The 112973-nt window shown below is 63.4% G+C and carries 106 protein-coding genes (2 of these 106 only partly in view); 49 read left to right on the top strand and 57 right to left on the bottom strand.

The features are described 5' to 3' along the window. The 6 genes from SR908_RS04840 to SR908_RS04815 form a co-directional block, all read right to left on the bottom strand. Positions 1–446 carry the 5' portion of a transporter substrate-binding domain-containing protein gene (locus tag SR908_RS04840; RefSeq protein WP_246919654.1) on the bottom strand. 349 nt of this gene lie to the left of the window's left edge, so 446 of the gene's 795 nt are visible here — the first part of the coding sequence; the start codon lies at positions 444–446; the stop codon falls past the left edge of the window. A 76-nt stretch (positions 447–522) separates the two neighbouring features. Further along, positions 523–1254: an ABC transporter permease gene (locus tag SR908_RS04835; RefSeq protein WP_246919656.1), complete on the bottom strand. Its 732-nt coding sequence runs from the start codon at positions 1252–1254 to the stop codon at positions 523–525. Beyond that, positions 1242–1958: an ABC transporter permease gene (locus tag SR908_RS04830; protein WP_246919658.1), complete on the bottom strand. Its 717-nt coding sequence runs from the start codon at positions 1956–1958 to the stop codon at positions 1242–1244. Before SR908_RS04830 ends, SR908_RS04835 begins: the two co-directional genes overlap by 13 nt. A gap of 21 nt (positions 1959–1979) precedes the next feature. Next, positions 1980–2750, bottom strand: a complete 771-nt coding sequence (locus tag SR908_RS04825) for an ABC transporter ATP-binding protein (protein ID WP_075368233.1) — start codon at positions 2748–2750, stop codon at positions 1980–1982. 290 nt (positions 2751–3040) lie between these two features. Further along, positions 3041–4033, bottom strand: coding sequence for a succinylglutamate desuccinylase (locus SR908_RS04820; RefSeq protein WP_246919661.1), 993 nt, complete (start codon positions 4031–4033; stop codon positions 3041–3043). 2 nt (positions 4034–4035) lie between these two features. Beyond that, on the bottom strand, positions 4036–4857 hold the full coding sequence (locus tag SR908_RS04815) for a DUF1338 domain-containing protein (RefSeq protein WP_246919664.1): 822 nt from the start codon (positions 4855–4857) through the stop codon (positions 4036–4038). Positions 4858–5122: 265 nt separating this feature from the next. Here SR908_RS04815 and SR908_RS04810 point away from each other — a divergent pair, with 265 nt between their 5' ends. Beyond that, on the top strand, positions 5123–6433 hold the full coding sequence (locus SR908_RS04810; RefSeq protein WP_246919667.1) for a carbohydrate porin: 1311 nt from the start codon (positions 5123–5125) through the stop codon (positions 6431–6433). 104 nt (positions 6434–6537) lie between these two features. On the opposite strand, the gene SR908_RS04805 is transcribed toward SR908_RS04810, so the two are convergent. Next, positions 6538–7569, bottom strand: coding sequence for an SMP-30/gluconolactonase/LRE family protein (locus SR908_RS04805; RefSeq protein WP_246919670.1), 1032 nt, complete (start codon positions 7567–7569; stop codon positions 6538–6540). 252 nt (positions 7570–7821) lie between these two features. Here SR908_RS04805 and SR908_RS04800 point away from each other — a divergent pair, with 252 nt between their 5' ends. Beyond that, a complete protein-coding gene (locus tag SR908_RS04800) occupies positions 7822–9456 on the top strand; it encodes a methyl-accepting chemotaxis protein (protein ID WP_246919673.1) in 1635 nt (544 codons plus the stop codon). Positions 9457–9594: 138 nt separating this feature from the next. Here SR908_RS04800 and SR908_RS04795 read toward each other — a convergent pair whose 3' ends face one another. Next, positions 9595–10032, bottom strand: a complete 438-nt coding sequence (locus SR908_RS04795) for a hemerythrin domain-containing protein (protein ID WP_246919675.1) — start codon at positions 10030–10032, stop codon at positions 9595–9597. Positions 10033–10134: 102 nt separating this feature from the next. Beyond that, positions 10135–11205, bottom strand: a complete 1071-nt coding sequence (locus SR908_RS04790; RefSeq protein ID WP_246919678.1) for a tartrate dehydrogenase — start codon at positions 11203–11205, stop codon at positions 10135–10137. Between the two features lie 318 nt (positions 11206–11523). Between SR908_RS04790 and SR908_RS04785 the strand changes: the two genes are divergently transcribed. Continuing rightward, positions 11524–12831, top strand: a complete 1308-nt coding sequence (locus tag SR908_RS04785) for a glycosyltransferase (RefSeq protein ID WP_245846341.1) — start codon at positions 11524–11526, stop codon at positions 12829–12831. An 18-nt stretch (positions 12832–12849) separates the two neighbouring features. On the opposite strand, the gene SR908_RS04780 is transcribed toward SR908_RS04785, so the two are convergent. The 3 genes from SR908_RS04780 to SR908_RS04770 form a co-directional block, all read right to left on the bottom strand. Further along, positions 12850–13530, bottom strand: coding sequence for a TVP38/TMEM64 family protein (locus tag SR908_RS04780; protein WP_246919681.1), 681 nt, complete (start codon positions 13528–13530; stop codon positions 12850–12852). Positions 13531–13619: 89 nt separating this feature from the next. Beyond that, the gene (locus SR908_RS04775; RefSeq protein ID WP_097022016.1) at positions 13620–14564 is read right to left on the bottom strand and encodes an ABC transporter substrate-binding protein; all 945 of its coding nucleotides are present in this window, start codon (positions 14562–14564) and stop codon (positions 13620–13622) included. Further along, complete coding sequence (locus SR908_RS04770) at positions 14564–15790, bottom strand: TauD/TfdA family dioxygenase (RefSeq protein ID WP_075368224.1); 1227 nt, start codon at positions 15788–15790, stop codon at positions 14564–14566. The genes SR908_RS04775 and SR908_RS04770 overlap by 1 nt, the downstream gene beginning before the upstream one ends. A gap of 156 nt (positions 15791–15946) precedes the next feature. Between SR908_RS04770 and SR908_RS04765 the strand changes: the two genes are divergently transcribed. From SR908_RS04765 to SR908_RS04735, 7 genes are all read left to right on the top strand, one after another. Next, positions 15947–16816 (top strand): LysR substrate-binding domain-containing protein, encoded by an 870-nt coding sequence (locus SR908_RS04765; protein WP_246919684.1) that lies wholly within the window; start codon positions 15947–15949, stop codon positions 16814–16816. Between the two features lie 45 nt (positions 16817–16861). Next, positions 16862–17272, top strand: a complete 411-nt coding sequence (locus SR908_RS04760; RefSeq protein ID WP_246919687.1) for a hypothetical protein — start codon at positions 16862–16864, stop codon at positions 17270–17272. Further along, positions 17256–18632: an NfeD family protein gene (locus SR908_RS04755; protein WP_246919690.1), complete on the top strand. Its 1377-nt coding sequence runs from the start codon at positions 17256–17258 to the stop codon at positions 18630–18632. Before SR908_RS04760 ends, SR908_RS04755 begins: the two co-directional genes overlap by 17 nt. Before the next feature lie 52 nt (positions 18633–18684). After that, positions 18685–19545: a slipin family protein gene (locus SR908_RS04750; protein ID WP_246919692.1), complete on the top strand. Its 861-nt coding sequence runs from the start codon at positions 18685–18687 to the stop codon at positions 19543–19545. A gap of 61 nt (positions 19546–19606) precedes the next feature. After that, positions 19607–20338 carry an HAD family hydrolase gene (locus SR908_RS04745; RefSeq protein ID WP_246919695.1) on the top strand — a complete coding sequence of 244 codons (732 nt, stop codon included), beginning with the start codon at positions 19607–19609 and terminating at the stop codon, positions 20336–20338. A 297-nt stretch (positions 20339–20635) separates the two neighbouring features. Continuing rightward, entirely contained in the window at positions 20636–22126 is a 1491-nt protein-coding gene (locus tag SR908_RS04740) for a SulP family inorganic anion transporter (RefSeq protein ID WP_246919698.1), read from the top strand. 268 nt (positions 22127–22394) lie between these two features. Further along, on the top strand, positions 22395–23252 hold the full coding sequence (locus SR908_RS04735) for a universal stress protein (protein WP_246919701.1): 858 nt from the start codon (positions 22395–22397) through the stop codon (positions 23250–23252). 51 nt (positions 23253–23303) lie between these two features. Here the strand turns inward: SR908_RS04735 and SR908_RS04730 are convergent, their stop codons facing one another. The 20 genes from SR908_RS04730 to SR908_RS04635 form a co-directional block, all read right to left on the bottom strand. After that, the gene (locus SR908_RS04730; RefSeq protein ID WP_246919704.1) at positions 23304–23924 is read right to left on the bottom strand and encodes a hypothetical protein; all 621 of its coding nucleotides are present in this window, start codon (positions 23922–23924) and stop codon (positions 23304–23306) included. Between the two features lie 91 nt (positions 23925–24015). Further along, positions 24016–24741 carry a 3-oxoacyl-ACP reductase FabG gene (fabG, locus tag SR908_RS04725; RefSeq protein ID WP_040242759.1) on the bottom strand — a complete coding sequence of 242 codons (726 nt, stop codon included), beginning with the start codon at positions 24739–24741 and terminating at the stop codon, positions 24016–24018. Beyond that, positions 24738–25211 (bottom strand): ApeP family dehydratase, encoded by a 474-nt coding sequence (locus SR908_RS04720; protein WP_246919707.1) that lies wholly within the window; start codon positions 25209–25211, stop codon positions 24738–24740. The genes fabG and SR908_RS04720 overlap by 4 nt, the downstream gene beginning before the upstream one ends. Position 25212: 1 nt before the next feature. After that, entirely contained in the window at positions 25213–26415 is a 1203-nt protein-coding gene (locus SR908_RS04715; protein ID WP_246919711.1) for a beta-ketoacyl-ACP synthase, read from the bottom strand. After that, positions 26412–27008 carry a DUF3261 domain-containing protein gene (locus SR908_RS04710; protein ID WP_246919714.1) on the bottom strand — a complete coding sequence of 199 codons (597 nt, stop codon included), beginning with the start codon at positions 27006–27008 and terminating at the stop codon, positions 26412–26414. The genes SR908_RS04715 and SR908_RS04710 overlap by 4 nt, the downstream gene beginning before the upstream one ends. Further along, positions 27005–28276: an NAD(P)/FAD-dependent oxidoreductase gene (locus SR908_RS04705; RefSeq protein ID WP_246919717.1), complete on the bottom strand. Its 1272-nt coding sequence runs from the start codon at positions 28274–28276 to the stop codon at positions 27005–27007. Before SR908_RS04705 ends, SR908_RS04710 begins: the two co-directional genes overlap by 4 nt. 11 nt (positions 28277–28287) lie before the next feature. Continuing rightward, a complete protein-coding gene (locus SR908_RS04700; protein ID WP_246919720.1) occupies positions 28288–30588 on the bottom strand; it encodes an MMPL family transporter in 2301 nt (766 codons plus the stop codon). 21 nt (positions 30589–30609) lie between these two features. Beyond that, positions 30610–31206: a LolA family protein gene (locus tag SR908_RS04695; RefSeq protein WP_246919723.1), complete on the bottom strand. Its 597-nt coding sequence runs from the start codon at positions 31204–31206 to the stop codon at positions 30610–30612. 39 nt (positions 31207–31245) lie between these two features. Continuing rightward, entirely contained in the window at positions 31246–32220 is a 975-nt protein-coding gene (locus SR908_RS04690; RefSeq protein WP_097022000.1) for an LpxL/LpxP family acyltransferase, read from the bottom strand. After that, entirely contained in the window at positions 32217–32975 is a 759-nt protein-coding gene (locus SR908_RS04685; protein ID WP_246919726.1) for a glycosyltransferase family 2 protein, read from the bottom strand. The genes SR908_RS04690 and SR908_RS04685 overlap by 4 nt, the downstream gene beginning before the upstream one ends. Continuing rightward, positions 32968–34800, bottom strand: coding sequence for an AMP-binding protein (locus tag SR908_RS04680; protein WP_246919729.1), 1833 nt, complete (start codon positions 34798–34800; stop codon positions 32968–32970). The genes SR908_RS04685 and SR908_RS04680 overlap by 8 nt, the downstream gene beginning before the upstream one ends. Further along, positions 34790–35356: a COG4648 family protein gene (locus tag SR908_RS04675; RefSeq protein ID WP_246919732.1), complete on the bottom strand. Its 567-nt coding sequence runs from the start codon at positions 35354–35356 to the stop codon at positions 34790–34792. Before SR908_RS04675 ends, SR908_RS04680 begins: the two co-directional genes overlap by 11 nt. Before the next feature lie 8 nt (positions 35357–35364). Further along, positions 35365–35628, bottom strand: coding sequence for a phosphopantetheine-binding protein (locus tag SR908_RS04670; protein ID WP_097021996.1), 264 nt, complete (start codon positions 35626–35628; stop codon positions 35365–35367). Positions 35629–35784: 156 nt separating this feature from the next. After that, the gene (locus SR908_RS04665) at positions 35785–36492 is read right to left on the bottom strand and encodes a beta-ketoacyl synthase chain length factor (protein ID WP_246919735.1); all 708 of its coding nucleotides are present in this window, start codon (positions 36490–36492) and stop codon (positions 35785–35787) included. 361 nt (positions 36493–36853) lie between these two features. Next, positions 36854–37150 (bottom strand): con-10 family general stress protein, encoded by a 297-nt coding sequence (locus tag SR908_RS04660; protein WP_097021994.1) that lies wholly within the window; start codon positions 37148–37150, stop codon positions 36854–36856. A 158-nt stretch (positions 37151–37308) separates the two neighbouring features. After that, complete coding sequence (locus SR908_RS04655; protein WP_097021993.1) at positions 37309–37629, bottom strand: YnfA family protein; 321 nt, start codon at positions 37627–37629, stop codon at positions 37309–37311. Next, positions 37623–39149, bottom strand: a complete 1527-nt coding sequence (locus SR908_RS04650) for a PhnE/PtxC family ABC transporter permease (RefSeq protein WP_246919738.1) — start codon at positions 39147–39149, stop codon at positions 37623–37625. The genes SR908_RS04655 and SR908_RS04650 overlap by 7 nt, the downstream gene beginning before the upstream one ends. Further along, positions 39146–39844: an ATP-binding cassette domain-containing protein gene (locus SR908_RS04645; RefSeq protein WP_246919741.1), complete on the bottom strand. Its 699-nt coding sequence runs from the start codon at positions 39842–39844 to the stop codon at positions 39146–39148. Before SR908_RS04645 ends, SR908_RS04650 begins: the two co-directional genes overlap by 4 nt. Further along, entirely contained in the window at positions 39841–40692 is an 852-nt protein-coding gene (locus SR908_RS04640) for a putative selenate ABC transporter substrate-binding protein (protein ID WP_246919744.1), read from the bottom strand. The genes SR908_RS04645 and SR908_RS04640 overlap by 4 nt, the downstream gene beginning before the upstream one ends. Positions 40693–40801: 109 nt before the next feature. Then, positions 40802–41662 carry a MurR/RpiR family transcriptional regulator gene (locus SR908_RS04635; protein ID WP_075368201.1) on the bottom strand — a complete coding sequence of 287 codons (861 nt, stop codon included), beginning with the start codon at positions 41660–41662 and terminating at the stop codon, positions 40802–40804. A gap of 282 nt (positions 41663–41944) precedes the next feature. Between SR908_RS04635 and zwf the strand changes: the two genes are divergently transcribed. From zwf to SR908_RS04600, 7 genes are all read left to right on the top strand, one after another. Beyond that, on the top strand, positions 41945–43420 hold the full coding sequence (zwf, locus tag SR908_RS04630) for a glucose-6-phosphate dehydrogenase (RefSeq protein WP_075368200.1): 1476 nt from the start codon (positions 41945–41947) through the stop codon (positions 43418–43420). Positions 43421–43438: 18 nt separating this feature from the next. Beyond that, entirely contained in the window at positions 43439–44113 is a 675-nt protein-coding gene (gene pgl, locus SR908_RS04625; RefSeq protein WP_175575832.1) for a 6-phosphogluconolactonase, read from the top strand. 31 nt (positions 44114–44144) lie between these two features. Continuing rightward, complete coding sequence (locus SR908_RS04620) at positions 44145–44807, top strand: bifunctional 4-hydroxy-2-oxoglutarate aldolase/2-dehydro-3-deoxy-phosphogluconate aldolase (protein WP_075368199.1); 663 nt, start codon at positions 44145–44147, stop codon at positions 44805–44807. 189 nt (positions 44808–44996) lie between these two features. Next, positions 44997–46313, top strand: a complete 1317-nt coding sequence (gene ugpB / locus SR908_RS04615) for a sn-glycerol-3-phosphate ABC transporter substrate-binding protein UgpB (protein WP_246919748.1) — start codon at positions 44997–44999, stop codon at positions 46311–46313. Positions 46314–46404: 91 nt separating this feature from the next. After that, on the top strand, positions 46405–47283 hold the full coding sequence (ugpA, locus tag SR908_RS04610; RefSeq protein WP_097021987.1) for a sn-glycerol-3-phosphate ABC transporter permease UgpA: 879 nt from the start codon (positions 46405–46407) through the stop codon (positions 47281–47283). After that, a complete protein-coding gene (gene ugpE, locus SR908_RS04605) occupies positions 47283–48128 on the top strand; it encodes a sn-glycerol-3-phosphate ABC transporter permease UgpE (protein WP_246919751.1) in 846 nt (281 codons plus the stop codon). The genes ugpA and ugpE overlap by 1 nt, the downstream gene beginning before the upstream one ends. A gap of 40 nt (positions 48129–48168) precedes the next feature. After that, positions 48169–49278 carry a sn-glycerol-3-phosphate import ATP-binding protein UgpC gene (locus SR908_RS04600; RefSeq protein WP_246919754.1) on the top strand — a complete coding sequence of 370 codons (1110 nt, stop codon included), beginning with the start codon at positions 48169–48171 and terminating at the stop codon, positions 49276–49278. On the opposite strand, the gene SR908_RS04595 is transcribed toward SR908_RS04600, so the two are convergent. After that, positions 49272–50204 carry a 2-hydroxyacid dehydrogenase gene (locus SR908_RS04595; RefSeq protein ID WP_246919757.1) on the bottom strand — a complete coding sequence of 311 codons (933 nt, stop codon included), beginning with the start codon at positions 50202–50204 and terminating at the stop codon, positions 49272–49274. The genes SR908_RS04600 and SR908_RS04595 overlap by 7 nt on opposite strands. 63 nt (positions 50205–50267) lie before the next feature. After that, positions 50268–51671, bottom strand: a complete 1404-nt coding sequence (gene ehuR / locus SR908_RS04590) for a MocR-like ectoine utilization transcription factor EhuR (RefSeq protein ID WP_246919760.1) — start codon at positions 51669–51671, stop codon at positions 50268–50270. Positions 51672–51853: 182 nt separating this feature from the next. On the opposite strand from ehuR, the gene doeA reads away from it, so the two are divergent. From doeA to SR908_RS04530, 12 genes are all read left to right on the top strand, one after another. Next, the gene (doeA, locus tag SR908_RS04585; protein WP_075368193.1) at positions 51854–53053 is read left to right on the top strand and encodes an ectoine hydrolase DoeA; all 1200 of its coding nucleotides are present in this window, start codon (positions 51854–51856) and stop codon (positions 53051–53053) included. Positions 53054–53084: 31 nt separating this feature from the next. Then, positions 53085–54101: a N(2)-acetyl-L-2,4-diaminobutanoate deacetylase DoeB gene (gene doeB / locus SR908_RS04580; protein ID WP_246919762.1), complete on the top strand. Its 1017-nt coding sequence runs from the start codon at positions 53085–53087 to the stop codon at positions 54099–54101. Between the two features lie 19 nt (positions 54102–54120). Next, positions 54121–54597 carry an Lrp/AsnC family transcriptional regulator gene (locus SR908_RS04575; protein ID WP_246919764.1) on the top strand — a complete coding sequence of 159 codons (477 nt, stop codon included), beginning with the start codon at positions 54121–54123 and terminating at the stop codon, positions 54595–54597. A gap of 6 nt (positions 54598–54603) precedes the next feature. After that, entirely contained in the window at positions 54604–55497 is an 894-nt protein-coding gene (locus SR908_RS04570) for a LysR family transcriptional regulator (protein ID WP_246919766.1), read from the top strand. Between the two features lie 222 nt (positions 55498–55719). Then, positions 55720–56484 carry a formate dehydrogenase accessory sulfurtransferase FdhD gene (locus SR908_RS04565; RefSeq protein ID WP_245798019.1) on the top strand — a complete coding sequence of 255 codons (765 nt, stop codon included), beginning with the start codon at positions 55720–55722 and terminating at the stop codon, positions 56482–56484. Between the two features lie 90 nt (positions 56485–56574). Further along, the gene (locus tag SR908_RS04560) at positions 56575–59001 is read left to right on the top strand and encodes an FdhF/YdeP family oxidoreductase (protein ID WP_246919776.1); all 2427 of its coding nucleotides are present in this window, start codon (positions 56575–56577) and stop codon (positions 58999–59001) included. A gap of 195 nt (positions 59002–59196) precedes the next feature. Continuing rightward, entirely contained in the window at positions 59197–59853 is a 657-nt protein-coding gene (locus tag SR908_RS04555; RefSeq protein WP_246919779.1) for a hypothetical protein, read from the top strand. Positions 59854–60084: 231 nt separating this feature from the next. Beyond that, positions 60085–61554 carry an NAD-dependent succinate-semialdehyde dehydrogenase gene (locus SR908_RS04550; protein WP_246919782.1) on the top strand — a complete coding sequence of 490 codons (1470 nt, stop codon included), beginning with the start codon at positions 60085–60087 and terminating at the stop codon, positions 61552–61554. Between the two features lie 116 nt (positions 61555–61670). Next, positions 61671–63077, top strand: a complete 1407-nt coding sequence (locus SR908_RS04545) for an aspartate aminotransferase family protein (protein ID WP_246919786.1) — start codon at positions 61671–61673, stop codon at positions 63075–63077. Between the two features lie 101 nt (positions 63078–63178). Next, the gene (gene eutB / locus SR908_RS04540) at positions 63179–64174 is read left to right on the top strand and encodes a hydroxyectoine utilization dehydratase EutB (RefSeq protein WP_246919789.1); all 996 of its coding nucleotides are present in this window, start codon (positions 63179–63181) and stop codon (positions 64172–64174) included. 60 nt (positions 64175–64234) lie between these two features. After that, positions 64235–65194 (top strand): cyclodeaminase, encoded by a 960-nt coding sequence (locus tag SR908_RS04535; RefSeq protein ID WP_246919797.1) that lies wholly within the window; start codon positions 64235–64237, stop codon positions 65192–65194. Positions 65195–65336: 142 nt separating this feature from the next. After that, positions 65337–66887 carry an alkaline phosphatase D family protein gene (locus SR908_RS04530; RefSeq protein WP_246919803.1) on the top strand — a complete coding sequence of 517 codons (1551 nt, stop codon included), beginning with the start codon at positions 65337–65339 and terminating at the stop codon, positions 66885–66887. Between the two features lie 70 nt (positions 66888–66957). Here SR908_RS04530 and SR908_RS04525 read toward each other — a convergent pair whose 3' ends face one another. Both SR908_RS04525 and SR908_RS04520 read right to left on the bottom strand, forming a co-directional pair. Next, on the bottom strand, positions 66958–67566 hold the full coding sequence (locus tag SR908_RS04525) for a LysE family translocator (RefSeq protein ID WP_246919805.1): 609 nt from the start codon (positions 67564–67566) through the stop codon (positions 66958–66960). 17 nt (positions 67567–67583) lie between these two features. Then, complete coding sequence (locus SR908_RS04520) at positions 67584–68414, bottom strand: AraC family transcriptional regulator (RefSeq protein ID WP_246919808.1); 831 nt, start codon at positions 68412–68414, stop codon at positions 67584–67586. Positions 68415–68623: 209 nt separating this feature from the next. On the opposite strand from SR908_RS04520, the gene SR908_RS04515 reads away from it, so the two are divergent. After that, positions 68624–69226 (top strand): exopolysaccharide biosynthesis protein, encoded by a 603-nt coding sequence (locus SR908_RS04515; RefSeq protein WP_246919811.1) that lies wholly within the window; start codon positions 68624–68626, stop codon positions 69224–69226. Between the two features lie 257 nt (positions 69227–69483). On the opposite strand, the gene SR908_RS04510 is transcribed toward SR908_RS04515, so the two are convergent. From SR908_RS04510 to SR908_RS04475, 8 genes are all read right to left on the bottom strand, one after another. Next, positions 69484–70737: a molybdopterin molybdotransferase MoeA gene (locus SR908_RS04510; protein WP_246919820.1), complete on the bottom strand. Its 1254-nt coding sequence runs from the start codon at positions 70735–70737 to the stop codon at positions 69484–69486. Continuing rightward, positions 70734–71327, bottom strand: a complete 594-nt coding sequence (gene moaB / locus SR908_RS04505) for a molybdenum cofactor biosynthesis protein B (protein ID WP_246919831.1) — start codon at positions 71325–71327, stop codon at positions 70734–70736. Before moaB ends, SR908_RS04510 begins: the two co-directional genes overlap by 4 nt. Before the next feature lie 65 nt (positions 71328–71392). Next, on the bottom strand, positions 71393–72208 hold the full coding sequence (locus SR908_RS04500; RefSeq protein ID WP_246919842.1) for a peptidylprolyl isomerase: 816 nt from the start codon (positions 72206–72208) through the stop codon (positions 71393–71395). A gap of 14 nt (positions 72209–72222) precedes the next feature. Beyond that, positions 72223–72900 (bottom strand): respiratory nitrate reductase subunit gamma, encoded by a 678-nt coding sequence (narI, locus tag SR908_RS04495; RefSeq protein WP_246919848.1) that lies wholly within the window; start codon positions 72898–72900, stop codon positions 72223–72225. 17 nt (positions 72901–72917) lie between these two features. Then, on the bottom strand, positions 72918–73655 hold the full coding sequence (gene narJ, locus SR908_RS04490) for a nitrate reductase molybdenum cofactor assembly chaperone (protein WP_246919869.1): 738 nt from the start codon (positions 73653–73655) through the stop codon (positions 72918–72920). Further along, positions 73648–75276: a nitrate reductase subunit beta gene (gene narH, locus SR908_RS04485; protein ID WP_246895596.1), complete on the bottom strand. Its 1629-nt coding sequence runs from the start codon at positions 75274–75276 to the stop codon at positions 73648–73650. The genes narJ and narH overlap by 8 nt, the downstream gene beginning before the upstream one ends. A gap of 403 nt (positions 75277–75679) precedes the next feature. Further along, positions 75680–77077 (bottom strand): NarK family nitrate/nitrite MFS transporter, encoded by a 1398-nt coding sequence (locus SR908_RS04480; protein ID WP_281504715.1) that lies wholly within the window; start codon positions 77075–77077, stop codon positions 75680–75682. A 68-nt stretch (positions 77078–77145) separates the two neighbouring features. After that, positions 77146–78498, bottom strand: coding sequence for an MFS transporter (locus SR908_RS04475; RefSeq protein ID WP_246919872.1), 1353 nt, complete (start codon positions 78496–78498; stop codon positions 77146–77148). Between the two features lie 314 nt (positions 78499–78812). On the opposite strand from SR908_RS04475, the gene SR908_RS04470 reads away from it, so the two are divergent. Together SR908_RS04470 and narL are read left to right on the top strand one after the other, a co-directional pair. After that, entirely contained in the window at positions 78813–80648 is a 1836-nt protein-coding gene (locus tag SR908_RS04470; RefSeq protein WP_246919881.1) for a type IV pili methyl-accepting chemotaxis transducer N-terminal domain-containing protein, read from the top strand. Beyond that, on the top strand, positions 80645–81286 hold the full coding sequence (narL, locus tag SR908_RS04465; protein WP_246919884.1) for a two-component system response regulator NarL: 642 nt from the start codon (positions 80645–80647) through the stop codon (positions 81284–81286). The genes SR908_RS04470 and narL overlap by 4 nt, the downstream gene beginning before the upstream one ends. 6 nt (positions 81287–81292) lie before the next feature. Here the strand turns inward: narL and SR908_RS04460 are convergent, their stop codons facing one another. From SR908_RS04460 to SR908_RS04450, 3 genes are all read right to left on the bottom strand, one after another. Then, positions 81293–81508, bottom strand: a complete 216-nt coding sequence (locus SR908_RS04460; RefSeq protein WP_246919887.1) for a hypervirulence associated TUDOR domain-containing protein — start codon at positions 81506–81508, stop codon at positions 81293–81295. A 58-nt stretch (positions 81509–81566) separates the two neighbouring features. Then, on the bottom strand, positions 81567–81971 hold the full coding sequence (locus tag SR908_RS04455; protein ID WP_246919891.1) for a ribonucleotide reductase subunit alpha: 405 nt from the start codon (positions 81969–81971) through the stop codon (positions 81567–81569). 199 nt (positions 81972–82170) lie between these two features. Further along, positions 82171–82491 (bottom strand): carboxymuconolactone decarboxylase family protein, encoded by a 321-nt coding sequence (locus SR908_RS04450; RefSeq protein ID WP_075368167.1) that lies wholly within the window; start codon positions 82489–82491, stop codon positions 82171–82173. A gap of 318 nt (positions 82492–82809) precedes the next feature. Between SR908_RS04450 and SR908_RS04445 the strand changes: the two genes are divergently transcribed. Then, positions 82810–84471 (top strand): Na+/H+ antiporter, encoded by a 1662-nt coding sequence (locus tag SR908_RS04445; RefSeq protein ID WP_246919894.1) that lies wholly within the window; start codon positions 82810–82812, stop codon positions 84469–84471. An 85-nt stretch (positions 84472–84556) separates the two neighbouring features. On the opposite strand, the gene hmpA is transcribed toward SR908_RS04445, so the two are convergent. Then, a complete protein-coding gene (gene hmpA, locus SR908_RS04440) occupies positions 84557–85741 on the bottom strand; it encodes an NO-inducible flavohemoprotein (protein ID WP_246919904.1) in 1185 nt (394 codons plus the stop codon). Positions 85742–85942: 201 nt separating this feature from the next. After that, positions 85943–89710: a nitrate reductase subunit alpha gene (locus SR908_RS04435; RefSeq protein WP_246919907.1), complete on the bottom strand. Its 3768-nt coding sequence runs from the start codon at positions 89708–89710 to the stop codon at positions 85943–85945. A gap of 501 nt (positions 89711–90211) precedes the next feature. Here SR908_RS04435 and fnr point away from each other — a divergent pair. Next, the gene (gene fnr / locus SR908_RS04430) at positions 90212–90958 is read left to right on the top strand and encodes a fumarate/nitrate reduction transcriptional regulator Fnr (protein WP_246919919.1); all 747 of its coding nucleotides are present in this window, start codon (positions 90212–90214) and stop codon (positions 90956–90958) included. Positions 90959–91059: 101 nt separating this feature from the next. After that, entirely contained in the window at positions 91060–92361 is a 1302-nt protein-coding gene (locus tag SR908_RS04425; RefSeq protein ID WP_246919921.1) for an oxygen-independent coproporphyrinogen III oxidase, read from the top strand. A 78-nt stretch (positions 92362–92439) separates the two neighbouring features. Here SR908_RS04425 and nirK read toward each other — a convergent pair whose 3' ends face one another. The 3 genes from nirK to SR908_RS04410 all read right to left on the bottom strand — a co-directional run bounded on the left by nirK (position 92440) and on the right by SR908_RS04410 (position 94944). Beyond that, positions 92440–93825 (bottom strand): copper-containing nitrite reductase, encoded by a 1386-nt coding sequence (gene nirK / locus SR908_RS04420; RefSeq protein WP_246919923.1) that lies wholly within the window; start codon positions 93823–93825, stop codon positions 92440–92442. A 154-nt stretch (positions 93826–93979) separates the two neighbouring features. Beyond that, entirely contained in the window at positions 93980–94369 is a 390-nt protein-coding gene (locus SR908_RS04415) for a SirB2 family protein (protein ID WP_246919930.1), read from the bottom strand. Positions 94370–94632: 263 nt separating this feature from the next. Next, positions 94633–94944 (bottom strand): hypothetical protein, encoded by a 312-nt coding sequence (locus SR908_RS04410; protein ID WP_246919932.1) that lies wholly within the window; start codon positions 94942–94944, stop codon positions 94633–94635. Here SR908_RS04410 and SR908_RS04405 point away from each other — a divergent pair. Together SR908_RS04405 and SR908_RS04400 are read left to right on the top strand one after the other, a co-directional pair. Then, positions 94831–95154: a hypothetical protein gene (locus SR908_RS04405; RefSeq protein WP_246895603.1), complete on the top strand. Its 324-nt coding sequence runs from the start codon at positions 94831–94833 to the stop codon at positions 95152–95154. The two genes, SR908_RS04410 and SR908_RS04405, sit on opposite strands and share 114 nt — an antisense overlap. Then, on the top strand, positions 95151–96350 hold the full coding sequence (locus SR908_RS04400; RefSeq protein WP_246919936.1) for an NnrS family protein: 1200 nt from the start codon (positions 95151–95153) through the stop codon (positions 96348–96350). Before SR908_RS04405 ends, SR908_RS04400 begins: the two co-directional genes overlap by 4 nt. Before the next feature lie 44 nt (positions 96351–96394). Here SR908_RS04400 and SR908_RS04395 read toward each other — a convergent pair whose 3' ends face one another. Further along, positions 96395–96868 (bottom strand): hypothetical protein, encoded by a 474-nt coding sequence (locus tag SR908_RS04395; RefSeq protein ID WP_075368147.1) that lies wholly within the window; start codon positions 96866–96868, stop codon positions 96395–96397. 3 nt (positions 96869–96871) lie between these two features. After that, complete coding sequence (hemN, locus tag SR908_RS04390; RefSeq protein ID WP_246919945.1) at positions 96872–98260, bottom strand: oxygen-independent coproporphyrinogen III oxidase; 1389 nt, start codon at positions 98258–98260, stop codon at positions 96872–96874. A gap of 24 nt (positions 98261–98284) precedes the next feature. On the opposite strand from hemN, the gene SR908_RS04385 reads away from it, so the two are divergent. After that, a complete protein-coding gene (locus SR908_RS04385; protein ID WP_246919948.1) occupies positions 98285–98617 on the top strand; it encodes an exopolysaccharide biosynthesis protein in 333 nt (110 codons plus the stop codon). 9 nt (positions 98618–98626) lie between these two features. Here SR908_RS04385 and SR908_RS04380 read toward each other — a convergent pair whose 3' ends face one another. Further along, on the bottom strand, positions 98627–99556 hold the full coding sequence (locus SR908_RS04380) for a LysR substrate-binding domain-containing protein (RefSeq protein WP_246919951.1): 930 nt from the start codon (positions 99554–99556) through the stop codon (positions 98627–98629). Between the two features lie 104 nt (positions 99557–99660). On the opposite strand from SR908_RS04380, the gene SR908_RS04375 reads away from it, so the two are divergent. From SR908_RS04375 to egtB, 10 genes are all read left to right on the top strand, one after another. Next, the gene (locus tag SR908_RS04375; RefSeq protein ID WP_246919953.1) at positions 99661–100656 is read left to right on the top strand and encodes a DMT family transporter; all 996 of its coding nucleotides are present in this window, start codon (positions 99661–99663) and stop codon (positions 100654–100656) included. Positions 100657–100875: 219 nt separating this feature from the next. Beyond that, a complete protein-coding gene (locus SR908_RS04370; RefSeq protein WP_246919956.1) occupies positions 100876–101223 on the top strand; it encodes an NADH-quinone oxidoreductase subunit A in 348 nt (115 codons plus the stop codon). Further along, entirely contained in the window at positions 101214–102524 is a 1311-nt protein-coding gene (locus SR908_RS04365; protein WP_246919960.1) for an NADH-quinone oxidoreductase subunit D-related protein, read from the top strand. The genes SR908_RS04370 and SR908_RS04365 overlap by 10 nt, the downstream gene beginning before the upstream one ends. Beyond that, positions 102517–103440 carry an NADH-quinone oxidoreductase subunit H gene (locus tag SR908_RS04360; RefSeq protein WP_246919962.1) on the top strand — a complete coding sequence of 308 codons (924 nt, stop codon included), beginning with the start codon at positions 102517–102519 and terminating at the stop codon, positions 103438–103440. The genes SR908_RS04365 and SR908_RS04360 overlap by 8 nt, the downstream gene beginning before the upstream one ends. After that, entirely contained in the window at positions 103440–104075 is a 636-nt protein-coding gene (locus SR908_RS04355) for an NADH-quinone oxidoreductase subunit J (RefSeq protein WP_246919965.1), read from the top strand. Before SR908_RS04360 ends, SR908_RS04355 begins: the two co-directional genes overlap by 1 nt. Before the next feature lie 27 nt (positions 104076–104102). After that, positions 104103–104408: an NADH-quinone oxidoreductase subunit NuoK gene (nuoK, locus tag SR908_RS04350; RefSeq protein WP_035413666.1), complete on the top strand. Its 306-nt coding sequence runs from the start codon at positions 104103–104105 to the stop codon at positions 104406–104408. Positions 104409–104620: 212 nt separating this feature from the next. Continuing rightward, positions 104621–106294, top strand: a complete 1674-nt coding sequence (locus tag SR908_RS04345) for an NADH-quinone oxidoreductase subunit 5 family protein (RefSeq protein ID WP_246919969.1) — start codon at positions 104621–104623, stop codon at positions 106292–106294. Further along, positions 106291–107778 (top strand): complex I subunit 4 family protein, encoded by a 1488-nt coding sequence (locus tag SR908_RS04340; protein WP_246919972.1) that lies wholly within the window; start codon positions 106291–106293, stop codon positions 107776–107778. The genes SR908_RS04345 and SR908_RS04340 overlap by 4 nt, the downstream gene beginning before the upstream one ends. Beyond that, complete coding sequence (locus tag SR908_RS04335) at positions 107778–109187, top strand: NADH-quinone oxidoreductase subunit N (RefSeq protein WP_246919976.1); 1410 nt, start codon at positions 107778–107780, stop codon at positions 109185–109187. Before SR908_RS04340 ends, SR908_RS04335 begins: the two co-directional genes overlap by 1 nt. 63 nt (positions 109188–109250) lie before the next feature. Continuing rightward, on the top strand, positions 109251–110555 hold the full coding sequence (gene egtB, locus SR908_RS04330; protein WP_246919984.1) for an ergothioneine biosynthesis protein EgtB: 1305 nt from the start codon (positions 109251–109253) through the stop codon (positions 110553–110555). 86 nt (positions 110556–110641) lie between these two features. Here egtB and argC read toward each other — a convergent pair whose 3' ends face one another. Continuing rightward, a complete protein-coding gene (argC, locus tag SR908_RS04325; RefSeq protein WP_246919992.1) occupies positions 110642–111589 on the bottom strand; it encodes an N-acetyl-gamma-glutamyl-phosphate reductase in 948 nt (315 codons plus the stop codon). A gap of 199 nt (positions 111590–111788) precedes the next feature. Between argC and SR908_RS04320 the strand changes: the two genes are divergently transcribed. Continuing rightward, positions 111789–112469 carry a haloacid dehalogenase type II gene (locus SR908_RS04320; protein ID WP_246919997.1) on the top strand — a complete coding sequence of 227 codons (681 nt, stop codon included), beginning with the start codon at positions 111789–111791 and terminating at the stop codon, positions 112467–112469. Positions 112470–112485: 16 nt separating this feature from the next. Here the strand turns inward: SR908_RS04320 and SR908_RS04315 are convergent, their stop codons facing one another. Beyond that, positions 112486–112973, bottom strand: the end of a protein-coding gene (locus SR908_RS04315; protein WP_246920000.1) for an FAD-dependent oxidoreductase. The gene runs 1654 nt beyond the window's last position; the window shows 488 of its 2142 coding nt (coding positions 1655–2142); the start codon falls outside the window, past its right edge; the stop codon is at positions 112486–112488.

The raw sequence follows: 112973 nt of genomic DNA, 5'->3' as shown, positions 1-112973 counted from the left end.
GTGACATAACTATCGCGGATGGTGCCGCGCTGCACGCCGACGCTGAGCCCTTCGAGTGCGTCCTTGTCGTTGATGTCGATGTCGCGATCACGGCGCGTGATCCAGACGCTGGGGGTGTTGTAGTAGGGGATCGAAAACAGCACCTGGTTTTCACGCTCGGGCGTGATGGCCATCGAGGAGAGAATGGCGTCGTATTTGCGCGAGAGCAGGCCGGGGATGATGCCGTCCCAAGATTGCTCGACCCAGGTGCAGTCGAGGTTGGCGCGTTTGCACAGTTCGTTGCCGAGATCGATCTCGAAACCTTCCAGCTCGCCTGCCGGTGTGCGATACACAAAGGGTTCGTAAGGCACGTCGATGGCCAGGCGTACTTCGTCGGTATCGCGTGCCTGAGCGGTGGCGGTCGTCATGACCACGCCTAGAAGAGTCAGCGCCAGGAGCTTTTTCATGGTAAGCCTCATTGGGATGTCGTTCGGAGGGCGTGGCCTGCCGCGTGCCATGACGTGGGCCGCGGCAGGCCGGATGTCACCCGTTGATCGGTTTGAGATGCGCCAGGAGTTTCTTTTCCAGGTAGCGGAAGAGATACAGGATGGCGAAGGTCAGGCACAGGTAAATCGCCGCCACGAAGAGGAAGGCGTCGAAGGGCGCGTAGAAGCGTGCATAGACGAACCGTGCGGCCCCGGTGAGGTCCATGATCGTGACCACGCTGGCGATGGCGCTGGCGTGGAGCATGAAGATCACCTCGTTGCCGTAAGCCGGCAGGGCGCGTCGGAAGGCGCTGGGCATGATGATGCGCCGCATCATCAAGGCGCGTGACATGCCATAGGCGCGTGCCGACTCGATATCGCCGCGTGGCGTGGCCTTGATCGCGCCGTGGAAGATCTCGGTGGTATAGGCGGCGGTGTTGAGCGTGAAGGCGATCAGCGCCGGGTAGAAGGCGTCCTTGAGGATCGCCCACAAGAAGGTGTCCTGAATGCCTTCGATGAACACCACGCCGTAGTAGATCAGGTACAGCTGGATCAACAGGGGGGTGCCACGAAACACATAGGTGTAGAGGAACACGGGCCACTTGATCCACTTGCGACGCGAGCCCCGTGCGATGGCGAGCGGTACCGCCAGCACCAATCCGATGATCAGAGACAGAAATACCAGGCGCACGGTGCTGCCCAGCCCATCGAGGTAGTAGCCGAGCGTATTAGCCGTGAAGATGGCGTTGCCCGAAAGTAGTTCGGTGAACCAGGCGTTTAGTTGTTCCATTCGTCTGCCTCCCCGAAACCGACGTTATAGTGTTTTTGCAGCCGCGCGACGACCCATTCCGAGACACTGGCGATCAATAGGTAGATCACGGCCACCGGAATCATGAACAGGAACGGTTCATGTGTGGCCTTGGTCGCTTCGGCGGCGATGCGCACCATGTCGGAAAGACCGATCACCGAGACCAGGGCGGTGGTCTTGAGCAGTACCATCCAGTTGTTGCCCAGCCCGGGAAGGGCGTGACGCATCATCTGCGGAAATTGGATGCGCCGGAAAATGAGCCGGTTGGACATCCCGTAGGCACGTCCGGCCTCGATCTGGCCGTGTTCCACCGCAAGAAAGGCGCCACGAAACGTTTCGCCCATGTAGGCGCCGAAGATGAAGCCGATGGTCACGACGCCGGCGATGAATTCATTGATGTTGATGAAGATATCCACATCGAACTGGTAGTAGAGCCAGTCGGTGAACATATTGACGCCTATCTGGCCGCCGAAGAACAGCAGCATCATCAAGACGAGGTCGGGCACCCCGCGAATGAGCGTGGTGTAGAGCGTGGCGATGCGATGGAACAACCAGTGGCGTGACAGCTTGGCGCTGGCGGTGAGCAGGCCGAGGATCAAGGCCAGCAACAACGACAGCAAAGCTACTTCCAAGGTGACCAGGGCGCCTTCGAGAAGCCGGGGGCCGTAGCCCTGCAGGTCGATCATGCGATTTTCTCCCGTCGGGCGTCAGTGCTTCGGAGCCAGGAACTGCTTGAGGCGGTCCGACTGCGGGTTGTCGAGGACCTCTTTCGGCGGACCGATTTCCTCGACCATGCCCTGATGCAGGTAGATCACTTGCGAGGAAACATCGCGGGCGAAGCTCATCTCGTGGGTCACCACGATCATGGTGCGTCCCTCTTCGGCGAGGTCGCGCATGACCTTGAGTACATCGCCGACGAGTTCGGGGTCGAGCGCCGAGGTCGGCTCATCGAACAGCATCACTTCCGGGTCCATGGCCAGTGCGCGGGCGATGGCGCCACGCTGTTGCTGGCCGCCTGACATTTGCGCTGGATAGTAGTCGGCGTGATCGAGCAGCCCCACACGGTCAAGCAGTTCGCGGGCGTGTGCGATGGCTTCGCGCTTCGACTTGCCGAGCACGTGAATCGGCGCTTCGGTGACGTTTTCCAGCAGTGTCATGTGAGCCCAGAGGTTGAAGCTCTGGAACACCATCGAAAGCTTGGCGCGAATGCGCTCGACCTGTTTCCAGTCGACCGGCTCGCGGCCACGACGCGTGGTTTTGAAGGCGATGTTCTCGCCATGCACGATCAACTCGCCTTCATTGGGTTGTTCGAGCAGATTCATGCAGCGCAGGAAGGTACTCTTGCCGGAACCGGAGGCGCCGATCAACGTGATCACGTCACCCTTGTGGGCGGTGAGAGAGAGTCCCTTGAGGACTTCGGTGTCACCGAAGCGCTTGGTGATGTCTCGCACTTCGAGGGGAATGGGCGTATCAGCCATGAAAAGCTCCAAACGTGGCGGTAAGTCACGGTCGGCACACCGGGCGGCGATGAAGAAGCCAGTGAGCGCGGTATGGCGACCTAGGGCAGCTAGCGCTAGCGCAAAAAGGGAGCGATTCTAGCAGGCCGCGGGCGACCGAGCAGGCTCGATTTGGCGGCCGATGATACGACGTTTGTCGTATGAGTGCGTCGTCTGGTGCATGAAAATCGTCCTGTCATTGTTGTCATTGTGCTACATCCTCCCGCCCACGTAGCGCACGGCGGCGGGAACTGGGTTGGGGAAACGTTAGGTCATGTCGGTGGTGGGCACGCGCGCACCAGTAGCGCCGCGCGTGCGCCGAGCTCCACCTGGGCATTGGGGAACACCACCGCCACCGGCGCTTCTTCGACGACGGTATCGCCTGCTTGACCATCATGCGCGAGACGGGTGCCCACGGCGAACTCGCTGAAGTTGGGTGTTTCCTCGGAGAAACACAGCGCGAAGTCCTGCGACTGGCGCATCAGCTCGCTGACGACTCTGAAAAAACGCACATCCTCGAGATTTCCCGATGGCATCTGACGGCCCTCGAGCAATGCTTCGAGCAGTGTGAGCATTCCCGCCAGCGCGTCGAGGTCGTTTTCCCCGAAGGGACGCACCTTGCCGAGCTCCAGCGTAAACGCCTGCGCGGCGTGATAATGCTTGGAATAATGCGAGAAAGTCCAGCTATGGCGGTGCTGATGCAAGGCCGCCTGCATGCCGGCGGCGGCCAGCCCATGCCATTGCGCGGGATCGGTCTCGGATTCGGCGAACGGCTCGACGGCGAAACGTGGATAGCGGCTGTCGCGAATCGCGGTATGCATGTCGTAGTGCACGCGCGATAGGGCATGGCGCGCGAAGAAGGCATCCACGACGGCCATCAGCTCGCGGGCGCGATCAGGCTCGTCGCCTTCCATGTCCAGGCCTCGCTGGAACAGGCGATTGAGGTTGGTGGTGCAAAAGCGCGTGCCCTGACGAATCGCCTCGAGGTTGCCGAGAATCACCAGTACTGGCGCGCCGAGTCTGAGTTGACCGGCCTCGAGACGCGCCAGCCATGCGCCGACGAGCTCGATGGGCGCGGTCTCGTTGCCGTGGATGCCCACCGAGACGACGCAGGCCTGTGCCTCGGGGGCGAGTTCATCGGGGAGCAGTTCGAGTATGCCCGGCGCGTGCAGGCGATAGCGCCCGCCGGGGACCTTTCCTTCCCGTCCTTCGCGCGGCTCGACGGGGTCAGCGTCGAGACTCGAAGCGAGCCACTCGTCGAGCATGTTCAACGCTCCGCGGAGCGCTCGCCGCGCACATCGGTGGATTCGAAGATCTTGTCCGCGCTGGCGGCGACGAAGCCTTGATAAAGCTGGCCGTCGTCATCGTGATAGCGCTTGGCGAACTCGTAGTAGCAGGTCGGAATCTCTTCGGTCTGGCCGCCAGCGAAGGTGAACGGCTGGCGGTCGGCCAGCGTCGAGCCTTGTTCGAGCAGGACCTCGGGCGAGCCCTTGATGCGGCCGCCGGATTCATTGATCCCGATGCCCAGCGCTTCGACCTTCGCGAGGACCTTTTCCAGCGTGTCGTACTGCGTGAAGCGATTGACGCTGATCGTGAAATGATTGGCACGCAGGCCAATGATCGATAGCCAGGCGGCGTATTCGCTTTCCGCCATCAACTGCTCGTAGGTCTCGAAGCTCGGTGCTGCCCACAATCGGCCGGCCCAGAGTACCTCGGGCGAGGCAACGTGGCGTGGATCGATCTGTTCGATCAGCGCATCGATGCTGTCCTGTGCCTGGGCAGAAAGCTCGTCGCACTTGAGCTCGGAGAGGAATACGCGTGGCTGATCGTCGCTGGGCGGTAGATAGCCGAAGGCGCGCAGCTTCTTGGCCTCGAACTCGTAGGGGGCGAAGCGGGTGTAGCCCATCGCCAATAGATGCGGTTCGAGTGCTTCCAGTCGGATGGGGCCCCGGTCGAAGGTGCGAAACGCGACGTGGTCGTTGATGATCGTTTCGCCGTCGGCCAGAAAGGCATCGTGAATGCGCTGCGCCTGGGGCGTCATGGCGACGTAGTCATCCCATAACTGGGCGAAGACTTCTTGGTTGGTCATGTCGTGCGCCTACTGTGTTGTTGTGAGGTTCGCGGTGTTGGTTGCAAGCTCCGCGAGCGGACGAGTCGTGACTGAAAGTATTGCTAATACGCCATTAGCGTCGTCGATAGCTCTACATTACGAGCCGCTCGCACGACCACAAGAGGGGAGGTCGGAGTAATGAAAATGCCCGGCCTCACGATGAAAACCGGAAAGCCGGGCTGTCAGATGCGTGTTTATTACTTTATTATTGATAACACGCTAACTAAAAGAGGATGAAAACATCATGACCTCGCGCACGTTCGGCAGACTTCGCGCAGGTGGCGCGCCGCTCGTCATCATCGGCAGCTTCCTGATCGCCGGCACAGCCAATGCCTATTCGGCCTTCGCGCCGGATTCCCCCTATATGTTCGGTGATTGGGGAGGAGAGCGCACGGCGCTGGAAGATGCTGGCGTTGCTTTCAGCTTTGACTACGTCGGCGAGGCCGCCACCATTCTCGACGGAGGCTACCGCGACAGCCACGTTACCAAGTACGCCGATCAGTTCGCCGTCGGGGCCAACTTCGACCTCGACAAGCTGGCCGGTATTCCGGATGCCGAGTTTCAGGTGACGATGGTCAACCGCAATGGCCATAGTGCCAACGATCGGCTCAGCGATCCGGATGCGACGATCGGGGGCTCCAACGTGCAGGAAGTGCAGGGGCGCGGGCCAGTCACGCGACTGACGCAATTCTGGTATCGCCAGCGGTTCTTCGATGACGCCTTGGCTATCAAGCTGGGACGGATTCCCTTCGGCGATGACTTCGCCACCATCGACAGCAATTTCCAGAATCTGGCGTTCGGCGGGGCGCAGGCGGGCAACTGGGGCAACAATATCTATAACTGGCCGATCTCGCAGTGGGCGGCGGTGATCCGTACCAACTTCGCCTCCGATTGGTATGCCCAGGTGGGTGCTTTCAACATCAATGACAGCAATCTGGAAAACGATAACGGCTTCGATCTGCGCACCAGTGGCACCGAAGGCACGCTTTTCCCGATGGAGCTAGGGTATACACCGACGTTGAATGGCATGGAAGGCGCCTACAAGCTCGGCTTCTACACACAGAATGTCGATAATCGTGCCTATGGCGATGGCCCGGCAACGGAGACCAGCGATACCAATACTGGGCTCTACTACGTGGTTCAGCAGCAAGTGACAACGCGCGGCGGCAATCCCGATCGCGGGCTGACGCTATTCAGCATGGGTAATGCCAACCACGGCGATACAGCGGGTATCGATCGTTATCTCTCGGTCGGTGCGACCTACGAGGGGCCATTCGACGCCCGCCCGCAGGATGACGCCGGCATCGGTTTGGCTTATCTCCACGTCAATGACGACGTCAACGATTACGTCGACTACTACAACGCCACACCGGCCGGTTTATCCTCGCCACTGCCACGCCAGGGCCACGAGTACGATGCCGAGATTTACTACAGCTTCAACCTGACCAACTACTTGGCGTTGCGTCCCAACCTGCAGTACGTGGTCAATCCGTCGGCGGTGGAGTCGGTCGACAACGCTTGGGTCGCGGGCACCACGATCCAGGCGAGTTTCTGAGTCATGCCTTGAGCTCATCGCGCGTTGCCGGACAACACGATACGCCCGGTTTTCATGATGAAAACCGGGCGGGTGCTGGCAGCGTGGGTCGTGGGTGGCGGTGATCAGGCGCCCCTGGCACCGGTGTAGAGCGTGTAGATCGACTGGCTGGCGGTCATCAGCAAGCGGTTGCGGTCCTCGCCGACGAAGCAGAGATTGGCGCAGACCTCCGGGAGCAGAATACGCGCCAGGCGCTCGCCGTCGGGAGTGAAGACCGAGACACCGTCCTTGCCTTCCCCACCCGATACGCCGGCCCAGATATTGCCGTCCTGATCCAGCGTGATGCCGTCATAGCCCTCGTCCTTGCTGGAAACTACCGTCTCACGCTCGCCTTGCGCGGTGCCGTCTTCCGCCAGGCGCCAGCGCGAGATGGTGGCCGGCTGGTCGGGGTGGTGGGACGGCGCAGTATCGCTGGCATAGAGCGTGCGTTTGTCGGCGGAGAGGGCGATGCCGTTGGGCTTGTAGAGCGCATCGGAGAACAGTCGCGGCTCATCGAGGTCGTCGTCGATGTAATAGATGGCGGGGTCGAGTTCGAGCTCGCGTTGGTGGCCTTCATAATCCACGTGCGCGCCGTAGCCGGGATCGGTGAACAGGATGCCGCCATTGTCGAGGGCAACCAAATCGTTGGGCGCATTGAGACGCTTGCCTTGGAACTGGTCGGCCAGGGTCGTGACGCTGCCGTCCCACTCGTAGCGCACCACGCGTGCGGGTGAGTGCTCACATGCTACCAGCCGCCCCCAACGGTCGAAGGTATTACCGTTGGAGTGGCCGACGCCTTCGCGCAACACGCTAACCTCACCGCTGGCCTCATCCCAGCGCATCTGCCGGGCACGGGGAATGTCGCTGAATACGGCATAGCGGCCTACGGCATTCCAGGCAGGGCCCTCGAGCCAAAGGCCCCCGGTCCATTGCCGTTCGAGCGGCGTGTTGAAGACGTAATAGGGTTTGAAACGATCATCGAGCACTTCCCAGGTCTCGTCCGGGTAACGCTGCGGTTGGCCGGCACCATTCGTGTGTGCCAAAAGCGTCGGCGCGAAGCTGGCTGTGGCGACCAGGGCGCTGGAAGTGGTGAGGAACTGGCGACGTCCCATCTGCATGGCGTGAAGATCCTTTGCATTCGTTGAGTTTAATGTGTGACGGGTCCCTGTCTTTTGAATGTAGAACTAATATGAACGTATGTTGAACCTATTCGACCAAAGGGCGAGAGACGACGGTGGTGTACGCTGTACGAGAGCGCTGGTCGAAGTGGGCACTTACATTGCAGCGATACCCTAAAGAATAGGCCTTGGTGGTCGATAACTCTCCTGTGTCACCCATCGTGAATACGTAAAAAGGGGCAAGGGGGGTCAATGACTAATTCGAACGTGGTCGCTCACGCGGATGAACCGACGGCGCCGGTGGTATCGCACGGTTCTCATGCGGAGACGACACGTACGCAGTGGACGCTCAAGCGGAAGTTATGGCTGACGCTGGCACTGATGTGGCTGGTGATGATTGCCATCGTGGTCAGTATGGCCTGGCAGAGCCGGAACGTGATGTTCGATGAGCGGCAGGAAGCGCTTTCCAATACCATCGGCATGGTGCATACCTTGCTGAACGGTTATGCCGAGCGAGTCGACTCAGGTGAGCTGAGTGAAGAAGAGGCCAAGGCGCGGGCCACCGAGGATCTCGACGCGATGCGCTTCGGTGCCGACCGTGACAATTATGTCTTCGTCTTCGATTCTGACGCGGAACTCGTCTATCACCCTCGCCGTGACGCGGGCTCGGATATGTCGGACTACGAGGACCCCAACGGCGTCGCGGTGTATCATGACTTGGCCGCGCTCGGTGAAGAGGGCGGCGGTTACTTGCCGTACTCCTCGCGTGACGCCAATAGCGACGCGCTCTTTCCCAAGCTCAGCTACGTCGAACACTTCACGCCCTGGGGCTGGAACATGGCGGCAGGTGTCTATACCAACGACATTCAGTCGGCCTTTATCGACAAGTTGTGGCAGTACGCGCTGGTCTTGCTGGTGGCAGGCGGTTTCCTGACGGCGGCCTTCCTGCTGGTGATCCGCAACGTCTATCGTAGCCTCGGGGGCGAGCCCGACGAAGCGGCACGCGTCGTGGGACGTATCGCCGAAGGCGATCTGACCACGCCCACCGCGCTGCGCGAGGGCGATACGCACAGCTTGATGTATGCCATCGAGCGTATGCGTCTCGAGCTGAGCAAGACGATCGCGCGTATCCGGGAGTCCGGAGAGGCCATCGAACAGGGCACGCGGGAGATCGCGTCCGGCAACAACGATCTGTCCTCGCGTACCGAGGAGCAAGCGTCGTCGTTGGCGGAAACCGCGTCGAGCATGGAAGAGTTGACGGCTACCGTGCGCCAGAATGCGGACAACGCCGACCAGGCCAATAAAGTCTCGGATGCCACCACGGCGTCGGTGGCGCATGGCCAGGAGGTGATTTCCCAGGTCGTGAGCACCATGGGCGAGATTCGCAGCAGCTCCCGCAAGGTGGCCGATATCATCTCGATGATCGATGACATCGCCTTCCAGACCAACCTGTTGGCGCTCAATGCTTCTGTGGAAGCGGCGCGTGCCGGCGAGCAGGGTCGTGGTTTCGCGGTGGTGGCCAGCGAAGTGCGCAATCTGGCCAGTCGCAGTGCGGACGCGGCGCGCGATATCAAGTCACTGATCGAAGGCTCGGTGGGGCACGTCAACGCCGGTGCGGAACTCGTTGACCAGGCCGATAGCGCGATGGGCGAGATCCGCGAGGGTGCCCAGCGTGTCAGCGACTTGATGGCTGAGATCTCCGCTGCTTCGCAGGAGCAGTCCTCGGGCATCGAGCAGGTCAATCAGGCCGTGACGCAGATGGATCAGGTCACGCAGCAAAACGCGGCGCTGGTACAGCAGGCCGCGAGTGCCGCGGGGTCGCTCGAAACGCAAGCGGGTGATCTTTATCAGGCCGTGGTGCGCTTCCGCGTGGCATCGGACCGCTGATACCGATCCTGTAATATTCGCCTCGCGACCTGCGATGGCGGAAGACACGAACGCCCGGCGAGAATATCTCGCTGGGCGTTTGCGTTATGGCGTGGTGCCCGGTCTCTTACTTTCGGTCTCGGGCGGCTGGTTTCCCACTCAAGACGCCAGGCGCTGCATTTCTTCCTGGTAAGTGTCGGCCAGTGACTGCTTGGTTGCATCGTCGAAGACGCGACCAGCCAGTTGGAAGACTTCCTGTTCTTCTTCGTCGAGATGATGAGTGACTATTTCCTGCAGTTGGCGCGCCGTTGCCAGCCAGGACGGTGAGCTGTAATCGGTCTGTTGCAGGGTTTCGATCAGCTCGTCGATCTCGTGATGCTCGGCGACGCTGTGGCGGGCTTTTTCCTGCGTCATGTCGTGTTCCATCATGGGGATGTAGAGCGCGCGCTCTTCCGCCCCCGCGTGATGTTCCAGTTCGACGCGCACGCGTTTGAACAGTTCGTCGCGACCATCGCTATCGCCGTGCGTTTTGACCAGCAGATCGAGCAAGGTGCGTTGCCTGTCGTGACTCTCGCGCAGTGCTTCGAATATCGTCATGATCCTCTCCCTAGATCGTTCACGGTCTTGGCCGTGGCTTATCGCGCCACGTGCCCACTTACCTTAGGCGACACGCCGGGCTTGTGCGACCCAAGCGCCCCCTCAGATCGCCTCGATGATGGCCTGTGCCAGATCCCTTGTCGTGCCCTGGCCCTTGAGGTCGGGCGTCAGCACGTTGGGATCGGCCTTGGCGAGCACCGACTCGATGGCGTCGAGCATGGCCTTGCCGGCATCTTCGTGACCCAGGTGATCGAGCATCATGGCGCCGCACCAGATCTGGCCGATGGGATTGGCGATGCCCTGGCCAGCAATATCCGGCGCGCTGCCGTGAACGGGTTCGAAGAGACTGGGGAACTTGCCTTCCGGGTTGATGTTGGCCGAGGGCGCGACGCCGATGGTACCGGTGCACGCCGGGCCCAGGTCGGAGAGGATGTCGCCGAACAGGTTGCTGGCGACGACCACGTCGAACCAGTCGGGATGGAGCACGAAATTGGCGGTGAGGATGTCGATGTGGAACTGGTCCACGTCGATCTCGGGGTAGGAAGCGTGCATGGCTTTCACGCGTTCGTCCCAGTAGGGCATGGTGATCGAGATGCCGTTGGACTTGGTGGCCGAGGTCAGCTTGCCGCGCGGGCGCTTGCGGGCTAGCTCGAAGGCGTATTTGAGCACTCGATCGACGCCGGTGCGGGTCATCACGGTTTCCTGCATCACCGTTTCGCGCTCGGTGCCCTCGAAGATCTTGCCGCCGATGCTCGAGTACTCGCCTTCGGTATTCTCGCGCACCACGTAGAAGTCGATATCGCCGGGCTGGCGGTCGGCCAGCGGACTCTTGATGCCGGGCATCAACTTGCAGGGGCGCAGGTTGATGTATTGGTCGAACTCACGGCGAAACTGCAGCAGCGATCCCCACAGCGAGACGTGGTCGGGCACCTTGTCGGGCAGGCCCACGGCGCCGAAGAAGATGGCGTCGAAGCGGGAAAGTGTGGCTTTCCAGTCGTCTGGCAGCATCTGGCCGTTGGCGAGGTAATAGTCGCAGCTGGCGAAGTCGAAGTCTTCGAAGGTGAGGTTGATGTCGAAGCGTTCGGCCGCGGCCTTCAGGGCGCTGACGCCTTCCGGAGTGACTTCGGTACCGATCCCGTCACCGGGAATGACGGCGATGTTGTGTGAGGTCATAAGAAGCTCCTCGGTATGCAAGGGAAAAGCCGTACGCAAAGTGGCGTTGCTTCAGTCTAGCTTGGGTTGTCGCGAAAATAATCAGACTAGAATGCAAGCGACTGTTGAATAACAGTGGGGGATGGCGTGACGCCCCTCGATGTCCTGCCTTCTTTCGGCAGGCCGCGTGGGCCGGCAGCCTGACCGACGCTGCGGTGCCCGAAGCATTATATTAACGCCCCATCTCTGGCCTTTGGTGCCATGCTATCTGCTATGATGTGCCGCCTTGCGGCGGGCCAGGTCCGCGTCGCGCTTTCGAGGTCATAGGGAGTCGAGGGATTGAATATCCTGATGTTCACCAACACCTATTGTCCGATTGTGGGTGGGGTGAGTGAATCCGTGCAGCGTCTCAAGCGGTGCCTGCAAAGCGAAGGACATGGCGTGCTGATCGTGGCGCCCAAGCTGGATGGTCAACCGCGTTTCGAGCGCGATGTGGTGCGTGTGGTGGCCATGCAGCGGTTCAACGGCAGCGACTTTTCGCTTCCGGTGCCGGTGCCCGGTCAGCTTTACGAGGCCATTGAGGAATTCGAGCCCGACCTGGTACATGCCCACCATCCCTTCCTGCTCGGCGATACCGCAGCACGCGTGGCGAAAACCTATGGCCTGCCGCTGATCTTTACCCATCACACGCTTTACGAGCATTACACGCATTACGTACCTGGCGACTCGCCGCGCATGCAGCGTTTCGCTATCGCCCTATCCAGTGAATACACGCGGTTATGCGATGCAGTGATCGCTCCCAGCGAGAGTATCGCCGCGCTATTGGCCCAACGGGGCGTGGTGCCCGACAAGGTACGCGTGATCCCCAGCGGCGTGGATACGCGTGCCTTTGGCCGGGGCGATGGGAAGCGCTGGCGCCAACGCTTTGGCATCCCCGAGGATGCGATGGTGATAGGGCACGTGGGACGTCTGGCGATGGAGAAGAACTTAGGTTTTCTGGCCGCGTCGTTGTCGCGTTTTCTGGCGCGTCATCCCAAGGCTCGGGTCTTGGTCGTCGGCGAGGGCGAAGCACGCACTGTGATGCACGACCATGCCGCCCGCGAGGGTGTGGCGGATCGCTTTCATTACACTGGCAAGCTGCACGACCAGGCCTTGATCGATGCCTATCATGCGATGGATACCTTTGCCTTCGCCTCGCACAGTGAAACTCAAGGCATGGTCATCGCAGAGGCCATGGCGGCGGGCCTGCCGGTGGTGGCGGTCGACGCTAGTGGCGTGCGCGAAGTTCTGCGCGACGGCGTCAACGGCATCATGCTTCCGAGCGACGATGTCGAGACGTTCGCGAAAGCACTGGAGACGCTTCAAGAACCGACATTGCATGCCAGGTTGCGCCAGGGGGCGTTCGACAGTGCACACAAGCTCGATGAGCGACGCTGTGCCGAGCGTTGCCTGGGCATTTATCGTCAGGTGCTCGAGGCCGAGGCGAGCGCAGCGGAACGTGACGATGGCGCCTGGGAGAAGGTGCGTGGGCGTCTCGAAGCCGAGTGGCGCTTGCTGCGGCATCGCGGTCGGGTCTTGCGCTCGGTGTTTCAAACCTTGCCAGAGAGTGACGGCGTCCAACCTACGGAAGAAGCCCCCAGTAAGTGAGCGCTCACGGGGTGGGCGTTACACGCGCTTTCTACGCCGCTCGGCATAACGTTTTAGTCCCCACAAGATACCAATTGCGACGACGATGCCCGCAGCGGCGATCAGCAATCCCTCGCGGCTTTCCGCAGTGACCAGCGACCCTAGCTGGCTCCCCAGCAAGGTGACGCCGAGCAGCCCCGGGGCTATCCCCAGCGTGGAACCCAGCATGTAATCGCGGAAACGCAAATGGCAGGCCCCGGCCAGCATGTTGGTGAGGGTGAAGGGCGCCAATGGCAGCAGATTGAACAGCACCATGGTGCGCACGCCACGTCCGGCAAGCAGGCGGGCGAGGCCGTTGAGCTTCTGGCCGCCGTGGCGTAGTAGTGCGTCGCGTCCCAAGGCACGTCCCACCCAGTAAGTGGCGATCGACGCTGCCAGCGTCCCTAGCATGGCGTAGACGAACCCCCAGGTGGGGCCGAAGACCAGACCAGTGGCGACGACCAGTATGCTCAATGGAAAGACGACCAGGGAAGTGAGGGCATACACACCCATGATGGCGAGTGGCGCCCAAGGTGCGTCACGCCATGACGCGGCATTTTGCAGCAGTTGAAGCAGCGCTTGCGGGGTCAGGATGTCGTGCATGGCTAGCCATTGCCAGAGCAGGCCACAGCCGAGCATGACACCGAGCAAGGCGCATAGAATTCCGAGAGAACGAGACATGCGGGCCCTCTAAGCTTGAACTGCGCCAAGCATACGTGAGAGCCCGCATGGGGGAAACACGGCACCTTGCGTGCCGTGTCGAACGCGGATCAGTCTTCCAGCGACAGCGCTTCTTGCACGACCGGCCAGGCCGCGTCGCCATCGGCGGTGGTCACGCCGTCGAGCATTTCCTCGACGCGATCCGGATGATCCTCGATCCAGGTTGTGGCGACGGTGTCGAGCTCCTTCTCGTCAAGACCAAAGGCCTTGATCATCCAGCTCTGCTGTTCCGCCGTGAAGGTAAAGTTCTCGAAGAACGTCGTCAGGTTGGGATTGGCCTCGGCGTAGTCGGCGCTCATCAATGTGAGTACCTGGCTAGCCCCGTTCCCTTCGCCGAACAGGTTCTTGCTGTCATCCAGATAGCGCATCGGCAGCTCGAGGTTCATCCAGTGCGGCGTCCAGCCGACCCACACGATGGGTTCCTCGCGTGAGATGGAATCGCGCGCGGCACTGAGCATGCCAACGGTGCTGGTATCCACTAGCTGCCAGTCACCGAGTCCCCAGGTGTCGTTGTCGATCGCCTTGTTGAGAATCTCGCTGGCGGCCGAGCCGGCACCGAAGCCGTGGATTTGTCCCTTGAACATGTCGCGGTTCTCGTCGAGGTCTTCGAACGAGGTCACGCCTTGTTCGTAGACATACTCGGGCACCGCCAGCGTCATTTGCGCACCATCGACGTTGTTGGCGATACGCTTCACGCTACCTTTGTCTTCCATGGGGGTGAGCATAGGCTCTTGCGCCGGTAGCCAACCGCCTAGGAAAACGTCCACATCACCGCTTTCCATGCCCTGGTAGATGACCTGCAGGCCGATTTCGTCGGTCTGCGCCTGATAACCGAGGGGCGCCAACAGCTGGCTGGCGATCTCGGTCTTGACGGTAATCCCGGGCCACGACGGCACGCCAAAGCGGACTGTATCAGCGGCCTGGGCCGGCAGTGCCAGGCCGATACCGGCGGCTAGCGGCAGTCCGGCGAGTAAGGGACGCAGCGAATGAGACATTAAGAAACTCCCGTTTCATTGGTGGATGTTGTCGGAGTAGCGGGCGCGGCGGTAGAGGCGTGGCGCGCCAACACGCGTAGATGCGATTCGAGGTGATCGATGTCCAGGTAGGTGCCTTGCAGGTGGCGACGGCCGGTATTGGGATCGAAGGCGCCGCGCCCATGCAGTACACGGCGGTTATCGAAGGCCACCATCTGACCGGGTTCGAGCGCGAAGTCGACGCGGAAGCGCGGCTCGCGCAGGCGCTGCCAGAAGATCAGGTATGCTTCGTACCAGGCATCGGCTTCTTCCGGCGGGAGACGCAGGGTGTCGCGAATCCAGTTGTTGAAGCGGATTTCGCGAAGGCGGCCTGTGTCATCGACGTCAATGACCGGTGCGCGCACGGCGATGTCGCTATCCTCGTCCTGAAAGCGGAAATCGATAGGCGTGTCGCGTAGGCGAAGGAAGACGTCCGGTGCTTCGTGGCGCAGTGCCTCGGCCACGGCGAAGCCATCGGCGAACAGCGATTCGCCGCCTTCGGCTTCGTTTTCCAGGCAATACAGCAGCTGGATGTCCGGCGGATGGCGCCAGTTGGGGAGGTCGGAATGCAGCTCGAGGCCGATGGCCGTGTAAGCGGCATTATTGGGGTTGGGCTTGGACTGAACGTCGAAACGCGCCCCGAAGTTGGTGGCACGCATCGGGCCGAAGAGCTCGGCGATGCGCACGACTTCCTCGAGCTCGCGCGGGCCGTCGTCGAGCAGGACCAAGCCATCGCGCAGCAGGGCAGTCAACCACTCACGACGGCCTTGGTTACCGCCCATCATCTCGGCATGCGGCACGTGAGCCGGTGTGAAGCCTTCCGGCCACGCGGCGGCACGCGGGACGCCATCATCGATGTGCGTTTCAGGACGACGCTGATGCAGCCAGCCGGCGTCGAAGCGCGATTCGTGTCCGTCGGCCCAGCGCAGCACCAGCACACCGTCTTCGACGGCAGCTTCGGGGTGGGCATTCAGGAAGTTTTCGTCTCCGAGAGGCTTGTAGAGGCGTTCACGCGTCATGGGGTGACGGCATTCGGGGCAAGCGCAGTGATCGCGCAGCCAACGATAGCTGTAACGCGCGGTATCGGCGTTATCCCAGGTCACCTCCAGCGCCTTGTCGTGGGCCTGGCTGGTGCGCAACGCGGGCCCTTGTGCGTAAGGGAACAGCTCACTCATTTCGACGGCGGGGGATTGGCTCTGGGACTGCATGTCGGCCTCCTGATGTTGGGTCGTGCGAATCGGCCTCTAGCATGTCGCCTCATGGAGACATTAGACAAACGATGAATCTCGGACCTAAGGCCAAGTTTTGCTAATGGGTGACTTATTGACGATCATGGGCGGACATCCATCAGCACCGAGTTCACCATGTCCCTGCCGCCGATTTTGTGGATGCAAGCCTTCGAGGCTGCCGCACGCACGCTGAGTTTTACCCAGGCCGGTCGCGAGCTGGGTGTGACGCAATCGGCCATCAGCCAGCGGATTCGCCTGCTCGAGGACCGGCTCGGCCAGGCCTTGTTCGTGCGCCACCCCCGTAGCCTGTCGCTGACGCCGGCCGGTCAGGCCTGGTTGCCGAGCATTCAGGAGGCTTTTACACGCATCGCCGAAGGGACCGCCGAGGTCTTCGGTCCACACCCCGACGCGCCGGTGACGCTGCGGGCCACGCCCGCCGTGCAGGCTGGTTGGCTGGCCACCGAACTGACCCATTTCCATCGGCACCATCGCGATGTCACGGTGCGTCTGGTGAGCGCCGTGTGGCCTGGCGACTTCAGCGCCGAGGGTGTGGACATGGAGATCCGCTATGGTCAGGGCGACTGGCCGGACATGGAGTCGGTGCTGCTCAACGAGGAGGTCATGCTACCGGTGTGCTCGCCGGATCTGGCCCGTGAGTTGCAGACGCCCGACGATTTGGCCGGGCATACCCTGTTGCACGCCGCCGGCTTCGCGCTGGGTTGGCCGAGCTGGCTGGCGCTGGCCGGATCCGAAGGGCTGGAAGCGCGTTGTGCTTCGTTCATTTGCGATACCCAGGTCGCTACGCTGGCGTTGGCCGCACGGGGGGCGGGCATTGCTCTGACCCACCGGCGCCTCTTCGATGGACGCGACGATTTGGTGGCCCCCTTTGAATTGTGCATGCCCACTGATGAGGCGTTCTGGTTGGTACGTCCACAGGCGCGGGCATTGCGTCCGGCATGCGAGGCATTATGGGAATGGTTGCGTGATGCACGTGAACTAGACTGACGGAAGCGGCCCATGAATGGGGCTGTCGAGCCCGAGGAGACGAGCATGACGAAGTATCGGCACGTGCGTGATGCAATGGGCATTGTCTTGCTGTTGGCGGTGATGGGGATCACGACGGCCAGTGCGGATGGCGTGAAGGTCTACGATCCCGGTAGCGGGCGCTTGCTGCCGCTCGAGTCGTATCCGGCCGGGCATGAGGACAGGCGTCACGACCGTGAGCGTCACGCCGAGCATGGCTGGGGTGAGCATGGGTGGCGAGAAGGACTCGATCGCATCAGGGTGCGCCCGTCGATTATCTTGCAGCCCAGCGTGTCATCGTCGCCGAGCGTCGAGACGCGCTCCGCCACGTCCGAAGGTAGCCGTGTATGCCATGGGGATGATGGCGCCACCACTTGGTCGACGCGTCCCACGCCCTGCGCCTCAGATTCGGAGAGCCGCGATGCAACGCCGCAATGACGTCGCGCTGCGCCGTTGCCTGATGTGGGCCTGCCTAGTGCTCGCGGGTCTGGGATTGTCGTGGCTGGCGAGTGCGCAATCCGATGAGAGTGACGCACCCCAGGGCGTGGTCCTGAGTATCGACGGCAGCATCGGGCCTGCCACCAGCGATTACTTTCAGCGCGGTCTCGAGCGTGCCGACGAAGCTGGCGCCGCGCTGGTGATTCTCGAGCTTGATACACCGGGCGGATTGGACGCCTCCATGCGTGACATGATCCGCGCGATGCTGGCCTCGCCAGTGCCTGTGGTGAGTTATGTGACGCCCGCCGGAGCGCGTGCCGCCAGTGCCGGTACTTATCTGCTCTATGCCAGTCATGTCGCCGCCATGGCGCCGGCCACGCACCTCGGCTCGGCGACGCCAGTACAACTGGGAGGTGGTGGCGGCGAGCCGACAGAAGGCGCGTCGGAGGAAGAAGATAGCCAAGAAGCATCGTCATCGGCCATGGAGCGCAAAGTACTCGAAGATGCCGTGGCCACCATTCGCTCGCTTGCCGAACGCCATGGGCGCAATGCCGAGTGGGCTGAACGCGCCGTGCGCGAGGCGGCCAATCTCACGGCCAGCGAGGCCCTGGAGGCCAATGTTGCCGATGTCGTGGCGAGCGATCTCGCCGACTTGCTTACCCAGCTCGACGGACGGCGCGTGGTCATGGCCGATGGCGAACGCACGCTTTCCACGCAGGACATGACGCTGGAGCGTCAGCCGCCGGATTGGCGCGCCCAGGTGCTGGCATTCATCACCGACCCCAACGTCGCCTATTTCCTGATGATCATCGGCTTCTACGGGCTGATCTTCGAGCTTCTTAGCCCGGGCACACTGTTTCCCGGCGTGATCGGTGCCATCAGCCTGGTATTGGCCATGTACGCCTTCCAGATGCTGTCGGTGGGTTATGCGGGACTGGTACTGATTTTCCTGGGCATGGCGCTGGTCGTGGCCGAGGCGTTCGTACCCAGCGTCGGTGTGCTGGGCTTCGGCGGACTAGCAGCCTTCGTCGCCGGCTCGGTGATGTTGATGGACGACACGCATCAAGGCCTGGCGCTGCCCCTGGTGGGAGGCGTGGCACTGGTGGCTGCCGGCTTTCTGCTGTGGGTGGTGACGCGCTTTTTGGGGATGCGCCAACGCCGTCCGCAGGGCGGCCAGGAGGAAATGATCGGTCAAGAAGCCACGGTGCTGGCGGATTTCCAGGGGCAGGGCAAGGTCATGGTGCACGGCGAGCGCTGGCAGGCGCGCTGTGCATCGCCCGTGGCACGCGGTCAACGGGTGCGGATCGTATCCAACGAGGGCTTGACGCTGGTAGTCGAGCCAATGACGGCAACCCCTTAGTCGCCACGCGGCACCTGGGGTACGCCATCGTTTATCGAGAAGGAGTAACGCCATGTACGCAAGCTATGCCTATCTAGTGCCGATTGTTCTTGTCGTGCTGTTGCTGTTCGCGGCGATACGCATCCTGCCGGAATACAAGCGCGGCGTGGTGTTCTTCCTGGGGCGTTTTCAGGCGGTGAAGGGGCCGGGGCTTCTGTTGTTGATTCCGGGTATTCAGAAGATGCAGATCGTCGACCTGCGCACCGTGACCCTGGACGTGCCGGAGCAGGACGTCATTTCGCAGGATAACGTCACCGTGCGCGTCAACGCGGTGCTTTACTTCCGCGTGGTCGATCCCGAGAAGGCCATCATCCAGGTCGAGAATTTTGGTGTCGCCACCAGCCAGCTGGCGCAGACGACTCTGCGCTCGGTGCTCGGCAAGCACGATCTCGACGAGATGCTCTCCGAACGCGACCGCCTCAACAACGATATCCAGGAAATCCTCGACGCCCAGACAGAGTCGTGGGGCATCAAGGTTGCCAATGTCGAGATCAAGCATGTCGACCTCGACGAGAGCATGATCCGCGCCATCGCCCGTCAGGCCGAGGCGGAGCGCGAACGCCGCGCCAAGGTAATCCATGCCGAGGGTGAATTGCAGGCCTCGCACAAGCTGGTCGATGCCGCCGATGTCATGTCCAGCAACTCGGCGGCCTTGCAACTGCGCTATCTGCAGACGCTCAGCGATATGAGCAACAAGAATGCCTCGACCATCGTGTTCCCGTTGCCGATGGACATCATGGAGGCCTTCAAGGGGCACTTGAACAAGTCGGGCAGTACGTCTTCAGATGGCAACGCCCCGAACGGTGCGCCTGCGTCCGGCACGCCGTCGGGCCGTACCTCGGCGGGTGACGAGACGCCGCGCAACGAAGTGTGACAGACGTCTGTCATATCGAGCGGTTAGAATGGCGCCTCGTTTTCACTAGGAGCCAGGCGCCATGCCTTCTGACAGCCGCCATCTGGCGATTTTCGATCTCGACGATACCCTGCTTGACGGTGATTGCACCGGCCTGTGGATCGCTTGGTTGGTGAGGCGCCGCTGGGTAGAGGATGGCGAGGCGTTTATGGAGCAGGTGGCGCGTCACGATCAGCAATATCACGCCGGTACGCTGGATATGCAGGCGCACTTGCGCTTCGTGCTGGCGCCGTTGATTGGGCGGCGGCGCGAAACGGTACGCGACGAGGTGGTGGAGTTCGTCGAGACCTGGATCCGGCCACGCCTGATGCCGGGCGCGCTCGAGCGTCTGGCCTGGCACCGTGCGCAAGGCCATGACACCTTGATCATTTCGGCCTCCATGTACCATCTGGTCGAACCCATTGCACGCGAGGTCGGTGCTGACGACGCCCTGGCGACGCCACCGGCGTTCGACGCCGAGGGCCGCTTCACCGGCGAACCCACTGGCATCGTTACCTATCAGTCAGGCAAGCTGACGGCGCTGGAGGCCTGGCTCGCCGAGCGTGAGGCCGCGCACGCACGCCCCGGCACCCTTTGGGGCTATAGCGATTCGCACAACGACCTGCCGCTGCTCGAGCACGTCGACCATGCGCATGCCACGCAGCCCGATGCCCGCCTGGCGCGTGTCGCCGAACAGCGTGGCTGGCCGCGATTCGATTGGCGTACCGCGTCTGGCTCTACGACCCAAGATGCAAATGCAACGTCGAGTTGGTAGAATCCCGCGCTTTCCCGGACACATGGCGTCATGTGCCCACAACCGACCGTTCAAGGCCGATTGATTTCATGAGTGCAACGCCGCCCTAGCGTTTCCCCCTCTCCCCTGGAGCACCTCCTCGCTCCTGCGCGGCCCTGCTGGACGCACATGCGTCGCATGGGGCCGCGTTCGGCCGTTTTTTCGGTTCCCGTCGCATTCCCGACATCGCCACAATGACACGATGCCCGTGACCCGGATGAGCCGTCGCCCGACGCGCCGAGCGAAGTATCTGACCTTTCTCATCGACTGGACACAAGTATGTACGCATCAATCAAACAACGCTGGTTTTCGAACGTCCGAGCGGACGTCTTGGCCGGTGCCGTGGTGGCACTGGCGCTGATTCCCGAGGCGATCGCCTTTTCGATCATTGCTGGGGTCGACCCCAAGGTGGGGCTCTTTGCGTCCTTCTCCATGGCCGTGGTGATTGCCTTCACCGGCGGGCGTCCAGGGATGATTTCCGCCGCCACCGGCGCCATGGCGCTGCTCATGGTGACCCTGGTCAAGGAACATGGACTCGAATATCTGCTCGCCGCAACCCTGCTGACGGGGGTGTTGCAGATCGTGGCCGGTTACCTGCGCCTGGGGGTGCTGATGCGTTTCGTCTCGCGTTCGGTGGTCACGGGCTTCGTCAACGCCTTGGCGATTTTGATCTTCATGGCGCAATTGCCGGAATTGACCGATGTGACCTGGCACGTCTACGCCATGACCGCCGGCGGCCTGGCGATCATCTACTTGTTTCCCTACGTGCCGGTCATCGGCCGCATGCTGCCGTCGCCGCTGGTGTGCATCATCGTGCTCACCACGATTTACATGCTGGGTGACTTCTCCATGGTGCGCACCGTGGGTGATATGGGCGAGCTGCCGGATACGCTGCCGGTCTTCCTGTGGCCGGATGTGCCGCTCAACTTCGAGACGCTGGCCATCATCTTCCCGTATTCCGCCGCGCTGGCGGTGGTGGGGCTGCTCGAGTCACTGATGACCGCGACCATCGTCGACGAACTCACCGACACACCCAGCGACAAGAACCGTGAGTGCAAGGGCCAGGGCGTTTCCAACATCGCCACCGGCTTTCTGGGCGGCATGGCCGGCTGTGCGATGATCGGGCAGTCGGTGATCAACATTAAATCCGGCGGACGCACGCGGCTTTCCACGCTGTGCGCGGGGGTCATCCTGCTGATCATGGTGGTGTTCATTGGCGATCTCGTCGCGCAGATTCCCATGGCGGCGCTGGTGGCGGTGATGATCATGGTCGCCATCGGGACGTTTAGTTGGGAGTCGCTGCGCGACCTGCGCAAGCATCCGATGTCCACGAATATCGTCATGCTCGCCACGGTGGCCGTGGTGGTGGCGACCCACAACCTGGCCATCGGTGTGCTGGTCGGCGTGCTGCTGGCCTCGCTGTTCTTCGCCAACAAGGTCGGCCAGATCCTGTACGTGGGCAGCGAGGCAGGTGATGACGACAAGACGCGTGTCTATCGCGTCGTTGGTCAGGTGTTCTTCACCTCAGCGGATCGCTTCACCGATGCCTTCGACTTCAAGGAAACCGTGGAGCGCGTGCGTATCGACCTGACCCGCGCGCATTTCTGGGACATCACCGCCGTGGGTGCACTCGACAAGGTAGTGATCAAATTCCGCCGCGAAGGGACCGAGGTGGAAGTCGTGGGGCTCAACGAAGCCAGCGCCACCCTGGTGGACCGTTTCGCGGTACACGACAAGCCCGACGCCGTGGAAAAACTCATGGGTCACTGAGTCGCGGTCTACGTCTTAGGCCTACGCCTTAGGCCTCGTCTGAAAAGTCGACGAGCGAAGATCAGACAAGGCAAAAATTGGCGAGAAGACGGAGTTTACAGAACGTAAATGAGTACTTTGAGCCCATTTTTAACGCCGTATGATCGAGCGCAGGCACTTTTCAGATAGTGCCTAAAGGGGGAGACGACAAGTCTCCCTCGCCCTGAGTATCATGCAGTTAGCCCCATTACGATGGGACCCGATAAGAATATTGGAAGGAGCCCGCCACATGAAAGCACCTCACGTCATGGCTTGTATCGATGGCTCGAACTATGCTGAAACCGTGAGCGAAGCGGCGGTCTGGGCGAGCCAGCGCATGGATGTCCCGCTATCGTTCGTGCATGTGCTGGATCGTAACCAGGCGCCCAGCCAGTTCGACCCGCGCGGCAACATCGGGCTCGGCTCGCGCGAGCACCTGCTGGAGGAGCTGGCCAGCCTCGACGAGCAGCGCGGCAAGCTCGCCCAGGAGCATGGTCGCTTGATGCTCAGCACGGCGCGCGAGCGTGCCGAGGCCGCCGGCATCGCCGAGGTCGAAACGCGCCAGCGCAACGGCGAACTGGTCGAGGCGCTGGCTGAGATCGAGGAGGAATCCCGCTTGGTAGTGCTGGGCAAGCGCGGTGAATCGGCCGATTCGGCGCCGGAGCACATGGGTAGCAATCTCGAACGCGTGATCCGTGGGCTGCACCGGCCGATTCTGGTGGTACCGGAAACCTTCACGACCCCGTCGCGCTATCTCATCGCCTTCGATGGCGGCCCGACTACCCGCAAGATGGTCGAATTGCTGGCGGAGCGTCCGTTGTTGCGTGGCCTGGAATGCCACCTGGTGCTGGTGGGTGCCGACACCGACGAGCATCGCGAGCAACTGGCCTGGGCGGAGAAACAGCTAGCGCCGACCAGTAGCGCCGTGCATACGCAAATCATCGCCGGCGAAGTCGAAAAAGTGCTGTGCGATTATCAGCGCGAGCACGCTATCGAGCTGCTGGTGATGGGGGCCTACGGCCATTCCCGCATTCGCCAGTTCCTGGTGGGCAGTACCACCACGGCGATGATTCGCCGCGCCCAGTCGCCGTTACTGCTGCTGCGCTGAGCGTTTCCTTTTATTGAATACTCGTTATTGAGTACTTGCCACGCCGACGGCTTACTCCGTTGGCGTGGCGTCGTCCGTCTGTGTCGCCGCTGGCGGCTGATGACTCAGGAACTCGCCCAGACGCTCCTCTTCGCTTTCGCCGACACGGCATAGCTGGACGGCGACATCCGCATACTGCATCAATACCGGTACCAACAGGCGTCGCCGTTCGACCCCATCGTCGGTGGCGCGTGCCTCGCCATCGAACCACTCGAAGAGCCGTGCCAGACGCGCATAGTTGGGGTCGCCGCGCCCGCTGTTGCCGCGCAACGCATCAATGGACAAGCAGCGCAGCACGTTGCGCTTGTTCGGGTCCAATCCTTCCTTCTCCAGCAAGCGTTCGGCATGTTGCATGAAATGCTCGGCCAGCAAGGCGGTGGTTTGCGTGCGTCCGTGATGCGCCAAGGCATCGAGACTGTCGCGGAGCGCTCGCTGTTGCTGAACGAGCTGCTGCCAAAACGCCAGGCCGAGCAGCGCCAGGATCGCCAACGCGCCCAGTGCGAGGACGAAGGCGCCCAAGGGTATCAATGCCGAAGGCGGCAGCGGCCAGTCAAGGTCGGTAGCCGTCAGCAGCGCACCTCCCAGTACGGCGGTCGCGAGCAGCACGGCGAGCGTCAGAACCAAGCGTTTCATCGTGTCGTATCCATTGCCTCAGGCGTATGCCTCATTATCGGCCCTGTCACGCCAAGCTTGATGGTGGTAAGCGATAGTCTCTCCACACACCTCAACACATGCCACCATTCACCGGTAACACCTGACGCGTCATATACGCGGCATCCTTTGAGCATAGAAAGCTCACCACTCCGGCGATGTCCTCGGCCTGGCCGGTGCGGCGCATGGGAATCAGCTTGAGCACTTCTTCCTGGGATAGGTGGTGCGTCATGTCGGTGTCGATCCACCCCGGGGCGACGCAGTTGACGGTGATGTGGCGCTTGGCAAGTTCGATGGCCAGCGCCTTGGTGGCGCCGATGATCCCCGCCTTGGCGGCACTGTAGTTGACCTGGCCGCGATTGCCGATGAGTCCCGACATCGAGGCGATGGTGACGATGCGCCCCGGCTTGCGACGCCGGATCATCGGCATGACCAGCGGATGCAGCACGTTGTAGAAGCCGTCGAGATTGGTATGTACCACGCTGTCCCAGTCGTCGCCGGTAAGCGCGGGGAACGGGTTGTCGGCGGTGATGCCGGCGTTGCAGACCACGCCGAAATAAGTGCCGTGGGCCTCGATATCCGCCTCGAGGAGAGTGCGTGCCTGGTCGCGATCGGCGACGTCGAAACATAAAAGGCGCGCCTCGCGGCCCAGCGCGCGAATCTCCTCGGCGACACGCTCGGCGTCCTGCTCGCGTGAGCGGTAATGAAGAACGATATCGAAGCCGTCGTGCGCGAGGCGCAGGGCGGTGGCGCGACCGATGCCACGGCTGGCACCGGTCACCAGAATGGTGTCGGTCATCGAGCGTTTTGCCTTTCTGCAGGGGAAGAAGAAGCGTCCGGCGTGGGCTGGAAGATGCTCAGGCGTCCTTCGGCGAGACACTGGCCCGCTACCGTCGAGAGCATGCCGGCAAAGGTGCGCACGCCGTTATCGGCGACGAATTCCCGCGTCACCTGAACGTGCACCGGCACATCGAGAGCAAAGTTATCCACATGGGCATGGTAACGCCGGCTGGCGATCAAGAAGCCGGGCGGCGGTGGCGCGCCATCGATATGTGCCCAGGCCCCGGCCCAGGCGGCGACGCCCTGGGCCATCCACTCGAGGCCGACCCAGGCGGGAATCGCGCCGTCCTCGACGAAAAGATCGCTGTCCTTGGGCGTGATCTCGACGGTAGCCCCGTCGGCATCGTAATTCAGCAGCGTGTCGAGCAGACACATCGCGCCGTCATGAGGGACGAACGGTCTCACCTCACAGGGAAGCTGAAGGCTCATGTCATGCCTCCTCACGGGTCATCAGCAGCGCGGCGTTATTGCCGCCGAAGGCGAAGGAGTTGCTCAACGCATGCTTGAGCGGATACGGCTTGTGCTCGGACGTGACCGTAGGCATGACATAGTCGAGGAGTGGCAACTCGGGATCGGGCACGGCATCGAATACATGCACCGGCAGGCGCCCGCGGTCGAGCGCCAACCAGCAGAACGCGGCCTCCAACGCGCCGGCGGCCCCCAGGGTATGGCCGGTCAAGGCCTTGGTCGAGCTGCACGGTGGCGAAGTTTCAAACAGCGTCGCGACCGCCTTGGCTTCCATGCTGTCGTTGTGGCGGGTGCCTGTGCCGTGCAGGTTGAGATAATCCACCGCCTCGGGCGCGCAGCCGCCCATTGCCAGGGCCTGGCGCATCGCCTCGTGCGCGCCGCTGCCATCCGGACGTGGCGCGGAGATGTGATAGGCGTCGCTGGATTCGCCCGTGCCGCTGAGCTGAATGCCGCCGGCTTCCGGGGTGACCACGAACAGCGCCGCCGCCTCGCCGATATTGATGCCGTCGCGCTGTGCGGAGAACGGCAGGCAAGGGGATTCGCTGATCGCCTCAAGGCTGGCGAAGCCGTTGACTGTCAAGCGGCAGAGACTGTCTGCGCCACCCGCGACGACCGCGTCGCATGCCCCACTGGCCAGCAGTCGGCGAGCGCTGGCCAGGGCCCGTGCGCTGGAGCTGCAAGCCGTGGAAAGCGCGTACACCGGCCCGTTTGCGCCGAGGCGCTCGGCCACGAAACGCGCCGGCGCGCCGAGTTCCTGATTGGCATAGCGGAACGTCTCGGGTAGCGAGCCCTCGCGACCGGCATCGGCGATGGCGCTCTCGGTCTCGCCGATGCCTGAGGTACTGGTACCGATGACCACGCCGATGCGCTCGGGCGGCACCGACTCACGCAGCGTCTCGAGCGTGTCATGCAGGCGTTGCATGGCGAGTGCCAGCAAGCGGTTATTGCGGCTGCGCTGCTCGGGCGGCCAGTCGTCCCAATCGGGGAGCGAGCGCGTGACCATGCCCAACGGTAGCTCGCGTTCGGGGGTGAAGGCGGCGCTGGATGTCAGCCCGCGTCGCCCCGCGAACAAGGCGTCGGCGATGGTCTCCAGGTCGTCTCCGAGGCTACACACCACGCCGGGACGCGACAGACGACAGGGTTGGCGGTTGGCGGATAGGCTCATCGCGAGGCCTCGTGGTCGGTGGACGAATCGAGCGGCGCGATGCGCAGTCGGTAGTCGCCTTGAAAATCTTCCAGCAATACGTCGCTGTCACTTTCCATATCGCGTTGCGCCGGTGGCGGCGTGATGCGGGCGACACGCTCGCCGCGATAGGCGATCAGGCGCTCTCGGCGATTCTCGTCGAGTGTCCAGTCGCTCTCGGCAAAGGCATCTTCGAGCGCTGAGCGGGGCCACAGCGACCATTCGAGGCGCGTCGCCAGCCAGTCCGGCGGAAACGGCAGGGCATCCTCGCGCGGGGCGTCGCCTTGTTCGAAGCGGCTGCCCGAGGAATCGCGCACCAGCGTCGTCAGGCGCTGCCCGTAGGGCGTGGTCAGGACCACGCGCAATTCGTCCGGAGCGAGGCGCAGCACAGCGATCAGGGTCTGTTCTTCCGCATCCGCATCGTCGGGGATGAAGGTCAGGCGTCGGGTGAGCGTCTCCGAACGTTCGGCCTGATCCAGCGCGGGATGGGGCGCGATGGGCGGTGCCAGCGAGCAGCCCCCCAACAGCATCAGGCCACACAGCGCGAGCGCCAGAGGGAGTCGTACCAGGCTCATGAGCGTACCTCGTCGCGTTGTTCGCAGATCTCGGCAAGCGTTGCCAGTCGGCGTCGCGAGGCAGTGACGAAGGGGTTGTCGCGGTCCCAGGCGTAACCGGCGAGCACGCCACTGATCCAGCGTTTGAAGCGCGGCGGCGGTGCTTCGTGAAAGACGATGGTCTGCAGCGTGCCGGCGTACCACGCCTCGACGAAGGCGCGGAAGGTATCCACCCCGGCGCGCAGCGGCGTCTCGAAGTCGGCGTGCCAGTCGATTTCCTCGCCGCGTAGCTGGCGGTCGACCAGAGGCGCGGCCAGGTGCGACGAATGCAGGGCGATGGTGACGCCGGAGGAAAAGACCGGGTCGAGAAACTCCCCGGCGTTGCCGAGCAGTGCGTAACCGGGGCCGTGCAGGCGCGTGACGCTGGCCGCGTAGCCGCGTATCTCGTTGACCTCGCGCACGCGCCGCGCCTGGTGCAGGAGCTGTCGAAAGCGGGGCTCCTGATCGATCAGAGTTTGCCAGCGTGCCTCGGGGTCGTCGCCATGCGCGGAGAGGGTCTCGATATCGCCGACGACGCCCACCGAAGCACGTCCGTCGGCGAACGGGATCAGCCAGTACCAGATACCGGCGTCTTCGGGGTGAACGCCGATCAGGATCTTCTCGCGGTCATAGTCGGCGTCCTCGATGCCGTCCTCGACGTGGCTGAAGATCGCCATGCGCGGCTCGGCGCGCGGGTCGCGTTCGAGGGCCTCCAGGCGCGCCAGCACGCGGCCGTAGCCGCTGGCGTCGAGGACGAAGCGCGCGCTCAGGTGGCGCGTCGTGCCGTGTTCGTCGTCTAGCCGCAGCGTGGGGCGTTCGGCGTCGGCGTCGAAGGCGCTCACCGTGGTGCCGAACTCGAGCGTCGCCCCCTGAGCCTCGGCGGCGTGGATCAGGCGCTGATCGAAGTCGGCACGCGGGACCTGATAGGTGGTGCCCCAGCCGGGCGTGGATTTCTCGCGGAAATCGATGGTGGTGGTCCGCGTGTGGCGCGTGAAGGCGGCGCCGTTCTTGGGCTGATAGCCACCGTCCTGAACCGTCTCCAGCAGGCCGGCCGCCTCGAGATAGGCCATGCTCTGCGGGAGCAGGCTTTCGCCGATGGCAAAGCGCGGGAAGTGGCTGCGTTCGATGACATGCACGCGCCAACCGAGGCGGCTCAGGCGCGCGGCCGCCGCCGCGCCGGCGGGTCCGGCACCGATGATGGCGACGTCGCAGTCGGCGGCATGCGGGGATGCGTCGGTGTGGATGTTCATCCTGCGTCTCCTCATGGACCGGGTCTGAGCAAGTAGACCAGCCCCCACACCGCGGCCAGACCGATCAGACACGTCAGGCCGAGATAGTGAAGCGCCGGGGTGGCACTGAACGCAAGCAGTCCGAAGGCCAGCAGACTGGTTAGCGTGGACAGGCTGATGGCCAGCCAGGCCGCTGCCTGGCGCGGATGCTCGGCATTGAAGATACCTGCGTCGAGGCCGATGCCCAAGACCAGCAACAGCCCCAACTGACTGAAGACGTTGAGCGGGATGCCGGCCACTGCGAAGCTCGTCAATACGATCAGCGTAGCGCCTAGCGGGGGCAACAGCACTCGCCAGGTACGGCGACGATAGCGCAGGCTCAGCCCCACGCCCAGCAAGACCAAGCCCAATGCTAGCCATTCGGCGATATGCGTGCGCAGTTCGCCAAGCAGGCCCGACAAGCGCTCGATACGATCGACATAGGTAACGCCGGGCGTATCGGCGGCGAGTTGCCGCAGAGGCGCCTCGCCGTCGCCGTCCGCGACACCCTGAAGCGCCACGCTGGCGGCGACGTCACCGTCGTCGGTCTTGCCCAGCCACAGGCGGCGTTGCGATTCTCCGAGCGGTGTGTCGAGCCAGCTCTCGACATCCAGCAACGGGCTCTCGTCGAGGCGAGCACGTGCCCGTTCGGCCAGCGTCTCGGGGAGCCCCGCGCGCTCGAACAGGGTCTCGAGCGGTTCCCTATAGAGGCGCTCGACGCGTTCGAGGTCGGCCTCCTGCTGAGCGGGCGGCGGCACGCTGTCGGCAAGGTCGACGTGTCCGCTGATCACATCCTGGCGCTGCAGCTCGTCCAGCGGCGCGTGGAGTGCGTCGAGCCGTGAGAGCAGCGCGGCCTCATCGTCGCCGCGCACCAGCAAATAATGCGTGCCGGTATCGTTACCGAAGTGTCGCTGCACGATGCGCTCCTGCTCGAGCAAGGCATCGGGCGATGAACTGAGCAGCCGCAGGCTGTCGTCGCTTTGCAGACGCCAGACGCAGACGGCCAGCAAGATGACGGCGACCACGCCGACCCAGCCGGGGGTGAGGCGCCACGGCGTGCGCGTCATGCTTTCCCAACGGTTGGCCAGGCGCGCGGTGGCCGGCGAGACGGGGAGCCGCAAGCGAGGTAGCCAGAGCACCACGCTCAGCCAGGCGCCGACCAGGCCGAGCGCGGCGAAGACCGCCATCTGACGCAGCCCGGGCAACGGGGTGAGGGTCTGGGCGAGGTAGGCGACCAGGCTCGAGGCCAGGCCGAGGGCGAGCCCGGGCAACAGGGGACGCAATCGGAACCCACGGCCGGCGATGGCGCGATGGCTTTGCAAGTGCAGGGCGTAATCGATGGCGATGCCAATCAGGCTGGCACCGAAGGCCAGGGTCAGCAGGTGCAGGCTGCCGAACAACGCCAGAGTAGCGGTTAGCGCCAGCAGCAGGCCGCTGCCTAGTGGTAGCAACAGTGCAAGCAGGACGCGCGGCGAGCGAAAGACGATCAGCAGCACCGCGATCAGACCGAGCAACGCGCCCAGGCCAATGGTCGAGATCTCGTGCTTGGCCTGCTCTGCGCCGGCCGCGGCATGAAAGATCAGCCCCGAGCGCAATAGCGTCGCCTCGGGGTGCGTGGCCTCAAAATCCGCCAATGCCGTGGTCAGGCGCTGCTGGGCGTCCGGCGCGTAGGGCGAGGCGGCGAGTTCGCCGATCAGCAGGTTGAAACGCTGGCCGTCGATATCGACGCTCAAACGGCCGTCGCGCGGGGTGACGCGACTCGTGGTGCGCTCCTTGAGCCAGGCATCGAGCAGCCCGAACGGATCGCGTCGCGGGTCCGGGCGTGCGGCGGGCGAGAACAGCGTCTTCAGTGCGGGGTCGACCAGCGATGCACCGCCGTCGGTATCGATGGCCTGGCGTATCTCGGGAGTCAGCAGGCGGTAGCGATAGGCATCGAGTGCCGCTTTAGGATCGTCGTCGAGGAGGTCGGTGTCGCGCCAGGTCAGGGTGTCGATCACCGACGAAGCGCCGTCGTCCCCGGTGAGTGCGTCGGCCAGCGTGGGCGTGGCACTCGACAGGTCGTCGGCGTGCAGCAGTAGCACGAAACGGTCCTCGAAGCTCGTGCCCAGCTGGGTACTGGAGCGTTCCACCAGCGGTGCCTGACGGTCCTCCGGCAGCATGGCGGTCAGCCGGGTGTCCGCGGGCAGGCCGTCGCGCAGCAGCCAGCCGAGTGCCACCAGACACAGCAGATGGGCGACTAGCCAGGCCCAGGCGAGATAACGGGGCACGCGCGTGGCGGTGGGCAAAGGCGACATGGGGAGTCCTCGGCGATCCGGTCAGCGGGTATCGGCGTCGGGGAGGGCGTCGATCGCCTCGGGTGTCAGCGGCGTCTGGTCGCTGAAGTCGACGCTCAAGCGGTCGCCACCGGCGGTATTCATTTCCAGGTGTTCGACATAGCGGCCGCCGGCCAGACGAATCTCGCCGATACGTTCGGCGAGGGCCGAGTCGCGCGGTGTGAGCCGGACCTGCCAGTCGTCAGCGTCGCCCTCTAGCGTCTGTGTGAAGCGTGAATCCAACGCTGACCAGTCACCGCCGAGCAGGCGCAGCAACAACGCGGCGATCTGCTCGCGCCCGGCCTGACGGGCGCTTTCCGATTGCGCGGCGTCATCGGCATCGGCCGGTGTGAGCACCAGGGTGTCCTCCACGGGTGTTTGCAACTGCCAGACCACTTTCTCGTCGCGGACATAGGCGAAGCGTCCCTGGCTTTCGAGTTCGGTGTCGACATCGGCGAGCCAACGAGTCTGCGTGAAGTGGCCTTCCAGCGCCGGAGTCTGCTCGAGACGCGCCTGGAGCGCCTGGCGGTCGAAGGCGTGTGCGGCGAGCGGCAGTCCGACGAGCCCCAGGCAGGCGTAGGCGATCAAGCGGCGCATCATGTGCTTTCTCCCGTGTCGAGATGACAGCGACGGTGAAACTCAGTCGTCGTTGCGTGTGTGCGTTGTCGAAGAAGCCCAGAAGGGGAAGAAGTTGAACCATTGCAGGGGCTGGCGCTGGCATTGGTCGGTCAACCATTGTACGTAACGACGCATGGCTTGTTCGCGCCAGGCGTCGCGCTCGGCGCGCTTGACGTGGGTGGTGTCGTCGAAGTCATTGAATTCCACCCGGTAGCCTTCGGCGTCGCGTAGGCAGGCCACCGTGTAGAGCGGGCAGCGCAACAGGGTGGCCAGATGGAACGGGCCTTCGGGGAAGGCGGCGGGTGCGCCCAGGAAATCGAGCGTCTGGGTGCGGCCACCGTCGTGAATCGGCACACGGTCGGCGGCGATCATGACGAAGCGCCCTTGCTGAATGCGCTCGGCGAGCAGCATGGCGGTGGCCGGGGTGATCTCGCTGACCTCGATGATTTCCGGTGCGCGGCGCAGGTTGCTGCGGGCCAGCAGCTCGTTGAACTTGCTGGCGTTGCGAGTGTGCATGATTTGTACCACGCGGAAGTCGTCGCGGCGTTCCTGCATGGCGCTGCATATTTCCAGGTTGCCGACGTGCGAGACCAGCACAAGACCGCCGCGCCCGCTGCGGATGGCGGCGTCGAGGCGGGCGCGGTCTTCGCCGTCGACCCGCGCCTCCAGCGTACGCCCACTCCAGGCATCGATCTTGTCCATCAGCATGCCGCCGAAGACCAGAAAGTGGCGCAGGCTCAGCCAGTGTACGCAGCGCGGCGCACGCCCGGCATAGAGGGGCCAGATGCGCTTGAGATAATCCTGCGATGCCTGGCGGGGAATGTGGCGTATCGCGTAGTAATAAAGAATGACCGGTACCAGCATGAGCCGAAACGGCCAACGTCCCAGGTGGCGGCGAATCCAAATCATCAGGCGCATGCCGGCTAGCGTGCCGGATTCCTGAACGCGCGACCAGTGCCGTGCATCGCGTTGTGTGTCGTCGTCGCTGGGGGTCATCCGGTACTCCTTGTCATTCGCGCATGGCGGCATAGCAGGCGTGGCAGCCGCCGCAGCATACCGGCGAGCAAGCGTAAATGCATCGTGGTGAGTTGGCGGTTATCGCGCCACATGGCGAAATGCGAGACGCCATCGAGGGGATAACTCACCCGTACAGGCAGGTTCTCGACCGGACGCGCGTCCCATATCCAGCGCACGGGCAACTCGGTGTCGAACTGCATGCGGTCTCCGCAGGGGTGCCTCGCCACAAGGCGATTGGTTGCCGCCACCGGATACAGCTTGACGCCGCACATGGTGTCGCGCAGCGCGAAGGACAGTGTGCTCAACCATACCAGCGAATGGGTGAGGTAACGGGCGTAGAAACGATGGCGCGGCACGCTGGCATCGAAACGCGGATAGCCGATGCGCAGCGTCGTGTCGTCGGCATTGAGGCCGGCGAGAAACGGCGGCAGGTCGTCGGCGTCGTGCTGGCCGTCGGCATCGACCTGCAGGGCGTGCGTGAACCCCAGCCGCTGCGCTTCGCGCAAGCCGGCCTTGACCGCTGCGCCCTTGCCCTGATTGTACGGCAGCTTGAGCAGGTGTGTGCTTGGCTCGTCGGCGAGCCGCTCCAGAACGGCGGTACAGGCGAGCTCGCAGCCATCGTCGATCAATAACAGGGGAACCTCCAGACGGCGTAGCGCCTGGCAGGTACGCCCGACTGCGGTGGCGTGGTTATAGACCGGAATGATGACACAGGGGCGCGCGTCGTCACGCATGCTGCGGGCCCTCCTGTGGCATCAGCGTCAGCGTGCCGGTTCCGTGAGTACCGCGCTGGCTGGTGAACGTGAAGCGTAGCCGGGTCGTCATGCTGTTCTTGTGGGCATTGTTACGGGCATTGTCATGAGCTAGGTGATGAACATTGTCGTGCGCTATTTCATGCGAGCTGTCATGCGTGGCGTCAAGCGTCAGGGTGACGCGCTCCCCCGGAAGCAGCAGCAGGGGGAATTTGATGCGAGCCATGTCGCGGCACACGCCGTGCAGGCCGAGGCTTTCGCGCGCGGCGTGAAGCGCCCAGCGGACCATGACCACGCCCGGCACCACCGGCTGTGTCGCGAAATGGCCCTCGACATAGGCGAGGCGTTCGGGGACTTCCAGGGTCAGGCGCGCGCTTTGCGGGCCGTCCAGCGTTTCGCCCAGCCAGCGAGGCGCTCGGGAGTCGTCGAGATCCGCGAACAGGCGTGACAGGCACGTCGCGCCGAGCTTGCCCTGGGCGTCGCGGGGCCAGGCCTCGACGAATCGCCAGTAGCGTGGCAGCACGGCGTTTTCGAAGCGTGGCGCCAGGGCGGCGCGCAGCGCCTGGATCAGCCGGCGTCGTGCGTCATGGTCGTGCGGTACGGCCTCGGGGACGAGTTCGACGATGGCACCCAGGCGGCCATCTCGCCTCGGCAGGGGAGTGCAATGGGCACGTCGCACGTCTGGCAATTCACCGAGAGCGCGGTCGAAGGCGGTGAGCGAGACACGCTTGCCGCCGACCTTGGCGATACGGTCGCTACGGCCGAGTAGCCGAAAGCGGGTGCCTTCGACGACCACACGGTCGGCCTGCGGCGTCCAGGTGGCGGGTGTGCTCAGCCAGGGCGCGCGCAGCCACAGTTGGTGCTCGGCGTCGTCGCGTGTCTCGACGCCGGGGAAGGCGGTCCAGCCGGTATCCCGGGATTGAACGCGCCAGGCGATGCCGCCTGTTTCCGAGCTGCCATAGACTTCGCGTACCTCGGTGCCGAGCAGGCGCTGGGCATGCTCGGCGGCGTCGCGCGGCAGGGGCGCGCCGGAGGAATGAATGCGCGCCAGGACGCCGTCGACCGCGGGCCAGTCGAGTGTCTCTGGAAGCCGCTCGAGAGTCGGTGGGGCGCTGATCAGTACCGCCTCGCGCTGGGTTTGTGCATGCCAGCGTGCCAGCCATAGATGCAGGGTTTCGGGGTAGCGGCAGATCTCGGCGGCGAACGGCGCGCGCTCGCACAGTGGGCGCAGCACCCCGAACAGCAGGCCGTAAATATGCTGGTGACTGACCTGGCTCAGGGTCAGGCGTGCGTCGAGCGGCCATAGTTCGGCATGCATGGCCAATTCGGCGTCGAGCTGGGCGAAGCTCTTGTCGAGGCGCTGCGGCTCGCCCGTGGAGCCCGAGGTGTAGAGGGTCACGGCGACACGCCCCGCCTCGAGCTTGCCCCAGCGAGGTGCACACGGGGCGGTGCTCGCCATCAGGCCGCCGGGGATATCTCCCAGGCGCGTGGCACCTAGGTCATCGAGGGCCTCGAGTGTCGCGGGGCGCGTGTCGGCCGGGAGGATGACATGGTCACCGCGTTCCCAGGCGGCGATCAACGCACAGCCGAACCGGTAAGGGTCGTGTGCGCTCAGGATCCAGCTACAGGGAGACTCGGCATGCGCGTCCAGTGTCGCCTGCCAGGCGCCGATGTTGGCCTGGAATGTCTCCAACGTGTGCCAGGACGTCTCGGGGTGTGCCTCGGTTTGCCAGGCCACGGCGCGTGCAGAGTCGCGTTCGCGCCACGGGGCGGCCAGCAGCGGGCCGTGCGCCGTGTCATTCGTCATCGGGCGTTTTCCTGACCTGGCGGCGTATCAACCATTCACCGCCGAACATCATCGCCAGCAGGGCGTAGACGATGCCCCCGTTGTAAAGCGTCCACGTGTCCAGGTCGGCGTAGAGGGCAGTCCAAAGCGCGATGCTGCCATTGAGGGCGAAAAAAACGCACCAAGCCTGTGTGACGCGACGTGTGTAGCGAACGCCGCGTGGCCCGAGGTTGGGTTCGCGGCGCCGCGCAAAGCGTTCTATTGCGCTGGGCGGGCGTGCCAGGCTGTACGCGAAGGCGGTCAGCATGGCGGTATTGAGGAGCACCGGCCAGGCGCGCACACCGAGTTCGGCGTGACCGGCAGCGAGCACGGCCACGCCGGCGATGAGCAATCCCCAACCCCAGCTCCGGCGCGCGGCCGGCAGCCGCCACCAAGCGAGTGCGACGAGGGCGATCAGCAACGGCCAGGCGCCGAGACGCGGCAGCAAGGCGTGTACGGCCAAGGGCCACCCCAATGCCAGGATGCCTAATAGCAGATTGAACCGGGCCGAGCGCGGAGACGGGGTACGGGAACTCATGCTGGGCTCTACGCGGTGCGACGCTCCTCGACCAGTGCGGCGAGCGTGCGCAGGTTACGGAAGTGGTGGCGTGTTTCGTCACTATCGGCTTCCAGCTTGATGCCGTAGCGCTTCTGCAAGGCCAGTCCCAGTTCCAGGGCGTCGATGGAGTCCAGACCGAGGCCTTCGACGAACAACGGCTCGTCGGGATCGATATCGTCCGGCGTGACGTCCTCGAGCTCGAGGGTATCGATGATGAGATGCTTGAGCTCTTGTTCCAATTCGCTCGTCATGGGCGACTCCATTCTCGTCGATGCAGCATAAGGCGTATGTCGTGTGCGTAAACGTTGCCGACGGCGGGGCGCACGATACCGGCTGGCCTATGATACAGGGTGTAAGCGGGTATAGGGCAGAAGCGTTGAGGTGCATGGGGCGAGCTCGTCCATGCGTTATTCGGCGCGTACCAGTGACCATGCCTGGCGTGGCCTTTGGCAATGGAGTTCGTCGCGTGTGCCGCATAGCCAGTCGATGAGGTCACTGGGCTGTGGGCTGCTCTCGGCGGCTTCATCGCCCGCCAGTGGACGTGAGGTGAGCGCCCAGGCGTCCTGCGTGGGCGTCAGCGACACGCGTAGTGCCACGGTGGCGGTTTCGACCGGTGTCGTGAAGTGCGCAGCGAAGCGCTCGGGGATCGCTTGCTCGGCGAAGGCAATGATCACTGACGATTCGCCCTGTGCCAGATACCCCCGGGCTTCGACGAGAAGCGCGGCAAACTCGTCGCCCGAGGCGGCAATCGCCTGCTGGGTGCGATGGTTGCCGCGCCCGATCGAATACACGCCGGGGATGGCGTTATGCACCGAGAGACCGAAGCGTGCCGGCGACAATGGCGCTTCTTCGGCCAGGGCATTGAGCATTTCCAGGGTGCGTTCGCCATCGCCGTGGCGAGAGGCATACAGCAGGGGGCAGTCGGCGTCGACATCGAGCTCGGCCAGCATATCGCAGAGTGCGCGGCCGATGCCGGTCAAGCGGCGACGCAACATGGCGGGCACATGGCTGCCGGCGGGTTTTTCCGCGACGCTGAGGCGGGGGTGCGACGTATCGCGGCGGCCGGGCTGCCAGGCACGCCAGTCATGTACGTACATCATGGCCGGTGTCGTCATGCAGACGTCTTCCCTTTCGTCGGCGAATGCCGCTGGCTCGATCCGTGGGGTGAGTGACAACGTATACGGGCGTTTACCCTACCCGAGTCATGACATGATGGCTACTGTCTTGGGGCGCCGACATGGGAGTTGTGGCGCACGCAAAAAAAGACCGTCCTGGCGGACGGTCCGGCCTGAGGCCAAACCCGCATATGCGGGCGCAGGGAAACGGCGCTTGGCGCTGATGTGCAACGCGCGTGGTATGCGCTGTGAGGTGTCAGTCTATGTCAGTGCCGTGTAGCTGGCTGTCAGCCATGGTGGCGCAAGGCGTAGGCAATGCTCGCGGGGTGGCGAAAGCGACTGGCCATGTACTGGGTGATCGTTACGAGGCATGGGGTGGGCGTTGACGTCCACCTTTACGGCCTGCCTCGCGAGCGCGATCGGTATCTTGCTTGAAGTTGCCGGGGCTCTGACGGCCGCCCTTGCGTCCCGCTTCGGCGGCACGCCCTGGGTCGTGCTTGAAGTTGGTGGGACTGGCTTGGCCGCCCTTGCGCCCGGCCTCGGCGGCGCGTCCGGGGTCATTGGCAAAATTGCCGGTACTACGTTTTGGCGTTGAAGAGGGCGATGCTGGGGATGGCGTCTCTTCGTCCTTGATCAGCGGGCGTGGCGGTGTGGTCATGTGAACCTCGTCAATGGAACACGTTAGCGACACGAGACCAGGCAATAAGCCGGTCACTGGTGATGCTTCCCCTTCCATGGGGCGGCGCATCGTTTCCAGACACTAGCAGGTTTGCACGCAACACAGCGCAGCAAAACGTAATCTTCTGCGGTGTTTTCTTATCGCCACCCGCTGGCGATGACACCCATGCCGGCAAGCGCGAGGCCGGCACCGATCCAGTCGGTGGGTTGTAGCGGTTCGCCGTCGACCGCCCATAGCCAGCCCAGGGCGCAGACCACATAGACGCCCCCGTAGGCGGCATAGATACGGCCACTGGCGGCGGGATGCAGCGTCAAAAGCCATGCAAATAGCGCAAGGCTGGCGGCCGCCGGGATCAGCAGCCAGGGCGAGCCTTGCTGGCGGAGCCACAGCCAGGGCAAATAGCAGCCGACGATTTCCGCCAAGGCAGTGGCGATGAACAGCAGTGTCGTGATCAGCATGCGGCTTCTCCCGTGGGCCGGTCGTGTTCGCCTATGGTGTCGACGATTTCGCGCGGCCGGTAGCGGCGCGCCAGGGCGTCGACGGCGATGTTCAGGCCGGCGGTGATCAATAGCAGCACGAAAGCCTGATCGAACATCAAGTACGCGAAGCTGGAGTCGATGTGAAAGCCCAGCGTGGCAATGCCGAGCATACCCAGCAACGCGGTTTCACGAATGATCGTCTCGGCGCGGTAGAAAAGCAGTGCCAGCAAGCCGCCATAGAGGCGCGGCAGCAATTCGTAGGCATAACGGGCAGAGGCCGGTAGTGCGTGACTTCCCGGCACGATGGCATCGGCATGCCGCGCCACCAGGAAGGCGATCAGTGCGCCGTTATGTAGCGACAACGCCAGCCAGGCAGGCAGCATCGAGGGGCCGAGCATCAACAGGAAGATGAAAGCCAGCATCAATTCCGGTGTCGAGCGCATCAGGATCAAGACGCCCTTGCCTGCCATGCGGGTCGGGCGGTTGCCGAAATGGCGGCTGGCCAATGGCCACAGCAGCAAGGCCACCACCAGGCTGCCGGCGGTGCCCATCAGCCCCAGTAGCAGGGTGTTGCCGATGGCGGGGAGTAGGTCGGGGATTTCGCCGAACCATTGCCAGAGCCCTGCCAGGTCGCCGTCGAGCAGGGGTTTCGGCCATAGGTCGACACTCACGAATCTCCATAGCAGCGCGCCGTCGATGTCCGGCCATGGCCCCAGCAGGAACAGGCTGCCCAGCGCGATCCACGGCAGCAGGCGGCGGTGTCCCCATAGATGCAGCGAGGCGATCATGAGATAGAACACCCACAGCAAGGCACCGGCCTCGGCGTAGCGCCCCTCGCGGAAGGCGCTCTCCAGGTGGAATCCGAGCGTCGGCAGACCCACGAAGCCCAGCAGTACGCTCGAGCGCATGGCGCATTCGAAGCGATAGCGGGTATAGCTCGAAAGCCTCGCCCAGACCATGGGCAATTCGGCATACACGAAACGCGAGAGGCGGCCCACGCCTTCAGGAAGGGCCTCGACCGGTGCACGCGGCGTAAGCTCGAGGATCTCGGCGTAGACCTTGGCGAAGATGCCGGCGTAGGGAATCGTCAGGGCGGCGATGGCGGTGACGGCGGAGAGGCCGAAGACTTGCAGCAGAAGCAGGGCCCAAAATAGCTCGTGGATGGCGCGCACGAACGCACAACTGCCGCGTAGCAGGCGCGAACGTGGGAAGAGCAAGGCCAGCGGGAAACCGAGTGCCACGCCGAGCAGCGTTCCCCACAGCGCAAAGCCGATGGTCAGGGCGATGGCATGGGGCAGCGACTGGGTTGCCAGGATGTCGGGGCGCAGCAGGCCGGACAGCATGCGTTCCAGCTCGGCCCAAGGGTCGTGGGTGGTGATCGCCAGGTCAGCGAATGGCAGCAATACCAGACACAGTGCAATCAGCCCCAGCGAGCGCCGGGCGAGGCGCAGATTGAGGGAGTCACCGGCGAGCAGGCCTGGCGCGCGTTCGGCACTCATGCCGGCTCCGGTTGGGCATCAGACGAGTGGGCGTCAGGATAGAGCGTGTCGAGATCTTCAAGCGTCAAATCGCGCGCTGGCGCATCGAGTATCAGTTGGCCGTCGCGCAGCCCCCACACGCGGTCGAAATGACGTAAGGCGAGTTCGCGCTGATGCAGGGCGATCACGCAGGTCGCGTGCTGATTCTGAACCATATGCAGCAGGCGGCGTGCCTGGTGCGGATCGATGCTGGCGACCGGCTCGTCGCCGAGAAATACGTCGCGCGCCTGATAGAGCGCCCGGGCAATGGCCACGCGCTGGCGTTGACCACCGGAGAGCTGTGCCACGGGACGTTTGAGAAGTCCTTCGAGGCCCAACTCGCCGCATAGCGCTTGAATGTCGCGCCAGGCGTCGCGTCGCGGGCGCAGCAGGTTGACGAGGTTGGCGAGCGCAGAGTGGCGCTCCAGGCGGCCCATGTAGATGTTGTGATAGACCGACAGCGGCGGCACCAAACCGTGCTCTTGTGGGCACCAGGCCGCGCGCTGCCCGAGGCGTCGGCGCAAGGCCGCCAACAGGGTCGATTTACCCACTCCGCTGGGGCCGAGCAATGCTACGCGTTCGCCGGCCCGAAGCTCCAGGGTCAGATCGGCGAGGACGGTATGGCGTGCATGACCCAGCGCCTCGCCGTCGAAGCGAACGAGTTCCTCCACACTCAACGCAGCAGGCCTAGTTTCTCGCCGACGTCTTCGATGGGTTGGTAGTCGTCGTTGTCGGCGGGAATGAAGCCTTGACGGGGGAAGCTCTCGAGCAGCTCGGGATCGTGCATATCGAGCAGTGCCTGACGCACCTTGTCGGTAAAGCCGTCGCCATGGCGGTCGTCGACGTCTCCACGTATGGTCCATTGATAGTCGGGGTAGGTCGGTGTCTTCCAGATCACGTCGACCTTGTCGGTATCCACGCGTCCATCGGCTACGGCAGCGTCCCAGACCTTGAAATTGACGGCGCCGATTTCGTAGGTACCGGACTCGACCAGGGCGATGGTACGCGTATGGTCGCCGGAAAAGCCGACGCGCGAGAACAGCGACTTGGGTGGCGCCCCGAACTGTTCGCGGATGTAATATTCCGGCATCAGGCGTCCGGAGGTGGAGGTCTTGGCGCCGAAGGTGAACGACTTGCCTTGCACGTTCTTGGGCAAGTCATCGCCCTGCGTGTCGACATCGCTGTCATGGTTGGCGATGAAGTAGGTGCGGAACTCGGCGTCTTCCTTGCCTTGGGCAAGGGCGCGAGAGTTGGGCACCAGGCGGCGCGCCTGCACGCCGGTCAGGCCACCGAACCAGGCCAGTTGCACCTGGTCGTTGCGGAAGGCCGAGACGGCGGCGCTATAGGATTTGACCGGCACGTACTCGACCGTTACGCCCAGTTGACCCTCGAGATAACGAGCGACCTTGTCGAAGCGCTCCTCGAGCCGTGACTGGTCTTCGTCGGGAATGGCCGTGAAGCGAAACGTTTCCGCCGTGGCGGCGGTGCTGACGAGAATCAACAGGCAGGCGACGAGCCAGCGCATGGGCATACTCCTTGGAAGAAAAGCCGTTTAATAAAAACGGCTCAATGAGAGCGGTAAGACGTTCATTGTCGTGACTGCACGGTATGGCGGCAAGCGGGATCCACGACGATCACTCGTCGTGAATCGGAAACCGCGTGGCCTGCAGGCTGTCCTTTATCTTCTTGAGGTGCGGCAGGAAATCCTCGCCACGACGCAGCGTGACGCCGGTCGCCAGTACATCGATCAAGGCTAGGTGGATCATGCGTGAGGTCATCGGCATGTAGACATCGGTGTCTTCCGGGGTGATGACCTCGAGCGTTTCGGTACACTCGTGGGCGAGTGGCGAGTCGGGCGCGGTGATGCCGAGCACGATGGCGCCATTGTCCCGCGCGACACGAGCGATCTCGACCAGCTCGCGGGTGCGGCCGGTGTAAGAGACGATGACGATGACGTCGCCGGTATGCGTGGCGGCGGCGACCATGCGTTGCATCAGCACGTCTTCGTAGGCGGTGACGGGCAGGTTGAAACGAAAGAACTTGTGCTGCGCGTCCTGGGCCACGGGGCCCGAGGCACCGAGGCCGAAGAAGCTGATCTGCTTGGCCTGGATTAGATAGTCGACGGCACGTTCGACGCGCTGGGCGTCGAGCGTGCGACGGGCGTCGTCGAGGGCGGCAATGGTAGCGCCGAATATCTTGTCGCCATAACTCGCGGCGCCATCGTCACGTTCCACGCTGCGGCTGACATAGGGCGTGCCGCCGGCTAGGCTTTGGGCCAATTTGATCTTGAAGTCGGGATAGCCCTTGGCGTCGAAATTGCGACAGAAGCGATTGACCGTTGGCTCGCTGACCGCGGCCGCTTGCGCCAGCGTGGCGATGCTCATGCCGGTGGCGGCGGCCGGGTCGTGGAGAATCACATCGGCCACTTTGCGTTCGGAACGATTGAGTTCGTCCAGACGTGAGCGGATACGGTCGATCAGGTCGAAGGCTGGCATGCGTAATGGGAGTCTCTGTCTGCCAAGGGTGTCGAATTAACTACGTTGTCACGTAACCACATTTTCCAGTAGCTACTTTTTCAAGTGACTACGTTTTCAAGTAACTACGTTGTGTTAGATAAGGCATCCTAGCGTGGTGGCGCAGGGTCGCCAAGCCAAGTCGTTCGTGGGTGGGGTCGAATGCGTGTCGCAATGGTAGTAAATTTACATAATATATTTGCCGAGGAGCCCTGATATGGCTTATTTTATAGGTAAGTTAACCAGATTTTTGGGGGCCGCGTCATGAGTCGAGATATCACGCCCGATGTCGATCTGGCCCTTTTCGGGGCGCTTGGCGATTTGGCGCTGCGCAAATTGTATCCGGCATTGTACCACTTGGATCGCGAAGGGTTGCTTGGCGATACCACGCGAATCCTGGGGCTGGCGCGCCAGGAGCACGATGTCGATAGTTTCCGCACCAGCGTCAAGGAAGCCCTTAACAAGCGGCTCAAGCCCCACGAGCTGGAAAAAGCCTGTCTTGAGCGGTTTCTGGCGCGTATCGACTATCAGCAACTCGACTTTGCCACCGTCGATGGATATGACGCCATTCGCGATTGGCATGACGCCACCGCGCGCCCCATGGTCGTGTATCTGGCGGTACCGGCCAGCATCTACGGCGATATCTGCGCCAATCTGCAGGCCAGTGGCAGCCTCGATGACGAGGCCCGCGTGGTGGTCGAAAAGCCCATCGGCTACGATCTCGAATCCTCCATTCAGATCAACGATGCCATCGGCGATGTTTTCCCCGAATCGCGCATCTATCGCATGGATCACTACCTGGGCAAGGAGACGGTCCAGAACCTGATTGCGCTGCGCTTTGCCAATCCACTGTTCGGCAATCAGTGGAACCAGAATCAGATTTCGCATGTGGAAATCACCGTGGCCGAGAAGGTGGGCATTGAGGGCCGCTGGGGGTATTTCGACGAGGCGGGGCAGTTGCGCGACATGGTTCAGAACCACTTGTTGCAGTTGCTGTGTCTGATCGCCATGGATCCGCCGTCGAATCTTGACGCCGACGCCATTCGCGACGAGAAGGTCAAGGTGCTCAAGGCACTCAAGCCCTTGGTTGGTGAAGAGCTGTCGCGCAACGTGGTCCGCGGTCAATACATCGGCGGTTCCGTAGACGGCGACAGTGTGCCGGGCTATCTCGACGAGGAAGGTGCCAACACCTCGAGCCATACCGAGACTTTCGTGGCCATGAAGCTTGAGGTTGCCAATTGGCGCTGGGCTGGGGTGCCGTTCTATTTGCGTACCGGCAAGCGCATGCCGGAAAAGATGTCGCAGATCGTTATCCACTTTCGCCAGCAGCCGCACTACATCTTTGATCCCGACCAGCGCGGACTGGCGGCTAACAAGCTGGTCATCCGTCTGCAGCCGGAGGAAGGCATTGCGTTGCAGGTGCTGACCAAAGACAGCGGGCTCGACAAGGGCATGCGCCTGCGGCCCGGGCCGCTGCACCTGGATTTCAATCACGCCTTCCCCAAGACACGGATTCCCGATGCCTACGAGCGCTTGCTGCTCGAGGTGATGAAAGGCCAGCAATATCTGTTCGTGCGTCGCGACGAGGTCGAATACGCCTGGAAGTGGGTGGATCAGCTGATCGCCGGCTGGGAGGCACGGGACATGCCGCCGCGCCGTTATCCGGCCGGCTCCTGGGGGCCCGTGGCGTCTATTGCCATGATTACCCAGGACGGTCGCTCCTGGTATGAAGACTATTGATTGGATAGGCAGCCGATTATGACAAGCATCGATGAAGGCCGTCGTTACCTTGCCGAGCGCCTCGCGGATACCGTGGCCAAGGCGCTTGAAGCCGATCTGGCCAGTCGCGAACGGGTGCTGCTGGTCGTTTCCGGTGGCTCCACGCCGAAGCCGTTCTTCAGCGCTCTATCCACCAAGGCGCTGCCCTGGTCACGTATCGACGTGACACTGGCCGATGAACGCTGGGTGGCCGATGACGATGCCGATAGCAACGCGCGCCTGGTCCGCGAAACGTTGCTCGTCGGGCCGGCCGCCGAAGCGCATTTTCATTCCCTGACCACCGATGACGACACCCCCGAGGCTGGCGTCGAGGCGGTTTCAGCGCGCGTCGCGTCGCTGCCGTGGCCGGCCAGCGTGGTCGTCCTCGGCATGGGTGGCGATGGGCACACGGCCTCGCTGTTTCCCGACAGCGAACAGCTGGCCACGGCGCTCGAAACGTCCGAGGCGACGGTGGCAGTGCATGCGCCCAGCGTACCGCAGGCGCGCATTACGCTGAGCGCCGCTCGTCTGGCCGATGCCCATCTGCATGTCTTGCACATGACCGGCGAGGACAAGCGTCGTGTCCTGGCCAACGCGTTGGGTGGCGATGATGCCCGGCAACTGCCGATTCGCACCTTCCTTTCCCAGCCGATCGCGACGTACTGGGCGCCCTGAGCCCTGCGTATACGAATACCCGGAGCATCCCATGACTATCGACAAACAGCTTCCCTCCACTCGCACGACGGAACTCGACAGCATCTGCCAGAAGGTGGAGGTGATTCCGGTGCTGGTGATCGATCGCCTCGAGGATGCCGTGCCCATGGCGCGTGCCTTGGTCGAGGGAGGGATCAACGTGCTCGAAATCACGCTGCGCACCGACTGTGCGCTGGACGCCATCCGGCGCATGCGTGCCGCGTTGCCGGGCGTGAGCATCGGCGCTGGCACTGTGCTGACGCCTGCCCAGTACCGGCTGGCCGAAGAGGCCGGCGTTGATTTCGTGGTCACGCCCGGCACGACCGAGGCGCTGTATCGCTATGGTGTGGAAAGCCCGGTGCCGATGCTGCCGGGGGTGGCCACGGTGTCCGAGTTGATGACCGGCTGGCAGTATGGCTATCGACGCTTCAAGTTCTTCCCGGCGGAAGCCAGCGGCGGTGCCAAGGCGATCAAATCTATCGGTGGGCCGATTCCTGATGCCCAATTTTGCCCGACCGGCGGCATCACCGTGGAAAACGCCGACGATTATCTCAGTCTGCCCAACGTGATGTGCGTGGGGGGCTCATGGCTGACACCCAAAAACCTGGTCGAAAACGAAGACTGGGACGGTATCCGCGAGCTGGCGCGTCAGGCCGCTGAGCGTTTCCATCACTGAGACTCGTTTATCACTAAGACGCTTGCTATTAAGCAGGCAACCGCTTCTCTCTCGACAGCTGATGCTGTTCTTCCGACCCGCCGTTTGGCGGGTCTTTTTTTGGCCGCGAAAAGGTCATCTAATTGAAAGATTCCTTGCCTAGGGTGGCGCAAGTGGCGTCGATTCTCCGCACTGGACAAGGAGCCTTTCATGCAACGTGCTTTCCTGCTTTCTTCTCTTGGCATCACGCTCGCCTTGGGAGCCTACGCGAGCAGCGCTCAGGCCAATACCCAGATTACCTGGTGGCATGCCATGGGGGGCGCGTTGGGCGATAAGGTCGACCAGATCGCGGCCGACTTCAACGCCAGTCAGGACACCTATACCGTCAAACCGGTTTTCAAGGGCAATTACAGCGAAACCATGACCTCTGCGATCGCCGCCTACCGTGCCGACAAGGGGCCGGATATCGTGCAGATCTACGAGGTCGGTACGGCGACGATGATGGCCGCCAAGGGTGCCATCGTGCCGGCGTATCAGCTGATGGCATCGGCCGATGTCGACTTCGATCCGGAGGGTTACCTGCCCGCTGTCACGGGGTATTACACCGACCCCGAGGGCAACATGCTGTCGTTGCCGTTCAATTCCTCGACGCCGGTGACCTATTATAACCGCGAGCGCCTGGCGCAGGCGGGCGTCGAGGAGATTCCTCGCACTTGGCAGGAGCTGGGCGATGCGCTGGAGAAAATCGTCGACTCGGGGGCAGCGAGCTGCGGTCTGACCACGACCTGGCCTTCCTGGGTCATGCTCGAGAACTACTCCGCCATCAACGATGTGCCGTTTGCCTCGCAGGCCAATGGCTTCGAAGGAGCGGACGCGCGTCTGCGCTTCAATCGCACCGCCGTCGTCGATCAGATCGAGCGCCTTACGCGGTGGCAGGATGACGGGCGCTTCGCCTATGGCGGGCGTTTCGATGACGCCGCGCCCAAGTTCTACTCTGGCGATTGCGCGCTGATGATGGCGTCTTCGGCGTCCTACGCCAATATCAAGGAAAACGCCGATTTCGACTTCGGTGTGGCGCCGCTGCCGTACGATGCCGATGTCGTCGAACAAGCCAATAACTCGATCATCGGTGGTGCCTCGCTATGGGTGCTCGATGGTCTGGACGAAGCGCGCCGGCAAGGGGTGGCGGAATTCTTCGAATATCTCTCCTCGCCCGAGATTCAGGCGGACTGGCACCAGTACTCCGGTTACTTGCCGATCACGCAGGCGGCCGCCGATTTGACCCGCAAGCAAGGCTTCTATGCCGATCATCCCGGTACTGACGTGGCGATCAAGCAGATCACTACCGGCGAGCCGACCGAGAACTCCAAGGGCCTGCGATTGGGCAACATGGTGCAGATTCGCGATGTCATCAACGGCGAGCTCGAAGAGATATTCTCGGGTGATGTGGGAGTGCAAGAGGGGCTCGATGAAGCTGTCTCGCGTGGCAACGCGCTATTGGAAAAGTTCGAGAGCGCCCGTCAGTGAAGCCTTCCACCTTGAACACGGCGCCCGGTTGCCGGGCGTTCGTGTTTGAGCAGGGTGGCAGGTAGTCCTCATCGAGATACCGAGGAATGTCATGAGTGCTCCGTTTCAGCGCCATAGGATCACGCCTTGGATATTGATGGCGCCGCAGCTCGGCATCGTCCTGGTGTTCTTCTTCTGGCCGGCCTTGCAGGCCATTGAGCAAGCCTTCTATGTCGAGGATGCCTTTGGTCTGTCGCGAGAGTTCGCCGGGCTTGTCAATTTCAAGGCTGTCTTGAGCGACCCGACGTATTACCAGGCAGCCGGCACGACGCTGATCTTTTCGCTGGCTGTCGCGGTGGGTGCGATGAGTATTGCGCTGCTGTTGGCGGTCATGGCTGACCGCGTCATACGCGGTGCACGCGTCTACCGGACACTGTTGGTATGGCCCTATGCGGTGGCGCCAGCGGTGGCGGGCGTGCTGTGGCTGTTTTTGTTCGATCCGACACTAGGGCTGATCAGTGGCCTGCTGGGCAATATGGGCATCGAGTGGGACCACAAGCTCAATGGCGCCCAGGCCTTGGCCCTGGTGATCATGGCGTCGATCTGGAAACAAATGAGCTACAACTTCGTGTTTTTTCTCGCCGCGTTGCAGTCAGTGCCCAACAGTCTTCTTGAGGCGGCGGCCATCGACCGTGCGGGTCCATGGCGACGTTTCTGGACCATCACTTTTCCGCTGTTGTCGCCCACCGCGTTTTTCTTGCTGGTCATGAACAGTGTCTACGCCTTCTTCGAGACCTTCGGCACCATCGATATGGTGACCTCCGGTGGCCCCGGCGGCGCGACCACGACACTGGTTTACAAGGTCTATCAGGATGGCTTCGTCGGGCAGGATATGGGCGCCAGTGCCGCCCAGTCGGTGTTGTTGATGGCCTTGGTCGGAGGCCTGACGTGGTTTCAGTTTCGCTACGTCGAAAAGAAGGTGCAGTACTGATGCATTATCGTCGACCTGGTTTGGACAGGCTGAGCCATGCGCTGCTGGCCGTGTGTTGCCTGTTGTTTCTACTGCCGGTGTGGTTGGTCTTCACAGCGAGCACTCATACGCTGGGGGCGCTCTATTCGCAGACGGCACCGTTATGGTTCGGTGAGGCGGGGTGGGATAATTATCGCCACTTGCTCAGCGGTTCGGTCGGCGGCCTGGGAACCGATGTGCTGACCCTGCTCATCAATTCGATGATCATGGCGTTGGGCATTGCCATCGGCAAGATCGCGATCTCGGTACTGGCTGCTTATGCCATCGTCTTCTTCGACTTTCCCTTTCGGCGGCTTTGCTTCTGGCTGATTTTCATCACTTTGATGCTGCCGGTGGAGGTGCGCATTCTGCCGACGTTCGAAGTGGTCGCCGACCTGGGGCTGCTGGATAGCTACGCGGGGCTGATACTGCCTTTGATCGCCAGTGCCACCGCGACGTTTCTGCTGCGTCAGTTCTATCTCACCATTCCACCCGAATTGGTCGAGGCGGCGCGTATCGACGGTGCCGGCCCTTGGCGCTTTCTGCGAGACATCCTGCTGCCGCTTTCGAAGACCAACCTCGCGGCGTTGTTCGTGATCATGTTCCTGTATGGCTGGAACCAGTACCTGTGGCCGTTGTTGATCACCAACGATGCCGACTACCTGACCATCGTGGTCAGCCTCAAGCGCTTGTTGACCAGTGCCGATGGCCTCGTGCCCTGGCAAAACGTCACCGCCACGGCGGTATTGGCCATGTTGCCGCCCGTCTTGGTGATCCTTCTAATGCAGCGGTACTTCGTGAAGGGGCTGGTCGACAGCGAAAAATAAGCGCGCCCGGCGCTGTCCGGCGCTCAATGAGTGATTCGATATGGCGACCTTACGACTCAACGGTATTCGCAAACGCTATCCCAATGGCATCACTGCTTTGCACGGCATCGACCTGGACGTTGGGGATGGGGAATTGATGGTCGTGGTGGGGCCCTCGGGGTGCGGCAAGTCGACCTTGCTACGCACATTGGCGGGACTGGAGTCGATCACCGAGGGGGAGCTCACGATCAATGATCAGCGCGTCAATGCGTTGGAGCCCGCTGAGCGCGACATAGCCATGGTGTTTCAGAACTACGCGCTCTATCCCCATATGAGTGTGTTCGACAACATGGCCTATGCACTAAAAAACCGTGGTACCCCCAAGGACGAAATTCGGCGCCGGGTGACCGAAACGGCTCAGTTGCTCGACCTCGCCGAGTTGCTGGACCGGCGTCCGCGACAGTTATCTGGGGGACAGCGCCAGCGTGTGGCGATGGGGCGGGCGATTGTGCGTGAGCCGCAAGTCTTTCTATTCGACGAGCCGCTTTCCAACCTCGATGCCAAGCTGCGTGTGCAGATGCGGCTGGAAATCCGGCGCCTTCAGAAGCGGCTTGCCGTGACGTCGGTCTATGTGACGCATGATCAAGTGGAGGCGATGACCCTGGCGGATCGTCTGGTGGTGATGAACGGTGGTCACGTCGAGCAGTGCGGTACGCCAATGGCACTCTATGAGCGGCCGGCGACGCGTTTCGTGGCGAGTTTTCTGGGCTCGCCGGCGATGAATTTCCTGCCCGTGACGGCCCATCGTGGTGGCGTGGTACTGCCTAATGGAAACCCAGTTGCACTCCCCGTGGCGATCCCCGAAGGTCGCGCGGCGACCCTTGGCGTGCGTCCGGAACACCTCATCGCAGCGACGTCCATGTCAGATGCAGCAGCGGTCCTGGATGTGACGGTCGAGATGCTCGAGCCGCTGGGGGCGGACACGCTGGCCTATACGCGTTTGCCCGGGCTTGAAGAATGGTTGGTAGTGCGCCTGGATGGCGCGCACGCCGCCCGCGAAGGGCAGCGCTTGTCACTCGCGTTTTCGGTGGCGCATTGCCATGTCTTCGATAGCCAGGACGCCCGCGTTCCATTGGCCGATACCGAGGCCCAGGCTCAGGCCTGTCAGTAACCGGCCTTGGGGTCCACCGTATCGATGGCCTCTCCGGCCTGCATTGCGGTGAGGGCCTTGGCGACCTGGTCGGCGGCTTCGTCGATGGGAGTCGGGCCGGCCATGTGCGGCGTTATCCACAGGCGAGGATGTTGCCACAGCGGGCTGTCGTCGGGCAGCGGCTCCGTAGGAAATGCATCGAGCAATGCGCCGCGCAGCCGGCCGTTTTCTTCCTCTCCAGTGCCCAGGGCTTCGAGCAGTGCAGTCTCGTCGATCAGCGTGCCGCGTCCAGGGTTGATCAGGCTGGCGCTGTCGGGTAAAGCGGCCAGGGCGTCACGGTCGATGATTCCGCGTGTGGCGGGAGTATCGGGCAATAGCGTGACCAGGGTGTGGGCCTTGCCGAGCAGGGTCTGGAGGCCGTCGTCACCGTCATGGCAGGTGATGCCCTTGAGGGCCTTGGGCGAGCGGCTCCAGCCATGCACGGGGTAGCCGTCGTTGGCGAGCTGGCGCGCCACATGCCGTCCGATGGACCCCAGCCCGAGAACTCCGACTGCCCATTCGCGCTTGGGCGTGAGCGCGTGTTCGCGCCAGGTGGTGTGATGCTGCTGGCGACGGTAACGGTCGAAATCGCGCTGAAAATGCAGCACACCATAGCGTACATAGTCGGCGATCAGCTCGCCCATACCGGCATCGCGCAGCTTGACGATGGGGATGTCGCGGGGAAGCGCGGGGTTGTTGAGCAACGCATCCACGCCGGCGCCGAGATTGACGATGCCCTTGAGTGCTGGCTGAGCCTCGAAAAGCGATGCCGGTGGCTTCCATGCCGCGAGATAGTCAGCCTGGAAGTCGCTCGTTTCGCCACTGATGGCGAACTCCGCCGAGGGTAAACGCGAAGCGAGCCTGTCTTTCCAGAGCGCGGCGTCGTCGGCATGGATCAAGATGCGCATGAAGTCCTCATGAGGTGGTCGTGGATGATGGATGAGGGGCGGCGTTGATGCGCGCCCATCGCGCTATACGATTTGTAGCATCGGTGGCGGAGCCTCGCCGAGCAAGCGGGCGAGAATCGTCAATCCCTGATCGAAGCGTTCTGGATCGTTTTCGCCACCCAGGCTCAAGCGAATACGCCGAGGTGGAGGGCCCTGATCAACCATGAACGACTGCGCCGTGGAAATCGCCAAGCCTTCCTGCAGCGCTTGTTGTTGCAGCTCCTCCGCACGCCATGCCCCGGGCAGGGCCAGCCATATATGCATGCCCGTGGGACGCGAGGCCATGGCGTGGCCCGCGAGGCGTGTGCGGGTCAGCTGCTGGCGTTCGGCGAGCAGACGCCGCTGCTCGCTGGCCAGGGTGTCGACGGTGCCATCGGCCAGCCAACGGTCGGCGATCTCGAAGACGAGCGGCGTAGCCATCCAACTGGTGGCGCGCAGCCGTGGCAGGGTGTGGTGCAGCTGTCCGCGCGGCACGCTGAGATAGCCGGCGCGCAATCCCGAGACGGTGGCCTTGGTCAGGCTGGTGACATGAAAGCTCTGGCGCGGTAGACGCGCGGTCAGCGGACTCAGTCCCGGCGGTTCGAGCAGGGCGTGAACGTCGTCTTCGATCAGCCAGGTGCCGTGTCGCGCCAGCACCTCAGCCACGGCATCGCGGCGTGCGTTGTCCATGGTCGCGCCGGTGGGGTTGAGCTGGGTGGGCGTCAGGCATACGGCACGTGGTCGGTAGCGACGGCACGCGGCGTCGAGGGCCTCGGGAATTACCCCCTGTTCGTCGATGGCTACGCCGCGCAGTTGCAAGCCCAGCGTGCGTGACAAGGCGATCAAGCCGTGGTCGGTCAGCGCCTCGGTCAACACCACGTCGCCATGCTGGACCAGCGTGGCGATGGCCAACATCACACCATGGGCGGCGCCGTTGCACAGCACTCGATCATCGGGAGTACCGGGTACGCCGAGCGTGTCGTGCAGCCATTGGCTGGCGCGCTCGCGCTGGTGGAGCAGCCCCGCGATGGGGCGGCAGGCATCGATGACATCGGGATGCGCGCTGTCTGCCACGTCGCGAAGTGTTTCGCGAAAGTGCAGATGATGCCCGGGCGGGCAGATCGGATGCGCGATGGAAAGATCCACGGGCGAGACATCCATGGCCATGTTGGCGCTACGCAGGTACTCGGCTTCCTGGCTGTCGTCGAGACTGTTGATCCAGGTACCGCTACCCACGCGGGCCTGCACCAGGCCCATCTTTTCCGCCTGGGCGTAGGCGCGCGAGACGGTTTGCACGCTCACCGCCAGTGTCTCGGCCAGGCAACGGTGTGGAGGCAGGCGCGTGCCGGGCGTGAGTTCGCCCTGGCGAATGGCCTCGGCGAGTGCTCGGGCGATGGCCAGATACTTGGGCCCGTGGGCCGGGAGATAGGGTGTCAGGTCAATTGTCATGACACAATAAAGCCTTTGACGGCAAGCAGCGCGTGAATGCTAGTATCGTCGACAACGCATTGATCGACAATTGTACTGATTTTTTCCTTCCTTTTGTCAGTACAATTTATTTCATCGAATGCAGGGTCCTGCCTCCCGTCCGGGAGATCAGGGATGAGCAATTCTGTCGGGCGAGTGGTGCCATGTCTGAGGTTTCCCTGCCTTTCACTCGTGAGGAATACGCCGGCCGGCTGCACAAGGTGCGTTCGGCCATGGCCCAAAGAGGGATCGACGTACTGGTCGTCAGCGATCCGTCCAATATGGCGTGGTTGACGGGGTACGATGGTTGGTCCTTCTATGTGCATCAGTGCGTGCTGCTCGGCCTGGAAGGCGAGCCGGTCTGGTATGGACGCCGCATGGATGCCAACGGGGCGCTACGCACCTGTTGGATCCATCCGGAGAACATTACCTATTACCCGGATTATTACGTTCAAAATCCCGATATGCATCCCATGGAGTACCTGGCGCAGTCGATCCTGCCGGATCGTGGCTGGCACGAGGGTACCATCGGCATGGAGATGGATAACTACTACTTTTCCGCCAAGGCGTATTTGAGCCTCGTGCGCGAATTGCCGCACGCGCGTTTCGCGGATGCCAATTCGCTGGTCAACTGGTGCCGGGCGATCAAGTCGCCGCAGGAAATCGAGTACATGCGCATCGCGGCGCGGATCGTCGAGGGCATGCATTCGCGCATCCTCGAGGTCATTCAGCCGGGGGTGCCCAAGAGCAAGGTGGTGTCCGAGATCTATCGCGTGGGCATCGAGGGCTGGGTCGATCCGCACGGGCGCGTCTACGGCGGTGATTATCCGGCCATCGTGCCCATGCTGCCGACCGGCAAGGACGCCGCCGCACCGCACCTGACCTGGGACGACACCCCGTTTCGCGAGGGCGAGGGCACCTTCTTCGAGATCGCCGGCGTCTACAAGCGTTATCATGCGCCGATGTCGCGCACGGTGTATCTGGGCACGCCGCCGAGTCAGTTTCTTCGCGCCGAGTCGGCCTTGCTCGAGGGTATCGAGAATGGCCTGGCGGTGGCCAAGCCGGGCAATCGTGCCGCCGACATCGCCATGGCACTGGGCGCGGCAATGGACAAGTACGGCTTCGACCGTGGCGGGGCGCGTTGTGGCTATTCCATCGGCATCAGCTATCCGCCGGATTGGGGCGAGCGTAATATCAGTCTGCGCCCCTCCGACGACACCATCCTCGAACCAGGGATGACGTTTCATTTCATGCCGGGTCTCTGGGAGGACGACTGGGGCCTGGAGATCACAGAAAGCATTCTGATTACCGAGACTGGCTGCGAGACGCTGGCCAACTTTCCACGCCAGCTGTTCGTGTGCTGAACCGTGGGACGCGAGACGAGGAGAACATGATATGAGCAAGCGACCCAGCCCGGTGTCACCCACCGTCGATTTCGATGCCGACGGCATTCAGCACGGTTTTCTCAAGCTGCCGATCTCCATCGATGAATCGGCCTGGGGCGCGGTGATGATTCCAATAACCGTGATCAACAACGGTGCGGGGCCCACGGCGCTGCTCACCGCTGGCAACCACGGCGATGAATACGAGGGTATCACTGCGCTGCTCAAGCTCAGCAATACACTGCGTGCCGAGGACGTGCGCGGCCGCGTGATCATCGTACCGATCATGAACGTGCCGGCCGCGACCGCCGGCAAGCGCACCTCGGGCCTGGATGGCGGCAATCTCAACCGCAGTTTTCCCGGCAACCCCGACGGCGGCGTCACCGAGCAGATCGCCGATTACTTCACGCGTGAACTGGTGCCGATGTGCGATGTGGCGTTGGATCTGCACTCCGGCGGTCGTACGTTGGATATCCTGCCCTTCGCCGCGGCGCACCGTCTCGATGATCGTACCCAGGAAGCGCAAAGCCTTGCCGGCGCGGTTTCCTTCGGTGCGCCGGTGGCGATGATGATGTTCGAGCTCGATGCCACCAAGCTCTACGACACGGCCGTGGAATCCCAGGGCAAGACCTTCGTGACCACCGAGTTGGGCGGCGGCGGCACTACCACGCCGGAGCGCATGGCCATCGCCGAGCGCGGCGTGCGCAATTTTCTGATTCACTACGGGCTGATCGAAGGCCAGCTGGAATCCCCGGCCGGCCAGCAGGTGTACGTGGACATGCCCGACGCGTCTTGCTACGTGCAGAGCGAGCATAGTGGCCTGCTGGAACTGAGTTTCGCGCTGGGCGAGACGGTGCGGCGCGGCGATGTGATCGCGCGTATCTATGACATGACGCGCACCGGTAGCGAGCCGATCGTTTATCATGCCCAGCGCGATGGTGTGCTGGTGGCGCGGCGCTTTCCGGCGCAGGTGAACATGGGCGATACGATTGCGGTGATCGCGGAAGTCGTCGATAGTCTCGAGCGTTGAGGATGGGTCACCACACCACATGAAACTCGACCGCTACGATCTCAAGATTCTCCATATCCTGTCGCGAGATGGGCGCATCACCAAGTCGAAACTGGCCGAGGCGATCAATCTCTCGGTCAGTCCCTGCTGGGAGCGCGTACGGCGCTTGGAAAAAGCCGGTGTCATCGAAGGCTATGGCGCTCGGCTCAATCCGGCCCTGGTGGTCAAGCGCACGCCGGTCTGGGTGCAGATCGAGCTTTCGACCCATCAGGCGGCGAGCTTCGCGCGTTTCGAGAAAGCCGTCGCCGAGACGCCGGAGGTGACCGAGTGCGTCGCGGTGGGCGGCGGCGTCGACTACCTGGTCAAGTTCGAAACCGACTCCATCGATGCCTACCAGCGCACCATCGATGCCTGGCTGGTGGATGGCCTGGGGATCGAGCGCTACTTCACCTATATCGTCACCAAGACCGTGAAACGCACCACACCGCCGTTGTCGTTGCACGACGACGAATCGTAGCGCGCCATGGATCATCGCCAACTTGCGTTTTTATGTGCCCTGGCGCGAGAGCGCCACTTCGGACGCGCCGCCAAGACGTGCCATGTAACCCAGCCGACCTTGTCGGCGCGCCTGCGGCAACTCGAGGAGGAGCTGGCCACGCCGTTGATTCGTCGCGGTCATCGCTTCGAGGGTTTCACCGCCGAGGGTGAGCGCGTGTTGGGACATGCACGCCGCATCCTCGGCGAGTTCGAAGCCCTACGCGGTGACCTGGCATCCCCGGCGCCGCTGGTCGGCCGCCTGACCCTGGGAGTGATCCCCACTGCACTGAATGCGCTCACCGAGTTGCTGCCGCCGCTGCGCGCCGCGCATCCCGGCCTCGTTCTGCGCGTGCGCGAACTGGCGACGCCCATGTTGGCGCAGGGCCTGGAAGACGGTGACTTGGACCTGGCGATCGGCTACCTGGATGCGCCGGCGATGGCGGGGTTCGCGCATCGTCCCCTGTTCGATGAATATCCCGCCCTGGTGGCATCCCCCGCGCACTTTGCCGTGCCCGAGGCACCGCAGTGGGCGCAGTTGGCCGAGTACCCGCTGTGTCTGCTGACCCCGGACATGCATCAGCGCCACTTGCTGGAAAGGCGCTTGGCGGGCCAAGGGCTGACGCTGACGCCTGCCCTCGAAACCGATGCTACCGCGGCATTGGGGGAATGGCTGCTTGCGGGGTTGGGCGTATCGGTGTTACCCGAGCAGTTCGTGCGCCGCCGCTGGCTACAAGACGGCGAAGGGGCGCCCGGCCTCGTGGCGCGTCGCCTGCCCGGCGAAGGAGACCGTGTCGGCATGCTGTGGCCACAGAGGACACCGCGCGGGCGCCGCCTGCAAGCCGTGCTCGACCTGTGGCAAGCGGTGTCCGGGGCGACTTGATCGAGCCGCTCTATCGATGCATCGCTTAGTTCGATTGGTCTAGGCGTGAAAGGGCGCGCTAGGGTGAACGACGTACTTCGTGTTTCCGTTCGGGCGCGGGGCGAACGCTCCGGGAGCGAGTCCGCCTGAGGGGAAGTCGATGCCCGCGCGGGCGTTACACAGGATGTGTCTTGCGTCGGTCATTTCGTTTCCCGATGGAACCTTTATATGCCACCAGAGCCGATGACATCGCATTCATTTTCCGCTGCCTCGCGCTATGACGATCAGCGCAATCGGCCCTTGCGCACGCTCGACGGCCCGCAGGAGCAGCCGCTGACCCTGTCGCTCAACGAGACCGCCATGGTGACGTTGTTGGCGACGCCTGAAGCCCTCGAACCGCTGGCGCTGGGGCATGCTTTCACGGCGGGCTGGATCGAACGCGCCGAGCAGGTCGAGGACATTCGCCTGTCGCGGCTGCGTCACGGGCTGTTGGTGCGGCTGGTGGTGTCGTCGCAGACCGAGGCGCGTGCCGCTGGTCTGCAACGCGCCGGGGCTTCAGTGTCGAGCTGTGGGGCCTGCGGCGTGGCCGAGGAGTCGCAGTTGATGCAGGGGTTGAGACGTTTGCCGGCGTGTGAGCCCTTGGCGCCCGAAGCCTTGATGTGCGGTGTGGAGCGTCTGCAACGTCATGCACGTGCCGGGCTGCATATGGCGTTGGCGCTCGACGGCGATGGCGAGGTATTGATGCGCGGCGTGGATATCGGACGCCACAACGCCCTGGACCGGATCATCGGCGAAGGGTTGGCACATGGCGAGATGCCCGCGGCGGTGCTGCTTTCCAGCCGCTGTAGTATGGAGCTGGTGCAGAAGACCGTGCGTGCCGGGATCACCACGCTGGCCACGTTGTCGTTGCCCTCGAGCCTGGCGGTCGAGATCGCGCGGGCCTGCGACCTCAATTTGATCTGTTGTCATCGCGGTCGGCATCTCGAACGCTTGAGTGGCGCGACATAGCCTTCGGGTACTGTCCGTTCTCCGGGTATTGATCACGTTCATCGCGTTATTTTTCCACTACGTTTCACCCACTACGTCATCGAGGGTGCCATGGTTTCCCATCATCAGACTTCATTACCCGACGGCCGCGAGGTGTCTCCCGCAAGTGAGGCCGAGGAGCGTCTCCCCGAGGCGGACGCACACCTGACCCGCGCGCCGAGCGTCGAACCCTACACCGGCCCGGCGGGTGGCTGGGGCGCGATGCGAAGCGTAGGGCGTCATCTCAAACGTAGCCAGGCGCCGTTCAAGGGCGTGCGGGCTTTGCTGTCTACCAACCAGCCGCAAGGCTTCGATTGCCCGGGCTGTGCGTGGGGCGATCCGCTGCACGGTTCGTCGTTCGAGTTCTGCGAAAACGGCGTCAAAGCCGTGGCCTGGGAGAGCACCAAGAAACGCGTCACGCGGCGTTTCTTCGAGCGTCACACGCTGAGCGAGCTGCGCGAGTGGGACGATTTTCGCCTCGAGGACCAGGGCCGGCTCACCGAACCCATGCGGTACGATGCGGCCAGCGACCGCTACGTGCCCATCGACTGGGAGGCGGCGTTTGCGCTGATCGCCGAACGCTTGGCGGCGCTGCCCGATCCCGATCGTGCGCTGTTCTACACTTCCGGGCGGGCCAGCAACGAAGCGGCGTATCTGTATCAGCTGTTCGTGCGCCTCTATGGCACCAACAATCTTCCCGACTGTTCGAACATGTGCCACGAGGCCAGTGGCGTGGGCATGCAGGCCAGCCTCGGCACCGGCAAGGGCACCGTTCAACTAGAGGATTTCGAAGTCGCCGATACCATTCTGGTCTTCGGCCAGAACCCCGGCACCAATCATCCTCGTATGCTCGGTGACTTGCGGCGCGCGGCGGAGAGGGGCGCGCGCATCGTCAGCTTCAATCCGCTCAAGGAACGGGGCCTGGAGCGTTTCGCCGATCCTCAAAACAAGCGCGAGATGCTGACGCAGGGCAGCCATCGCATCTCCTCGCACTACTATCAGCCCAAGATGGGTGGCGACATGGCGGTGGCACGCGGTATCGCCAAGGCATTGTTCGCGCTCGAAGCCCGGGGACACTTCACGCCGGACCGTGCCTTCATCGAGTCGCACACCGCCGGCTATGAGCAGTGGCAGGCCCAGGTCGAGGCCACGCCGTGGGCGGACATCGAGGATCAGGCTGGCCTGGCGCGCACTCAGGTCGAGGAGGTGGCGGATATCGTCGCCCGCGCCGAGCGCATGATCATCACTTGGGCGATGGGCATTACCCAGCACGAACACTCGGTAGACACCGTTCGCGAGTTGCTCAACCTGCTGCTACTGGGTGGCCACATCGGGCGTCCCGGTGCGGGGGCGTGCCCGGTGCGCGGTCACTCCAACGTTCAGGGCGACCGCACCATGGGCATCGACGAGAGGGCGCCTACCTGGCTGATTGACGCCCTGGAGGCGCGCTATGGTGAAAAAAACGGCGTAACCATGCCGCGCGCGCCGGGTTATAATACCGTGGGCGCCATTCGCGCGCTGGAGCTGGGGGAGGCCGATGTGTTCATTGGTCTGGGCGGCAACTTCACCCGGGCCACGCCGGATAGCCAACGCACCGAGCGCGCCTTCCGCCGGCTGGGGCTCAACGTTCAGATCAGCACCAAACTCAACCGCAGCCACTTGATCACCGGTGGCGACGCGCTGATCCTGCCATGCCTGGGGCGCACCGAGATCGACCGCCAAGGCGAGGCAGGCGCGTCGCAGCAGGTCAGCGTCGAGGACTCGATGTCGATGGTGCACGGGAGTGCCGGCATTCAGGCGCCGGCTTCCGAGTGGCTGCGCTCGGAGCCGGCGATCATTGCGGGGATCGCCGAGGCCACGCTGGCGCGGGTACTACCGCGTCGTGGGCTCGACGCTGGCGTGGTCGACTGGACCGCGATGGTGGCTGATTACGATCGCATTCGCGACGAGATCGAGGCCGTCATTCCAGGTTTCGAGGACTTCAATGCGCGTCTGGGGCAGGCAGGAGGCTTCTGGTTGGAAAACGCCGCCAGTCAACGTCGCTTCAACACGTCACCTGGTCGGGCCACGTTCTGTGCCGCGTCGCTTCCTGAGGCGGTGATGCATCAACGCCTGCACGCACGCCGCGATGACGGTTGGCTGACACTGCAGACGCTGCGCAGCCACGATCAGTACAACACCACCGTGTACGGTTACGACGACCGTTACCGAGGCGTCAAGGGCCAGCGCCGGGTAGTGTTCGTCAATCCTGCCGATCTTACGCGACTAGGGCTCGAAAGCGACCAGTGGGTCGATCTGGTGGGGCTCGACCACGAGGGCGAGCCCCGCCGTGCCCCGGCATTCAGAATCGTCGCCTACGAGACACCCGAAGGGTGCGCCGCCGCCTACTATCCCGAAACCAATGCGTTGGTGCCGTTGGAAAGCGTTGGTGTGGGAACCGATACGCCCACCTCCAAGGCGGTCGCGGTACGCCTGGAGCCGAGTCAGCGGATCGTCTGATGCGCTGATGATACGTGCCTTACGACCAAAGTTGAGACGCATAACCGGCGTCTCAACGCTATGCTGTTAAGTACTACATAAGCGTCGCCACATAAGTTGGCATTACACAAAATATTCGGACGACGCCATTAACGCCCCTCCTATACCCAGGGGGTACGCCGCTCAACTCATCGGGATCACCCGGGAGGTGCTGTCATGGAACTTTTCATCCAGACTGCATTGGGGTTTCCCTTTGCCTTCTTCCTCGTCTTGCTGGCATTAGTGGCAGTCTACTGGCTGTTGGCTGGGCTGCGCGTGATACGCGTCTCGTGCTTCGATCATGACAGCCTGCGTGACGATCACCTCGCCAGCACCCTGATTTCCCTAGGCTTTGCAGGGGTTCCGGCGTCGTTTGCCTTGAGTACGCTGATCGTCACGGCGACGCCCATAGCGTTTGCTCTAAGCCTGGTGCTGCAATGGTTGCCACTCGGGCTGTTGCGCTTGCCGCTGGGCTTTCTGGCCATTTGGGCGGCGTTTGCTCTATCGGCCTCGCCGAGTGTCGGAGCATGCCACGCCTTGGCGCGGCGCTTTCATCATTCGCGTCGGGCTTCTCCGCGCTGGTTGCTGGGTGAAACCGTCGTCGTGCGCCAGGCCAGTGACAACGAAGGGCGTTGCCAAGCAACGCTGGAAAGCGACGCCGATGTTGTCGTGACCCTGCATGGCAAGGGGCCCGGCTGCATCGCTGGCGAGCGCCGCGTGCTGGTCAAGCATGTCGCCCATGAGGATGTGTACCGCGCAGTGCCCGCCGAGGAGTATCTAGACGCTCACGCACGCCTGCGCAAGTTGCATTTACTGCCGCGTCACGACATCTGAATGTTTTACGTCCGCCGCCGCCCCTGCTGGCGGTGGCGGGCGAGCGCAGAAAAAAACGCCCTTCCTGGAGCGTGACTCGAAAAAAATCGGTCACGACCACCCCGCTAGACAAAAACTCTCCCGCCTTGTGCTGCTTTATCCTGTGGGCATTGGATGAATGTATCCGCCACGACCTATCCGGGCTCGATGTTAGTCAACCCAGGCCCGGTTCGTTTTTGGGAGAAGTAGCGCATGAAACTCAACGATCCGCGTCTATTGCGTCAGTACGCTTATATCGACGGTAAATGGACTCACGGCGACGGCGGTCGCGAAGAAGCGGTCGTCGACCCCGCGACGGGTGAGGTGCTGGGCCACATTCCCTGGCTCGAGGCCCCGCAATTGCGGGAGGCGGTAGATGCCGCGGATGCCGCCTTCGCCCAGTGGCGTGCGCTGCGTGCAGATGAGCGTGCCGAGCGTCTTCAGGCGTGGTATGACCTGCTGATCGAGCATCGCGAAGATCTGGCGGTCATCATGACGCGCGAGCAGGGCAAGCCGCTGCCCGATTCACGCGGCGAGATCGAATACGGCGCCAGCTTCATCAAATGGTTCGCCGAGGAGGGCAAGCGCACCTTCGGGCAGACCATTCCCAGTCATATCCCCAACGCCGCTCTGGGATCGCTCAAGGAGCCGGTAGGGGTGGCTGCATTGATTACGCCCTGGAACTTCCCGCTGGCGATGATCACGCGCAAGGCCGGTGCCGCGCTGGCCGCTGGTTGTACGGTCATCGTCAAGCCGGCTGGCGAGACGCCGTTCTCGGCGCTGGCGCTGGCGGAGCTCGCCGAACGCGCCGAGATTCCTGCCGGGGTCTTCAACGTGGTGCTGGGCGAGCCCGCCGAGGTGTCCAAGTTGTTGTGCGAAGAAGAACGCGTCAAGGCGTTGTCGTTCACCGGTTCCACCCGCGTCGGGCGGTTATTGCTGGAGCAGTCCGCCAATAGCGTCAAGCGTGTCTCGCTGGAGCTGGGCGGCAACGCGCCGTTCATCGTCGGCCCCGACATGGACCCCGCCGAGGCTGCGCGGGCTGCAGTAGCCGCCAAGTTTCAGACCGGGGGGCAAGATTGCCTGGCCGCCAACCGGATCCTGGTGCACGAGTCGATCCATGACGAGTTCGTCGAGCAGTTCGTCGCCTGCATGGAAACGCTCAAGGTCGGCAATGGCCTGGTGACCAATATCGATATCGGGCCGCTGATTCATCAGCAGGCGGTGGAGAAAGCATCCAGCATCGTCGATGACGCCATTTCGCGCGGCGCGACGCTGGTGCATGGCGACCAGTCCATGGCGCCGGGGCCCAATTTCTTCATGCCCACGTTGCTCACTGGCGTGACGCCCTACATGAAGGCCTGGCGCGAGGAGAGCTTCTCGCCGGTGGCTGGCATCACCGCCTACAAGGATGACGATGAGGTCATCAAGCTGGCCAATGACACCGAGTACGGTCTGGCGGCCTATGTCTATACCCACGACATTCGCCGTATCTGGAAGCTCCTGCGTGCCCTGGAATACGGCATGGTGGCGATCAACTCGGTGAAAATGACCGGCCCGCCGGTACCCTTCGGCGGCGTCAAGCAATCCGGTCTCGGTCGCGAGGGCGGCACTGCCGGCATCGAGGAATACCTGGAGACGAAGTTTTATTGTCTGGGTGCCTTGGGTTCTGTTTCCGGGAGCTAGTTTTTCCGGGAGCTAGCTGCGCTCGGCCACGAGCTGCCAACGTGCTCGTGGCTTGATAAGTCGTGTTTGACGTTCGGTCTTATCGGCGTGAGCCGAGATAGTTACGGGAGAATGATATGAGTCAGCACCAAGACCTGGTCGATCGTGATCGTAAGGTCACGTTCCATGCGTCCACGCATCTGCGCGATTTCGCGCAGGGCGATGCGCCGGGGCGTGTGATTAGCGGCGGTCAGGGCATCAATATCGTCGACAAGGAGGGCCGCGAGTTCATCGATGGTTTCGCCGGTCTTTATTGCGTCAATATCGGTTATGGTCGTACCGAAGTCGCCGAGGCGATTTATCAGCAGGCGCTGGAGCTGGCCTATTACCATACCTATGTCGGCCATTCGAACGAGCCGCAGATACAGCTTTCCGAGAAGATTCTCGAGCTGGCTGGGCCGGGCATGTCCAAGGTTTACTACGGCATGTCGGGCTCTGATGCCAACGAGACGCAGCTCAAGATCGTGCGCTATTACAACAACGTCCTTGGGCGGCCGCAGAAGAAGAAAGTGATCTCGCGGCAGCGCGGCTATCACGGCTCCGGCATCGCCTCTGGCTCGCTGACCGGCCTCAAGGCGTTTCACGATCATTTCGATCTGCCCATAGACGGCATCCTGCATACCGAGGCGCCTTACTATTATCACCGTGGCGCCGAGCAGGAGGGAATGAGCGAGCGCGAGTTTTCCCAGCATTGCGCGGCCAAGCTCGAGGAGATGATCCTGGCCGAAGGGCCTGAGACCGTGGCGGCTTTCATCGGTGAGCCTGTGCTGGGTACCGGCGGTATCGTGCCGCCTCCCGAGGGCTATTGGGAAGCGATCCAGGCGGTCTTGAGCAAGTATGACGTGCTGCTGATCGCCGATGAAGTGGTATGCGGCTTCGGACGCATCGGCGCCGACTTCGGCAGCCATCATTACGCCATCAAGCCCGACTTGATCACCGTCGCCAAGGGGCTGACCAGCGCCTATCAGCCATTGTCCGGGGTCATCGTCGGCGATCGCGTGTGGCAGGTGCTGGAGCAGGGCGCCGGCGAATACGGTCCCATCGGCCACGGCTGGACCTATTCGGGACATGCGCTGGGTTGTGCTGCAGGGCTTGCCAACCTGGCCATCATCGAGCGTGAAGGATTGACCGCCAACGCCGCCGAGACCGGCGCCTATCTGCAGCAGCAAATGCAGCAGACATTCGGCGAGCATCCGCTGGTGGGTAACGTGCGCGGCGTGGGCATGCTGGCGGCGTTGGAATTCTCGCCGGGTCCGGCCCGGCGGGCGTTCTTCGATCCCGCGCTCAAGGTCGGGCCGCGCGTGAGCGCCGCCGCGTTGAGCGAAAGCCTGATCGCCCGCGCCATGCCACAAGGTGACATTCTCGGCTTCGCGCCGCCATTGGTGACGACTCGCGATGAAGTCGATGACATCGTCGCGCGCGCCAAGCGCGCCGTCGACAAGGTGACTGACGAGTTGTCTCGTTCGGGAGACTTGAAGGCTTGAGCAGGTCCCGCCATCCTCGCTGTGGAGGCGCTCGCTTCCACGGCGTTGCCGTTTGCCTCGCCTGATACCTCGAGAGGTTCGACACCTCGATGGGAGATCGCATGTCCGATGCCCAGTCCGCTATCAACCTCGCCTCGATCTATGCCGCGCGCGCCCGCCTGCAAGGGCAGGTCGCGCGCACATCGCTGGTACGTTCGCAGGTGCTGTCGCGACGTTTCGAGGCAGACATATTTCTCAAGCTGGAAACTAGCCAGCCCACGGGGGCGTTCAAGTTGCGCGGTGCGACCAACATGATCGCCGCGTTGATCGAACGCGACGGACGTGACGCGTTGGCGCGCGGTGTGACCACGGCCTCGACCGGCAATCATGGCCGTGCCGTCGCCCACGCCGCGTACCAGCTAGGGATTCCCGCCGTCATCTGTTTGTCGCGGCTGGTACCCGAAAACAAGGCCGCGGCGATCGAGGCGCTGGGCGCCGAGGTGAGGCGTGTCGGGGAGAGTCAGGACGACGCCTTCGGCGAGGTCGAGCGTCTGGTGGCCTCGGGCATGACGGCGATTCCGCCTTTCGACGATCCGCTGATCGTGAGCGGGCAGGGCACCATCGGCCTCGAACTCATGGAAGATCAGCCGACGCTCGATCGGGTCATCGTCGGGTTATCCGGCGGCGGCCTGCTGGGAGGCATCGGCGCAGCGGTAAAGGCGATTCGACCGGCGACGCGCGTGACCGGCGTCAGTCTCTCCCAGGGCGCGGCAATGTGGGAAAGCCTCCAGGTCGGGCATCCGGTCAACGTGGCGGAGGTCGAGAGTCTCGGCGACTCGCTGGGCGGCGGCATTGGGCTGGATAACCGCTGCACCTTCGCGCTGGTGCGCGAGGTAATGGATGATCATTACCAGGTCTCGGAACCCGCTATCGCCCGTGCCATGGTCGACTTGCTCGACGCCGAGAAGATGCTGGTCGAAGGTGCGGCGGCCGTGGGACTGGCGGCGCTCGACGAACATGGCCTCGACATTCGTGGCCAGCGCGTCGCGTTGATCGTCTCCGGCAACGGTGTGGCATTGGAAACGTTTGACCGCGCTCGGGCGTTGGCGGGAGCCTGATACTTCCCCCTTCTTTTTACTTCCCTTCTTCATTCTTTTCTCTTCCGTCTGGAGGACGTCATGCAGCTCCATCAACGCGAAGCCATCGAAGCCGCCGTTCAACTGGACAGGGAGGCCTTGACCGTCATCGAGTCGGGATTCGCGGCCCTGGGGCGTGGCGAGGCCGTGCAGCCGCCGATCCTGTCGATGGCCATCGAAGAGTCCAATGGCGAGGTCGACGTCAAAACCGCTCACATTCGCGGTTTCGAGCGCTTCGCCATCAAGGTGAGCTCGGGGTTTTTCGACAATCCCAAGCAGGGGTTGCCCAGCCTCAACGGGCTAATGATGATGTTCTCGGCCCGCACCGGGCTGGTAGATGCCGTGCTCTTCGACGAAGGCTATCTGACTGCGGTACGCACGGCGCTTGCGGGAGCGCTTTCCGCTAAGTATCTGGCGCGTGAAAACAGCCGTCGCGTGACAGTCCTCGGCGCCGGCGAACAGGCTGAATTGCAGATCGATGTCCTGCGTCTGGTGCATGATATCGAGACCGTCGATGTCTGGGCGCGTCGGCGCGAGGCCGCCGAGTCTTATGCCGAGCGGTTACGGCAGCGTGACCTGACGGTCAATGTTCACGACGATGTCCATGCGGCGTGTCGTGAGGCGGATATCATCGTCACCGCGACACCTTCGCAACAGCCGATTCTCGAGGCCGCCGATCTCCCCGAAGGCGTTCATGTCACGGCGATGGGCTCCGACAGCCCGGACAAGCGCGAGCTTGACGATAGCGTGATGACCCGCGCCGATGCCTTCGTCTGTGATACCCGCGCGCAAAGCGAGCACAACGGTGAGCTCAAGGCCTTCGTCAAATCCGGCGAAGCGGCGGCCAACGTGCCATTCAAGGTCTTCGAACTTGGCCAAGTAATCGACCGAGGGCTGACGCTACGCCTGTCGGGTGCCAGCATCACCGTCTGCGATCTCACCGGCACCGGCGTGCAGGACACGGCGATTGCCGCTTACGCCCTGAGGCGGTTGGAAGCCTAAACAGAGTGCGTTCTGGCGCGATCTTGGTCTCGTCTGAAACGTGCCTCGTGGCGTGCCACTCAATCGTCATGGGGTTGCCATGTCGTCGTCATGCCCTCTCGAGATGCTGAGTGAATCATGGACACTCAGTGGAGAGTTGGCGATGCGATATTCCCGCCGTGATGTATTGGGATGGGGCGTCAAGGCTGGCGCGGCGTTAGGGGTCGTGTCGGTGGCGCCGTCGATCGTGCTGGCCGAGTCACGTCGTCCGCAGGTGACCTCGGGTGTGATGAGCGGCGACATGCTGCACGACCGGACGATGCTCTGGTCGCGCAGCGATCGCCCCGCGCGGATGCTCGTCGAACTGGCTGACAATCCCGCCTTCCGTGGCGCGCGCCAGGTGCGCGGCCCCGAGGTGCTGCCGAGCGGTGGCCTGGCCGGCAAACTGGATGTCGCGGGGCTCGGCGACATCGATATGCTGCACTACCGCGTGCGCTTTGCCGCGCTGGATGATCCGCGTGCTCTGAGCGAGCCGGTCGAGGGACGTCTACGCCTGCCGCCGTCCCAGTCGCGAGACGTACGCTTCGTATGGTCCGGCGACACAGTCGGGCAAGGCTGGGGCATCGACGAATCGCGTGGCGGCATGACGATTTACGACACCATGCGTCGCCAGCGTCCGGATTTCTTCATCCACTCCGGCGATACGGTCTACGCCGACGGCCCTCTGGAAGAGAGCGTGACGCTCGCCAACGGCGAAACCTGGCGCAACGTGGTCACCCCGGCCAAGCAGAAAGTGGCGGAAACGCTGGACGAGTATCGTGGCCAGCACAGCTACAACCTGCTCGATGCCAACCTGCGGCGCTTCAATGCCGAGGTACCCATGCTCGCGCAATGGGACGATCACGAGACGACCAACAACTGGTACCCCGGCGAGTGGCTCGAGGATGAGCGCTACACGGAAAAGAACGTGTCGCTGTTGGCGGCGCGCGGACGTCAGGCCTTTCTCGAGCATACGCCGGTGCGCCAGCGCCCGACCGCGCCCGGACGTATCCATCGGCGCTTTGCATATGGCCCCTCGCTTGACGTCTTCATGCTCGATATGCGGACCTATCGCGGTGCCAACAGCCGCAATCGCCAGACCGAGAGCTCCGCGCAGACGGCTTTTCTGGGGGAGGATCAGTTCGACTGGCTGCACCGCTCGCTGAAGGCGTCCACGGCGACATGGAAGGTCATCGCCTCGGACATGCCCATCGGTCTGGTGGTCAGCGATGGCGAGGCGTACGAGGCCATCGCCAACGGGGATGCGGGCGCTCCCCTGGGGCGTGAGCGTGAGATCGCCAGGCTGCTGCGGTCGATCCGGGACGACAAGATCCACAACGTGGTGTGGCTGACGGCGGATGTTCACTACACGGCCGCGCATCACTATTCGCCGGAGCGTGCCCGTTTCCAGGAGTTCACGCCCTTCTGGGAATTCGTCAGCGGTCCATTGCATGCCGGCACCTTCGGCCCCGGCGCGCTGGACGCGACTTTCGGGCCGGAGGTGGTTTTCCAGAAAGCCCCGCCTAAAGGCGAGTCGAACCTACCGCCGTCGCGGGGCTATCAATTCTTCGGCCAAGTCGACCTCGACGGCGACAGCGAGACATTGACCGTGAGCCTGATGGACGCCGCCGGCAACACGCTGCATCGCCAGCAATTGACGCCGGAGACGGCGTAATACGCTATCGAGGCAAGATGCCCGTATTGCTACGTTCAAGAAATGGTGCCTGAGAATGGGCAGGTTGATGCTATGAATCGAGAAGCGGCAAGACGACGTATTCATACCCGATAACCAAGCCCGTCAGAGCCAAAAGAAGCGCCAGGATGATATTGATGAGCCGCAATAAGGAGTGATCACGAATGGCTTTTCCCATCACGCTACCCAGTAATGCGTAGCTTCCAGGTGCGCCAGTTGCCAGCACGCCGATGAGTAGCGCCACCATGACGAGGCCTGGCCCTTCTATATGCATTGCGGGTAGCTGGATGGTCGCGATGGGTAGCGTGGCGACGATGCCTTTAGGGTTGAGTAATTGCATCAACACCCCTTCCTTGAAGCGCAAGGGACGCGATACCGCATCCACATCGGTCCTGTGAGGAGTGGATCTGGCTATCTTGATCGACAGGTAAAGAATGTAAAACGTGCCGAGCGCACTGATGACCAGGAGTGTCTTTCCCTGGATGAATACGCTTCCCAGCCAGCCAAACAGTAGAAGCATCAGCCACATTGCTGTGCCGACGCCGATGAAAAATCCTGTCGATTCTTTGGCTTGCCCGTTGATTCCGGCATTCAGGCCAAGCAGGTTCACCGGCCCGGGCGTATACATCACGCTTATGGCATAGGCGAGCATCGCGAGCATGAGGGTTTCCTGTCTTGCTAGGTAAAAATATGGGCTTGGTATTGTCGTGGTGTCATGCCGTAAATACGCTTGAAACGGCGGTTGAAATGACTGAGGTCAGAAAAGCCACAGCATAAGGCAGCCTCCATGACACTCTCGCCGTTTTCGAGGTGGCGCCGGGCGGCATTGACCCTGCAGTTCAATACATATTGGTGCGGCGTAATGCCGTACTGTGTCCTGAACGCTCTCAGGAAGTGATACTTGGAAATGCTGGCGGCATGGCTGATGTCATCCAGGCTGATATCGTATCTGGCATTTTCATGGATGAAGTCCTTCGCCCTTTCGAGCAGCGAGTCCGGCCGCCTGGCCCGCTCGTTGGGGGCAAAGTTTCCGGCGCGCTCGGCCAGGTGAGCCGCAATGCGATACAGCGCATATTCTTGCTCGATCTGACTTGTATCCTGTTCCTCGATCATGCGTGACAGGGCGATGATCTCGTCGCGCAAGGGAACATCTTTCGTGAGGGTGGGGGCCAGGCGAGCGGCCTGCAGGCCTTGCACGCCGATGGCATTGGCAATGAGCGGGTCGAGCTCGTCGGGATGAATATAGAGCATGACATAATCGAGGGCGTCGCCGCCCCCGGCGTGGCCGTCATGCACTTCATCGGGATGCAAAGTGATCACGCTACCTGGTGGGCTGCGGTGAAATTCACCGTTGCTGAAGAAATCCTGACGTCCCGCCAGCGTGACACCCAGGGCATATTCTTCATGCGCATGTCGGTCGTACTGGAAGTCGTTCATCGTGGCATGCAATGCCGTCATGCGTGCCACATGCCGGCTTTTCATGAACCGGAAACGACTCGTGGCTTGCATGGTGTCCTCCTTACGATCCGGTCGTGCCATGACAACGCCACTTTAGCGCGTCACGCGGGAGCGGACTTGAACGATATTGCGCACTTCGTGCTTTCGGCGTCTCGGGGGCGTACCGCCAGGGCCAGGACGGACTTGTCTGCTGCATGTCGGCATGGAGGACCGGGCCTGCTAGGCTTCAAGCTCGGTTCATGGAAGGACAGGGGACGCGCATGGCGGAAGATCGGCGGGAGGAACTAGCGGGATTGGATCACTTGCTCGAGCGGATTGGGCAGGCGCCCCGGCGCGACGATGAACGTGTCCAGCTTGGCGATATGCTGACGGCGGTGGGGCAGGGGTCGTTTGGCTCCTTGCTGCTGGTGCCCGGGGTGATCACGCTATTGCCGCTGGTGGGCGATATCCCGGGCGTGCCCACGCTCATGGCGCTGTTGGTGCTATTGGTGGCGGGCCAACTGCTGCTTGGGCGCCGCATGTTCTGGTTGCCGCAATGGCTTTTGAAACGCTCTATCTCCCGAGCCAAGTTGGACAAGGCGGTGGCGTGGATGCGTAAGCCGGCCCGGGCCATCGACCGCTTATTGAAACCGCGTCTGACTTGGCTGACCCAGCGTGCCGGCACCTATCTCGTGGCGCTTTTCTGTTTCCTCATTGCCTTGGCGATGCCGCTGATGGAAGTGGTGCCTTTCTCGGCCAATGGCGCGGGGCTTGCCTTGATGATGTTCGGCTTATCGCTGATGGCCAACGATGGCCTCTGGGCGCTGCTGGCGCTGATCCTCACCGGCGGCACGGTGGGAGCGGTGATCGTCGCGTTGCTGTGAGGCCTGTCAGTAATGGTGCTCCGAGCCGGCCCTCAGGCTTTGGGCGGCGGATAATGACACATAGCCTAGGCACCTAGTCGTGCATCGAACATAGTTTGCTTTGGTCGAGGATGACTGATGGCGCTCGACGAGGCCACGGCAGTCTTCATGGTTCAGGCTGTCCCAGCAACGGCTAACGCCGATCGCCAGGACGTGGGGACGGCGCAGCGGATCGTTCCAGGTGGCCGTCGTCGGTGGCACGCAACAGCCGCACGGCGTCAGATGGCGAATTGTGCAATGGGCAGGAATGCATAGTCGCTCCCCTCCATCACCGGCATGTCGCCGGGCACCATGAGATAACCGTCCGCCTGACAGGCTGCGCCGAGCATGGCCGATCCCTGGCCGCCGGCCAGCCGGGCCATGGGTTCGAGTTCGGCATGATCGAGAACGACGCGCAGCAACTCGCGGCGCCCGTGGGTGGCGCGACGGCTGAACCCCGCCTTGACGGAAAACTGCTGAAGCGGGCGCGGACGCCGGCCCTGGCAGGCCTGTACGAAGACCTGTCCCAGCACCTGCCAGGTCACCAGTGCCGCGACCGGGTTGCCGGGCAGACCGAGCAGCGGCACGTTGCCGTCGGCCCCATGGAGACGGCCGAAGGCGAAGGGCTTGCCGGGCTTCATCGCAACACCGTGGAAAATCAGCTCGCCGAGCTCGGCGAGCACCGGGCGAACGTGGTCCTCCTCGCCGGCCGAGACGCCACCGGTACAGATCACCACGTCGGCACGGTCACGCGCCTGGCATAGTGCCTCGCGCAGCGCGGCGGCGGTATCGGCAACGATGCCCAGGTCGACGACGGTGCAGTCCTGCTGCTGGAGCAGGGCGTCGAGCATGACGCGGTTGCTGTTGTAGAGCTGGCCCGAGGCCAGGGGCATGCCCGGCTCGACCAGCTCGTCGCCGGTGGAGATCAGCGCCACCCTGAGGCGGGCGAAGACTTCGACCTCAACGATGCCCTGGCTGGCCAGCAATGACAGGCCGGCGGCGTCGAGGCGCTGGCCGGCGGGCAACAGCGGCGCGCCTGCGAGGCACTCTTCGCCGCGTTGGCGGATATTGGCGCCGGGTAGTGCTTCGCCCTGGACATGCACGCGGCCCCAATCATCGATGTGGCAGCGTTCCTGCGGGACGACGCAGTCGGCGCCGGCCGGGAGCGGCGCGCCGGTGAAGATGCGTGCACAGCCGCCCTCGCCAAGTGGGGCCGGCGCGCAGCCCGCCGGAATGCGCTGGAGCACCGGCAGACCGTCGTGAGGGGCTGCGAGATCGGCAATGCGCAGCGCATAGCCATCCATGGCGCTGTTGTCGGCGCCGGGCATGGCTAGGCGGGCACTGATCGGCGCGGCGAGGATGCGCCCCAGCGCGGCATTGCGCGGGCAGCGTTCACGCGCTACCGGTGGATGCGCGGCGGCCAGCAGGCGTCGGCGGGCGTCTTCCAGATCGAGAAGGCCGGGAGTGAGGGTAGCGCAGCTGACGCAACTCATGCCGGCTTCTCCTCGACGCGCTCCGCGGCCACTGGCGTTGTGGCGGGTTGCCGACTGACACAGGGCGTGGCATCGGGGCGAACCATGGCGACGAAATTGCAGGGCCGGGTGCGGGCATCGAGCTGCGAGGCGAGGATGCCGTCCCAGGCGGTGGCACAGGCCTTGGGCGAGCCCGGCAGGGCGAACACCAGGGTGTGGTTGGCCACCCCGCCGATGGCCCGGGACTGGATCGTCGAGGCGCCGATATCGCCATGGGATATCTGCCGGAACAGCTCGCCGAAGCCGTCGATGGCCTTGTCGAACAGCGGCGCAAGCGTCTCGGGGGTGGTGTCGCGTGGCGTGAAGCCGGTGCCGCCATTGACCAGCACGGCATGGATGCCGTCGCGGGCGATCCACTCGGAAACCACCGCGCGGATACGGTAGATGTCGTCCGGCACGATGCGCCGCTCGCCCAGCCAGTGGCCGGCCGCGATGAGGTGTGCGCAGAGCAGGTCGCCGCTGCCGTCGCGGTCGAAGCCACGGGTGTCCGAGACTGTCAGCACCGCGATGTTGAGCGGCACGAAGGGCGCATCGGCGTGAATGTGGGCCATGGAATCCTCCTCGTCCACCCGTGGGTGGAGGCAATATGAAATTACGGAGCGCGTCTGTGAATGACTTACTGCATCAGTGCGCCGGTACTCTCGTCGTCCAATGCAACGCCGCTCACGCCCAGGCGCGCTTCCAGCGCCAGCAGGTAGTGACGCAGCGCGCGGCGTGTGGCCTGTTCGCGCAGGGTATGTCGGACCCGCTCGGCGGCTTCGGCGTAAGGCAGAGCACGGCCACCGTCGCGCTGGTCGACGCTGACCACATGCCAGCCATAGCGCGAGGCCAGCGGCCGGTCGTGCAATCCTTCGGGCAGACGTTGCAGGGCGCGGTCCAGCTCGGCCACGGTCTGCCCCGGCGTCAGCCAGCCCAGCTCGCCGCCGTCGTCCTTCGACGGGCAGGCGGAGTGGCGCTGGGCGAACTCGGTGAAACGCTCGGGCATCGACTGCAACTCGGCGATGAGCGTCCGGCCCAGACGGTACTGACGATCGCGGGCCTCGGCATCGTCCGGGGCGGCGGCCAGCAGAATATGGCGTACCGCCAGGCGCAGCGGTTCGCTGAAGCGCTCGGCGTTGGCCTCGAAGTAGCGTTGACAGTCGGTTTCGGCGGGCTCGGGTACCTCTAGTTCCGCGTCCAGCAGGGCGGCCAGGGCCGCCTCTTCGCCATCCTCGACGTCCCAGCCCAGCTCGTCGCAGCGCTGGCGCAGCAGCTCGCGCACGACCAGGGCGCGCGCCGCCTGCAATTGGGCTTCTTCCACGGTATCGGCCTGGTGGTACTGCATTTCCCGGGCAATCTCTTCGGCGGGTATGTTCACGTCGCCGACCCATACCGGTGGAATGGCCATCGCCTGAGCATTGGCGGGCAGGGTTTCGAGTGGAATCAGTTGCATGGGATTGTCCTCACTCACGCCTTGCGACGCACGATTTGATAACGGCGGCCAACGTAGCCCAGCGGTGCGCTCCATACGTGCACCAGGCGGGTGAACGGGAACACCAGCACGATGGTCAGGCCCAGCAGGATGTGCAGCTTGTAGACCAGCCCGATATCGGCCAGGTGCTCGGCGGCACCACCCTTGAAGAACACGATGGATTGCGCCCACTCGGCCAGCTCCAGCATCGCGCCGCCATCCAGATGCCCCATCGCCGGGATGATGGTCAACAGTCCCAGCGACACCTGGGCGACCAGCAGCGCTAGGATCACGATGTCGGCACGGCTGGAGGTGGCCCGCACGCGCGGGTTGGTCAGGCGGCGATGCAGCAGCATGGCGCCGCCGGTCAGGCACATCAGCCCGGCGATACCGCCGACGACGATGGCGATGATCTGCTTGCTGCCGGCGCTGATGAACGGGGCATAGACCCAGTGCGGGGTGAGCAGGCCGACCAGGTGGCCGAAGAAGATCACCAGGATACCGACGTGGAACAGGTTGCTGGCCAGGCGCATCTGGCGCTTGGAGAGCATCTGGCTGGAGCCGGTCTTCCAGGTGTACTGGCCATGGTCGAAGCGCAGCAGGGCGCCGGCCAGGAAAATGGTGCCCGCCACGTAGGGATACAGGCCGAACAGCAGTTCATTGAGATAGTTCATGACGGCAGACTCCTGACTCAGTGACCTAAAGTGGCGTCGACGACGGGCGGTACGATGCGGATCGGCATCTCGGCCTGGGACTGGCGCTTGAGTTCCGCCTGGCGACGGCCGGTGGCGGACTGCAGGGCACAATCCTCGTCGGAGGCGGCGTTGAAGCGCACGGCTTCCTCTTCCCACACCGCGTCGAGGGCGGCGGGGGTGTCGTCGCGCGCTTCCTTGCTGACCGCCTCGGCGTGCTCGTCGATGGCGGTATCGGCGCCGACCATGGCCAGCAGCGCGGTGGGCACTAGTGCATGGTCGGACTCGCGTTCCCGCAGGCGGGCGGCGAGCAGCGCCAGGATATGGGCGATATCGCTCAGCTGCTGGGCGATGTCGGCCTCGTCGCGGGTCGACAGGTACTCGAGGAACACCGGCAGGTAGTCCGGTAGTTCGCGAGCGCTGAGCTCGAAGCCGGCCTGGCGGTACTGTTCGAGCAGGTCGACCATGGCCTGGCCACGGTCGCGGGATTCGCCGTGGACGTGCTCGAACAGCAGCAGCGAGGTCGACCGGCCCTTGTCGAACAGCGCCACGTAGTCGGCCTGCAGATCGAGCAGGTCGCTGGTCGCGATACGCCCGATCCAGCCATGCAGCGCGGCGCGCTGGGGATGGCTCAGGTGGGCTTCGTCGGCGATGACGTTCTGCATCTCGGTGGCGGCCCGCTGCAATTCCTCGGTGGGGTAGTCGAGCAGACGGGCAAGTACGATCAGGCTACGCATTGGACTCTTCCTCCGGCGCGGGGCGTTTCGGGGCCGGTGTCGGCGTGTAGTGGTTGACGGCCTCTGTCGTGGCCAGAGCCGTGGGTTCGTCATCCGGGTGGGTCATTGGCTTGACCAGCATGGTGGTTTGCCTGCGCGCGCCGAACAGGCTGGCATCGCTGTCGCCGCCATGGCAGCCATTGCCGAACGAGAAGCCGCAGCCGCCGCGTTCGGGGAAGGCATCTCGGGCCTGCTCGCGATGGCTGGTGGGGATCACGAAGCGGTCTTCGTAATTGGCGATGGCCAGGTAGCGGTACATCTCCTCGACCTGGGCTTCGGTCAGGCCCACGGCGTCGAGCACCTCCTCGGCCCTGTGGCCGTCGACCTGCTGGGCACGTTTGTACAGACGCATCGCCATCAGGCGTTTGAGGGCGAGCACCACGGGCTCTTCCTCCCCGGCGGTGAGCAGGTTGGCGAGATAGCGTACCGGGATGCGCAGCGACTCGATGTCGGGCAGCACGCCGTCGCTTTCGATGTGTCCGGCCTCGGCGGCGGACTGGATCGGCGACAGCGGCGGCACGTACCACACCATCGGCAGGGTGCGGTACTCCGGATGCAGCGGCAGCGCCAGGCCCCAGTCCATGGCCAGCTTATAGACCGGCGAGGCCTGGGCGGCCTTGATCACGTTCTCTGGAATGCCGTCACGTTTGGCCTGGGCGATCACCTCGGGGTCGTTCGGGTCGAGGAAGATCTCGCGCTGGCGGTGGTAGAGGTCGCGCTCGTCGGGGGAAGACGCCACTTCCTGGATACGGTCGGCGTCGTACAGCAACACGCCGAGATAGCGGATGCGGCCCACGCAGGTCTCGGAGCAGACCGTCGGCATGCCGGACTCGATGCGCGGGTAGCAGAAGATGCACTTCTCGGACTTGCCGGTCTTCCAGTTGTAATAGATCTTCTTGTAGGGGCAGCCGGAGATGCACATGCGCCAGCCGCGGCACTTGTCTTGGTCGATCAGCACGATGCCGTCTTCCTCGCGCTTGTAGATCGCGCCACTCGGGCACGACGCCACGCACGTCGGGTTGAGGCAGTGCTCGCACAGGCGCGGCAGGTACATCATGAAGGTGTTCTCGAACTGGCCGTAGATGTCGGCCTGGACCTGCTCGAAGTTCTTGTCCTTGCGGCGCTTGGAAAACTCGGTGCCGAGGATCTCTTCCCAGTTGGGCCCCCATTCGATCTTGTTCATGCGCTGCCCGGTGATGGCGCTGCGCGGGCGCGCCACGGGCTGGTGCTTGCCTTCGCCGGCCTGATGCAGGTGCTGGTAGTCGAAGTCGAACGGCTCGTAGTAGTCGTCGATCTCGGGCAGGTCGGGGTTGGCGAACAGCTTGGCCAGTACCCGGTAGCGACCGCCGATGCGCGGCTGGATGGAGCCGTTCCTGTTGCGCAGCCAGCCGCCTTTCCACTTCTGCTGGTTCTCCCACTCCTTCGGGTAGCCGATGCCGGGCTTGGTCTCGACATTGTTGAACCAGGCGTACTCGACCCCCTCGCGGCTGGTCCAGACGTTCTTGCAGGTCACCGAGCAGGTGTGGCAGCCGATACACTTGTCGAGGTTGAGGACCATGCCCACCTGCGAGCGAATTTTCATATCACGGTCTCCGCAGTAGTTGTGTCTTCAACCAGTCGGCAGCGTGCATCAGGGCCGGGCGGTGTCCGCCGGTGCAAGCCGCTGCTCGATGTCCCTGGACCCGTTGAAGCGTTGTTTCGTCAGCCACTTTGGTCCTTTCGGTGAGGGAGGTTTTTGACTCGAATCAAGTCGCCGGGCCCACCGCCCGGTGCCGAGGCGTCGTGTACTCCCTTGGGGGTAGTCGCGTCGGCGTTGGCAAGCAATTGTTTTAAAATATTTTTTTTGCTCGGATTATGCCTTAGGAGGTAGCCGCGAAAAGAGGCAGGCTCTTTGGGGGTAGGGGCGCCGGAAGACCTACGACGGGCAACAATGAAGAGAGCCGGCAATAGCCGGCTCTCTTTCCAGTCGTGCGATCAGGGCGGTATCAGCAGGGTGTCTCGGCATTCCTGCGAGTGTAATAGAACCAGGTCAGGCCCATGCACAGCGCATAGAAGACGATGAAGCCGTAGAGTGCCGATTCCGCACCGCCGGTCAATGCGATGGAGCTGCCGAAGGTCTTGGGAATGAAGAAGGCACCGTAGGCGGCGATCGCCGAGGTAAAGCCGATGGTTGCCGCGGATTCCTTGTCGCCCTGCTGACGTTGTGCCGCGCTATCGAGGTTCGGCATCAGGCGCGCCACCTCCTGGCGGAAGATCTCGGGAATCATCTGGAAGGTGCTGGCGTTGCCTACTCCGGTAAAGAAGAACAGCAGCAGGAACATGGCGAAGAAGCCCCAGAACGCGCCCGGCTGGTCCTTGATGCCGAGGAAGAACAGTACCCCGGCGACACAAATGATCATCCCCGCGAACACCCACAGCGTGACCCGGGCACCGCCGAAGCGGTCCGAGACCCAGCCGGTGCCGGCACGCGACAGCGCCCCCACCAGCGGCCCCAAGAAGGCGAACTTGAGTACGTCGACCTCGGGGAACTGATTGGATGCCAGCAGCGGAAAGCCGGCGGAATAGCCGATGAAACTGCCGAATGTGCCGGTATAGAGCATGCACATCAGCCAGTTGTGCTTGCGCTTGAAGATGACCGACTGATCCTTGAACGAGGAGCGCGCGCTGGCGATGTCGTTCATGCCGAACCAGGCGGCCGCGGCGCCGAGCAGGATGAACGGCACCCAGATGAAGCCGGCGTTCTGCAACCACAGGCGCTGGCTATCCCCCAGCATCTGCGGCTCGCCGCCCAGCGCCCCGAAGACCCCGGCGGTGATCACCAGCGGCACCACGAACTGCATGACGCTGACCCCCAGGTTGCCCAGGCCGGCATTGAGCGCCAGGGCATTGCCTTTCTCGCGCTTGGGGTAGAAAAACGAGATGTTGGCCATGCTGGAGGCGAAGTTGCCGCCGCCGAAGCCGCACAGCAGTGCCACGATCAGCATCACCAGATAGGGGGTATCCGGGTTTTGCACCGCAAAGCCGATCCACAGCGCCGGCAGGGCCAGCGAAGCGGTCGAAAGCGCGGTAAAGCGTCGGCCGCCGACGATCGGCACCATGAAGCTGTAGAAGATGCGCAGCGTGGCACCTGACAGGCCCGGCAGCGCGGCCAGCCAGAACAACTGGTTGGAGGTATAGTCGAAACCCACCTGGGGCAGCTTGGCGACCACCACCGACCAGACCATCCATACGCAGAAGGCCAGCAGCAGACAGAAAATGGAGATCCACAGGTTGCGGGTGGCGATGGCCTTGCCGACGCTCTCCCAGGAGTCGGTATCCTCGGGGCGCCAGTCGGTGAGCACCCGCGGGTGCTCACCTTTGTGTAACGTGTTGTCCATGGACATGCTCGTTATCTCCTGATGGTTGCTTGTGGCGACCGGGGCCCGGCGCCCCGGTTGCACCGTTTTCGTGGTTAGGGTCGGGCATCCGTCTCCCCGGTCTTGCGGCGGTTTCCGTCCGTCGAGTCCTGAACTTCCGGCAGGTACCGGTAGCGCTCCTCCGAGAGCTCGGGGATGTGCCGGCGCTCCATGCGTCGGATCGCCACGTGCATCCAGACCAGGGAAACGGCAACGAGCACGAACATCACCATGTAAGAGGTGGTCCAGACGCCGGTGAGGTCGAGCACGATTCCAAAGGTGATGGGCAGGAAAAAGCCGCCCAGGCCGCCGATCATGCCCACCAGGCCGCCGACGGAGCCGACGTTATTCGGGTAGTAGACGGGGATGTGCTTGTAGACGGCCGCCTTGCCCAGGGACATGAAGAAACCGAGCAGCACCGTCAGCACTACCACGCCCCATAGCGGCATCGCCAAGCTGAACTCGATCAAGCCTTCCTTGCCCTGAACGGCGTATCGAGTCTCCGGGTAGGCGAGCAGGAACAGGCATACCAGCGAGACGATGAAGGTCAGATACATGACCGCGCGGGCACCGAAACGGTCGGAGAGGTAGCCGCCAAAGGCCCGGAACACGCTTGCCGGCAGCGAATACAGTGCCGTGAGAGTGCCGGCGACCGCGATGCTCACATCGTAGGCGCCGACGTAGTAGCGTGGCAGGTAGGAGGCGAGGGCGACGAAGCCGCCAAACACGAAGAAGTAGTAGAGCGCGAAGCGCCATACCTGGGGATGACGCAAAGGCTCGAGTTGGGTAAGCGCGGAGGTGCCACGGGTGCCGGCGCGGCGACGGGCCATCGTCATCGGGTCTTCCTGGGCGAACACCCAGAACACCACCGCCATGATCGCCAGAACCACGGCGTAGATCACCGCAGTGCGTTCCCAGCCGAGGGCGATCAGCAAGAACGGGGCGCCGAAATTGGTGACCGCCGCGCCCACGTTGCCGGCGCCGAAGATTCCCAGCGCGGTGCCTTGGCGCTCTTCCTCGAACCAGTAGGAGGTGTAGGCAATCCCCACGATGAACGATCCGCCCGCCAGACCCACACCGAGGGCGGCGATCAGGAACATCCAGTAGGTCTCCACGTAGGAGAGCAGGAATACGCACACCGAGGTCACGAGCATGAGGATGCTGAATACCCGACGGCCACCGAGCTGTTCGGTCCAGATGCCGAGGAAGATCCGGCTGATGGAGCCGGTCAGCACAGGGGTCGCGACCAGGATGCCGAACTCCGTCTCGCTGAGGCCCAGATCCTGCTTGATCCTCACGCCGATAATCGAAAAAATCGTCCATACCGCAAAGCACACGGTGAACGCCAGGGTGCTCAGCGTCAGTGCCCGGTACTGATCGGGCCTCGTTACGCCTTCCAGGTTCTTCATGATGGCTTTCCTGTCACGAGTGAAATGATCGAGCGGGAGTCAGGGTGAGCACGGATGATTGGCTGGTTTGCCATGGCGGACCCTCCCGGTGGAACCTGAGGCAACCATAGGCATGGCGCGCGCGACCGTTATTGACTCGAATCAAGGGCGCTGGCGTGGCGAACGGAGTAGGCTAGCGAGGCTACTCCTTAGGAGGTAGGCGAGGGGGTCCTGGCAACCCCTTGTTTTATAAAATTCTTTTTGTGACTCGGGACTGCCTCGGGGGTCGCTTTAGCGGCAGCGAGGCATAGGTGGTAGTCCTGTTCGGAGCGCGCATGTCCCAATCCCTTACCCGTTCGCTGATCTTCCGGGCCGGCCTCGCCATGGCGGGGATCGTCGTGCTCGCCCTGACCAGCATGCTCGGGTCGATCATGATCGCCGAGACCGCCAGTGGCGATGCCGCGGCCATCAACCAGGCCGGTACTCTGCGCATGCAGGCCTACCGCTTGCTGAGTACGCGCCTGCAGGCCCCGGTGGATGACGAGGTGCTGCGCCAGCGGATCGAGCACTTCGATGCCGACCTGACCAGCCCGGTCATCACCGGATTGATTCCCGACGGTCCGCAGCATCCTCTGACCCAGCGCTACGTCGGCGTGACCGAGATGTGGCAGGACATGCTGCGCCCGGCCCTGCTGGCCGCCGAGTCACGTCCATCTCGGGCTCTGATTGGCCAGACCGCCGAGTTCGTCGGCGAGGTGGATCGCCTGGTCGGCCAGTTGCAGCAGGGCGCCGAGTCGCGGATCCGGATGCTGCATCTGCTTCAGGGCATCGTTCTGTTCCTGACCCTGATCCTGGTGCTGGGGACCATGTACAAGCTGGTCAATGATGTGATGCCGCCGCTGCGCGAGCTGTTCCACGTGGTCAATCGGGTGCGTCACGGCGACTTCACGGGGCGTGTGGCTTATGAGGGCAACGATGAACTGGGTCTGATCTCGCGCACCCTCAATCAGATGAACGAAAGCCTGTCGCGGATGTATGCGGAACTCGAGCAGCGGGTGGAAGCCAAGACGGCCGAACTCAAGCGCAGCAACGAGTCGTTGCGGCTGCTCTACGAGGCCGCACGGCAGCTCAACAGCTCGACCCCCGGCAGCGAGGATTTCTGCGATGTGCTCGATCACCTGGAACGGGTCACGGGACTCGGCCCGATCACCCTGTGCCTGTCGCAGGGCGAGGCCGAACGTGCCTATCAGCGTATTTCCACCCAACTGGGCGATCGCCCCGATTTCTGCCGGGCGCCGGATTGCGGCCCCTGCCTGAGTGGCGAGCGGGTGCCGCCGCGGGTACGCCCGGTGGTGGTCAGCGAGTCCGACCGCCGCTATGGCGTGCTGTTGATTCAGCACCCGGCGGGGGCCTCTCCGCTGCGCTGGCAGATGGATCTGGTCGAGACCGTGGCGGGGCTGATCGCCACGGCGCTCTCGCTGGCTCAGAACAATGACGAGCAGCGTCGCCTGGCGTTGATGGACGAACGTGCGGTGATCGCCCGGGAGCTGCACGACTCGTTGGCCCAGTCGCTCTCGTATCTGAAGATCCAGGTGGCGCGCCTGCAGATGCTGATTCGTCAGCAGAGTTCGTCAGCCGATCAGGATGCGGTCATCGACGAACTGCGCGAGGGACTGAACTCGGCCTACCGACAGCTGCGCGAGCTGCTCAACACCTTCCGCCTGAAGATGACCGAGCCGGGGCTCGAGGCCGCGCTCAACGAGACGGTGCGTGAATTCGCCCAGCGCACTGAGCTGAAAATCCTGCTCGAATACGAGCTGCGGCACTGTCCGCTGACCCCCAACGAGGAGATTCATGTGCTGCAGATCGTGCGCGAGGCGCTCTCCAACGTGGTTCATCACGCCAGGGCCGAAAACTGCGATATTCACTTGCAGACTACCGACTCGGGGCAGGTCAGGGTGTCTATCCGCGACGACGGGGTGGGCTTGCCCGAGCAGCACGCGCGGCTCAACCACTATGGCACCACGATCATGGACGAGCGTGCCACCGGCCTGGGCGGCGCGCTCGAAATGCACAATCGCGCCGAGGGCGGAACGGAAGTGGTACTGCGTTTTATCCCGCAGGTCACCGCCGGGAGCGAATCGGTCAATCTGCTGGGAGGGACTCAATGAGCGAAACACGCATCCTGATCGTCGACGACCATCCGCTGTTCCGGCGCGGCGTGCGCCAGCTGGTCGAGATGGATCCGGACATGACCATCGCCGGCGAGGCATCCAACGGCGCCGAAGCCGTCGAGGCCGCCGGCACGCTCGAGCTTGACCTGATCCTGATGGATCTGAACATGGCCAGGATGGACGGGCTGGAGGCCCTGCGTCAGATTCGCAGCAACGGCGTCGATACGCGCCTCGTGATGCTCACGGTGTCCGATGCCGACGACGATGTGGTCGCCGCGCTGCGCGCCGGTGCCGACGGTTACCTTCTCAAGGACATGGAGCCCGAGGACCTGCTGGCGCGTATCAAGGAGGCCGCCGAGGGCAAGCTGGTGATCAGTCCGCAGCTCGCCGCCATCCTGGCGGGCATCGTCAGCGGCGGCCGCGCCGCACCCGTCGATGCGTTGTCGTCGCTCACCTCGCGCGAACTGGATATCCTGCGGACACTGGCCCGCGGCATGAGCAACAAGATGATCGCGCGGCGGCTCGATATCACCGAGGGCACGGTGAAGGTTCACGTCAAGAACCTGCTCAAGAAACTCGGCCTGCGTTCGCGGGTGGAGGCGGCGGTGTGGGCGGTCAATCATGGGGTCTCGTAAGAACCGCTACTCGTCGATCTTGCTCAGTGCCGAGTCCTTGTGCATGGCGATGTGATCGGTCTTGTCGCTCTGGATCTCGTACTGCGGTTCGTCCTCGCTGGCGCGGCGCCGGTGCCCCTTGTATTCGGTATCGCGGGTGTGAACGCGGATGATCCGTCCGCTGACATGGCCCGCTTCCGAGTTCCAGCGGACGTGATCGCCGACCTTGAAACGCTTGGCCATAGGGCCCCCGTTGCATGGATTGATGAAATGACAGTATCCCGCGTGGATCGCTGTCGGCCTACTGAATATCGACGCTATCGCCCTGGCGGTCGAACGCCAGGAAGTTATCGATGCTGCCCATCTGCAGGGCCTCGACCATGCGCTGAAGGGGACGTTCGGCCTCTTCGCTGGTCGGCGGGTTCGTTCCATCGCCGGCCAGGGCGGCGACGAAGACGATATCCCAGGTCACCCCGGTGCGTTGGGATTCCACGACCAGTGATTCCATGTCGCTCAGTTCATCCAGTGTCTTGTCGACGCACAGGGCCGGTGTCAGCACGCCGCCTTCGCCCTGTTCGAAGCGTTCTTGCTGCTGCGTGTCGGGATTGTCGGGCAGTTCGGCCCTGGCGAAGACGAACAGCAGGCGCTGGGGCTCGGGCTGGCGGTGCGCTTCGCTGAGAAGCTCGGCGTAGTTGGCGATGGCCATGTAGCTTTCCTCGAGAGAATTTGGGGCTGGCAGCGCACCGTGAAAGTGCTCGAAGCAGCATTCTGGCGGGCACTGTGCGGCTTTCAGGAAGATGAGGGATTGACTCGAGTCAACCGGCGGCCCGACGGGCGGCACGCGCAACCTCTTGGCACGCCCCGGCGGCTTTCATTGCGGCCAGGGGCGCGCATGAATCGCCTGGCTACGCCGGATCGGTGATGTCCTCGATCCAGGTCAGCGCTGCCACGGCCTGGGGGAAGCCCAGGGTGGGAATCGAGAGCAGGGCGACCTGCTTGAGCGCCTCGGGAGGCACCGACTCTTCCAATCCCCGGCGCGCATGAGAGTGCACGGCGCCTTCGGATCCCGCGCCAATGGCCAGGGCCAGCTTGACGAGCCGGGTCGTCGTCGCGTCAAGCGGGCCGGCCTCGGCACAGGCCTTGCCCAGTTCAGCGTAGGCCTTCCAGATCTGCGGGTGGCGCTTGGCCACGGCACCTGCTTCCGAGGGTAACTGCTGTTCATCCATGGTGTAGGCTCCCGGTCGTTTCCTGAATAGTGGCTAGTCGCATGGTTCGCGCCTACAGCATAGCGTTTACCGTTCGACACGCGAAACAGGCCCACATTGACCGGTCCGGCTCATGGCCTTGATGACTTCAATCAATGTCGGGTGAATATCCGACGTTACCGCGTAACAGAACACTGTTTTAGGAGTAAGATATGCAGCAATTCCCCGGCGCGACACTTATGCGCGACAAGAGACACCAGGGCAACGACGCCGAGCGTGGTTCTTTTGGGGTATTGCCAAAGGGTTGCAGAGATGCCGCATGGCAGTCGATAGCTATTGGTGAAAGACTTTCTTAGTGACCTATCCGGCCCTGCCAACACCATGGACATACTCAACCTCGTTTTTCTGCTTACCCTGGCCGTCGGCATCAGTCGAATACTGGCCAACATCATCCCCTTGCCCCTGCCCATCTTGCAGATCCTGATGGGCTGCCTGCTGGCTTCACCGCTTTTCGGGATGGAAGTCGAGCTGGACCCGGAAATCTTCATGATGCTGTTCATTCCACCGTTGCTGTTCTACGACGGCTGGAAGATTCCCAAGAAGGAATTCACCGAGCACGGTGGACAGATTGCCGCCATGTCGCTGCTGCTGGTACTGGTCACTGTGGTGGCGGTCGGTTACTTCATCCACTGGCTGTTGCCTTCGATTCCGCTGGCGGCCAGCTTCGCGCTAGCCGCCATCCTGTCGCCCACCGATGCGCTGTCGGTGATCGCCATTGCCCAGGGGCGCCTGCCGCGCCATATGTCGCACCAGCTGGAAGGCGAGGCGATGATGAACGACGCCACGGGGCTGGTCTCGTTCAAGATCGCCATCGCGGCCGCCATGACCGGCGGCTTCTCGTTGCTCTCCGTGTCCGGCGAGTTCCTGATGGTCGCGCTGGGCGGTCTACTGATCGGCGGCACGCTGAGCTGGACGGTCGGCAAGATCAAGCAGTGGATGACCGCACGCAACCTCTACGATCCGGCCACCTACGTGGTCACGATCCTGCTGCTGCCGTTCGCGGCGTTCTACCTCGCCGAACATGCCGGCATGTCGGGTATTCTCTCGGCGGTGGCCGCGGGCATGGTGCAGAGTCGTGTCGACATGCTGCCGGTGAAGACCAGCACCCGCATCCTCAATCGCAGCATCTGGGAAATGCTCGACTTCACCTTCAACGGCGTGGTGTTCCTGCTGCTCGGGTTGCAGTTCCCCGGCATCGTCGAGCGTGTGTGGGCGGATTCCGCCACGCAGAGCTACGCGATGGGTACGCTGGTGCTCTACGCCGTCGTGCTCATGGCGCTGCTGCTGGCGATCCGCTTTGCCTTCATCTATGCCTATCACTGGATCGAGACCCGCCTGTTCAAGCCGCGAGCCAAGGGCGGAGAGAACCAGCCGCTGCTGTTGATCACCACCCTCAGCTCGGTGGCCGGCGTGCGTGGGGCGATTACCCTCGCCGGCGTGCTTTCGGTGCCGTTGTTCATCAATGGCGTGTCTTTTCCCGGGCGCGACCTGATGATCTTTCTGGCGGCCGCGGTGATTATCCTGTCGTTGCTGATCGGCGCGCTGGGCATTCCCTACTTTTTGAGATTCCTGTCGCTGAACGACCTCGAGGAGCACGAACGCGAGTTGCTGAAGGCGCGGCGGAGCGCCTCCCAGGCCGCCGTCGACTGGCTGGAAGAGTGGTCAAAGGCACAATCGAGCGACGAACTCGAACCGAAAGGCTCGGTGACGGCCCGGATCATCGATTCCTATCGTCAGGAAATGCAGGCGATGGCGATGGATCGTGACGATCGGGCCGACCAGGCGCGTCAGCTTCACCAACTGGAAACGGATTTGCGCATCCGAGCCATTCAGGCCCAGCGCCGGGAGTTATATCGATTGCGCAAGCGGCGGCATATCGATGAACAGATGCTGCAGACCCTGATTCGCGAACTGGATTACGAAGAGGCTGCGCTTCAGTAGACATGAAAAAGCCAGTCGCCGTGGCGACTGGCTTTTGCATCAGGATCGGCGGCCGTGTGTCGATGGCCGGCGAGGGGAGGGTGGCTCAAGCCGCATGAAGCGGGCGTGACGGCCCGAAGTGCTCGTAGTGACGCCGCTCGGCGGGCACGCCGAGCTCTTGCAGCGCCTCGTCGACCGCGGTCATGAAGCCCTGTGGACCGACGAAATAGCATTCGGGTGAGCCGTCGGGCAGGTGGCGCTCCAGCAACTCGCGGTTGACGCGGCCGATGTGGTCGGCCCGGCCGTCCCCTTCACCCCGTTCGTAGAGGGTCACCGATGTCAATGTGCCGGGGTAGTCCTTCTTGGCCAGGGCATCCAGTTCATCGGCGAAGGCATGCTGTTCGCGCTCCTGGGCGGCATGCACATAAACGACCTGGCGCCCCTGCTCGAGCGCGCGGCACGCCATGGGCAACATGGGGGTCTGGCCGACACCGCCGCTGATCAGCATCACCGGGGAGGTGGTCTCGTCGAGGATCAGCTGTCCCGATGGCTGAAGAAGTTCCAGCTCGTCGCCGACATCCAGCGTGTCGTGGAAATGCTGGCTGACTTTGCCGCCGGGTTCGCGCTTTATCGAGAGACGATAGCTTTCCCCGTTGGGAATGCCGGACAGGCTGTAGTGGCGATGAACCGTTTCGCCATCGATGGACAGCTTCAGGCCGATGAATTGCCCGGGCTGGTAATCGGCGACCGATCCGCCATCGACCGGTTTCAGCACGAACGAGCGAATCACCGCGCTTTCCTGGCGGGTCTCGGCAATACTAAAGCGCCGGGTGCCGCGCCAACCGCCGGGGCGCTCGGCGAATTCCCGGTAGCTGGCGTCCTCCAGCTCGATCAGCAGTGTCGCCAGTTCCTGGTAAAGGGCGCCCCAGGCATCCGCCACCTCGGGCGTGACCGCATCGCCCAGGACTTCCCCTATGGCGACCATCAGGCACTCGCCGACGATGGGATATTGATCGGGCTGTATTCCCAGCGACACATGCTTGCTGACCACCGTGGCCAGTGCCGTCCTGACCTTCTCGGGCTCCTTGCGCAGTTGCACGTAGGCCAGCACGGAGCTGGCGAGGGCCCTGGGCTGCCCGCCATCCGCCTGGTGAGTCTGATTGAAGAAGGGCGCTACCTCCGGGTAACGCTCGAACATCAGCGGATAGAATCGCCGGGTGATGGTGTCGAGGTGTTCCGCCACGACCGGGGCCGTGGCATCGATGATGCGTTCCTGTTCAGCTGTCAACATAGGGTAATTCCTCTCAAGCTTCCGGGCGCCTGGCGATCATCGGCCGGCCAGGCTGATGGTTCGTTTTATTGGACGAAGGCAGTTGAAATGACCGTTGCTGTCAAGCGGTGCGCTTACGTCGGCATCACGCTCGGGTGGTAAACCGTGGCGAACGGAATTGCCCCACTTCCATGGGGCAATTCGTTGGCGGGCGGGGAAGCTTCAGCCTTCCACTTTACTCTGCACGCTGTCGTTGCCTTCGCCGTCCAGCCAGTCGACATGGTGCATCTTGCGCACGATGACGAATTCGTCACGGTTGGAACCCACGGTGCCGTAGTAGTTGAAGCTGTAGGACAACTGGGCGTAGCCGCCGATCATGTGAGTCGGCTTGGGGCACACGCGGGTCACCGAGTTGTGGATGCCGCCGCGGGTGCCGGTCACTTCCGATCCGGGCACGTTCACGATGCGCTCCTGGGCGTGGTACATCATCGCCATGCCGTTCTTGACCCGCTGGCTGACCACCGCCCGGGCGGCGATCGCGCCGTTGGCGTTGTACAGCTCGATCCAGTCGTTGTCCTCCACGCCGATGGCGCGTGCGTCGTCTTCGGACAGCCAGACGATGGGGCCACCGCGCGACAGCGTCAGCATCAGCAGGTTGTCGCTGTAGGTGGAGTGAATGCCCCACTTCTGGTGCGGGGTGATCCAGTTCAGCGCGATCTCGGGGTTGCCGTTGCTCTTGTGCTCCGTGATGCCGGTCATCGCCTTGGTGTTGATCGGCGGGCGGTAGACCAGCAGGCTCTCGCCGAAGGCACGCATCCAGGGGTGATCCTGATAGAACTGCTGGCGGCCGGTCACGGTGCGCCACGGAATCAGTTCGTGGACATTGGTGTAACCCGCGTTGTACGACACGTGCTCGTCCTCGAGCCCCGACCAGGTGGGGCTGGAGATGATCTTGCGTGGCTGGGCGACGATGTCGCGAAAGCGGATCTTCTCCTCGTGCTTGGGCAGCGCCAGGTGGGCGTGCTCGCGGCCGGTGATCTTCGACAGCGCATTCCAGGCCTTGACCGCCACGTTGCCGTTGGTCTCGGGAGCCAGCGTCAGGATCATCTCGGCGGCATCGATGGCCGTCTCGATCCTGGGTCGGCCTTCGGCCGGGCCCTCGCTCTTGCGCTGGTTGAGCTTGCCGAGCAGCTCGACTTCGGGCTGGGTCTGCCAGCTGATGCCCTTGCCGCCGTTGCCCAGGGTGTCGAGCAGCGGGCCGACCGAGGTGAAGCGCTCATAGGTCGCCGGATAGTCACGCTGCACCGCGATCAGGTGCGGCAGGGTCTTGCCGGGAATCGGCTCGCATTCGCCTTTCTTCCAGTCCTTGACCTCGGCCTGGGCCAGTTCTGCCGGCGAGTCGTGCTGCATGGGCAGGGTGACGATGTCGGTCTCCTGGCCCAGGTGACCCTCGCAGACCCTGGAGAACTCCTTGGCGATGCCCTTGTAGATGTCCCAGTCGCTGCGCGCTTCCCAGGCCGGATCGGTGGCCGCGGTCAGCGGGTGGATGAACGGGTGCATGTCCGAGGTGTTGAGGTCGTCCTTCTCGTACCAGGTCGCCGTCGGCAGTACCACGTCGGAATAGAGACAGGTGGTGGACATGCGGAAGTCCAGGGTCACCAGCAGGTCGACCTTGCCCTCCGGCGCGTCCTCGTGCCAGGTGACTTCCTCGGGCAGCGTGCCGTCCGTGTCGCCCAGATCCTTGCCCTGCAGGCCATGCTTGGTACCCAGCAGGTACTTGAGCATGTACTCGTGGCCCTTGCCGGAGGAGCCGAGCAGGTTGGAGCGCCACACGAACAGGTTGCGCGGGAAGTTCTGCGGGCTGTCCGGGTCCTCGGCGGCGAAGCGCAGGTTGCCGCTCTTGAGCTGGGCGACCACATAGTCGGCCGGATCGACACCGGCGACGCGGGCGGCCTCGGCGAGCTGCAGCGGGTTGGTGTCGAGCTGCGGCGCGGAGGGCAGCCATCCCATGCGCTCGGCACGCACGTTGAAGTCGATCAGGCTGCCCGTGAAGTCCTCGCGACGTGCCATGGGCGAGAGCAGTTCACTGATCTCGAGCTTCTCGTAGCGCCACTGGCTGGAGTGGTTGTAGAAGAACGAGGTGCCGTTCATGTGACGCGGCGGACGCTGCCAGTCGAGGCCGAAGGCCAGCGGGGTCCAGCCGGTCTGCGGGCGCAGCTTCTCCTGGCCCACGTAGTGCGCCCAGCCGCCGCCGCTCTGGCCGATGCAGCCGCACAGGATCAGCATGTTGATCAGCCCGCGGTAGTTCATGTCCATGTGGTACCAGTGGTTCATCCCGGCACCGACGATGATCATGCTGCGGCCATGGGTCTTGTCGGCGGTGTCCGCGAACTCGCGCGCCAGGCGGATGGACTGCGCGGCGGGCACGCCGGTTATCCGCTCCTGCCAGGCGGGGGTGTAGGGACGCACCTGGTCGTAGGCGGTGGCGCCGTCGTCCTCGCCCTCGGCGCCCAGGCCGCGGTCGATGCCGTAGTTGGCAACCATCAGGTCGAACACGGTCACCGCCAGCACCTCGCGACCGTCGGCCAGCGCCAGGCGCTTGGCCGGCAGGTTGTGATAGAGCACGTCGTTGCCGGCGACATGATCGAAGTGTTCGTGGGCGATGCCGCCGAAGTAGGGGAAGCCGACCCTGGCGACGCTGTCATGGCTCTCGGCCAGCGACAGCTGCAGGGAGACCTCATTGCCCTCGGCGTCGAGCGGCTCGAGGTTCCAGCGGCCTTCGCCGCCTTCCTTCTCGCCCCAGCGGAAGCCGATGGAGCCGCGCGGTACCACCAGGCGATTGCCGGTCGCGTCCCAGGCCACGGTCTTCCAATCCGGGTTGTTGTCCTGGCCCAGGTTGGCGTCGAAGTCGCTGGCGCGCAGCTGCTTGCCGGGGGCGAAGCTGCCGTCCTCGCGCGCTTCCAGCTCGACCAGGAACGGCATGTCGGTATAGCGACGCACATAGTCGGTGAAGTAGGCGCTGGGCTTGGCGAGGTGGAATTCCTTGAGAATCACATGGCCCATGGCCATCGCCAGTGCCGCGTCGGTACCCTGCTTGGGGCTCAGCCACTCGTCGCACAGCTTGGCGACCTCGGCATAGTCCGGGGTGATGGCGACGGTCTTGGTGCCCTTGTAGCGCACCTCGGTGAAGAAGTGGGCATCGGGGGTGCGCGTCTGCGGAACGTTGGAGCCCCAGGCGATGATGTAGTTCGAGTTGTACCAGTCGGCGGACTCGGGCACGTCGGTCTGCTCGCCCCAGGTCATCGGCGAGGCCGGCGGCAGATCGCAGTACCAGTCGTAGAACGACAGGCACACCCCGCCGATCAGCGACAGGTAGCGCGCGCCGGCGGCATAGGAGACCATCGACATCGCCGGGATCGGCGAGAAGCCGATGATGCGGTCCGGGCCGTACTGCTTGGCGGTGTAGACGTTGGACGCCGCGATCAGGGTTTCCAGCTCGTCCCAGTCGGCCCTTACGAAGCCGCCCATGCCGCGAACCTTCTTGTACTGCGCGGTCTTCTCGGGGTTCTCGACGATGGAGGCCCAGGCCAGCACCGGATCGACGTGCTGGGCCAGCGCCTCGCGCCACAGCTTGATCAGGCGCTTGCGCACCAGCGGGTACTTGAGACGGTTGGCGCTGTAGAGGTACCAGGAATAGCTGGCGCCGCGCGGGCAGCCGCGCGGTTCGTGATTGGGCAGGTCGGGGCGGGTGCGCGGGTAGTCGGTCTGCTGGGTTTCCCAGGTGACCAGGCCGTTCTTGACATAGATCTTCCAGCTGCAGGAGCCGGTACAGTTCACCCCGTGGGTGGAGCGCACGACCTTGTCGTGCTGCCAGCGAGCGCGATAGCCGTCTTCCCAGTCGCGGGTTTCGTCGCGGGTCTCGCCATGGCCATTGGCAAATGCCTCACGGGGCTTGCCCAGATACTGCAGTCGGTCGAGAAAATGGCTCATTGTATCTTGCCCTCTATGGAGTCCGGTCAGGAGTCAGGGAGTCGTCTCGGTCACATCGCCGGGGCCAAGAGGTGTGGCTGCGCCAGCTGGCTTGCCATGGCGAACCTCCCATGCTTGAACTGCACCCACCATAAGGAGCCCGTGCGGGGTCGATTTTGATTTCAGTCAAGTTGCGCGGTGGGGTGCCATGGCGAGGGTAGCCTGGCTACTCCTTAGGAGGTAGTGAGGGGTAATGACCCAAGCTGCTGATTGATATGAATATTCGTGGCTCCTTTGCCGGTTCTGATCGACGGCTGCCCGGTTTCCGGCGCATTCGGGGTAGGTCATGTTCTCCACTGCTATCGGAGGCGTGCGGTGAACGGGGCAGGATGCCGGGCATCTGCTCGCTTACCTCGCAATATCACCCCGGCTACCTCCAAAGGGCTATCGGGGTCGGAGCGGGTATTAGGTAGCATCAGGGGCATGATGTTGCGGAACCCCCGCAGGAAGGAGAAACACGCCATGACCCGCATTGCCACGCTGAGCGAATCGCGCGATAGCTGCCACAACTGTCGCCTGCGCACGCTGTGCCTGCCCGACAACCTGCCGAAGGATGACATCGGCAAGCTGGAAGGGATCGTGCAGCGTCGCAAGCCGGTGTCCCGGGGTGACTATCTGTTCCAGGCCGGGCAGCGGTTCAACTCGATCTACGCGGTGCGCACCGGGGCCGTGAAGACCTCGACCCTGATGGCCAATGGCGACGAACATATCTCGGGGTTTCATCTGCCGGGTGAAGTCATCGGCCTGGATGCCATCGTCTCGCGGGATCACCCGTCGAGCGCGATCGCCCTGGAAACGGCCAGCATCTGCGAGATTCCCTACGCCGAACTGGAAACCCTGAGCGATCACACGCCGTCCCTGCAGCATCGGCTGATGCGCATCATGAGCCGCGAACTGCTCGCCGAGCAGAGCACCAATCATCTACTCTCGCGTCGTTCCGCCGAACAGCGCCTGGCCGTCGTGCTGCTCAAGTTCTCGGAGCGCTTCGCCGAACGGGGTCTCTCGGCGCTGCGCTTTCGCCTGCCGATGTCGCGCCTCGACCTGGGCAACTACCTGGGCCTGGTGCCCGAGACCATGAGTCGCACCTTCCGCCGCCTGGAGGAGCAGGGCCTGGTCGGCATCGCCGGAAAGGAGATCGAGATCGTCGATAGCGGTGCGATGCGGGCACTGGCCTTCGGCGCGGAAGGCTCGCAGGTGGCGCGGGCCTGAGCGCGAGCGGGATGCATCGCGTGACGGCGTGACTTCAGTCAACCTGGCCGCCCGCAGCGGGCGCTAGAGTGAGTCTGGATATACTCGCTCTGGTAATCTAAATGACCCGCTCCCTCGATCCCGTTCTCCTGGACAAGCATGATCGGCCGGCTCCGGACTACGGGATCTTTCCCGGCCTGGTCCGCTTTCCTGAAAAGCTCACGGTAGCCGATTACCGGCTGGCGGCGCATGGCAGCAACGAAGACCCCATCCCCAAGCCATTGACGGTCCATGTTCATGTGCCCGCCGGGTTGGGGCACGAGGCCGACGGGGCGACTCGTTACCTGGCTTGTCTCAAGCGTGAAATGGCAATTCAGGGAAGCCTGTTCGATGACGATCGTCGAATCGAGCGGCTTGTTCTGGCCGGGGGTGGAGTGAGGCGTCTTGACGACGACCAGTTGGCCGGCCTGCTTACCGAGCTGCATCGCCATTTCGGGCTGAAGCGCAGCCGCGACAGGGTCTTTGCGCTGCGCATCGGTCCGAACGGTCTGTCACCGCAGCGCCTGACCGATCTGATTGCCCTGGGCTTCAACCGGCTCGCTATCGATATGCAGGGCGCCAGGGCCTCGGCGGTGGATCGCTTGCTCGAGATCAAATCCACGGCTCGCCCCGCTTATCTTCACCCGCCCACTGTCGAGCTGGGGCTGCGACTGCCTGGGCGGACGTCAGCGGGTTTCTCGGCACTGCTCGAAGGCCTGGTATGCCTGCGCCCAGAGCGTATCAGTCTGTCTCGCGAAGCAGGCCGCTGCACAGTCGCCTGGCCAGGGTTTCCCGGCGCTTCGGCAGCCGGCGATCAGAGCGGCACGCCCATGCGCCATGCCACCCTGGGCCTCCTTGCACAGGGCGTGGAGCGACTGGCCCGGGAGGGGTACGAGCATGCAGGCACGGGGCGCTTTCTACTGGCAAACGACTCGTCGATCAGCGCGTGTCGCGATGAACTCGAGCATGAGACCGACTGTATCGGGCTCGGGGCCGGTGCGATCAGCCATGTCGCCGATGGGTACTACCAGAATGCACGGGAACTGTCGGACTATCACGCCCGCCTGGATGCCGGTGAGCTGGCCGTCTGCCGGGGCTATGAGCTGAACGCCGATGATCGGGTGAGGAACGATGTCATCCAGCACCTCATGGCAAGGGGCAGCGTACGTTATGCGACTATCGAGAAACGTCATCGCATCGTATTCCGCAACTATTTTGCGCCGGAGTTGCAGGCCCTGCAGGAGATGGCCGGCGATGGCCTGGTCGATATCCGACGCGATAGCATGACGCTGACGCCATCGGGACGGTTGCTGACGAACCGTCTCGCCATGATCTTCGACGGCGCCTTCGGCGATCCGCGGCCCCGATACTTGCAGATGATCTGATCGGCGCCAATAAGTTGCTATGGTGCAGATTGTGCCGTCGTCCTGGAGAGGGATCTGCCGGCAGTCGATGATCGGCCCTCAATGCGCGAGATCGTGCGGGGCCTGGAAGATCTCGTCGTTGCTGTCGCCGTGCACCGTCAGAAAGCCCACGAGGCCTTTCTCGACCCGGGCCAGAGCGTGATCGACAAGCTTGTACCTGCCCGGGTAGTCGACCTTGAATTCGACCATGACGGCGCCGCCCGGGGCGACCGTCGTGGTCTGCACGTCGGTCAATGGCGGGCTGGTCAACGACCCCTGGCTGTAAACCCTGTCGAATGTCTCGCCGATCACATGAAAGCTCGATGTCGCGTTGGGGCCGCCGACGCCGAAGAAGATGCGCACGGTATCGCCGACCTGGGCTTGCAGCTCGTGGGTTTCGGTCAGGGCGCCCACCGCGCCGTTGAACGTGAAATACTCGGGACGCTCGTCGAGCAGCTTGTCGAGCGATAGCTCCTGTAGTCCTGGGCTGCCGTGGCGTTCGCGGGTGTAGAGCTCGCCCTGCATGACATAGAACTCCCTGTCCACCGGCGGCAGACCGCCTTCGGGCTCGACCAGGATCATGCCGTACATGCCGTTGGCGATATGCTGAGCGACCATCGGCGTGGCGCAGTGATAGACATAGAGCCCCGGTGCCAGGGCCTTGAAGGTAAAGTGCCTGGTTTGACCCGGGGCAACCTGCGTGACCGCTGCGCCGCCGCCGGGGCCGGTGGCGGCATGCAGGTCGATCGAATGAACATGTTCGCTGCGCTCGTCGTTGCTCAGGTTGACGGTCACCCGGTCGCCGACCCGCACACGCAGCAGGGGGCCGGGCACCTTGCCATCGAAGGTCCAGTAGCTGTAGCTGGAGCCATCGGCAAGCCGGCCGACGACCTCGCTGGTTTCCAGGTCAAGCGTGACATGCCGAGGCGCGCGCGTGCCGACCGGCTGGCCCACCGCCGTGGGGTCCTGCGCGATGGTGCCCGTGTCGTCAGCCAACGCTTCCCGTGCTTCGCCAACGACAAGGCGGCCGAGCATACCCATCGCCTTGTGGCCGGGCAGCGAGCAGTAGTACGTGAAGGTCCCGTTCCTGTCGGCCTTGAAGACGATCGTGGCCGCCGCCCCCCGGGTGCTGATCTTTCCCGAATCGGCACCGAACTCGGGTACCACGATGTCGTGGATGACTCCGTCCCCATTGATCAGCTTGATCCGGACGATGGCGCCCTCGGGAGCGTTCAGGTCGGGATTGACCTGCCCCTTTATGGAGCCGGTGGCGCCGACGAATGCCAATCGGCCGTCAGTGAGCGCGGTACGCAGCGTGTAGCTCACGTCCGGCGTCGCATCGCCGGGAACCGACTCGCCCTCGGACGACGCGAAGCCGGTTGCGCACGCCAGTCCGGTCAACAGCACAAGCATGCCAGCAATCAACCGACGGGGAACTCTATTCATGAGGTCTTATCCTTGCCCTGCTGGGACAATCTTGAAATACGCTCCACGTTAGCATCGCGAAGGGCGCCCATTATTGATTCGTCTCAAGGAGCCCGCTTCGAGGGTTCGACCGCGTGTTCGCGAGGGGCGCCGGCGTCGGCATGGCGACGAAGTCTCAGACACCTGCCAGCCAGGAAAGTGGATGGTGGTTCATCGCCGCGCCGACGATGTACAGGAAGATGACGATGGCTACGAGTGACGCCACGGCGCGAAGGGTCGCTGTCCTGCCGCGCTTGATGGCCAGGGTGCCAACGACGATGTAGGCCACCAGGCCGATCAGCTTGGCCGCCAGCCACGGTTGCTGGGTAGGCCAGGCTTTCGACATGACCATCAGTGTGATACCCGCCGCCAGCAGTACCGTATCGATTAGATGCGGCAACACCTTCACCCAGCGCTGCCGACGTCGCGGCGACTCCCTTACCGACCACCAGGCGCGCAGGCTGAATAGCGCCAGACTGAGAGCAGCGGCGGTGATGTGGAGTTGCTTGATCAGGGAATAGTCCACGCGGACCTCCACCAGGAAATGGCCGCCTTCCAGCATGTCATGTCAGGGGGGGAGCGTTGCACGACAGCATGGCGCGCAGCCAGTGGAGTGGCAAGCCATACGTCACGCCCTCGAACGGGCCGACGGCGGTTCGACACCCTCGAGGGGCGTCGCATCTCGCTGATGGTCGAGGATCTTGACATCATCTTGACCCTGGGGCTAGAGGAAGGGCTGGCGCAGCAGGGTCGCCTGGGCAAATGACTGGAGCGGTTGGCGCGTCGCGATCATTGTGCCCAGTCATCCCGGCCTGCCCCGGAGACGACAGGATGGATGGGGTAGTCAACGCGCGGGACGGTATCGCATGACTTGCCCTGACTAAAGTCAAGGCTCCTGCGCGCTCGTTCTGATCTGATGGCCTTACCCTGCTGTGGGGCTCGGCCAATCGAGACGAGGCGGTATTCGGCGATCCGGATGAGTTCCGGCTGGATCGCGATCCAGATCTGAATCTGTTGTATGGCGGCGGTGTTCATGTCTGCCTGGGGGCGCCCCTGGCGCGCATTGAATTGCAGCTGTTCCTGCAAGCGCTGCTCGGACATACCCGGGCGCTGGTTGCCGTAGCGGACAAGCCCGCCGTCAGGGCGCGCTTTCCGGCGGGTGGCTACTCGCGGGTTTGGAGACGCAGACGAAACGCTGAGCTTTCCATGGCTTCATCCTGTGCTATTCGAAGGCATGTCCGGGGAGGGGGAGACATCCAATGCCTGATACGGCCACGCCAATCATTTCAATCGGGAGCATCCGGGCCATGAATGACACGACCAGCCTCCGCCATGACGACGGCCCCGTGCTGCTCGCCTTTGCGTTCCGGCCTTTCTTCCTGCTCACCGCGCTCTACGCGGCGGGCCTGGTGGCGGCATGGGTCGCCTTCCTGTTCGGCGGGCTGCCCCTACCGCTGGGCGTGAATCCAATCCAGTGGCATGCGCACGAACTGCTCTTCGGCATGGTGCCGGCGGCCATCGCGGGCTTCCTGCTCACCGCGATGTGCAACTGGACGGGAGCGTCGCCTCTGAAGAGTGGCGGCCTGCTGGCGTTGATTCTGCTATGGACAGCGGGGCGGGCGGCAATGTGGCTGTCGGGCTGGCTGCCGCTGTGGCTGGTCGCGGCGATCGACCTGGCCTTCCTGCCGGCAATGGCGGCCTATGTCGCGCGAGTACTGCTGCGGCATGGCAATTACCGCAATCTGGTGCTGGTTGCGCTGCTTTCCCTGCTCACCGGAGCCAACCTGTTGATGCACCTGGGGTTCAGTGGGCTCTGGCTTGGCGGGGGACGGCTGGGTGAAATCCTGGCGCTGGATCTGATTGCCACGCTCATGGTCGTAATCGGCGGTCGGATCACACCGGCGTTCACTGCCAACTGGCTACGCATGCAGGGCAAGGACCCCACCCAGGTGAGACGCTCGGAGGCGCTGGATCGTGCGGCCTTCTGGAGTATGGTCGCTATACTGCCGGTCGACTTGGCGATGCCGTTTTCCGTGCTAACCAGCCTCATGGCATTGTTCGCCGCACTCGTCAATGGTTGGCGACTCCATGCTTGGCGGGGTTGGAAGGCCTCGGGGGAGCCCCTCATATGGATTCTTCACTTTGCCATGGCCTGGATTGTCGTTGCCCTGCTTCTCAAGGCGATGACGCCTTGGTTGGCGCTATCTCCCAGTGTCTGGATGCACGCGATGGGGGCCGGAGCAGGCGGTACCTTGATACTGGGCGTGATGACCCGTGTAGCGGTGGGGCATACGGGGCGGCCAATGCGTCTGCCGCGTTTGGCGATATGGATCTATATCGCTGTCATCACTGCGGGGGCGGTGCGAGTGATTGGGGCCTTCGTGCCGCAACTGGCCTATCCTGCGCTCACCGTCTCGGCAGTGGCCTGGGTGGTTGCTTTTCTACTTTTCGTGCTTATCTACTGGCCGATCCTGAGCCGACCACGCGCTGACGGGCGCCCCGGCTGAATGCAAGCTCGGAATATGGTGAAACCCATTGCCGTCTGGGATGTTCATATCCAGAACCAGCCGTGGCTACCTGCCACCGCCCCCGCGATCGTAATCAGGCTGATGACGAGCAGGAACCAGTGCAGCCCCTGGACGAGCCGAAACGTGGATCCGGGGGCGCGTTCGGCGCGTGCATGGAGCCAGCGGTGCAGGAATAGCGGCTCGAACACGAACAGCATCAGCGTGAAAATCAGCCACACCACGATCATGGCGTGAATCCACCAGTACTCGATCATCGTCAGGCGCTGCCAGCCGACGACATCCAGCATGTAGAAACCGCTGAGTCCCGCCAGCAAGGTGGTGATGCGTGCCTGCCAGGCAAAGCGTGCTTCCACTTTCTCGAAGAATGCCACGCGCTCCGTATCGCTTTTGAAGCGCTTCACTGCCGGTAGCAGGACGGTGGTCACCATCGCTACGCCGCCGATCCATAGCACGACGGCCAGCACATGCACGACCCGGGCCAGAAAGTAGTATTCCATGTGTCACACGGTTCTCGAAAACAGGCCGCGCTGGCCCTCGCCCAAGTAGGCGTCGAAGGCCATGGCTACGCTGCGCATCATCAGTTTCCCCTGGGGCAATAGCCTCACCGTGCCTTCCTCTATCGCCACCAGGCCATCGGCGATATGCCCGGAAAGCTGATCCAGCGAATCGGCGAAGTAGCGAGCGAATTCGATATCGTAGCGGCATTCGCAATGTGCCATGTCGATACGGCCATGGCACATCAGGGCCATGATCACATCACGGCGCAGGCGGTCATCGTCATCGAGTCGGTAGCCGCGCTCGACCGGCAGGCGGTCGGCATCGAGGCAAGCATAGTATCGGGAAAGCGTCTTGGCATTCTGGCTGTAGCTGTCGGCCACCTTGCCGATGGCGGAGATACCCAGGCCGATCAAGTCGCAGTCGGCATGCGTGGAGTAGCCCTGGAAGTTGCGTTGCAAGGTGCCGTTTTGGCGGGCCTGGGCGAGTTCGTCATCGGGCAGCGCGAAGTGATCCATCCCGATGTAGATGTAACCCGCGGCGGTCAGGCGCTGGATGGTCAGCTCAAGCAGTTCCAGCTTGCGCTCCGGCGGCGGCATGTGCTCGGGGCGAATCAAGCGTTGCGCCTTGAACCTGCTGGGCAGGTGAGCATAGCTGTAGGAGGCGATGCGGTCCGGGCGGATGTCGATGGCCTTGCTCAGCGTGGCGTCGAAGCTCTCCACGGTCTGCAGTGGCAGGCCATAGATCAGGTCGACGCTGATCGAATCGAAATCGGCCTCGCGAGCCGCCTCGACCAGAGCGCGGACCTGGGCTTCGCTCTGGATGCGATTGACGGCGGCCTGCACGTCCGGGTCGAAATCCTGCAGCCCGAAGCTCAGGCGGTTGAAGCCCAGTTGCCGCAGGCCGTGAAGCCGTTCGGGCGTGACCGTGCGCGGGTCTACTTCCACGGAAAACTCATGCGCACTACGGGTATCGAAGCGAAAAGCCTGGCGCAAGGCGCCCATCAGCTCGGCGAGCTGCTCGTCGGTGAAGTAGGTCGGCGTGCCGCCGCCCAGGTGGAGCTGGGTCAGCCGACGGTCGGCGTCGAACAGTTCGGCCTGCAGGGCGATCTCGCGCTGCAGGTAATCAAGGTACTCGGCGGCTTTCTCGGCCTTCCGGGTAATGATTTTGTTGCAGGCGCAGTAGTAGCACAGGCTCATGCAGAACGGGATATGGACATAGACCGACAATGGCTTGGGCAACGGGTCGCCGTTGCTCGTCTCGATGGCTTGCCGGTAGTCGTCCTTCGCGAAGGATTCATGGAACTGCGGTGCGGTCGGGTAGGACGTATAGCGTGGCCCGGGGAAGTCGTACTTGCTGACCAGGGCACGGTCGAAGACCTGCGTTTGGTTCATGATCCTGCTATCCGAGGGGGAGTGATGAGGGCACTATACGAGGTCTCGCCGTCGCCGAAGTTGCTTTCGATCATTTTCGGTGCGATCGGTATCGTCCTTGCTCAAAGGCAACCGCAAGGTGTCGGCTTGAGCGGTAAGGCCTTCCAACGTGCTGGCACCTATCTCGTGGCGCTTTTCTGCTTTCTCATTGCCCTGGCGATGCCACTGATGGAAGTGGTGCCTTTCTCGGCCAATGGCGCGGGGCTTGCCTTGATGATGTTCGGCTTGTCGCTGATGGCCAACGATGGCCTCTGGGCGCTGCTGGCGCTGATCCTCACCGGCGGCACGGTCGGCGTGGTGATCGTCGCTTTGTTGTAATACCCCACCTTAAAAGGCGCTCTCACCGCCATGATCGGCATGGAATTCGTGCTGCAGCCAGTCCAGCAGTGCCAGGGTTTCCACCCGCGATTGAGCCCCTTGTCGTGTATACACCGAGAGCGCGTCGCTGAGCGGTAACGATGCATCGACCGGGCGCACGAGCTGGCCGTTTTGCACTAGGCGCTCGGCCGTGCGTCGCCAGCCCAGGGCGATACCGTGCCCGGCAAGCGCCGATTGGAGGACCAGTGGATAGCTATCGAAAATCATGCCGTTTCCTAGGGTAGGCACGAAATTCCCCATGGCGCGTAGCCAACTATCCCACTCGAACCAGTCCGGTGCGTCGGCTCTATGGTGCAGTAAACGGTGCTCGATGAGGTTTGCCAGCGTGATGGGGTGGCGCTGTGCGGCGAGATAGTCGGGACTGCAGATGGGGAAAATCTCGTCGGATGCGGTGAAGGACAGCGCGTGGCTGCCGCTGGGGCGCCCACTCGTCTGCAGCGCGACGTCGAAATAGTCGTGATGCTCGACCACGGGGCGTGTCGAGGTCACCAGGCGTACCTCGATTTCCGGGTGTTGCCGGTTGAACGCGGCGAGGCGCGGCATGACCCAGTAGAAGGCTTCGCAGAGCTGGCAGAAAAGCACTACCACTCCGTCATGCACTTCCTCTCGCAAGGTATTGGCATGCGTGGCGACGTTCTCCAGAGCGGTACTCACCGCGCGCCCAAACTCGCGGCCGGCAGCGGTGAGGAAGACACCCCGGTTGCGACGCTCGAATAACGATACGCCGAGGTTTTCCTCCAGGGCGCGAATCTGGCGGCTGACGGCGGCCTGGGTGAGATGCAGCTCGTCGGCGGCGCGGGAAAAGCTTTCCAGGCGCGCGGCGGCTTCGAAGGGCATCAGGCTGGCGAGCGGGGGCAAGGCCTTGCCTAGTCGGTTCATATGCGATCCATAATCACAGCTCATGGAAAGTGACGTATAACTCGTTTGTCGTGCATGCCTGGGGCGCGCACTCTTGAGCGGCTTCTTGCTCAGGGAGAACGTTCATGAAGCCGATAATTGGGGCACAAACCTCAGAATGGCAAGGCATCGGTTGTATTGTCGCCTCGGTCTTCTGCCTCTCGATGGCCGACGCTCTGGTTAAGTATATCAGCGATGACGTGGGTGTTTGGCAGCTGTACGTGCTGCGTGCGCTTTTGGCGTCGCCGCTTTTGGGGTTGCTGCTCGGAAGACGTGGCGTGATGCGTCTGGGACGAGCGCTGCTACGCCGCTGGGTGCTGGTCAGAACCGGTTTGTTGATGGCGATGTGGTTGACCTTCTATGCGGCGCTTCCGACGTTGACGCTCTCCATGGCGGCGGTGGCGCTGTACACCTCGCCGCTGTTCATTGCCTTGTTCGCTGCCTGGTTGGCCGGCGAGCGGCTCTCGACAGGAGGCTGGTTGGGGATCGTCTTGGGCTTTGCCGGCGTGGTGCTGATATTGCGCCCGGGGACTATGCATTTCACGCCCATGGTGGCACTGCCGCTGCTGGCGGCGGTGTGTTATGCGCTGGCCTGCGTGGTGACGCGTGTTCATTGCCGCGACGAAGCGCCGTTGGTGCTTTCCGGGGCGCTGAATCTGGGCTTTCTGTGTCTGGGGGCGGTGGGCTGTCTATGGATGACGCTGCACGGGCAGCTACCGGCCGATGGCACCACGCCGACCTTCCTGACGGCGCCCTGGCGTTCGCTTCCAGCCGAAGCCTGGTGGCTACTGGCGGGACTGGCGATACTCTTCGTGCTGGCCAGCAGCACGGTGGCCAAGGCTTATCAAATGGCCCCGTCTGCCTTGATCGGCATTTTCGATTACACGTATCTCATCTTCGCGGCCGGTTGGGGATGGTGGCTGTTCAGCGAGACGCCGGATGTGGCCACGGCGGTGGGCATGTTGTGCGTGGGCGTGGCGGGGGTGTGCGTCTGGCGCGCCACGCCCGCCTGCATGCCGTCCGTTACCGCATCGGTCGGCACCGAGACCCGATCCGGCTATCCGGCGGGACCGCCGAGATAACGATGCCATTGTTTAACCTGGGGGCTGGATGCAGGTTGAGTCGTCCGCGATCCTTCCCTATACATAGGGGATAGACGTTACCTCAACACGGACAAGGAGCTGTCGCATGTTGGCAGGTGGCGTTCAGGACCGCTATCTAGTCTTTGAAATTGAGTGTGCGAAAGTGCAAGGCCAAGGTATGGCCAAGATTCGTTTGAGTCAGCAACGCGAGGGATTCGCATGGAGCTGTTCGCCCTTCTAATCATTCTGATTCTTGCACTGGGCGCCGGGCTGCTGATGCAGTGGTTGCCCATGCGTCACCAGCCGCGGCCCAGTTGGTCTCAGCGCGCGCCGTTTCTGGGCGGGGGGACGCCCGACAGCCACGCCTGGAACCGCTACCACGTTCGCTACTACTCCATGACGCTGCTGTTGATCGCCTTCGAGATGGAGATGATGTTCATGTACCCATGGGCGGTCGTGTTCGTCGAGAAGGGCATGAAGGCCATGATGGAGATGGGCATGTTTCTCGCCATCCTGTCGGTGGGCATCATCTATGCCTGGCGTGAGGGGGTGTTCAAGTGGCAGTGAACTGGCTGCACAAGTTCGCCGTGCGTGGCCGCGTTCCCGTATTTCCCGTGCTGGGCAAGCAGGGGGATGGCGTGCTTCAGCACCTTGCGTTATCGCCGCGAATCGAACTGGTCGACTCGCCGCGTCATGCCAGTGTCTTGCTGGTGGCGGGGGAGGTTCCGGCCGACCGTTTCGAGCCCCTGCGCCGGGTGCATGACCAATTGCCATACCCTTTCACGACGCTGTGGTTTCGCAGCGAACCCTGGCCGCATCTGGAACGCGTGGCCCGTATCGACGATCTCGACGACCTGCCCGGTGCACTGGTCACGGCGCATCGCGAACTGATGGAAGGTCGCCGCGGCAGTGCCCATCGTCTTTTGCCGGACGAGCCACCCAACCCCTGGGAAGGCGAGGGCGATTTCGGCCAGGGCGGCGAAGGCATGATGGGCGGGGTGCCCTACGGGCGGCCCATGGCCATGAACATGGAGAATGACATTCGCGACGGGTTGACGCTGGATTCACTGACGTTCCGGCTGGGGCCGTTCTTCTTCGCATTTCCGCCCGGCATGGCGGCGGAGATCACCCTGCAGGGGGATCTCGTGCAGACATGGCAAACGCAGCTGACGCCGTATCCACAGCCTCTCGACGAGGTGTTTTTCGACGCTCGCCAGCGCCCCGTCCCCATTGCGGAGGTCGAGCTTGCCCGGGCTCGCCATCACCTCCACCGGCTGTTCCATGCCTTGCACCTGGCGGGCCTGGAGAACGTGAGCCTGCGGACCTTGCGTCTGGCGCATGGATTGTCGGCGTCGAGTACCCTCGATGGGTTGCGGCGCGCACTATCACGTCGCGGCTTCTTTCGCCTGACGGCGGGCGGCGGCGTGCTCGGACCCGAGCAGGCACGTATGATCGGCGGGCCCGCCGCCCGAGCTGCCGGACTGGATGATGATCTGCGCGCGGAGGATGCCGGCTATCGACGACTGGGATTCTCCCCCGTCTGTCAGACCGCGGGCGATACCCATGCTCGCTGGCGGCAGCTTCTGGACGAAATCGACCAATCCCTTCATCTGGCCCGTCTGGCCGAACGCGACAGGGTACACACGGAGCGGACAGGCAGCGTCGAGACACCGCGGGGCCCCTGGTCGGCGCGGCGGCCGGCGGATGCGAGCGCGCTCTTCGACGAGCTGTTACCCGGGCTGGAGTGGGGCGATGCCCTGGCGACGGTCGCCAGTCTGGATGTCGCGGGGTTGGCCGATCAACCTGTCGGCACACGGCCATCCGGCGAGTCCCGGGCGGTACGGGGAGGTACCGGGAACGATGTTTAGCGAGCTGTTTCTGCCGGTTCTCATGGTGATCTTCATGCTGGTTGTCGGCGGTTATGCCGTTGCCGTGCTCGATCGCCTGGTTGCCAGCGCGCTTGGCACCCCCCAGGCCGGAGGTATCTGGCTGGCGCCGATGGCGCGCGGTGCCTGGTTGCTGACCCAGCACGCCAATGCCACCGAAGCGCCGGATTGGCGGGCCTGGCGGCTGGCACCGGCCCTGTATCTGGCATTGGCGGCGGGCGGGCTGGCGGTGGTGCCATGGTCGGCATCGCTGGTTGCCACGGATCTGGTCACCAGCGTGGTGCTGTGGGGCAGCGTGGAAGCGCTGGCGACCGTCGTCATCTTCTTGCATGGCTGGTCGGCGAATTCGTTACTGGCCTTGATCGGCGGGTACCGGTACGTGGCGCTGGGGCTCTCCTACATCCTGATCAGCATGTTCGTGCTGATCGGCGTGGCATTGCCGGCCGAATCGCTGCAGTTCACCCAGGTGGTGGCTTCGCAGGAAGGTCTGTGGAATGTCATCCGCCAGCCGCTGGGCCTGCCGCTGTTTCTCATCGTCGGCCTGGGCATGACCTTCTGGGGGCCGCTGAACTTGGCCGATTCGACGGATCTTGCCGGCGGCACGGCCGCGGAGATCTCGGGGCCGCCACGGCTGGTCTGGGACATGGCCCGGGCGGCCATGCTGGTCGCGTTCAGCGGCGTGGCAGCGACTGCCTTCCTGGGGGGCTGGCTGGGGCCCTGGCTGCCCGGCCTGTTATGGATGTCCCTCAAGATGCTGGCGGTATTGAGCGTGCTGCTGTTGCTCGGGCGGCTACTGCCGCGACTGGCGCCGGAGCGCTGCGTCACCTTGATGTGGGTCGTGTTGCTGCCGCTGTCGTTCATCGATCTGGTATGGGCCGGGATAGGAGCGCTGTTGTGATGGAGAGCATGAATCACGGCCTCGGTGTCGATATCGCGTTTCTGCTGCTGGCCACGCTGGCGGTGGTCACCGGGTGGCGCGTGTTTCGCACCGATTCGATGGTACGGGCCTCCTTCTTTCTGCTGGTGTCGTTCATCGCCGTGGGCGTGATCATGATCCTGTTGGCGGCGGAATACCTGGGCGTTGCCATGTTCTTCATGATGGCCGTGGAAATGACGGTCATGGCGCTGTTCATGGTCATGTTCATGATGAACCCGGCCGGCCTGAATCCCATGAACATGGTCCATCAAGAACGTATCGCCATCGGGGCCGGCGTCGCCGGTTTTCTGGTACTGGGCGCCATGGCCCTGTTGGCGACCTTTCCCGATCAGCCGGTGCCGGCAGGCCTCGAGCCCGTCAGATCACTGGGCAACGAAATGCTCGGTGATTCGATGCTGATTTTCGAATCGGCGGGTCTCGTGCTGCTGACCACCATGATCGGCGTGGTGGTGCTGTCGAGCCATCGCGGGCGCTATGGCGCGGCGGCGGAGGGCTCGATGCCGCCGGGGCTGGAACCGGGCGGCGACCCGGCAGGCAAGCCCGAGGAGGACGAAGCGGGCGAGGGCGAGCATCACCATCATCACCATCACCACTGAGCGGGACAGCCAGGCAGGGAGGCTTGCATGACACTCACCACACTTTTGCTATTGGCAGCGGCACTGATCGGTATCGGGATCTATGGCGCGCTTTCCCAGCAGTCGTTCGTGATGCTGATGATGGGACTGGAGCTGATCCTCAACGGTGTCATGCTGGCGGCGGTGGCGTTCTGGGCCTTCAGCGGGGCCGGAGCACCGGAAGGCCAACTGCTGACGATCATCGTCATGGCCGTGATGGCCATCGAGATGGCGATGGGGTTCGCCCTGGTGGTCGCGGTCTTCCGCGGTAAACAGGCCGACATGACCGAATCGCTGACCGGGCTGAAACACTGATGCTGTGGTCCGTTCCTCTCTTGCCGCTGCTGGCGGCCCTCGTCATCCATGGGGTCGGCAAGCGCTGGCCGGGCGACGACAGGGGCCGTGCCGTGCTGACCCTGGCGGGGGTGGCGATCACGGTCGCTACCTTGCTGCTCGTGAGCATCGCGGTCACGGCGGACTGGAGCGGCACCTATCGCTGGAGTTCCCGAGTCGTTCTGTCGCTCGGGATGACATCCGCGAGCGCCGTGTTCGCCATCGTTGTGCCACTGATCGCCGCGCCGATCATCGTCTACAGCGCCTACCATGAAGCATCGCCGGTCAGTGGCAGAGAGACGGTGCGCCCTCCCGTCGGACTGGTGGCGCTGCTGACGGCGTTCTTCGGCGCGATGGAACTGCTCGTCCTGGCCGAGGATTTCGTCACCCTGCTGATCGCCTGGGAACTGGTCGGGGCATGCTCGTGGGCGCTGATCGCCCATGAATGGCAGAAGGCCGGCAACCTGCGGGATGCCACCTGGGCGTTCCTGGTCACTCGCTTCGGGGATCTGGGACTGTACATCGCCGCGGCGGCAGCGTTCGCCGGCACGGGCTCGTTTGCCTTTGCAGACCTGGCTCAACTCGATGGGTGGCGGCTGGACGTGTTCGTTGCCGGCGTCGTGCTGGCCGCCGCCGCGAAATCCGCCCAGGTGCCGTTCTCTCCCTGGCTGTTTGCCGCCATGTCCGGGCCGACACCGGTGTCGGCATTGCTCCATGCGGCGACCATGGTCGCGGCGGGGATCTACCTGGTGGTCCGGCTGCATGCGGAACTCTCCGCCGTCGCCTGGTTTGCGCCGGTCGCCATCACGCTGGGGCTGACCACTGCCCTGGCAGGGGGACTGGTGGCCTGTCTTCAGGGCCATGCCAAGAAGCTGCTGGCCGCCTCGACATCGGCCCAGTATGGCCTGATGTGGCTGGCGGCAGGGGCGGGCTTTCCCGGCATCGCCCTGGTGCACTTCGTCACGCATGCATTCACCAAAGCGGCGCTGTTCCTGGCCGCCGGCATCGCCGAACGCTATGTCGACAGCTATTCGCTGACGGCGATGCGTCTGGGTCGCCTGCTTCCTGGCGTCGCGGCAGCCAGCATGGTGGCCAGCCTGGCGCTGGCGGGCGTCGTTCCGCTGAGTGCGGCGTGGAGCAAGGAGAAGATCGTCACGGCCGCCGGCCATCAGGCGTCCTGGCTGGCCGTGATCGTCGCCGTGGCGGCAGGGCTCAGTGCGCTGTACGCCACGCGCTTTCAACTGCTGGCGTTCGGGCGGGGGCGGCATGACCGCATGAGCGAGGCTGTCTCCCGGCCCGGCCACTCCTGGGCGGAAGCCGTCGCGCTCTATCTGCTGGCGGCAGGCACATTGGCACTGTCGCTACTCTGGTGGCCCGGTATCGGAAATGGCCTCGCCGATTTGCTGTCCGTGCACTTTCCCGGGACCAGGCCGTGGGAACTCATCCTGTCGCTACTGCTGGTGGCGCTGGGCATTGGCCTGGGTGCCTGGGCGGTGCGTCGTGAGGTGTCGAGTCAGCAGAGCGAAACGCATACCGCTATGGCGGACTGGCTGGGCCTGCCGATGCTGGCAGCACGTGGCGCGGAGGCCATGCTGATGTTCAGCCATGGCCTGGCACGCTTCGACGATCGCGCCGTGGATGCCGGGATCCGGGGCAGTGCCCGCTTTGGTGCGTGGCTGGCCAGGCTGGGAGAACGGCGTGGCGAAGGCGCGTTCGATGGTGCCACGAACCAGCTCGCGAAGGGCATCGACTGGGCGGGACAAGTGGCACGTCGGGCGCATACCGGGCAGATGCATCACTACTACACCGGTATCGCGGCCGGACTCGCCGCGATCCTGATCATCCTGAGCATAGGAGCGCTCCTTTGATTTTGACTGCAGCCCTGGGGCTTCCCATGCTGGGGGCCCTCGCACTCGCCGTTTCAAGCCGTTGGACCGAGACCACGGCTCGCCGGTGTGCCATCGCGGTTTCGGTGTTGCCGGTGCTGTTGCTGATCTGGGCGTGGCGACAGTTCGATCCGCAAGGCGCGCTATTCCAGTTCGTCGAGGAAGTGCCCTGGGTACCCAGCCTGGGCATGGGCTACAGGCTGGGCGTGGATGGCATTGCCCTGGCTGTCGCGACGATGAGTGCCCTGGTCTTCTCGGCCAGCATCGCCTACCCCGTGGACACGAAGCATCAGCCTCGCCAGTACTATGCCTGGATGCTCTTTCTGCAGTCCGTGTCTCTGGGTGTCTTCCTGGCGCTGGACCTGCTGCTCTTCTATGTCTTTTTCGACCTGAGCCTGGTGGGGATGTTCTTCCTGATCGGCCGCTGGGGGCATGGTCAGGCGCAGCTCGCCGCGTTCAAGTTCTTTCTGTACACCTTCTGCGGCTCGCTGTTGCTGCTGCTGGCGATCATCGGGCTCTATCAGTCGGTCGAGCCGCATACCTTCGACATGCGCGTGCTCATCGAGCAGCAACCGCTGGCGGGTGCGGGCATGACGGCTGCACTGGTGTTCCTCGCCCTCATGCTCGGCTTCGCCATCAAGACCCCGATGGTGCCCGTGCATACCTGGCTGCCCCAGGCGCATGTCGATGCCCCGGGGCCGGTCTCGGCGATTCTCGCCGGGGTGCTGCTCAAGATGGGCACCTACGGGATCATCCGCATTCCGTTCGCCATGATGGCGGAGACATTCTCTCGCCATGCCCTGGTCATTGCGCTGTTCGCGGTCGCATCGATTCTCTACGGGGCCTTCGTGGCGCTCGGCCAGCGCAACCTGAAGCGGCGCATTGCCTACACGTCGATCAATCACATGGGCTACACGGTGCTGGGGATCGCGGTGGCCGGCGCCCTGATCCAGGATACCGGATATGCCCGCGAGCTGGCCCTGGTGGGGGCCACGGTGGAAATGGTGGCGCACGGCCTGATTACCGGGGCGCTGTTCCTCATCTGCGGCTCGTTCTGGCAGCGTACCGAGGAGTATGACCTGGACAGCTACGGTGGTCTGCTGCGTCAGGCCCCGTGGCTGACCGCCTTCGCCGTGCTCGCCTCCTTTGCCAGCCTGGGCCTGCCCGGCCTGGCCGGTTTCGTGGCGGAGTTCCATATCTTTGCCGGCACCTTCGGTGTCTATCCATGGCTCGCCGTCATCGGTGTGCTGGGCATCCTGGTGACGGCGGCGCTGTTTCTGCAGATGCTGCAGAAGGTGTTCTTCGGGGCGATGCCGGAGCGCTGGGCGCAGTTCGAGGATCTGCGTCCCATCGAGTGGGGCGTGCTCGCGGTGCTGTCGGCAGGCTTCGTGATCATCGGCGTGGCGCCGGCGTTTCTGCTGACCCTGGTCGAAGCATCGGCGGCACTGCTGGTAGGAGGCCGCTGATGCCTATCGGTGACGTATTGCCGGAAATCAGCCTGACGCTGGGTGCCGTGGCGATTGTCCTGTTCGCCAGCTTCGTCCGTCAGCGGCAGCATCACTGGGCAGCCGTGCTGGCCCTGCTCGCCATCGGCCTCGGTGCGGGGCTGACCGTCGCGCAATGGGGCGGGACGCCGCGGCTGACGTTTTCCGGTGTCTGGGCCCTGGATGGCGTGGCGCTCGCCAGCAAGCTGGTCGTGCTGATCGCCGGTGCGCTGGTCGTCGCGATGTCGCCTGAATGGATGCGGACCGATCGCCGCCATGGCGAGTACTATGCGCTGGTGCTGTTCGCTCTGCTGGGCGTCATCATGATGGCATCGGCCAGCGATACCATGGAGCTGGTGCTGGGCGTGCTGCTGTCCTCGGTGGCGAGTTACCCGCTGGCCGCCTATCACCGTGGCTGGGCGCCCGCGCTGGAGGCCGGGATGAAGTATTTCCTGATCGGCGCCTTGACCAATACGTTGTTGACGATCGGAGTGGTGGTGCTGTTCGGCCTGACCGGCAGTACCGGGTATCCGGACATCGCCCAGGCGCTTGCCACGGACAGCGACCGCCTGGCACTGACCATCGCCACGGCCTGCGTGGTGCTGGGGCTGACCTTCAAGCTGGCGGCGTTTCCGGCTCACGCCTGGATGCCGGACGTGGCGCAGGGTTCACCGGTACCGGCGGCAGCCTTCCTGACCGTCATTCCCAAGATCGGCGCCGCGGTAGCGCTGGCTCGCTTCGTTTCCCTGTTGCCGCCGGATGTCGCCTGGCGAGCGATCGTGGCATCGATCTCCGTCGCCACCATGACGCTGGGCAACGTGGCGGCGTTGCGCCAGACGGACGTGCGTCGCCTGCTGGGCTGGTCATCGGTTTCCCAATCCGGATATGCCCTGATGGCCATCGTGGTGCTGGGTGTCAGCGACCAGGCCCTGCCGGCGCTGGTGTTCTTCCTGGCGAGCTATGCCATCGCCAACCTGGCCGCCTTCGCCGTGGTCACGCACCTGCGGGGACGTACCGCACTGGACGATTATCGAGGATTGGCCCGACACGCACCGATCGCGGCAACGATACTGATCGTGTCGCTGTTGTCCCTGGTGGGTATCCCGCCGCTGGTCGGCTTCTTCGGCAAGCTGATGCTGTTTCGCGTCACCCTCGAGGGCGGTTACGCCTGGCTGGCGCTCGTGGCGGTGATCAACACCGTCGTCTCGCTGTTCTATTACCTGCGCATCGTCGCGCCGATGATGTTCGGCAGCCGCCAGTCCGCCGTGCATTTGCTGTCGGGCCAGTGGGCGCGCTCCGCGATGGCCGTGGCGGGCTTGCTGCTGATCGTCGGAGGGCTCGGCGCGGAAGCGCTCTCGTTATTCACAGGCTCGATACGCTTTGCCCTGTAGGCCCCGGCGGGCCTGGCCCGCCGGATCCACGTCAATGGAGTGATACTGAGAAAGGAGTCGTCCATGTCACCCGCTCAAGGTTCGACGATCGAAACGCCAGATAGCCTGCATATCAAGGAATGGTTGCGCGCGTACCAGCGGATCCGTGCCGCCACCGAGGCCATTTGCGCGCCTCTGCACAAGGAAGATTACATGGTGCAGAGCATGCCGGATGTCAGCCCTCCGAAATGGCACATCGCTCATGTCAGCTGGTTCTTCGAAGCCTTCATTCTGAAACCGTTTCATCCCGCCTACCAGCCCCTCGATCCCGCGTACGATCATCTCTTCAATTCCTATTACGTGACACACGGTACCCCGTTCCCCCGGCCCGGACGCGGTATGATCTCGCGGCCGACCGTGGACGATGTCTATCGCTATCGCGCTCACATCGACCGGGCCATGGAAGCGCTGCTCAGCGATCCACCGCAAGCGCACGTTCAGGAGATCCTTCGCCGCCTGGCGTTGGGGCTACCGCACGAACAGCAGCACCAGGAGCTGCTGCTGATGGATATCAAGCACATCTTGGCCCAGAACCCCTTGTGCCCGGCCTACCGGGACGACCTGGCGCCAACACCTGCGCATGCGGTAGAGACGCTCGGCTGGCATGCCTATCCGGCCGGCGTTCAGTACATCGGCCATGACGACACCGAAGAGGGGTTTGCCTACGACAACGAGATGGGGCGCCACCGCCAGTTCGTCGAGGCATTCCAGATCGCCGACCGTCCGGTGACCAACGGCGAGTTTCTCGATTTCATGCAGGCGGGCGGATACGACAAGCCCGACCATTGGCTGTCGGACGGCTGGGACACGGTCAAGGCTGAAGGCTGGCAGGCGCCGCTCTATTGGGTCGAGCGCGATGGTATCTGGCACCACTACACCCTGGGCGGCCTGGTGCCGGTCGACATGAACGCACCGGTCTGCCATGTCAGCTTCTATGAAGCCGATGCCTATGCGCAGTGGGCCGGTGCCCGCCTACCCACCGAGGCTGAGTGGGAGACAGTGGCTCATGATGCCGCCATTCAGGGGAACTTCGTCGAACAAGATCATCTGCAGCCGGTCTCCGCCGCCGGGTCCACAGGTGTGCTGGGACAGATGTTCGGTGATGTCTGGGAGTGGACGGGCAGCGCCTATCGCCCCTATCCGGGATTTCGCAAGTTGCCGGGCAGCCTGGGGGAATATAACGGCAAGTTCATGTCCGGCCAGATGGTGTTGCGAGGCGGCTGCTGTGCGACGCCGGCCGACCACATCCGCGCCACCTATCGCAACTTCTTCCCACCTCATGCCCGCTGGGCATTTTCCGGTTTCCGTCTTGCCAAGGAGAGCCTCTGATTAACGTCGTGACCCTGGCCACACCGTTCGCTCACGGCAAGCGGCTTCCATAGGAGCATGGTCGGTCATGGACCGAGCCCCGGTGCTTATGCCGAGAGGCCGCTGGCCTCGTCCACGCCGAGATGCAGATTCATGCTCTGTACGGCGGCACCGGCGGCCCCCTTGCCAAGGTTGTCCAACCGGGCGACGAGGGAGACGTGTTCATGGTTGCCGAACACGAACAGGTCGACGCGGTTGGTGTCGTTGCAGCCCTGTACTTCGAAGAAGCCACCATCGAGATTGGCGGGGTCCTCGAGGGGCATGACGCGGACGAAGGTCTCGCCTGCGTAGTGATCGGCGTAGGCTTGGCGCAGCGCCTCGGCGGTGGCCCCGGGGCTAAGCTGGTCGACGTGCAGGGGAATCGTCACCGAGAGACCCTTGAGGAAGGGGCCGACGATCGGCTGGAAAACCGGTGTCCGCTCGAGCCCGCCGTGCACACGCATCTCCGGCAAGTGCTTGTGGGTCAGCCCCATGGCGTAGTGACGCGGTGCGGCCAGACGGCCGTCGTGGTCGGCTTCGTACTCGGCGATCAGCTTCTTGCCGCCGCCACTGTAACCGGTGATCGAATGCGCTGCCAGCGGCGTGTCGGCGGGCAGCAGGCCGGCTTCGACTAGCGGTCGCGTAAGCATGATGAAGGCACTGGCATGGCAGCCTGGATTGGCGATGCGCTTGCTGGCGCGAATGGCGTCACGCTGGCCCGGCGTCAGTTCGGGGAGGCCATAGGTCCACTCGGCATCGGTGCGAAAGGCCGTGCTGGCGTCGATCAGGCAGGTATCGGGATTCTTGAGCAGCGCCGCGGCCTCGCGAGAAGCCGCATCGGGCAGGCATAGAAAGGCCACATCGGCGGCGTTGAGCAGACGGGCGCGTTCGGTAGCATCCTTGCGCTTGTCGCTGTCGATGCGCAGTAGTTCGATATCCTTGCGTGCCTCGAGATAATCCAGCAGCCGCAGCCCAGTGGTGCCTTCCTGACCGTCTACGTATACCTTGAATGCCATGGGAAATTCGTTGCCTCGTTGACCGGGTCCGTACATGCCGACAGCACTGCCAGCGAATCGTCCTCCATTGTGCGTCGATGCGGCCGCGCTGTCATGTTTCTGGGCGTCAATCCGCTTGTCGTGACTCGCAAAAACGACCAATCTGAGAGGGGTTGGGGTTTCGCATCACCCACTGAGACAAGCGTGATAAGGACGACGTATGAATAAGCGTGTATTGGCTTTCGATGTCTATGGCACCTTGATCGACACCCACGGCGTGGTAGAGGCATTGAACACGGAACTGGGCGATGCCGAAAAGGCGCTGGCCTTTTCGCAGCGTTGGCGGGACAAGCAGCTCGAATTCGCCTTTCGCCGCTCGTTGATGGGCGCTTACTCGAGCTTTGCCGATTGCACGCGTGATGCCTTGGAATTCACTGACCGTGCCATGGGCAACCAGCTTTCGGAAGTCGCCAAGGATCGGCTGATGGCCCTTTATGGACGTCTCCCGGCGTTTTCCGATGTCGCCGAGGGGTTGGCACGCTTGAGCGATGCCGGCATGCGCTGCGTGGCGTTTTCCAATGGTACGCATGAAGCGGTGACGGGATTGCTGGCCCAGGCGGGTATCCGCGAGCGGTTCGACGCCATCGTCAGCGTCGACGACATCAAACGCTTCAAGCCCGACCCCGCCGTATACGCCTATCTGCGTCAATGCACCGAGTCGAAGGCCGCCGATACCTGGCTGATTTCCAGCAATCCCTTCGACATCATCGGGGCCAAGTACGCCGGCTTGCACGCGGCCTGGGTACGCCGCAGTGCGGAGGCGCCCTTCGATCCCTGGGGCGATGAGCCCGACATGACGGTGAGCGATCTCGACGAACTCGCCGAGCGCCTGGTGAGGTGAGCGTGACGAGGCGCGCTCAGCCGCCGCGCCGCCACCGGAAATAGCGCGCCAGCCAGCCGAGCAGGCGCTCGGGCTTGTGGGCGTTCTTCCATACCCCGGCGGTGCCTTTGACGGCTTCCGAGAGGGTCGGATAGGGGTGAACCGTGCCGAGCAACTTGTTGAGCCCGATGTTGTGCTTCATGGCCAGCGTCACCTCCGCCAGCCATTCACCGGCGTTTTCGCCGACCAGTGTGGCGCCGAGGATGCGGTCCTTGCCGGGCACGGTGAGGATCTTGACGAAGCCGGTGGTGGCGCGCTCGGCGATGGCCCGGTCGCTCTCAGCCATGTCGTAGCGGGTGACCTCGTAAGCGATGCCCTGGGCCTTGGCCTCACGCTCGTTGAGCCCCACGCGTGCCACTTCGGGTTGCAGGTACGTCACCGCGGGCATGATGCGGTAGTCGACCTTGAAGCGCTTGAACTCGCCGAACAGGGCGTTGACGGCGGCATGCCAGGCCTGGTGCGCGG

The organism is Chromohalobacter canadensis (assembly GCF_034479555.1).
Classification (GTDB): Bacteria; Pseudomonadota; Gammaproteobacteria; order Pseudomonadales; family Halomonadaceae; genus Chromohalobacter; species Chromohalobacter canadensis.
This window is presented reverse-complemented; position numbering and strand designations above follow the sequence as displayed.

Excerpts from the sequence above, each read along its gene's own strand:
- SR908_RS04835 (WP_246919656.1), bottom strand. The coding sequence starts at position 1,254 with ATGGAACAACTAAACGCCTGGTTCACCGAACTACTTTCGGGCAACGCC.
- SR908_RS04830 (WP_246919658.1), bottom strand. The coding sequence starts at position 1,958 with ATGATCGACCTGCAGGGCTACGGCCCCCGGCTTCTCGAAGGCGCCCTG.
- SR908_RS04825 (WP_075368233.1), bottom strand. The coding sequence starts at position 2,750 with ATGGCTGATACGCCCATTCCCCTCGAAGTGCGAGACATCACCAAGCGC.
- SR908_RS04820 (WP_246919661.1), bottom strand. The coding sequence starts at position 4,033 with ATGCTCGACGAGTGGCTCGCTTCGAGTCTCGACGCTGACCCCGTCGAG.
- SR908_RS04815 (WP_246919664.1), bottom strand. The coding sequence starts at position 4,857 with ATGACCAACCAAGAAGTCTTCGCCCAGTTATGGGATGACTACGTCGCC.
- SR908_RS04810 (WP_246919667.1), top strand. The coding sequence starts at position 5,123 with ATGACCTCGCGCACGTTCGGCAGACTTCGCGCAGGTGGCGCGCCGCTC.
- SR908_RS04805 (WP_246919670.1), bottom strand. The coding sequence starts at position 7,569 with ATGCAGATGGGACGTCGCCAGTTCCTCACCACTTCCAGCGCCCTGGTC.
- SR908_RS04800 (WP_246919673.1), top strand. The coding sequence starts at position 7,822 with ATGACTAATTCGAACGTGGTCGCTCACGCGGATGAACCGACGGCGCCG.
- SR908_RS04795 (WP_246919675.1), bottom strand. The coding sequence starts at position 10,032 with ATGACGATATTCGAAGCACTGCGCGAGAGTCACGACAGGCAACGCACC.
- SR908_RS04790 (WP_246919678.1), bottom strand. The coding sequence starts at position 11,205 with ATGACCTCACACAACATCGCCGTCATTCCCGGTGACGGGATCGGTACC.
- SR908_RS04780 (WP_246919681.1), bottom strand. The coding sequence starts at position 13,530 with ATGTCTCGTTCTCTCGGAATTCTATGCGCCTTGCTCGGTGTCATGCTC.
- SR908_RS04775 (WP_097022016.1), bottom strand. The coding sequence starts at position 14,564 with ATGTCTCATTCGCTGCGTCCCTTACTCGCCGGACTGCCGCTAGCCGCC.
- SR908_RS04770 (WP_075368224.1), bottom strand. The coding sequence starts at position 15,790 with ATGCAGTCCCAGAGCCAATCCCCCGCCGTCGAAATGAGTGAGCTGTTC.
- SR908_RS04765 (WP_246919684.1), top strand. The coding sequence starts at position 15,947 with ATGTCCCTGCCGCCGATTTTGTGGATGCAAGCCTTCGAGGCTGCCGCA.
- SR908_RS04760 (WP_246919687.1), top strand. The coding sequence starts at position 16,862 with ATGACGAAGTATCGGCACGTGCGTGATGCAATGGGCATTGTCTTGCTG.
- SR908_RS04755 (WP_246919690.1), top strand. The coding sequence starts at position 17,256 with ATGCAACGCCGCAATGACGTCGCGCTGCGCCGTTGCCTGATGTGGGCC.
- SR908_RS04750 (WP_246919692.1), top strand. The coding sequence starts at position 18,685 with ATGTACGCAAGCTATGCCTATCTAGTGCCGATTGTTCTTGTCGTGCTG.
- SR908_RS04745 (WP_246919695.1), top strand. The coding sequence starts at position 19,607 with ATGCCTTCTGACAGCCGCCATCTGGCGATTTTCGATCTCGACGATACC.
- SR908_RS04740 (WP_246919698.1), top strand. The coding sequence starts at position 20,636 with ATGTACGCATCAATCAAACAACGCTGGTTTTCGAACGTCCGAGCGGAC.
- SR908_RS04735 (WP_246919701.1), top strand. The coding sequence starts at position 22,395 with ATGAAAGCACCTCACGTCATGGCTTGTATCGATGGCTCGAACTATGCT.
- SR908_RS04730 (WP_246919704.1), bottom strand. The coding sequence starts at position 23,924 with ATGAAACGCTTGGTTCTGACGCTCGCCGTGCTGCTCGCGACCGCCGTA.
- fabG (WP_040242759.1), bottom strand. The coding sequence starts at position 24,741 with ATGACCGACACCATTCTGGTGACCGGTGCCAGCCGTGGCATCGGTCGC.
- SR908_RS04720 (WP_246919707.1), bottom strand. The coding sequence starts at position 25,211 with ATGAGCCTTCAGCTTCCCTGTGAGGTGAGACCGTTCGTCCCTCATGAC.
- SR908_RS04715 (WP_246919711.1), bottom strand. The coding sequence starts at position 26,415 with ATGAGCCTATCCGCCAACCGCCAACCCTGTCGTCTGTCGCGTCCCGGC.
- SR908_RS04710 (WP_246919714.1), bottom strand. The coding sequence starts at position 27,008 with ATGAGCCTGGTACGACTCCCTCTGGCGCTCGCGCTGTGTGGCCTGATG.
- SR908_RS04705 (WP_246919717.1), bottom strand. The coding sequence starts at position 28,276 with ATGAACATCCACACCGACGCATCCCCGCATGCCGCCGACTGCGACGTC.
- SR908_RS04700 (WP_246919720.1), bottom strand. The coding sequence starts at position 30,588 with ATGTCGCCTTTGCCCACCGCCACGCGCGTGCCCCGTTATCTCGCCTGG.
- SR908_RS04695 (WP_246919723.1), bottom strand. The coding sequence starts at position 31,206 with ATGATGCGCCGCTTGATCGCCTACGCCTGCCTGGGGCTCGTCGGACTG.
- SR908_RS04690 (WP_097022000.1), bottom strand. The coding sequence starts at position 32,220 with ATGACCCCCAGCGACGACGACACACAACGCGATGCACGGCACTGGTCG.
- SR908_RS04685 (WP_246919726.1), bottom strand. The coding sequence starts at position 32,975 with ATGCGTGACGACGCGCGCCCCTGTGTCATCATTCCGGTCTATAACCAC.
- SR908_RS04680 (WP_246919729.1), bottom strand. The coding sequence starts at position 34,800 with ATGACGAATGACACGGCGCACGGCCCGCTGCTGGCCGCCCCGTGGCGC.
- SR908_RS04675 (WP_246919732.1), bottom strand. The coding sequence starts at position 35,356 with ATGAGTTCCCGTACCCCGTCTCCGCGCTCGGCCCGGTTCAATCTGCTA.
- SR908_RS04670 (WP_097021996.1), bottom strand. The coding sequence starts at position 35,628 with ATGACGAGCGAATTGGAACAAGAGCTCAAGCATCTCATCATCGATACC.
- SR908_RS04665 (WP_246919735.1), bottom strand. The coding sequence starts at position 36,492 with ATGACGACACCGGCCATGATGTACGTACATGACTGGCGTGCCTGGCAG.
- SR908_RS04660 (WP_097021994.1), bottom strand. The coding sequence starts at position 37,150 with ATGACCACACCGCCACGCCCGCTGATCAAGGACGAAGAGACGCCATCC.
- SR908_RS04655 (WP_097021993.1), bottom strand. The coding sequence starts at position 37,629 with ATGCTGATCACGACACTGCTGTTCATCGCCACTGCCTTGGCGGAAATC.
- SR908_RS04650 (WP_246919738.1), bottom strand. The coding sequence starts at position 39,149 with ATGAGTGCCGAACGCGCGCCAGGCCTGCTCGCCGGTGACTCCCTCAAT.
- SR908_RS04640 (WP_246919744.1), bottom strand. The coding sequence starts at position 40,692 with ATGCGCTGGCTCGTCGCCTGCCTGTTGATTCTCGTCAGCACCGCCGCC.
- SR908_RS04635 (WP_075368201.1), bottom strand. The coding sequence starts at position 41,662 with ATGCCAGCCTTCGACCTGATCGACCGTATCCGCTCACGTCTGGACGAA.
- zwf (WP_075368200.1), top strand. The coding sequence starts at position 41,945 with ATGAGTCGAGATATCACGCCCGATGTCGATCTGGCCCTTTTCGGGGCG.
- pgl (WP_175575832.1), top strand. The coding sequence starts at position 43,439 with ATGACAAGCATCGATGAAGGCCGTCGTTACCTTGCCGAGCGCCTCGCG.
- SR908_RS04620 (WP_075368199.1), top strand. The coding sequence starts at position 44,145 with ATGACTATCGACAAACAGCTTCCCTCCACTCGCACGACGGAACTCGAC.
- ugpB (WP_246919748.1), top strand. The coding sequence starts at position 44,997 with ATGCAACGTGCTTTCCTGCTTTCTTCTCTTGGCATCACGCTCGCCTTG.
- ugpA (WP_097021987.1), top strand. The coding sequence starts at position 46,405 with ATGAGTGCTCCGTTTCAGCGCCATAGGATCACGCCTTGGATATTGATG.
- ugpE (WP_246919751.1), top strand. The coding sequence starts at position 47,283 with ATGCATTATCGTCGACCTGGTTTGGACAGGCTGAGCCATGCGCTGCTG.
- SR908_RS04600 (WP_246919754.1), top strand. The coding sequence starts at position 48,169 with ATGGCGACCTTACGACTCAACGGTATTCGCAAACGCTATCCCAATGGC.
- SR908_RS04595 (WP_246919757.1), bottom strand. The coding sequence starts at position 50,204 with ATGCGCATCTTGATCCATGCCGACGACGCCGCGCTCTGGAAAGACAGG.
- ehuR (WP_246919760.1), bottom strand. The coding sequence starts at position 51,671 with ATGACAATTGACCTGACACCCTATCTCCCGGCCCACGGGCCCAAGTAT.
- doeA (WP_075368193.1), top strand. The coding sequence starts at position 51,854 with ATGTCTGAGGTTTCCCTGCCTTTCACTCGTGAGGAATACGCCGGCCGG.
- doeB (WP_246919762.1), top strand. The coding sequence starts at position 53,085 with ATGAGCAAGCGACCCAGCCCGGTGTCACCCACCGTCGATTTCGATGCC.
- SR908_RS04575 (WP_246919764.1), top strand. The coding sequence starts at position 54,121 with ATGAAACTCGACCGCTACGATCTCAAGATTCTCCATATCCTGTCGCGA.
- SR908_RS04570 (WP_246919766.1), top strand. The coding sequence starts at position 54,604 with ATGGATCATCGCCAACTTGCGTTTTTATGTGCCCTGGCGCGAGAGCGC.
- SR908_RS04565 (WP_245798019.1), top strand. The coding sequence starts at position 55,720 with ATGACATCGCATTCATTTTCCGCTGCCTCGCGCTATGACGATCAGCGC.
- SR908_RS04560 (WP_246919776.1), top strand. The coding sequence starts at position 56,575 with ATGGTTTCCCATCATCAGACTTCATTACCCGACGGCCGCGAGGTGTCT.
- SR908_RS04555 (WP_246919779.1), top strand. The coding sequence starts at position 59,197 with ATGGAACTTTTCATCCAGACTGCATTGGGGTTTCCCTTTGCCTTCTTC.
- SR908_RS04550 (WP_246919782.1), top strand. The coding sequence starts at position 60,085 with ATGAAACTCAACGATCCGCGTCTATTGCGTCAGTACGCTTATATCGAC.
- SR908_RS04545 (WP_246919786.1), top strand. The coding sequence starts at position 61,671 with ATGAGTCAGCACCAAGACCTGGTCGATCGTGATCGTAAGGTCACGTTC.
- eutB (WP_246919789.1), top strand. The coding sequence starts at position 63,179 with ATGTCCGATGCCCAGTCCGCTATCAACCTCGCCTCGATCTATGCCGCG.
- SR908_RS04535 (WP_246919797.1), top strand. The coding sequence starts at position 64,235 with ATGCAGCTCCATCAACGCGAAGCCATCGAAGCCGCCGTTCAACTGGAC.
- SR908_RS04530 (WP_246919803.1), top strand. The coding sequence starts at position 65,337 with ATGCGATATTCCCGCCGTGATGTATTGGGATGGGGCGTCAAGGCTGGC.
- SR908_RS04525 (WP_246919805.1), bottom strand. The coding sequence starts at position 67,566 with ATGCTCGCGATGCTCGCCTATGCCATAAGCGTGATGTATACGCCCGGG.
- SR908_RS04520 (WP_246919808.1), bottom strand. The coding sequence starts at position 68,414 with ATGCAAGCCACGAGTCGTTTCCGGTTCATGAAAAGCCGGCATGTGGCA.
- SR908_RS04515 (WP_246919811.1), top strand. The coding sequence starts at position 68,624 with ATGGCGGAAGATCGGCGGGAGGAACTAGCGGGATTGGATCACTTGCTC.
- SR908_RS04510 (WP_246919820.1), bottom strand. The coding sequence starts at position 70,737 with ATGAGTTGCGTCAGCTGCGCTACCCTCACTCCCGGCCTTCTCGATCTG.
- moaB (WP_246919831.1), bottom strand. The coding sequence starts at position 71,327 with ATGGCCCACATTCACGCCGATGCGCCCTTCGTGCCGCTCAACATCGCG.
- SR908_RS04500 (WP_246919842.1), bottom strand. The coding sequence starts at position 72,208 with ATGCAACTGATTCCACTCGAAACCCTGCCCGCCAATGCTCAGGCGATG.
- narI (WP_246919848.1), bottom strand. The coding sequence starts at position 72,900 with ATGAACTATCTCAATGAACTGCTGTTCGGCCTGTATCCCTACGTGGCG.
- narJ (WP_246919869.1), bottom strand. The coding sequence starts at position 73,655 with ATGCGTAGCCTGATCGTACTTGCCCGTCTGCTCGACTACCCCACCGAG.
- narH (WP_246895596.1), bottom strand. The coding sequence starts at position 75,276 with ATGAAAATTCGCTCGCAGGTGGGCATGGTCCTCAACCTCGACAAGTGT.
- SR908_RS04480 (WP_281504715.1), bottom strand. The coding sequence starts at position 77,077 with ATGTCCATGGACAACACGTTACACAAAGGTGAGCACCCGCGGGTGCTC.
- SR908_RS04475 (WP_246919872.1), bottom strand. The coding sequence starts at position 78,498 with ATGAAGAACCTGGAAGGCGTAACGAGGCCCGATCAGTACCGGGCACTG.
- SR908_RS04470 (WP_246919881.1), top strand. The coding sequence starts at position 78,813 with ATGTCCCAATCCCTTACCCGTTCGCTGATCTTCCGGGCCGGCCTCGCC.
- narL (WP_246919884.1), top strand. The coding sequence starts at position 80,645 with ATGAGCGAAACACGCATCCTGATCGTCGACGACCATCCGCTGTTCCGG.
- SR908_RS04460 (WP_246919887.1), bottom strand. The coding sequence starts at position 81,508 with ATGGCCAAGCGTTTCAAGGTCGGCGATCACGTCCGCTGGAACTCGGAA.
- SR908_RS04455 (WP_246919891.1), bottom strand. The coding sequence starts at position 81,971 with ATGGCCATCGCCAACTACGCCGAGCTTCTCAGCGAAGCGCACCGCCAG.
- SR908_RS04450 (WP_075368167.1), bottom strand. The coding sequence starts at position 82,491 with ATGGATGAACAGCAGTTACCCTCGGAAGCAGGTGCCGTGGCCAAGCGC.
- hmpA (WP_246919904.1), bottom strand. The coding sequence starts at position 85,741 with ATGTTGACAGCTGAACAGGAACGCATCATCGATGCCACGGCCCCGGTC.
- SR908_RS04435 (WP_246919907.1), bottom strand. The coding sequence starts at position 89,710 with ATGAGCCATTTTCTCGACCGACTGCAGTATCTGGGCAAGCCCCGTGAG.
- fnr (WP_246919919.1), top strand. The coding sequence starts at position 90,212 with ATGACCCGCATTGCCACGCTGAGCGAATCGCGCGATAGCTGCCACAAC.
- SR908_RS04425 (WP_246919921.1), top strand. The coding sequence starts at position 91,060 with ATGACCCGCTCCCTCGATCCCGTTCTCCTGGACAAGCATGATCGGCCG.
- nirK (WP_246919923.1), bottom strand. The coding sequence starts at position 93,825 with ATGAATAGAGTTCCCCGTCGGTTGATTGCTGGCATGCTTGTGCTGTTG.
- SR908_RS04410 (WP_246919932.1), bottom strand. The coding sequence starts at position 94,944 with ATGTCCGAGCAGCGCTTGCAGGAACAGCTGCAATTCAATGCGCGCCAG.
- SR908_RS04400 (WP_246919936.1), top strand. The coding sequence starts at position 95,151 with ATGAATGACACGACCAGCCTCCGCCATGACGACGGCCCCGTGCTGCTC.
- SR908_RS04395 (WP_075368147.1), bottom strand. The coding sequence starts at position 96,868 with ATGGAATACTACTTTCTGGCCCGGGTCGTGCATGTGCTGGCCGTCGTG.
- hemN (WP_246919945.1), bottom strand. The coding sequence starts at position 98,260 with ATGAACCAAACGCAGGTCTTCGACCGTGCCCTGGTCAGCAAGTACGAC.
- SR908_RS04385 (WP_246919948.1), top strand. The coding sequence starts at position 98,285 with ATGAGGGCACTATACGAGGTCTCGCCGTCGCCGAAGTTGCTTTCGATC.
- SR908_RS04380 (WP_246919951.1), bottom strand. The coding sequence starts at position 99,556 with ATGAACCGACTAGGCAAGGCCTTGCCCCCGCTCGCCAGCCTGATGCCC.
- SR908_RS04375 (WP_246919953.1), top strand. The coding sequence starts at position 99,661 with ATGAAGCCGATAATTGGGGCACAAACCTCAGAATGGCAAGGCATCGGT.
- SR908_RS04370 (WP_246919956.1), top strand. The coding sequence starts at position 100,876 with ATGGAGCTGTTCGCCCTTCTAATCATTCTGATTCTTGCACTGGGCGCC.
- SR908_RS04360 (WP_246919962.1), top strand. The coding sequence starts at position 102,517 with ATGTTTAGCGAGCTGTTTCTGCCGGTTCTCATGGTGATCTTCATGCTG.
- SR908_RS04355 (WP_246919965.1), top strand. The coding sequence starts at position 103,440 with ATGGAGAGCATGAATCACGGCCTCGGTGTCGATATCGCGTTTCTGCTG.
- nuoK (WP_035413666.1), top strand. The coding sequence starts at position 104,103 with ATGACACTCACCACACTTTTGCTATTGGCAGCGGCACTGATCGGTATC.
- SR908_RS04345 (WP_246919969.1), top strand. The coding sequence starts at position 104,621 with ATGACATCCGCGAGCGCCGTGTTCGCCATCGTTGTGCCACTGATCGCC.
- SR908_RS04335 (WP_246919976.1), top strand. The coding sequence starts at position 107,778 with ATGCCTATCGGTGACGTATTGCCGGAAATCAGCCTGACGCTGGGTGCC.
- egtB (WP_246919984.1), top strand. The coding sequence starts at position 109,251 with ATGTCACCCGCTCAAGGTTCGACGATCGAAACGCCAGATAGCCTGCAT.
- argC (WP_246919992.1), bottom strand. The coding sequence starts at position 111,589 with ATGGCATTCAAGGTATACGTAGACGGTCAGGAAGGCACCACTGGGCTG.
- SR908_RS04320 (WP_246919997.1), top strand. The coding sequence starts at position 111,789 with ATGAATAAGCGTGTATTGGCTTTCGATGTCTATGGCACCTTGATCGAC.